Genomic DNA, 115343 nt, shown 5'->3' with positions numbered 1-115343 from the left:
CGGCTGCTGCGTCCGCCGGAGACCACTGTTCCGTCCGCCAGGTAGCCCGTGAGCCGGTCGAAGTGGCCTTCATTGACAATTCGGCCATAGTTGGCGCTGCGCGAGGGGTCCTTGCCCACGAACTCACGCATCACCTTGGCCAGGGCCCGGAGCAGCTTGGGGGCCGCTTCTTCGGTGACCAGCACGTAGTCCGGTGCAACGCAGGTCTGCCCGGCATTGATGAGCTTGCCGTAGGCCAGCCGACGGGCGATGGAGGTCAGGTTCCCGTCCAGTACGACGGCGGGAGACTTGCCTCCCAGCTCCAGGGTCACCGGAGTCAGGTGCTCAGCGGCAGCCCGCATAACGATTTTGCCCACGCGTTCCCCGCCGGTGTAGAAGATGTGGTCGAAGCGCTCAGCGAGCAGCGCCTGGGACACCTCCTGAGCACCTTCGATGACCACCACGGCCTCCGGGTCCAGGTATTCCGGCAGGATCCGGGCTATCGCCGCGGAAGTGGCCGGCGCAAGCTCGCTGGGCTTCAGCACGGCGGCGTTGCCCGCGGCGAGCGCTCCGATGAGCGGGGCGAGGAGCAGCTGCACGGGATAGTTCCACGGCGCGATGATCAGCACCACCCCCAGCGGCTGCGGCTCAACCTTGGCCGACGCCGGCTGCAGGCCCAGCGGCACCGGCACCCTGGTGGTCCGGGTCCAGTCCGCCAGGTGCTTCAGCGCGTGGGCCGCTTCAGCCCGCGTGATGGAGATTTCGGTGAGGTACGCCTCGAGGGCATTCTTGCCCAGGTCCGCCTGCAGTGCCGCGGCGAACTCCTGCTCCCGCTCGGAGAGCATCCGCATCAGGGCTTTCAGCTGCGCTTTCCGCCAGGCCACAGGCCGGGTACGGCCGCTGGCATAGACCTTGCGTACCGCGGCAACCTGCGCCGGGACGCTTGCTGCCGGGGAAAGTGCCGGGGTGCCCGCGCTCATGCCCGGTTCCCGCTTCCAGCCGCTGCGGAGGTTGGGGCCCCCGGGTCCGGTGCCGGGCGGCCGGTGAAGTGGTCCATCGACTGGTAGACCTTGAAGATCCTGCCGGCCACCACGTCCCAGGCCGGCTGGGGCAGCAGCCCGCGCAGGGCGCTTCCCAGCGGGACGGTCCACGGCAGCTGGACCCGGGCCTTGCCCTCAAGCAGCGCCTTCCAGGCCTTGTCCCCCACGTATTCGGGGTCCATCAGCGGCGTCATCAGCGGGCCGCGGGCCCCTTCGAACATGCCGGTCTTGATGTAGCTGGGGATCAGGGTGGTGACCTGGATGTGGCCGTGTCCGGCTTCCTCGAGTTCCAGGCGCAGCGAATCGCTCCAGCCGATCACGGCCCATTTGGAGGCGGTGTAGACGCTCATCTTGGGAACCGACAGGGTGCCGGAGGCCGAGGCGACGTTGAGGATTCGGGCCGGGGTGCGGCGTTCGATCATGCCCGGCAGGAAGGCGCGGGTGATGTGCATGGGGGCCAGCGTGTTCACGTCCATGACCGCGTCGATGTCCGTTCCGGTGTGCTCCCAGAAGTACTTGCCGCGGACTATGCCCGCGTTGTTGATCAGCACGTCCGGGGCGCCTAGTTCAGCCAGCACGGCCTCGGCTTTTTCTGCCACTTCGGCTGCCGATGAGACGTCCAGGGTGTACGGCAGGACTTCCGAGGTACCGAGTCCGCGCAGCCGCTGTGCCGCTCCCTCCAGGGCATCTGCGTTGCGGTCCCACAGCACTACGGCTTTGGCCCCCTCACGCACCGCCCGTTCGGCGTACAGCAGGCCCATTCCCATGGCCGCTCCGGTGATGAGTACTGTCCGTCCAGAAACTGAAATTCCCACGAATGATCCGTCCGTCACAGGCCGGCGTCGGCCCATTTGCTTCCCCGGTAAAATTACTGGTGCGTGCAACATAGCGTGGCACAGAAGCCCCGCCGGTAACATTCTCCACGAGTCAATCCCCCTTTGTCCTTTTGGAAGGCACACGCATGAGCAGGTTCGGCACAGACTGGAAACTCCACGGAAACGGCAAGACAGTTACTCCCGGCTCATTCGTCGCTCCGGATGAAAGACTCAGCTGGCCGCGCACCATCGGTATTGGCGCCCAGCATGTGGTGGCCATGTTCGGCGCAACCTTCCTGGTTCCGCTGCTCACAGGCTTCCCGCCTGCCACCACCCTGTTCTTCTCCGGCGTCGGAACCATCCTGTTCCTGATCATTACCGCCGGGAAGGTCCCCAGCTACCTCGGTTCATCCTTCGCTTTCATCGCCCCGATCGCGGCCGCAGTCAACCAGCACGGTCCCGGCGGAGCGCTGGGCGGCATCATCATGGCCGGCGCTACCCTGTTCCTGATCGGCCTTGTTGCCCAGCTGGCGGGCACCCGCTGGATCCAGGTCCTGATGCCGCCTACCGTCACCGGTGCGATCGTGGCACTGATCGGCCTGAACCTGGCCCCCACCACCCGCACCAACTACGAAGCCGGTCCCATCACCGCCACCGTCACGGTTGTGGTGATCCTGCTGACCACGGTGCTCTTCAAGGGGCTGATCGGCCGCCTCTCCATCCTGGTTGGCGTCCTGGCAGGTTACGCCGCCGCGGTGATTCAGGGCGAGGTGGACTTCTCCGCCATCAATGACGCAGCCTGGTTCGGCCTGCCCGAGTTCACGGCTCCTACGTTCCACTTCAACGTCATTGGCCTGTTCGTTCCCGTAGTGCTGGTACTCGTCGCGGAGAACATCGGACACGTGAAGTCTGTTGCCGCGATGACCGGACGGGACCTGGACCCGTACACCGGCCGGGCGCTGATGGCCGACGGCGTTGCCACCATGCTCGCCGGTGCCGGCGGCGGTTCCGGAACCACCACCTATGCGGAGAACATCGGCGTGATGGCCGCCTCCCGGGTGTACTCCACGGCCGCCTACTGGGTTGCCGGCATCACCGCGGTGCTGCTGAGCCTGTTCCCCAAGTTCGGTGCCCTCATCGCCACCATTCCCCAGGGCGTGCTGGGCGGTGCCGGCGTGGTGCTTTACGGCATGATCGGCATCCTGGGTGTCCGGATCTGGGTGGACAACCGCGTGAACTTCTCCAACCCGATCAACCTCTCAGTGGCCGGTGTTGCCCTGGTGGTCGGCATCGCGAACTACACCTGGAACGTTGGCGGCCTGACTTTCGAGGGCATTGCCCTGGGCACCGCCGCCACCCTGGTGATCTACCACGGCATGATGGCGATCGCGCGCTGGCGGGGCACCATGCCGGAGGAGCCGCAGGAAGACGTCGGCGCCACGCCGTCGAGCCTGGGCTAGAAGGATCTAGGCCCCCTCCAGGGCCGCCTGCGTGGCGCGGGCAACGTAGAACTCTGCCCGCGCCATGGCATCCTCCGGGCTCTGCGCCAGGTCGAGCAGGCTGACCGCCGCCTCAACGCCGTACTCGGCCAGGACCTTCGGACCCAGCGTGATGGCTCCGGCCACCAGCACCACCGGGATTCCCTTTTCCGCGGCCATCCGGGCCACCTCCAGCGGAGCCTTTCCGTACCGTGACTGCTCATCAATGGAGCCTTCCCCGGAGAGCACCAGGTCCGCCCGCTCCAGCGCCGGTGCCAGGCCCACCAGATCGGCAATGAGCTCGAAGCCCGGTTCAATCCGTGCATCCGTGAAGGCGAGGAAGGCGGACGGGAAGCCGCCGGCCGCTCCGGCACCGGGAACGTCGACGTCGACGCCGGTAGCTTCCTTCAGCAGCCGCGCCCAGTTTCCCAGTGCTTCATCAAGCAGCAGCCGGGCGGAGGAATCGGCACCCTTCTGCCCGCCGAAGACGTGGGCGGCACCGTTGTGGCCGGTCAGCGGGTTGGTCACGTCCGCGGCAATCCGGATGCGGGTGTCCTTCACGCGCGGGTCCAGGCCCGAAGCGTCGACGGCGGCGGCCACGGCAAGACCGGCGCCTCCCGGCGGCACGGGCTCGCCGGCGGCGTCGAGGATCCGCAGGCCCAGGGCGGTGAGCGCACCTGAACCGCCGTCGGTCATCGCCGATCCACCGATGCCGAGAATGATCTCCTGTGCCCCCGCGTCCAGCGCCGCCGTGATGAGCTGCCCGCTGCCAAAGCTCGACGCCGCCAGGGACGTCTGCACGGACGGTTCAACCAGCATCAGGCCGGAAGAGCGGGCGGTTTCCAGGACCGCCGTCGTGCCGTCCAGCGCCCAGACGGCCGTGACTTCGCGGCCCAGCGGCCCTCGGACCCTCGCTGTGCGTTCCTGCGCTCCGGCGGCGAGCGCCGCTTCGAGCGTGCCCTCACCGCCGTCGGCGACCGGAACCCGGGTAACATCAGCGTCCGGATAGACGGAGAGCACCCCCTGCGCCATCGCGGCCGCGGCTTCCTCAGCGGTGAGGGTGCCTTTGAACTTGTCCGGGGCTATGAGCACGCGCATGGATTACATCCTGCCAGCGAATCGCAGCCGCGGCACGTGCAGCAGGGCCGGCCTAGCCAGTCCCGGGACCCTGCGGCCAGGCGCCGCGCACGGCCAGCACGGCGGACAGCAGGTCTGCCCGGTCAGAGACCAGACCGTCCACACCCATATCCAGAAGGCCTTCCATCAGCGGCCGGGTGTTGACCGTCCAGACATGCACCTGGATACCGGCCCGGCGGCAGCGCCGCAGGAAAGCGGGACGCACCACGGGAATTCCGCGGTAGCTGACCGGCACCTGCACACAACCGAAGCGTCCCAGCCGGGCAACCAGGCCGCCGAGGCCCAATGGCGACAGCAGCAGCAGCGCGGCCATCGCGGCTGATCCGGCGGAGGTCGCGGCAGGCTTTGAGAGCCGGCGCAGGCAGTCCAGCCGCCGGCGGTCCGAGAAGGAGGTCACCAGCACCCGGTCATGGGCCTGGTGCTTTTCGATCAGGGCGGCCAGCGCAGCGGCACCGGCGGCATCCTTGATGTCAACGTTCAGCCGCACGTCCGGCCAGCGGAGGAGGACTTCCTCCAGCGTAGGGATCGGCTCGCGCCCGCCAACGCGGACACCGCGCAGTTCGCGCAGGCTGCGGGCACTGATCGGACCGGACGCGTCGGTAACCCGGTCCAGGGTTTCATCGTGGAAGGCCATGAGTACGCCGTCGCTGGTGGTCCGCACGTCGGTCTCAAGATAGCCGAAGCCCAGGTCCACCGCCGCCTGGAAGGCTCCCAGGGTGTTTTCGAGCCCGTCGGGACTGAACCCCCGGTGGGACAGCCCCAGCGGCCCACCGCCGGTCAGCGAGGCGGACGGCGGGACGAAGTACGGCAGTGCGGTCACAGGGGTACTTTATCGCCTGCCGACACGCGATCTTGTGCGGCCTCCCGGCCCGCGGACGGACTTCGCGAATTAGACTGGCTGCACCCCGGGGCCGGAACCCTTCCATCCTCGTCCGCAAGCCATGGAGGTGGCCGCATGCAGCACGGTTCTGCCCGGCAGACAGCGGGACGCTGGCTCCGCTGGCCAGCGGACGGACTGCGCGGCACCGTGGCACGGTCTCCGGTGACGCTGGTGTTCCTGGCACTGTTCTGGTTCCTGGGTATCCTCACCTCCTCGGTGCTGGACGGGCCGGATGATCCGCTGCTGCCCTGGGTGAGCGTGTCCGTGGATACCCTGCCGGACTACTGGCCTGCACTGCTGCTTTCCGCACTGTGGGCCAACGGACTGGCCGGCTACATCAGCGGTACCCTGCTGACGCTGGCCGTGGGACTGCCGGCAGAACGCCTCCTGGGCAGCCGGCGATTCCTTGCAGCAGCAGTGGGAACGCAGGTCATTGGGGCACTGGCCGGCATCGGCTTCGCGGCCGGCCTGAACGGTGCCTTCGAGGACTGGGGCAGGGAACTCAGCACGGATTCGTTCGTGGGTCCCGTGGCACTGGTCTGTGGAGTCGCCGCGGCCGCGTCGGCAGGCATGGGCACCCTCTGGCGCCGCCGGGTGCGGCTGGCACTGTTCACGCTCCTGATGGTCCTCGCCCTGTATTCAGGCGCGCTCCGGGACGTGATGTCCCTGGCCGCGGCGGTCACCGGCGGGATCTGGGGACCGTACCTGTTTGGGCGGCGTCCCCGCTGGCCCCGAAGCCTGGTGTCCAGCCGGCGCGAGGCCCGGGTACTGATAGGACTGGTGGTGGTGGCTACCGCCGTCGGGCCGGTTCTCGCCGCCCTGAACGTGCGCGCCGTCGGGCCCCTGGCCGTCCTCGCGTACCTTTTCACCAACGCGGAAACCCTTGACCCGGTGGCGCTGGCCAACATCTGCGCCGATCCGTCCATGCACGCTGAGTGCCGCACCGCCAGGCTGGAACAAAGCGCGGGACTGGCCGGGTTCTTCCTTGCCGTCCTTCCCCAGGTGCTGCTGATCGTCTTCGCGGACGGCCTGCGGCGCGGACGCCGGTTCGCCTGGATCAGCGCGCTGATCCTGCAGGGCCTGATGACCCTGGCCGCAGCCGTCCGGATTGGGTTCTTCCTCGCCGGACACACGGGCGGCGTGTACGGCGTTGGCGGCAAGGTGCAGCCTCTGGCGCTGGTGCTTCCCATGCTGCTGCCGCTGCTGGTGTTCGTGCTGCTGGCCCTGTCCGGACGGCTCTTCGCCGTCTCCGCGGCGCCGGGCACCTACCGCCGGCTGTTCCTGACCTGCGCCACGGCCGGGGTCATCCTGGCCGCCGTGTGGGTGGGCGGCGGGCTGCTGCTGCGCAACGGTTTCACGCCGCGGGCGGACATGGAGTCCCTGCTGGAAGACCTGCCGCTGAGGTTCCTGCCGGTGTCCGAGATCATTTCCAGGCCTCCGGAGCTGCTGCCGCAGTCGCTTCCCGCCATCATCCTCTACGAAGGTGTGGGCGTAGTTTTCTGGATCCTCACCTGTGTGCTGCTGCTGCGGTCCTTCCTCGAGCCCGCCTACAGCCGCTTCGCGCTTGACGAAGAGCGGGCCCGGACCCTGCTGACCTCCAGCGGCGGCAGCACGATGGCGTGGATGACGCTCTGGAGCGGCAACTCCTACTGGTTCTCCCCCACCGGCAATTCATATGTTGCGTACCGGCTTGGCTCCGGCGTCGCCCTGACTGTCGGCGACCCGGTGGGGCCCCCGGCCGAGTTGCGGCAGTCAGTGGAGGGCTTCGCGGCGTACTGTGCTGAATCCGGTGTGACCGCGTGCTTCTATTCGGTGAATGAGGCCACCAGGGAAGCGGCCGCCGACCTGGGACACACGGACCTGCAGGTGGCGGAGGAAACCCTGCTTCCGCTCGGGACCCTGGCCTTCCGCGGCAAGCGTTTCCAGGACGTGCGGACTGCTTTCAACCGCGCGGGCAAGGCCGGGATCCGTGCCGAGTGGACCACCTACCGCACGGCGCCGCTGTCCGTCCTGGACCAGATCAACGCCATTTCCGAAGAGTGGGTCGCGGAGAAGCGGATGCCGGAAATGGGTTTCACGCTCGGCGGGATCGAAGAGATTGACGACGACGGCGTGCGGCTGCTGCTCGCCGTGGACCAGGACCGCACGGTGCATGGGGTGACCTCCTGGCTGCCGATCTACCGGGATGGCGGAATTATTGGCTGGACGCTCGATTTCATGCGACGGCGTGCCCGCGGCTTCCCTGCCGCCATGGACTTCCTCATCGCCTCCGCCGCGCTGTCGCTGCAGGATGAAGGGTTCCAGGTGCTCAGCCTCTCCGGTGCTCCCCTGGCCCGCAACGAGGCGTCATCGACTGCTGCATCCGAAGCCGGAAACGCTGCCGGCGGAGCAGCAGCTCCGCGGCGGGTAACCGAAACGCCCCCCGCCCTGGAGTGGCTGATGGACCGGCTCGGTGCCACGCTGGAACCGGTCTACGGCTTCCGCTCCCTGCTGGCGTACAAGGCCAAGTTCCAGCCGGAGTACGTTCCGCTGTACATGACATACGTGGATGCGGCGTCCCTGCCCGCGATCGCAAACGCCCTGGCGCGCGCCTACGTGCCGCACGTATCCGTGGGCCAGACGTTCACCCTTGCCCGGAGGATCGTAGGCAACCAGCGATGAACCTGTCGCTGACATCGGGGCCGGTGCCCGTGCTGGCATTGAGCCTTGGTGCGGCCGGGCTCTGCTGGCTGTGCTGGGGCCCGCGCAGGTATCTCACCCGGGTTGTTCCATTCGCAGTGATGGGAGCCCTGGCCGGGACCGTGCTCCTGTTCGTGGCAGCTGAGCTGCTGCTCTCCTGGTGGGATGCCTCCTTTCCGCGGTACCTCTACTTATATTCCGCAGGAGGAATACTGGCTCTGCTGCTGACGGTTCCCCGCTGGCGTCTGGCGCGGGGCATACTCGCGCGGATCCTTACGGTCCTCTCCGTAACAGCCGTGCTGCTGGGTGCAGTATCGGCCGCCAACGTGGCGTACGGGCAGTACCCCACCCTGCAGTCCCTGGTGGACAGTCCGGGCGATTCAAGCGGCGCAGTTCCGCTGCGCAAGCTGGTTCCGGGACAGGACACCACCCCGAGTACGGAAGCGAACTGGACGCCGCCGTCGGACATGCCCGCGGAAGGGGGAGTCTATGAGGTCCAGATTCCCGGTGCCGTCTCCGGCTATGCCGCCGGAACCAGCCTGGTGTATCTCCCGCCCGCCTATGTGGCATCTCCCCCGGCGCAGAACCTGCCCGTCCTGATAGCGCTGCACGGACAGCCCGGCACGCCGGCAGACTGGTTCGCCGGCGGACAGCTGCAGCAGGTCATGGATGACTTCGCGGCGCAGCACAACGGGCTGGCGCCCGTCGTCGTTCTTCCGGACCTCTCCGGCGGTTCGAACGCCAACTGGTCCCTCTGCCTCGATTCGAAGCAGGGCCGCGGGGCGACGTACCTCGCCGAGGACGTCCCCGCCTGGATCAAGGACAACCTCTCCGCCGGTCTGGCGGGACCGCAGCAGTGGGCGGTGGCCGGTTACTCCTACGGAGGAACCTGTTCCGTGCAGCTCGCGGTGAACTTCCCGGACACGTTCCCCACCTTCATCGACATCTCCGGGGAGAACCAGCCCACCATCCCGGGCGGCGTCCAGTCCCTCGTGAATACCTACTTCGGCGGCGACGCCTCCGCCTTCGCGGCACAGAATGCCCTGGACATCCTCAAAAAGCAGACCTTCCCCAACACGGCGGGGATCGTCGTGGTCGGCAAGGATGACGGGGTGTACAACGGCCAGGGCCGGCAGGTGTACGACGCCGCCAAGGCCGCTGGCATGGATGTCCAGCTCCAGGAGCTGCCGGGAGGACACTCCTGGCAGGTGTGGAAGGAAGGCCTCTCGGACAACCTGGACTGGCTCGGCCGGAGGCTTGGCATACTTGGACAATGAGCGACGCACCTACCGACCGCCTGACGCGTCACCTCTCCCGGATGGCCCAGGTGCTCGGAACGCACGGACTTCTCCTGGTGACACTCGCCGCGGGGCTGGTTCCCGCCCTGCTCCTGGCCCTGGTGACCGGCGGCGTCTATGAAGCGGTGGCGGAAGAGGACGGCGTCGCTGCCCTGGACCATCCGGTACTCGCCGCAGCCAAGTCGATGCGTTCCCCCGGGCTGGACACGGCGCTCACCTGGTTCACCAACCTGGGCGGCACGGTTGGCCTTCCCCTGCTGGCGGCCGTTGCGGTGGCCCTGCTCTGCCGGTGGCAGCGCAGCTGGACTCCCCTCATCCTGACGGCATCCGCGGCGGCCGGCTCCCTGCTGATGACGGTTGCCGGCAAGGCCCTGGTGGGACGGTCACGGCCACCGCTTTCCGATGCCGTTCCCCCGTATGAATACTCCGACTCATTTCCCAGCGGACATTCCCTGAATTCGATGGTGATAGCCGGAACCATCGCGTACCTGCTGGTGGTCTACCTGGGTTCACGGCGTGCCCGGATCATCACGGTGCTCACGGCGGCGGTATTTGTGGTGGCCATGGGCCTGAGCCGCGTGTACCTGGGGCACCACTGGCTGACGGATGTGCTGGTGGCCTGGAGCCTGGGGCTCGCGTGGCTGGCCATCCTCATTACGGTTCACCGGCTGCTGCGCGTACGCCGGCTGCGGAACCTGCCTGCGGCCTAGAACTCCCGGCCGCGCAGCAGGTCCTCCAGGACCTGGGCCACCCCGTCCTCGGCGAACGGCGGCGCCTGGCGGGACACTGCTGACCGAACGGCAGGATGGCCGGACGCCATGACATAGCCGCGGCCGGCCCAGCCCAGCATGCCCAGGTCATTGGGCATATCACCGAACGCCACCACGTCTGCGGCGTCGATCTTCAGCGACTCGGCATAATCTGCCAGCGTCACGGCTTTATCCAGGCCGGGGGCGGACATTTCCAGCAGCGGGACCGACGGCGCCGAATGGGTGGTGGAGACCAGGTGCGCAACCTCAGGCTTCACCCTCCGGAGGAAATCATCAGGGTGGACGTCTTCCACCTTGGCGAGGAACTTCACCACGCGGCTGCCCGGTCCCAGGGATTCAGTGAGCGGGGCGGGCGCGACGGCGCCGAGCAGGTCCGCCCCGGCATCCTGCAGGAATCCGGGTTCCAGGTGGAATCCCTCTACGGTCTCGGCGGCGAAACGCACCGCCGGATAGAGGCTGCGAATGATGCCCGCCGCCTGGAACATGCCTTCCAGGGCCAGCGGCTCGGACCAGGTCACCTGTGCGGCTTCGAGGTCGTAGAGGATCGCCCCGTTGGAGCAGATCACGGTGCCGGTGTGGCCCAGCTGTTCGCGGACGGGACCCAGCCAGCGCGGCGGCCGGCCGGTGACGAAGACAATCCGGATACCGGCGTCGGCGCATTTGCGGAACGCATTGACGGTCCGGTCACTGATCCTGTTGTCCGGGCCGACTATGGTCCCGTCCAGGTCACTCGCTACCAGCCGCATGCCCCGCCCTTCCGTTGGCTACCAGCCTAGCCGGAATGCGGGGTGTGCACGGCCAGGCACTAGGTCTCCGGACGCTCCGCCGTTCCCACGATCACGCCGCGGGCCAGCGTGTGTCCGCGCAGCGTCATGGAAAGCACTCCGGGCCTGGCGTCCTGGGGCACATCCAGCAGCGGCACATCCAGTGCATGGACCACGACGAAGTAGCGGTGCTTTCCGTGCCCCACCGGCGGCGCAGCACCGGTGTAGCCGGGTTCTCCCATTTCGTTGAGGAGCTGAAGGGTGCCCTCCGGCATTCCCGAGCGGGACGCATTTTCGGTGACGGAGGTTTCTTCCGCCGGGATGTTGACTGCAGCCCAGTGCCAGAACACGCCGGGGATCGGGGCGTCAGGGTCCACCATCGTGACGGCGAAGCTGCGTGTTGCTTCCGGCCAGCCGGACCAGCTGAGCTGCGGGGACGCGTCCCGCCCTCCGGGCACCGCGCCGGTGGCGTACTGCGACGGCGCCAGCGGACCGCCGTCGTCAAAGCTGGTGCTGGTGACCTCGAAGGAGGGAACCGGGGGCAGGTCTTCGGTGGGGTCGTACGCTTCCATGGGCGCTCTTCCTTTCATCTGCCGGCCCCGGTGGCGGGGTCCCGGTTGCTAGATCAGTTCGTTCCGCCGGGGCGGATCTGCGCCCGGGCGGGACACGGTAACGGCCGCTGCCTTTGCCGCGTAGGTGATAATCGCTTCCAGGTCCCCGACGCCGATCTTCCGCAGCTCCGGGCGGCGGGCAGCGCCGTCGTAATTGCGGTCCATCAGCCCGGCAATCAGTGCGGACATAAACGAATCACCAGCACCCACCGTGTCAGCGACGGCGACCGACGGCGCAGCAGCCTCGCAGCTGCCGGACTCGGCTACTGCCCAGGGACCGCGGGAACCGCGCGTAACCACCACGATGGCCGGCCCCATGGACAGCCAGGCGCGGGCGGCATCCTCAATGCTCAGGTCCGGGTAAAGCCAGGCAAGGTCCTCATCGGAGGCCTTCACGACGTCGGCCAGCCGGACGAACTTTTCGGCCTGTTCCCGGGCATAGGAAACATCAGTGATGATGGTGGGCCGGCAGTTAGGGTCAAAGGTGATGGTGGCCTGCGGATGCGCCCGTTCCACGGTGGTGAGCACTTCGCTGGCACCCGGGGAGAGCATGGTGGCAATGGAGCCGGTGTGCAGCAGCGTGGTGCCGTCAAGCAGGCGGGGAAGCTCTTCTTCCAGCCCCGGCAGCGCCCATTCAAGGTCGAAGGTGTAGCGCGCCCCGCCGGCCGGATCCAGCGTCGCCGTGGCAACGCTGGTGGGCCTGTCGTCCGCCGGCAGCGCCGCCAGGACCGAGTTGTGCTTGAGGTGCTGGGCGATCAGCACTCCGTAGGCGTCATTGCCGTAGCGCCCAATGAACTGCACCGGCCTGCCCAGCCTGGCCACCCCCACGGCTACGTTCAGCGGACTGCCGCCGGGATGGGAACGGCGGGGCGCCGTGTCGCTGAGGACTTCGTCGATGAGGGCTTCGCCGATGACTGTGATCACGGACTCAACCTATCGAGCAGTTGCCCGGCGGCGCTACCCGGAGGTCTTCGCGGCCGCGTCGTCGAGGCTCCGCAGCACCTCTGCCCAGGCAGGAGTTCCGGGGGTGATCATGTCAAAATGGTCCCCCGGGATTAGCCGGAGTTCCGCAGTTCCGCCGGCCGCATCCGCCGCCTTGACGTAGTTCTCCGCCAGTTCCAGCGGCACTGTGGTGTCCGTGGCTCCGTGCAGCACGAACACCGGGACGGGAGCCGGAACCGCCCGGACCGGATCAGCTAACCGCCACCGCTCCGGTTCCTGATCCGGGCCTGCTCCCAGGAAATTCTCCGCGGCTCCGTCACTGAGCCCCAGTTCATGGGCACGCCGCAGGTCCAGCACCCCGGACTGGCTGACGACGGCGTTCAGCGGCATCCGTGGCGCACTGCGTCCGGCCGCCCAGACCGCCAGGTGGCCGCCGGCCGAGTGCCCCAGGGCGATCACCGGGCCCGGAACCCCCGCGATTTCCGGAAGGCCGGCGAGCGCGTCGATGCCCGCGCTGATGTCCTCGAAGGTCTCCGGCCACCCGCCTCCGTTTCCGGCCCGGCGGTATTCGAGGTTCACGGCAGCCCATCCCCGTGCTGCCAGGTCCGCGGCGAGCGGGCGCCCGAGTTCGAGCGAGTATTTGGACCGCCAGTAGCCGCCGTGGATGATGACCACGGTGCCGCGTTCCGGCTGCTGACTGTGCGGGAGCGTCAGCTCCCCAAACTGTTCGGCGTGGCCGCCGTAGCTGAACCGCTGTGGCATGGGGGCTCCTCCGTTTGGGGCAGATGCGTGCCGCGGGCCGCGCCGGGGGGGCAGCCGCCCTAATCTGGAACTGAGCCTAGCCGCCGCCTGCGGGCGAGTTGTCAGCGGCGTGCCCTAGGCTGGCAGAAACTGCGAAAGGACTATCGTGAGCGCGTGGGACACCCTGGATGACCGGCTTCGCCCGGTGGTCCAGGCCAGCACGGACGAGTACGCCCGGGTACGACCGGCCCTGGAGGCCGTGACGGCGGAAATGGAAGCCAGCCTGCGGGCCGTCTTCGACGAGAGCACGGTCAAGCCGCTGTTCATCGCTTCACGCACCAAATCCGTTGAGTCCTTCCGGGACAAGGCATCCCGCACGCTGCCCCCGGAGAATCCGGACGAGGTACCTACCCTGCTGTTCCCGGATCCGCTGCGGAACCTGACGGATCTGGTGGGCGTCCGGGTCATCATGACCCTCCCGCACGAGGTTGATGAGGCAGCCAACCTCATCAAGCGGCAGCGGGCCGAGTTCGACTGCCGCGGAGACCGGGAAAAGGACATTGGCTCCATCGAATCCGGAACCTACGGCTACTCAAGCCGGCACCTGATCCTCCGGACCATCCAGAATGACACGGTGCGGGAGTATCACCGGCTGCTGGAGCCGTCCCAGAAACCGAACGGCAGCTACCTGTTCGAGGTGCAGATCCGCACGGTGCTGGCCCACGCCTGGTCCGAGATTGAACACGACATCCGGTTCAAGGCCGGCGATCCGCGTGCCTGGAGCCCCTACTTCGACCGGCAGTTCACCGCCACGGCCGCCATGCTTGAAACGGTGGAGAACGAGTTCGCCGAGCTGCACGAGCGCTATGAGACGGTCACCGGGTTCTGGGATGAGGAGGGTGAAGGGTCGGCGCCGCTGACACCCAACCGGATCCGGCATGTCTGGATGACCCTGCTGCCGCACGTGAACCGCAAGGCCGGGGACGACTGGGGCTGGGCCGCGGAACTGCTGGCCGCGCATGGGCTGAAGACCACCATGGACCTGGCCGGGCTGCTGCAGGCGGAGGCAATCACCGAGGTCCGGGCTGCGCTGGACCACCGCTACTCGCCGGGGCCGGACCGGCTGCTGGATGACCTGCTGCTCTGGCGTTTCGGGAAGAAGCACATCGACCTGACCGCCGAGCCGGAGGACGCCCCGTCCAAGCCGCGGCGTGAGTCCCTGGGACGGCGCTACCGGCAGATGCAGCTCTACCGCGCCCGGGAGGCCTGATGATTCCACTGCCGGCTTGCGGTTTTGCTGCCGTTTAGCCGTCCTGCTGCCGGTTCTAGACGGCAGCAGAATTGCTAACCGGACGATTTCCTGCGAAGCGGAGCCGATCGCTAGGCGGACGCGCGCTGAACGAGCGTCACCGGAGGCACCGGCTGGGCTGCTGTACCTGCTGATGCTGGCCATGAGGCGTCCCGTTGGCTGTCCACGTCCGCGTCAGCGTCTGCACCCAGCAGCGGCGCGATTGCCAGCTGCGCGAACAGCGCACCCAGCATCCTGGCGTGCACGCTCACGGTGGTCAGCGGCGGCACGGCCAGTCCCGCCAGCGGTAGGTCCTCGGCACCGATGACGGCCAGGTCGTCCGGTGCGGAGAGACCGTGGGCTGCGAGTCCGGACAGCAGGGCGAAGGCGTAGTCGTCGTCGAACGCGCAGGCTGCCGTCACTGGCTCCGGTCCCTGCGTCCAGCGCCCGACGGCGGCAGCGGCGTCGGCTGCGTCCAGGCCGATCCGCTCCACCGCCGGCGGAAGGAGACCGTGCCAGGCGCAGGCGTGTTCGATCGCCGCCAGCCGCACCTGCACCCGCCAGGCGTACCCGGGCGAGTCCGGTACGGCGACACCGAGGCGGGTATGTCCCGCTGCGGCAAGGTGCTCGACCTGCAGGGCGCCAATACCCAGGTCCGGCCCCAGCGGATCATCCACCTGCTGCTGCAGGAAGGCGAGCGGCACCTCAAGGGTGCGCAGGGCGGCAAGTTCGTCGTCTGGCAGCGGCGTGGTCAGGATCAGCGCGGCCGGAGCGAGTGAGCGGACCAGTTCGGCTGCCCCGCCCGAGGCGGGCAGGCGGTGGGCCATGAGTCGGAGCCCATAGCGTTCAACCTGGTCCGAAGCGGCATCAAGAACCATTGCCAGTGCACGGCCCAGGGGTTCGGGCGGCAGGAGCATCAGCACCAGGTCGCTCCGGCCCCGGCGCAGCGTCCGGGCAGCGGTCGACGGCGCGTAGCCCAGTTTCGCGGCAGCCGTGAGGACCCGCTGGCGGGTGACGGCGGAAATGCTCTGCCCGCTCCTGCCGTTCAGCACATAACTGACCGTTGCGCGGGAGACCCCGGCGGCGCGGGCGACATCGTGCGAAGTGACCTTGCGGTGCACGGGGTTCCTTTCGTGACCAACTGACCCTTCGAAGATACACTTCACTTACACGTGTAAGTGACGGTGGCCGCGCATCCACGGCCGCTCCCTCGATTGAAAGGAACGTTCATGGCGGCCAACAAGCCCCTGACAGCCCGGAACACTATTCAGGAGTGGCTTGACCACCCCGTCGGCGGACCCATCCTGCGCGGGTTCCTGGCACAGACCGGGAGTGACGAAGCATCCCTCGGGCCGGCTCTTGGCCTCAAGCTCCAGCAGCTCGTAGATCTCAGCCAGGGACAGATGCCCCAGGCGGCCGTCGACGGCATGGTTCTGCAGGCCAACGGCGGCGTTATGCCGGAGCTGCAGGAGAGCGCCCTCCCCACCGTTGCGGGCCGCTTCACCGGGAAAACCGTCATCGTGACGGGTGCCGGATCCGGCATCGGCCGGGCTACGGCATCCCGGATTGCCCGCGAGGGCGGCCGGATTATCGCCGTGGACATTGCCGAGGCAAAGATTCAGGAACTGGCCGAAGAGCTCGGCGAGGCCATTGTCCCCGTCGCTGCGGATCTGACCGATCTGGCCGCTGTGGACCGGATTATTACTGCGGCCGGTCCGCAGATCGACGGCCTGGCGAACGTTGCCGGCATCAATGACGACTTCAGCCCGCTGCACGAGGTCTCCGACGCCATGTGGCAGAAGATCTTCGCCGTGAACGTGGACGGTCTGGTCCGCCTGACCCGCGCCGTGCTGCCCGCCATGCTCGAGGCTCGACGCGGCACGATTGTGAACGTCACGTCCGAGGCCGGCCTGCGCGGTTCCGCTTCCGGCGTGGCCTACACGGCCTCCAAGCACGCGGTTGTGGGCATCACCAAGAGTGCTGCTTTCATGTATGCCAAGGAAGGCATACGTATTAACGCGGTTGCTCCGGGCGGCGTGGCCACCGGCATTCCGATGGGCGGCAAGACCTCCGAGTATGGTGAGGCGCGCCTGGCTCCGGCCCGGGTGCTGATTCCGGGCCTGGCTTCCGCCGAGGACCTGGCGGCCTCCATCACGTTCCTGCTTAGCGATGACTCGGTGAACATCAACGGTGCCATTCTGCCGTCCGACGGCGGCTGGTCCGCAGGCTAAGTTCGGGTACACAACGACGGCGGCCGGCCCCCCTCGCGAAGAAGGAACCCGCCGCCGTCGTCGTCACCCGAAAGGCCAGTCACGGCCCGTTTCAGCCTCCAGAAGAGCCGTAACTGGCCTCTCGGCGGGGTTTAGGAACCGGAAACCGCCGCAGCCAGCTTGTTCAGCGAGCCCTCAAGCTCGTCCTTGCTGATCATCGGGAAGGAGACCTTCTTCAGGGTGTCCTTGTCCGTGACCTTGCTCCAGTCGTAGGTGAGGGTCACTTCGGTGGAGTCCGGACCCAGGGAGTCCAGCTCCCACATCCATTCCCAGCCCTTCGGTTCCGTACCGGCGGGCGCGGTCTGCCAGGCCAGCAGCTGGTTGTGGCTGAAGCCGGTGACGTGGTTCTCCGTCTTGTAGTCACCCATCTTGGCGTTGGACATGTTCATGGTGAAGACGTCCCCCACCGCGGCGATGCGGTCTGTCTTCTCATCCGAAACCACCATGCCCGAGCCGTCCAGCTCATGGTGCCGCTCGGGGTTGGACAGCAGGTGGAAAATGTCCCCTGCCGAAGCGTCGATAACGCGGGAAACGGTGATGGTCGACTGCTCGTTGGACATTGTTCTCCTTCGTGTAGACGGATACTGCCATCCCGCCGGGCGGTAGCCCGGAGGGAAACCTAGTCTTGCGTTGAGCGCTGCGCCTCTTCGAGCGTCCAGCCGCTGATGAACGGTGGGTCCTGCCCCTCGTCGCGGGTGTACTGACGGCAGCGTTCCCGCTCATCCTGCAGCCACTGCCGGAGCCCGGCCTGGGTGGACCCCAGCGACGGTACGCGGTCCAGCACGTCGATGGCCAGCTGGAACCGGTCAATCTGGTTCAGCATTGCCATGTCGAACGGCGTGGTGGTGGTGCCTTCTTCCTTGTACCCGCGCACATGCAGGTTGCCGTGGTTCGTGCGCCGGTAGGTCAGGCGGTGGATCAGCCAGGGATAGCCGTGGTAGGCGAAAATGATGGGCGATTCCCGGGTGAACAAGGTGTCGAAGTCCCGGTCGGAGAGACCGTGCGGATGCTCGGTTGAATCCTGCAGGCGCATCAGGTCCACCACGTTCACCACCCGGATCCGCAGCTGCGGGAGCCGTTCCTTCAGCAGCGCGGCGGCGGCAATGGTTTCAAGGGTGGGGACGTCTCCTGCACAGCCCATCACGACGTCGGGATCCGGCTGCGGGCCAGGCCCGCTGTCTTCGCTGCCGGCAAAGTCCCAGACGCCGATACCACGCTTGACGTGCAGCTTCGCCTCTTCGGGGTTAAGCCAGACCGGAGCCGGCTGCTTGCCGGAAACCACCACGTTAACCCGGTCCCGGGTGCCCAGGATGTGCTGGGTGACGGCCAGCAGGGTGTTCGCGTCCGGCGGCAGGTACACCCGGATCACGTCGGCTTTTTTGTTCACCACGTGGTCAATGAACCCCGGATCCTGGTGGGAGAACCCGTTGTGGTCCTGCTGCCAGACGTGGCTGGAGAGCAGGTAGTTCAGGGACGCGATGGGCTGCCGCCAGGACAGCTCCCGGCTGACCTTCAGCCATTTGGCGTGCTGGTTGAACATTGAATCGACAATGTGGACAAAGGCCTCGTAGCAGTTGAAGACCCCGTGCCGGCCGGTGAGCAGGTAGCCTTCCAGCCAGCCTTCACAAAGGTGCTCGCTGAGCACTTCCACCACGCGGCCGCTGCGGGCCAGGTGCTCGTCCACTTTGTCGATCCGCTGCTGCCAGACCTTGTCCGTGACGCCGTAGACCTCCTGCAGCCGATTCGACGCCGTCTCGTCCGGCCCGAAGATCCGGAAGTTCTCCGGGTTTCGCCGGATGATCTCCGCCAGGTACCTGCCCAGGTTCAGCATCGGGCTCACCCGTTCACTGCCCGGTTCGGCGATGTCGACGGCGAACTCCGCGTAGGAGGGCAGCCGCAGGTCCTGCAGCAGCCGGCCGCCGTTGGCGTACGGGGTGGCGCTCATCCGCAGGTTGCCCGCCGGGGCGAGGGCGGCGATTTCGGCGCGGAGTCGCCCGTCGCCGTCGAACAGGTCCTGGGGCCGGTAGGAGCGCAGCCAGTCTTCGAGCTGGGCACGGTGCCCGTCGTTCTCGTTCACCTCGGCCAGCGGAACCTGGTGTGCCCGCCAGGTTCCCTCCACCGGTTTGCCGTCCACTTCGCGCGGACCGGTCCAGCCCTTGGGTGACCGGAAAACGATCATGGGCCAGCGCGGGGCATGCGGATCGACGTCACCGGATGAGGGCGCGTCCGCCGGAGCGGCAAGCTTTTCCCCGGTCCGGTACGGGGCCTGGATTGCGTGGATTTCGGCCAGGCAGGCACTCAGTGCCGCAGCGAAGTCCTCATGGGCGGCCATCACGGCGTCGGGGTCAGTCACGGTGACGAAGTGCGGACGGTAACCGTAGCCCTCGAGCAGCTTTCCCAGCTGGGATTCGGGCATCCGGGAGAGCACGGTGGGGTTGGCGATCTTGTAGCCGTTCAGGTGCAGGATCGGCAGCACCGCTCCGTCCACCGCCGGGTCCAGGAAGCTGTTCGAGTGCCAGGACGCGGCAAGCGGGCCGGTTTCGGCCTCGCCGTCGCCAATCACGGTAGCGGCGACCAGGTCCGGATTGTCGAATACGGCACCGTAGGCGTGGGCCAGCGAGTATCCCAGCTCGCCGCCTTCGTGGATTGAGCCGGGGGTTTCCGGGGCCGCGTGGCTGGGCACGCCGCCGGGGTAGGAGAACTGCTTGAACAGGGTGCGCAGCCCGTCCTCGTCTTCCCCGACATGGCTGTAGATCTCCGAATACGTTCCCTCCAGCCATGCGTTCGCCACGTTGGCCGGGCCTCCGTGTCCCGGGCCGGTGATGAACAGGAATTCCTGGCCGGTCTCATTGATGAGCCGGTTCAGGTGCGCGTAGATGAAGTTCAGGCCCGGGGTGGTTCCCCAGTGACCCAGCAGCCGCGCCTTCACATCCTCCGGTTCGAGGGGCCGGCGCAGCAGCGGGTTGTCCCGGAGGTAGATCTGCCCTGCGGAGAGGTAGTTGGCAGCACGCCACCAGGCGTCCACTGCCTCGAGCTGGTTTTCCGGCGGCTGCGCGGTGCCGGGCAGGCGTTCGTCAGGGGTTCGGGTGCTGGTCATCGCTGCGTTCCTCCCGTTGGGGATGGGTGACGGTCTGGAGTTCCTAGGACGGCGGCGCCGGTATTTCGGGTACGACGTCGGAGGGCCGCTTATCCGGCCGCAGCCCGCGCCACACAGGATGGCGGAGCTTGCCCGTTCCGGTGCGTTCGGCGTAGGTAACCTCTCCTACCAGGACGGGGCGGACCCAGCGGGCGTCGGACGCGTCGGCTCGGGGCACGTCGTCCAGGGGTGCGGTCTTGCGGGAGAGTTTCTTCAACCGGGAACCCACCAGGGCAAGGTCCTTCTCGCTCAGGCCGGACCCGACCCGGCCGATGTACTGCAGATCCGTCCCGTCCGGAACCGCCACGAGCAGGGACCCAACCTTGTTGGCCCGGTTTCCCTGCCCCGGACGCCAGCCCACAATCACTACTTCCTGGCTGAACTGGTTCTTGAGCTTGACCCAGCTGCGAGACCGGGTGCCCGCCGAGTAGCCGGCGGAGCGGCGCTTGGCCACCACGCCCTCAAGGCCGAGTTCCTTACTGGCCTCAACGGCGTCGTCCATGCCCAGGTCCAGGGCGGGCGGAACCTGGATGTGCCCGCCGTCGTGCCCCGATTCAACCGCCTGTTCCAGTATTTCGCGGCGTTGTTCGTAACTCAGGTCCAGCAGCGAGTTCCCGTCCAGCCAGAGCAGGTCAAAGACCATGAACTGCACCGGTGTCTTGGCGGCCGCGGCTTCCGCATCGCGGGTCCGGGTCAGGTGCATGCGCGGCTGGAGCAGACCAAAGTCCGGGCGGCCGGCCTTGTTCAGCGCAACGATCTCCCCGTCCAGGACAGCGCGCTCTCCGTTCAGCGACCCGCCGAGCTCCTGCAGTTCGGGGTAGGCAACGGTCATGTCGTTGCCGTTGCGGCTGATCAGCCGGGTCCCTTCGGGGGTTACCTCCGCGATGGCCCGCACACCGTCCCATTTCATCTCAAAGGCCCAGTCGGCGTCGTCGTTGATGTCTGCCCGGGAACCCAGGGTTGCCAGCATCGGCTTCAGCGACGGCATGCCGGAGTCCTGGATGTCCTTCTTCACCGCTGCACTGTCCGGCAGCGGGAGCGGATCCGGGCGGGCCTTGGCCGCGGCCTTGGTTGCCTGCGCCGGACCTTTAGCGGTCTTTGCCGGTTTCGCCGCTGGAGCTGCGTTGGTGGTTTTGGGTGTTTTGGAACCCTGGTCCTTCATCAGGTGCAGCAGCCAGTTGCTCTTCCCCGGCTCGTTCGCGCCGGTGTGGATGAACGCGAAGCGGCGCACCGCCGAACCGTCGCGGGCAAGGCCGCCGTCGGGCTGGCCGTGAACCGTGACAATCACTTCCTTCTCCGGGCGCCACTTCTCCGTCTCATAGGTGCCGTGGTCCCAGATGGTGACCTCTCCGGCACCGTATTCGCCTTTCGGAATGGTCCCGGAGAACCCGCCGTAATCCAGCGGGTGGTCCTCGGTCTGGACGGCCAGGTGATTTTTGTCCGGCGTAGTGGGAGGGCCCTTGGGCACCGCCCAGGAAACCAGCACACCGTCCCGTTCCAGCCGGAAATCCCAGTGCAGCCTGCGGGCATGGTGTTCCTGGATGACGAAGCTGTTCCCATCCCCTTCCACGGCTTTCGGCGCTTCGGCGGGCACGGGTTCGGGAGTCTTCGCGGCGTCTCGCATGCTGCGGTACTTGTGCAGCTTGTCCGGTTCGGCGTCGGATTCCAGGACATCGGGATCGGCTTCGCCCGTGTGCATGCCGGCCAGCGGGTCCCCGATGTCCTCGATGCGGTCCAGGACTTCCTCGTAATCCAGCTGCGCCAGGTCCGGGTCCTCAAGCTCCTCCCAGGTCCGCGGTGCGGCGACCATGGGCCGGAAGCGGCCGCGCAGCGAGTAGGGGCAGATGGTGGTCTTGTTGGCGTTGTTCTGGCTCCAGTCCACCAGCACCTTGCCCTTGCGCAGGGTCTTTTTCATGTCGCTGACCACCAGGTCCGGATGGTCCGCTTCCAACGCGCGTGCCAGTTCATGCGCCACGGCGCTGACCTCATCCGAGGTTTGCCCGCCGTCCAGGGCAGCGTAGAGATGGATGCCCTTGGATCCGCTGGTGACCGGCCGGGCGTCCAGGCCCATGTCCGTGAGGATGCTGCGGGCCAGGCGGGCGACTTCGGCACAGTCCGCCAGGGAAGCGCCCTCTCCTGGGTCCAGGTCCAGGACCAGGCGGTCCGGGTTCTGCCGGACGCCGCGGGGGCCGAACTGCCATTGCGGAACGTGGATCTCCAGGGCTGCCAGCTGCGCCAGCCAGGTCAGCGTCGCCAGGTCATTGACCAGCGGATAGACGTTGGAGTGGTCCTTGTGCTCAATGGTGTAACGCTTCACCCAGCTCGGGGCGGAGTCGTCAATGTTCTTTTGGAAGAAGACCTGTCCGGGATGCTCCGGGGTTCCGACGCCGTTGACCCACCTTTTGCGCGTGGCCGGACGGTTGCGTGCATAGGGAACCAGGGTTGGGGCGATGGCCGCGTAGTAGGAAAGGACATCGGCCTTGGTGGTGCCGGTTTCCGGGTAGAGGACCTTGTCCAGGGATGTCAGGCGCAGGCGGTGCCCGTCCACACTGACCGTCTCCCGCTGCTTCGGGGCCGTTCCCGTTGTCGCCATGCCCTCTAGTCTTACCGGGATTTCAAGGCAATATCCAGTAGACATCAGCATGCTTACAAAATGTTGCGGCGTTTTGTGGAGGGATGGGGCAAGGGCCACCGAAGCGGGTCCCGGTGTGTGTATGTTGGGGCAATGGCGGACACTCAGCGGGTTTTGGTCACCGGAGCAACGGGCTACATTGGCGGGCGCCTCGTTCCGCTGCTGCTGGCGGACGGACGCACGGTACGGGTGCTGGTCAGGTCCCCGGAGAAACTCAATGACGTCCCCTGGCGCGACGACGTTGAAGTAGTGCAGGGCGACCTCTCCGACGCCGAGTCGGTGGAGAACGCCTTCCAGGACGTGGACACCGTGTACTTCCTGGTCCATTCGATGGCCTCCGGAAAGGGCTTCGCGGCCCAGGAGGAGAACATCGCGAACATTGTCGCGAACGCCGCGGAGAAAGCCGGCGTTCAGCGCATTGTGTACCTGGGCGGGCTGCACCCGAACGAGGGCGAGCTCTCCCCCCACATGGCCTCGCGCACGGCCGTCGGCGAGATCCTGCTCAAGGGAGCCGTTCCGGCCGTGGTTTTCCAGGCCGGCGTGGTGATCGGCTCGGGCTCCGCGTCCTTCGAGATGATCCGCCACCTCACCGAAACCCTGCCGGTCATGCCCGCTCCCAGCTGGGTGCGGCGGAAAATCGAGCCGATCGCGGTGCGGGACGTCCTGCACTACCTGGTGGAGGCCGCAAACCTGCCCGAGGGCCTGAACCGCACCTTCGACATCGGGTCCGGCGAGGTCCTGGAGTACGCGGACATCATGAACGGCTATGCCCAGGTTGCCGGGCTGCCCCGCCGGCGCATCTACGCGCTGCCCATCCCCGCCCCCAAGCTGGCCGGGCTCTGGGTGGCCCTGGTGACCCCGATCCCGCTGGCCATGTCCCGACCGCTGGTCGAGTCACTCCAGCACGACGCCGTGGCCAAGGAACGGGACATCAAGAACTACATCCCGGTTCCCGACGGCGGACTGACCAACTACCACGACGCCGTAACCCGGGCGCTGGGCAAGGAAGCCCGCAACGAGGTGGAGACAACCTGGGCCAGCGCCTCAAGCGCCGCGGACCAGGCCTCCGAGCCGCTGCCCTCTGACCCGGACTGGGCAGGGCAGACCGTTTACGTGGACCAGCGCCGCCGCGGCTCGGACGTTGACCCGGCGCATGTCTGGCAGGTCATCGAGGGGATTGGCGGCAAGAACGGCTGGTACTCGCTGCCCATGGCGTGGGCGATCCGCGGCGTGCTGGACAAGACGGTGGGCGGCGCCGGCCTGACCCGGGGACGCCGGAACCCCGCCACCCTGCTGACCGGCGACGTCGTTGACTGGTGGCGCGTTGAGTTCCTGGAGCGCGGCACCCTGCTTCGGCTGCGCGCGGAGATGCGGGTTCCGGGGAAGGCCTGGCTCGAGCTGCGGGTGGACCCCGACGGAGACGGGAGCGTCTACAGCCAGCGGGCCATCTACTTCCCGCGCGGTCTGCTCGGCCGGCTGTACTGGTGGCTGATCTACCCGTTCCATGGGCTGATCTTCCCCTCCATGGCCAAGAACATCACCCGGCAGGCAGCACGGATGGCGGAGCAGGACGCCGCCTGACGCCACGGCGAATGCCGCCCTGTCAAGGGTTCCGACCGTTTTTGGGTCCGCCGTGGGCCAAGTAGCGGGTGGGAGCACCACCGGGCTAGATTCGTTTCAAACCCCACCGTTGAAGCGAAAGCGAATCTTTGCCAGCGCCTGCACCCCAGCCCGCCCCCAGTGTCCGGGTTCCCACCCGGCCACGGCACCGGCCGGGCGGGAGCTTCCGCTACGACATTGAGGGCCTCCGTGCCCTGGCAGTCCTCGCCGTGCTGGCGCACCACCTGCTGGCCTGGCCCGCGGGCGGCTACGCCGGAGTGGACGTCTTCTTCGTTATATCCGGTTTCCTGATTACCACCATCCTGCTCCGGGAGATCACCTCCCCGCAGAAACTGTCCCTGCCGGACTTCTACCGGCGCCGGGTACGCCGGCTTGTTCCGGCGGCCGCCGCAGTCCTGGCCGCAACCTCGGCGGCGGCGTTCCTCGTGTTTGGTCCCGGGCGCGCGGCGGCCATCCTGGAAGACGCCGTCTGGTCCTTCTTCTTCCTGGGCAACTGGCGCTTCGCTGCTTCCGGCACCGACTACCTCCACGCCGGAACCGCGGTCTCACCGCTGCAGCACTTCTGGTCCCTGGGCGTGGAAGAGCAGTTCTACCTGGCATGGCCATGGGTGCTGGTGGCGGGAATCGCCGTGACGGCGGCGCTGCGCCTCACGGACCGCGGCATGCGGGTGCTGCTCCTGCTCTTTATTGGAGTTCTCTGTGCGGCGAGCTTCGCGTTCGCTGTCTGGGAGACGGCGAACCGGCCCACCACCGCGTACTTCTCCACGCTCTCCCGTGCCTGGGAACTCGGGACGGGGGCAATGCTCGCCGTGGCCTCCCCCTGGCTGTCCCGTCTTCCGGCCCTGGTCCGGGCTGCGGCCGGGTGGGCCGGGCTGGCCGGCCTGGCGGCGTCCGTCCTCCTACTCTCGGCGGACAGTGCTTTTCCCGGGCCTGCCGCCGCACTGCCGGTACTCTCCACACTGCTCGTCCTGGCTGCCGGGACCGGCGCCCGCAGTCCGGGACACAACCGCATCATGTGGCCGCTGACCAACCCGGCCAGCCGCTACATTGGCCGGATCTCCTATTCCCTGTACCTCTGGCACTTCCCCGTGGTGGTGTTCGCTGCGGCGCTGGCCCCGGATACACCGCCGCTCCTGGCGCTGGCGCTGACCGCCGGGCTGGCGGTGCTTTCCTTCCATTGGATCGAAGATCCAGTCCGCCGCTCGCGCTGGCTGCAGCCCCGCTATGCCGCCAGGGAACGCGGCCGGCGCTACCGCCGTCCGGCACTTGAACCGCGTCCAGCCCGCCTGGCGGCCGCAGCCGCTGCCGCAGGCCTGCTGTCCGCAACCCTGATCGCCGTCACACTGGAGACAACGCTCCAGCCGTCCGACTCACCGGCAGCCGCGAACCCGCCGTCGGCCGCCGTTCCGTCCCCTGGACCCGCGTCCCAGCCGGATCCGCTGGCTGCCCACACCGCAGCCCTCCGAAAGGCACTTGGGAGCACACAGTGGCCCTCCCTGTCGCCGGACCCCGCAACCTTTACGGAAGGCGGCCGCAGCGCCAAGCCCGCCGAATGGGTCGTGGACGGGTGCCTGGGCGGAAACGAAGCCCGCGAAGAGGATCCGGTGGCCAACACCGGTCACTGCATCTACGGCGACCCGGACGCACCACGGGATCTGGTCCTCTACGGGGATTCAGTTGCCATGGCCTACCTGCCCGCCCTCCGCGCCGTGCTGGAGCCGGAGCAATGGCGCATCCACGTTTACACCGCAGCGGGCTGCGCCCCGGCAGATGTGCCGCAAAACAGGATTGGCGGCGCCCCCTATCCGGAATGCACTGCCTTCCGGGACTGGGCCGTCGAGCGGATCGGGCAGCTGGCTCCGGATGTGCTGCTTATGGCTTCCTTCAGGTATGACCCGGCGCTGGCCAGCGGTGCCGTCTCAGAGGCCGCCGACGCCGAATGGCGGGAAGGTACCCAGCGCATTCACGCGATGCTGGCCGGCAGCGCGGACCGGACGGTGGTGCTCTCCGCTCCTCCGGAGGCGAAGGACCCGTCCCAGTGCGCCACGCGCTTCAGCACGCCGTCGGACTGCGAAACCCGGCTCCCCGGGAATCACGGCTTTCGGCTGGACCTTGAATCCGCTGCAGCGGCGCAGGGCAACCCGGACGTGGAGTGGGTCGACACTACCGCGTGGTTCTGTGTGCGGGAACGGTGCCCGGCCTTCGTGGGCAACACGCCGCTCTATGCGGATGCGTACCATCTCAGCGCTGCCGGGTCCCTGGCCCTGGCTCCGCTGCTGGCCGAAGTGCTCGAAAGCCCGGCTGACGAATCAGCCGGCCCGGCGGCCTAACGTAGGATGACTTTCAGCTAGAGAGACGTAGGGGACAGAGACAGTGCAGGAAAAGAGCAGCCGCAAGCGGTGGATTGCCCTGGCCGCAGCGGCGGGGATATTGGTGATCGGCGGCGCCGCGGGCGTCGCAGCCGCCACGGGAGCGTTCGACGCCGTAACGCCTTCCGGGCAGCAGTCACAGCCTTCCGCCTCGCCCACCCCGTCCGAACCGGCGGTCCCCGTGGCCTTTACTGCTGAACCGGCAGACAGCTCGGTGGAAGTCAATCCCGTCTCCGTGCCCGTCCTTAAAGTCCAGCACGGCACCATTGAATCCGTGAGCTTGGCGCCCAGTAACGGCGGAGAAGATGTTGCCGGGGATTTCGCCGCCGGCAAGACCGAGTGGACGGCCACCGAGCCGCTGCAGTTCGACACCGAGTACACCTTCGCCTTCACCCTCGCGGACGCCAACGGCGAGACCACGCGGGAATCCCAGACGTTCCACACCGTGACCCCTCCCAACGAGGCCAACGCCTTCATGGCGCCACTGGACAAGTCGGTAGTCGGCGTCGGGCATCCCATCGAGATCAACTTCAGCGAGCCGGTACTGAACAAGCAGGCCGTCGAGGCCGCCATTACGGTCACGAGCACCAGCGCGCAGACCGGTGCGTTCTACTGGATCTCCGACACCAAGGCCCGCTACCGTCCGGAGACCTTCTGGGAGCCGAACAGCACCGTCACCGTGGACATGAATCTCTTCGGCGTTGACTTCGGCAATTCGATGATCGGCAACTTCAACGAGACGCGCACTTTCCAGGTTCACAATTCCCGCGTCGCCGTGGTGGACAATGCGACCAAGACCATGCAGGTTTTCATCGACGGCCAGCTCACCCGCACGTTCCCCGTGACGCTGGGCGATTCGGCTTGGCCTTCCCCCAGTGGATACCAGGTAGTGATGTCCCAGCACGAGAAGCTGCCCTTCCGTGCCGAGAGCATTGGGCTCAAGCCCGGAGACCCGGACTACTACGAGCCCTTTGACGCTTCCTGGGCCAGCCGGCTGACCAACAGCGGAGTGTTCGTCCATGAGGCGCTGCCCGGAGCCATGGGCGCACTGGGCGTCATCAACGTATCCCATGGCTGCGTCGGCATGTCGCCGGAGGGCGCCAAGTACTTCTATGACACGTTCGAGCCCGGAGACCTGGTCCAGGTCCTCAACACCGGAGTGGGCCCCGCGGCGATGTGGGACGGCTACGGGGACTGGAACGTACCCTGGGCGGAGTACTCCACCCAGGCGAAGGGCTAGTTCCTCTCCGCGGAACTAGCCGCGGCGCCGGCCGAAGACGAAGTAGCTGATCGGGCCGATGAAGTTCACGGCGCAGGCGGCGCTCCAGGCGGCCTTTGATCCGCGGATCTCGCTGCCCGGGCGGCGCCAGATGTCCACCAGCGCCGCTCCGGCAAGCAGGAACTGGACGCTGGAAAGGACACCGAGGCCCTTCTTCTGGCCCGTGGTCAGATCATTCAGGGTCTTTTTTCTGCTCATGGGAGCTCCTTTGGATGCTCGGGCCGGAGAGGTCTTCACCGGCTCATTCGCAGCCGGAAGGTCTGGATCTGCTCGATGAACACCTGCACGGCGGCGGTCAGTATTCCCAGCATAATCAGGTTCGGTGCCGCCCAGCGAAGCTTCTGTGACCACGGTTCAACGGGGTACCCGCTCCAGTTGGGCGGGACGGAGGTGGCCTCCGGCGGGAAAATGTTGTCCGCGAACATAAAGAAGACACCCAGGGCCACCAGGCCGGCAGCCAGGACCCAGGCGGCAATCCGGTACTTCCGCTGGTGCCGCTCCAGCTCCGGGTATGGATTCTGCGCGGACCGGGCCTGCGCCGGCGGGGGCGCGTCCGTGATCTCCACGATTGCCGGCGGTTCCTCGGTACTCCGGGAGAGGTACAGCTCCCCGCCCCCGCGCTGGTAGGCCGGGTCGTACCGCGGATCAATCTCGTCTTGCCTGCTGGTCATGGCCGTTCCCCTCCGGACAAGCTGGGCGGCCCCCGTTGGCCGCACCCATGGTGCAGCAACTGTAGCGGACCCGGGCCCCGGCGGCCCGGGTCCGCTGCATGGCTTATTTACGCTTCCGCCGGGACCTCGCGTGTTTCCGGCTTGGTGTCCTTGGCCAGGAAGGAGAGCAGCGCGTCATTCACTTCCTGCGCATGGGTCCAGAGCAGTCCGTGCGGTGCCCCTTCAATCTCCACGTACTGGGCGGACGGCAGCGCCTTCGCGAAGCGCCGGCCGGTGGCGTCGATGGGCAGGATGTTGTCAGCCGTTCCATGCACGATCAGCGCAGGAACATCGATCTTGGGAATGTCGCCCCGGAAGTCGGTGAGCCAGGTTGGCTGGGCGGCCAGCGAAGCGATGGGGCTCGCGGAGGAGGCGAGGTTCCAGCCTGCGTTGACCACTTCCTGGCTGAGCCGGTCAGTGCCCAGGAAATCATCCGAGTTGTAGAAGTTCTTGAAGAAGTCGGTGAAGAACGCGTACCGGTCTGCCGTAGCGGCCTCCAGCAGTCCGTCGAAGACTTCCTGGGGCACGCCTTCGGGGTTGTCCTCCGCCTTGAGCAGGTATGGTTCCAGCGAGCCGAGGAATACCGCCTTGTCCACGCGGTCGGACCCGAAGGTGGACAGGTAGCGCGCCACTTCGCCGGTACCCATGGAGAACCCCACCAGCACTGCCGAGTGAAGGTCCAGCGTATTCATCACAGCGTTCAGGTCTGCGGCAAAGGTGTCATAGTCGTAGCCTTCTGCGGGTTTGTCGGACCGGCCGAACCCGCGCCGGTCATAGGTAATGACCCGGTAGCCGGCCTGGAGCAGTGCGGCCGTCTGCTTTTCCCAGGACGAGCCGTCCAGCGGGTAGCCGTGGATGAGCACCACCGGCTGTCCCTTGCCGTGGTCTTCGTAGTAGAGCTCGATTGGACTGCTGTTCTCCGTGCTGACGCTGATACGCCCCATGGCGATGCTCCTCTCAATACGCTGTGAGAATGATCATTCTCAGGAGTTCCCAACTATAGGGAACGATCATTCTCAAAGCAAGTAGACTGAATCCATGAACCCTGGTGAGGAACGTGCACACGTGATCGAAGTGGCCGACCGGCTCTTCTACGAGCGCGGCATCCAAGCGGTCGGCATGGCCGAACTCCGGCGTGAGGTAGATCTGCCGCTGAAGAAGCTCTACTCACTGTTCCCTTCCAAGCAGGCCATAGTATTCGCCGTGCTGGACCGGCGCCACCGAATCTGGACGGCCGGGCTCCAGGAACGGATCGACGCCGCTGCGGACCCCCGGGCCAGGCTGCTGGCCGTCTACGACTACCTCTCTGACTGGTTCGCCGAGGATTCATTCCGCGGCTGTGCCTTCATCAATGCCTTTGGCGAACTGGGCAGCCAGTCTCCGGACATCGCCGAGCGCACACGGACGCACAAAGACTCGTTCCAGCGCGTACTTGCCGAACTCGTGGCTGCGGCGGGCGGACAGCCCGACCTCGCTCCCCAGCTGGCGCTGCTCGCCGAGGGTGCCCAGACCACGGCGGCTATCTCCGGTTCAGCGGAACCCGCCAGCCAGGCACGCCGGGCCGCTGAGATCCTGATCGACGCGCAGGTCCGCGCCGTTCCGGAACAGGCCTAGGATTCCGGCAGCTCCCGGATAACGCGGGCAGGATTGCCCACCGCCACTACGTTGGCGGGCAGGTCCCGCGTGACGACGGATCCCGCTCCCACCACGGTGTTCTCGCCTATGTTCACCCCGGGCAGCACGATCACGCCGCCTCCCAGCCAGACATTGTTACCGATGGTGATCGGCTGGGCTGCCTCCAGCTTGTCCCGCCGGGCCTCTGCTTCCAGCGGATGGGTGGGCGTCAGCAGCTGCACGTTTGGTCCAATCTGGACGTCATCGCCGATGGTGATAGCCGCTACGTCCAGCGCAGTGAGATTGAAATTGATAAAGGTCCGGGCGCCCACGGTGAGGTACTTGCCGTAGTCCACGAACAGCGGAGCGCGGATAACGCTTTGTTCTCCAATGCCGCCCAGCAGCTCGGCAAGCAGGGGCGCGGCGGCGTCGGGATCCTGCGGACTCAGCCGGTTGTACTGGTCGGACAGCGAGGCGGCCCGAAGGCTGTCCGCCTCCAGCTGCGGATCGTCGGCAATGTACAGGTCACCTGCCTGCATTCTGTCCCGCATGGACCGGCTGTCATTCTCAAAATATTTGGCCATGGCCCATGATCTCCTGAAGTCCTGTCCGCTTGCACTCACCCGGGCTGCCATCAGGAACCGGCAACCAGGCTGACCCCCAGCAGCACCATGAAGACGGCGATGCCGGCGTCGAGGAACTGCCACGCCCGGGGCCGGGCGAAGACCGGTCCCAGCAGCCGGGCACCGAAGCCGAGCGCGGTGAACCACATGGTGCTGGCCGCGACGGCGCCCGCAGCGAAGACCCACCGCCCGTCCGGCCCGTGGGTCGCGGCCAGTGACCCCAGCAGCACCACCGTATCCAGGTAGACGTGGGGGTTCAGCCAGGTCAGGCTCAGGCAGGTCAGCACAGCCGCCGCCAGCGTCCCGCCTGGTTGGCCGCCTGCCTGCAGGGCGGAGGGGTTCAGGGCGCGCCGCAGGGAAAGGAACGCGTAGGCCAGCAGGAATGCCGCACCCGCCCAGCGAATGATGTCCAGGGCCAGGGGTGCGGTCTGTGTGAGCCTTCCGATTCCTGCGGTTCCGGCGAGGATGAGGACGGCGTCGCTGAGGATACAGACGGCGATCACCGCGGGCAGGTGCTCACGTCTCAGCCCCTGCCTCAGGACGAAGGCGTTCTGCGCTCCAATAGCTACGATCAAGGCCAGCCCGCTGCCGAATCCCGCCAGCGCAGGGGCGAGGCTCAAGGTGTTCATAGGTCCACGCTAGGACTGCACGAAGAAGAAGCCTAGCTAATGTTTCTGTACTGTCTTTAGACTTCCTTAACATGGAGTTCAACGCCGACCAGCTGCGCGCCCTGGGTGCCGTCCTTGACCACGGAAGCTTCGACGCCGCCGCTGCGGCCCTCCACCTGACCACCTCTGCCGTCAGCCAGCGGATCAAGGCGCTGGAGACGCGGACCGGCTGCGTGCTGCTCAGACGCACGCGCCCCATCACCGCCACCGAGCCGGGTGCGGTACTGCTGCGGCTGGCACGGCAGATCAGCGCGCTGGAGCACGACGCCGTCGAGCGCCTTGGCTTGGACACCCAGCCGGGGCGCACGGCAGTGCAGCTGGTCATCAACGCGGATTCGCTCGCCACCTGGGTGCTTCCGGCACTTGCACAGGTGGAGGGAACCAGCTTTGAGTTCACTTTGGAGGACCAGGACTATTCGGCCGAAGGCCTGCGGAACGGAACGGCCATGGGTGCCGTGACCTCCAGTCCGGAACCGGTGCAGGGCTGCTCCGTCGCCGTACTGGGAACCATGCGCTACCGGCCGGCTGCCAGCCCGGGATTCCGCAGCCGGTGGTTCAGCCGCGGCTTTGGGGCCGCCCAGGCAGCGACCGCACCCATGGTGGTCTTCAACCGGCGGGATGCCCTCCAGGCCCGCTTCCTCGAGTCGGCCTTTGGTCCGGGTCTCCAGCCGCCCCGCCACTATGTCCCTGCATCCTGGGACTTCCTGCAGGCAGTGCGCCTTGGGTACGGCTGGGGAATGCTGCCGGACCTGCAGTCGGAGCAGCTGCTAACGGACGGCTCAGTCGTGCTCCTGGATCCTGATGCGCATCTGGACGTCCCGCTGTACTGGCAGCAGTGGCGCGTTGACCTGCCGGTTCTATCGCGGATAGCCGGCGCGCTGTCCGCGGCTGCCGGAAAGGGACTTCTTTACTGAGGCGGACGCAGCGTGGAGTGGTCACCCAGGTGGTGGTAGGTGCGGTCATGGTAGACCAGCGGAGCGGAGGCCGGGCCGGTATGGATCTCCAGGACCTCGGCGGCGATCAGGGTTGAACTGCCGGCCTGGGTGCGGGAGAGGATCCGGCACAGCAGGGCCCGCGGCACTCCTTCGAGCAGCGGTTCTCCGCCCGGAAGCGTGCTCCAGGGCAGGTCCCGGCCAAAGCGTTCGGTACCCCGGGCAGCGAAAAGGGCGGCAAGTTCGGCGTTTTCCGCACCCAGCAGGTGAACCACTATGGTGTCTGCTGAGGCGATCACCCCCGCCGAGCCCTCGGTGGAGGCGAGGGAAAACGCCAGGATCGGCGGCACGGCGGAGACCGAGCTTACGGAGGACGCCGTCAGGCCCACGGGCCCTTCCGCGCCGGCGGCCGTGATGATTGCCACGCCCGCGGGGTGCCCGCGGAACGCGTTCTTGAATTCATCCACCACCGGAGGGGTCACTGCCGTTGAAGTCATACTTCCACGGTAAAACCTCAACATTAGTTGAGGTCAAATTAGGAGTCCGGCTCCAGCAGCCGGGCCCCCGGGAAATCCCGCCCGGAGGCGTCGTCGGGATTGATGAAACTGCACTCCGCAAGGGAGAGGCAACCGCAGCCAATGCATCCGCCCAGGCGGTCCCGCAGGGCTTCCAGCTGGCCGATCCGGTTGTCCAGTTCAGCCCGCCATGCTGCGCTAAGCCTGCGCCAGTCCTCCTGGCCCGGGACGCCGTCCTCAGGCAGTTCAGCGAAGACTGCGGCTATGTGGGACAGCGGTATGCCCGCCCGCTGGGCGGCACGGATTACGGCGACGCGGCGCAGGACGGAGCGGTCAAAACGGCGCTGGTTGCCGCCGGTACGCCGGCTGCGAATCAGGCCCTGCCGCTCGTAGAAATGCAGGGCGGAAACCGCCACGCCGCTGCGCTGGGCAACCTGCCCTACGGTGAGCTCTTCCAGGGCCCGTGCGGGACCGTCCATGTGATTGCTGCCGCCTGTTCGTTCAGACCGGCCGGGATTCAGCCGCTTGCCGTGTCCATTAAACCAAGCGGCGGTACGGCATGCCCGAACCGGAACAGGTTTTGCGGATCCCAGTCTGCCTTCGCGTTGCGCAGCAGTTCGTAGGCTGCGGGTTCCCAGGCCCGCGCACGGTCCAGTTCATCGCCGGCGGGACCATGGAAGTTAATCAGGCTGCCGGCCGCATAGGGTTCGAACGCCAGCGCGAGCCGCACCAGCGCTGCCTCCGCCAGGTCCGGTGCCGGGAGCCCCGGCACGCCGAGCACGAACAGGTGGAATCCTGCGTTTCGTCCGGAAACAGTGTCCGGGAAGGGCGGTTCCGCGGAGAGTGCGCCGCCCAGGACCCGCAGCTCCAGCATCACCAGCGGCGTCCCGGAACCCGGGCCAACCTGGCGCAGCAGCTCGGCGGCAGCGGCGTCGTCCAGTTCGGTGAGGAGCATGCCGCGTTCCATGGCGGGAGCCGGATCAGCCGGATCACTGTGTACGGCATCGACGTCCAGGTAGTCCATGGGTCCGGCCGTATCGCTGACCGCGGGTAGCCGGCGGAAGGGTTCAAGCAGCTTATCCCCCTCCGCCTTCCCACCGAACAGGGCGAAGCGCAGGATCACCGGGGCCGTTCCACGCAACTCCGGAGGCAGGAAGGGCAGATCCGGCAGGTGCATGAAAGCCAGGGACGCGGATGCCTCATTCGGCAGTTCGGGAGCCCATCGGCGGAATGCATCAAGCGCCTCTCCCGCCTGGTCTTCCGGAAACACCAGCTGTCCGCCGTAGAAATCGCCCAGCGGTACCGCTGCCATGGTCATGCGGATAATAATTCCAAAGTTTCCCTTCCCGCCCCGCACGGAGGTAAAAAGTTCCGGCTCGGTTTCGGGGTCCACGCTGCGAAGGGTTCCGTCCGGGGTCACGACGTCGAAGCCTCGGACGTGGTCCGAGGCGAAGCCAAGGGTGCGTCCCATCAGCGGCAGTCCGCCGCCAACCGTGTAGCCAACCACGCCCACGCCGCCACTGGACCCGTGGGGCGCGGTCAACCCGTTGGGCACCAGTTCCCGCAGCACGGCATCCCAGCGCACTCCCGCCCCTACCGTGAAGGCTCCGGCTGCCAGGTCCAGGCTGATCTCCTGCAGGCGCGAGGTGTTGACCAGGAGGCCTTCATCCATGGGAGCGGACGCATTGTGGCCCGTAGCCTGCACCGCGAGCGGAATGCCGCGCCCGGAAGCCCAGGCCACTGCGGCCTGCACATCATGGTCATCCAGGGCACCCAGGACGGCATCGGGGTGATGAACCTGCGCTGGGTTGAACGCCGCTGTGTCCGCGGCGTACCCCTCCTCCCCCGGCAGTGAAACGGCGCCCCGCACTGCGCTTCGCAGGAAATCCAGGTCAGCTTCTTCAATCATGGGAATCTCCCTAAAAGAGTTCACGTCCGGCCCCGGCACCGGCGAATTGCTCATTAGGGTAGGACGGCGGCAGAACCCGGCCAAGGGGTCAGCCCAAAGATGCATGGGGCGGACCGCCGGCAGGCGTCCCGATACGGCTCTGGAGATTCACAGTCTGCTTGGTGTTCACTTGGTACATGAGAGCCATCTGGAAAGGTGCCATTGCGTTTGGGCTGGTCAACGTGCCGGTCAAGGTCTACTCCGCCACCGAGGACCACGACGTGAGCCTGCATCAGGTGCACGAAAAGGACGGCGGGCGGATCCGTTACCAGCGCCGCTGCGAAATCTGCGGTGAGGTGGTGGAGTACAAGAACATCGCCAAGGCGTACGACGACGGCGAGCAGACCGTGGTGCTCACGGATGAGGACCTGGCGTCCCTGCCGGTGGAAAAAAGCCGGGAGATCGAGGTCGTGGAATTCGTCCCCAGCGATCAGGTGGACCCTATCCTGTTTGACCGCACCTACTACCTTGAACCGGACTCGAAGTCCACCAAGTCCTATGTGCTGCTGCGGCGGACCCTGGAGGACACGGACCGCACCGCAATCGTGCAGTTCTCGCTCCGGCAGAAGAGCCGGCTGGGGGCCCTTCGGGTCCGCGGCGATGTACTCACGCTGCAGACCCTGCTGTGGGAGGACGAGGTCCGTGAAGCAGCGTTCCCCTCCCTGGAGGAGAAAGTGCGCATTTCCGCGAAGGAGCTGGAGATGTCATCAGCGCTGGTTGATTCCTTCAGCTCAGACTTCGACCCGTCCGGATTCACTGATGAGTACCAGGAACAGCTCCGCACCCTGATCGAAGCCAAACTGGAGAAGGGTGAAGCCCTCGACACCCAGGAAACCTTTGGTGAAGAGTCCGAGGACGAGGGCGGAAAGGTCCTGGACCTGATGGAAGCGCTGCGGCGCAGCGTGGAAAAGAACCGGGGTGCCAAGTCCGCCTCCGGCAAGGCCAGGAACGGCCGGAAACCGGCGGCAAAGGATCAGGAAGAACAGAAGGACAAGGAAGAACCAGCCAGGAAGCCGGCGGCAAAGTCCTCCGGCCGCAAATCCAGGAAAGGCGCATAAACCATGGGGATTACACGTTACTTCCGCGACCGCAGGGGCCGGCAGACCGTCTTCCTCCCGCCAAACCTGCCGATCCTGGCCTGGGCCGGGTTTGGAACGGCGTCGGCTATGGCACTTACCCCGCGGTACCGCCAGGCGCTCCACCGGCTCAGCCAGGGCGCCATGATGTGGTGGGCCGCCGGGGAAACCTTCCGGGGCCGCAGCCCGTTCCGCCGGACCATCGGCGCTGCGACGCTGGTGCGCGCCCTGACCCGCTAGGTTTCCGGACGGCTACTGCCGGTAGCCTTCCACTTCCCCTACCGGCCGCACCTCGGCCGTGTCAGGGTTCTCGCCGGCGTCTATCCGGGCACGGCGCTGGCGCAGCAGGTCCCAGCACTGGTCGAGCTGTTCACTGATGTTCCGCAGCTGCTCGGCGTGGGTTTCGGCGCTTTCACCGGGGCCGGCGCTGCGAAGCGACTGCTCCTGTTCAACCAGGCGTTCGATTTTTGCGTGGATTTGCTCAGAGTCCATTCCCTTACGCTAGGGCTCCGCGGGCGCCGGCACCACAGTGCGAGGCTAGTTGAGCAGTCCCCGGAGGTACCCGGAGAAACCTGCGGGTGCACGGCCGGTTAGGCGACCGGAAGTGACGGCACGGATCCAGTCGGTAGCGATCCACGGGATTGCCGCCGCCTTGACCCGTGATGCAAGGTCCACGTCTTCGCCGGTTGAGCCGGGCTTGAAACCGCCCGCGCTCCGATATGCGGCAGCAGAGAAGCCCAGGTTCGCGCCGTGGACGTGGGGATGCCCCTCCCCCAGGGTGTGCCGGGCCTGCCACAGGGCAAGATGCTCAGCATCCAGGTCCCTGGCATCCGGCACTACGGTTCCCAGCACCATGCCGTAACCGGCTGAGGCCAGGTTCACCTGCATCTGCAGCCAGCAGGCGGGAACCACCGTATCCGCGTCGGTGCTGGCGATCCACCCGGCTCCCAGTTCAAGTGCCGCTGCCGCTCCTTCGGCCCGGGCAGCGCCTACGTTCCCGGCTGCAGTTTCAAGCAGGTGCAGCTCGAGTCCCTGTTCAAGCGCAGCTCCGGCAGCCGCGGCGGCCGAGCCGTCGGCACACGAATCCAGGACCACCACCACGCTGACCCGAACGTGCGGTTCGAGTGCCTGGCAGGCAGCGGCCACGGAAGCCAGGCAGCGCGGAAGCAGTTCCTCTTCGTCCCGGGCAGGAATCACGACGCCGATGTGCGCCGGCGTCAAAGCAGCCCCTCCCGGCGCGCCACCGATTCGGCCGGCGAATGCACCAGGACGTCGATGCGGAAGTCTTCTTCCACGTGGGCTGAGAGTCTCTCCAGGCCGCTGGAGCGGAGAAAGGCGTCATGGACACTGTCTCCGGTGAGCGGCCACCCCTCATTCGGATGCCGCCAGTGGCAGAGCAGGAGGGCGCCGTCGCTGCCCAGCGAGCCTGCAGCACGCTGGACAGTTTCCGTCAGCTGCTCGGGTGTCAGGAAGTAGCCGATTTCGGAGATCACCACGAGGTCGAAGGCGCCGTCCGGCCAGTTCTCGGGGATGCTGCCTTCCAGCAGCTCGACGCCGGATTCAGGTCCCAGGCGCTGTTCCGCCAGCCGCAGTGCGCGGGCACTGATGTCCATGGCGGTGACGGTGTCCGACCGCCGGGCCAGCTCTTCGGTCAGCACCCCGATGGAACAGCCGGGTTCGAAAACCCTGGCGAACCGTTCCCGGGGCAGCATGGCCAGGGTCAGGGCCCGCTTGCGGGATTCATAGAAACTCGCCTCGAAGTTCCATGGATCCGCCGAGCGTTCGTAGAGTTCCTCGAAAACACCGCGCGCGCTGCGCGGAACGGTCAGGAGAAAAGCTTCAAAGGGGCGCTCAAAGTGGGCCAGGACTTCCGGGCCGAGAAGTACCTCATCGCCGGGCTGGCTGGACAGCGGATTCACTTGGCTGCTGTGGGCCGCCATGGCCGCACGTTTCGCCCCCGCTGCGTCGTCGCCCAGTGGATAAACGTGGAGGGCGGGAGGAAGGTCTTCCGGGGTTCCCCAGTGCCACAGCCAGATGGGGTACTCCAGCAGGGGTATCCGCGCGGACCGCGCGAACTCGGCGGCCACCTCCCCGGCGGTGTCATGGTCGGTGTGCCCGTCGCCGCGCCAAGGCGCGGCAATCCACAGGGTTCCGGCCCCGGCTTCCGCGGTTTCCCGCAGGGCCTGGAACAGCGCGTCACGGCTCCCGGCAAGGCCGCCGTCAGGGAGCCTCAACAGCCGGACGCGTGCGCCGGGGTCCAGGGCCGCGACGGCGGTGCGCAGTTCCTGTTCCCGGATTTCCGCCAGCTGCCCGGGCGTATGCGTCACTGAGTCCGGGTGTGATCCTTCCCCGGCTGTCGCCACAATGACATCTACGCTGGTTCCCTTCGCCGCGAGGGATGCGATCAGGCCCCCGGCCCCCAGGGTTTCGTCATCGGGGTGCGCAGCGAGGACCAGGAGCCGGTCCGGCGTTCCGGGAAGCGCAACTGAGAGATCTGGGGTGTGGTCCAGGGCTTCCAGCCATACTGCCTCGTCCTGGCTCGCGTCCCGGTGGGTGAAGCTCACCACGGCTCTTCCTCCCGCGCCAGCAGCAGCTTCCCCAGCGAGGCGTGGTCGCGTTCTGCATGGTGCTGGCGAACGTACACCTGCAGGTCAGCGATCCTGCGGGCGTGCTCTTCCTCAGCGGTGAGCGGACCCGGGCCCAGACCGTGGGCGGCAGCGGCCAGGACCCGTTCCACGGAGTCGGCCACGACGCCGCGGACGCGCTGGGCAAGCACTGCGCCCTGCTCACCCGCTGCCCGGCCGGCGTCTACGTCTGCGGCTGCACTGGCCAGCATTCGCCCGGCAGCCTGCAGGGAGAGGTCTGCCGCGCCGATAAGTGCCTGGGCAATCTGGTCCGGTGTCCGCTCGCGGCTCGCCTGGAACAGCCGTCGGGCTACGGCCACGGCACCTCCGTACCAAACCGCTGCAACGCCTATGCCGCCCCACGCGAAACCGTCACGTTCCAGGTACCAGTTATCCCTTCCAACCGGAACCGCGGGTACGGCGTCGAAGTCCACCGCCCTGCTGTCTACGGCCGCCAGTCCGCGGCTGATCCAGGGTGCCGGGGCTACCTGCACTCCGGAATCACGAAGGTCCACCGCGAAGGCCCGCCGGTTGCCGTTCCCGGTGTGGGCGGTCACCACCGCGTAGTCGAGCTGATCCGCCAGCGAACACCAGGGCTTGCGGCCGGAAAGCTGCCAAGCGCCGTCGTGCTCTGCTGCCTGCAGGGCCAGGCCGGGACCCTCGGCGGCATAGACGCCCCAGGTCCCGGCATGAAAGTCAATACCCTGCACTCCGGCTTCGGACGGCAGTAGCGCCGCCTGGGCCAGGATCGCCTGGGCATCCAGATGGGGTTCCACTACGCGGGCGGCAGTAAGGTCGGCGGCTCCCAGCGTGGCCAGCAGCTCCCACAGTGCAAGGGTCATGCCGGAGCCGGGCAGTTGGGCTGCGTCCGCGGCCGGTTTCAGGATCAGCAGGGACGTCACGGCGGAGCCGTCCGTGTCCGCGGCCAGTGCCATAAGTTCGGACAGGGTCTTCTCATGGGCCGGGGCTGCCTTCCCGGCTCCCAGCAGAACCGGGCGCCTCACGCGCGACCTCCGGTACGGCTGGGCGTATGCTCCTCCGCAGTGAGCATGAGGTCATGATGGAACTGCACTTGCCTCGCCTCCATCCAAAATAAGGGTGCTTCCAAATTACATGGTGCACCCCCCGGACGGGGAATAGACGCTTAACAAGGTTTTGGACACGACGCAAGGCGCAGCCGTCCAACCGGCCGCGCCTTTACCGTCCTGTGCCCCTAATTGGGAATGCTTCCCTCCCCGGGTGATCCGGTGCTCGGGCTCCGGTCCACCCCGCGGGAACGATCGGATCCAAGCACGAATCCGAGGATGATCATCACCGCAGCCAGTGCCAGGTGCAGCCAGTTGTCAGCCCAGTTCAACGGGACAAAGTTCGCATCCGAGTTCAGCGGGATGATCAGGCCGTAGATAAACAAGAGCAGGTACAGCACGCCGGCACCAATCAGGTAGGTGCGGGCGGATGAGTTGCTCCGGGCCATCCACAAGCCGGCAAAACCAAGCAGCATGTGGACAACGTTGTGCAGGATGGACACCTGGAAGAGGCCCAGCAGAACAGCCTCAGAGCCATAACCTGCGAAATAGAGTGCACTGTAGTTCGCGGTAATTCCGGGAATAAAGCCGAGAACCCCAATGACCAGGAAGATGACGCCGAATACCGTGGCGGCGATTTGGGCACTGGTCCTGTGGGCGGAAAGCCCTCGGCTGCTGCTTGCATAAGACATGGCCAACTCCTTATCTCCAAGGGAGAATCACGGACTCCGGCCAGACGGAGGCCTTAAAACCTACGCTTCAACTGTGGCACAACCCCCACCCCATGGGAAGTATGCTTACGAACCCGGCGCACCCGCTCCCCGGATCCGGATAAGCCCTTGACTCCGGGCCATAGGACAGATGGGGTGGAGGCCAAACCTGAGGAAGGAAGCACATGGAATCACTCTGGCTCGACACCTCGCCCGCCATTGAAACCGACCCCTTTGTGCCCGGCGGAGCCTACGACACGATTGTGGTGGGCGCCGGCCTGACCGGCCTGGCCACCGCCGTCCTGCTGGCGCGCGGCGGGCAGCGCGTCGCTGTCCTGGAAGCACGCCGGACCGGAGCCGTGACCACCGGCAACACCACGGCCAAGATCAGCCTGCTGCAGGGTACCGTGCTCTCCCAGATCGCCCGGCACCACGATGTATCCGCTGTCCGCGCATATGTTGCCGCCAACCGCACCGCGCAGGAGTGGCTGCTTTCCTTCTGTGCCGCGGCCGGCGTGGACTGCGAGACCCGCGACGCCTGGACATACGCTGTGACGTCCGACGGCGCCGCCGCACTCACCCAGGAACGGGACGCGTGCCGGGCCGCGGGCCTGCCGGTTGAGAGCACCACTGAGACGGAGCTGCCCTTCCGCGTTGAAGCGGCCTTGAAACTTCCGGGCCAGGCACAGTTCCACCCCCTCCAGGCCTTGGCAGCCCTGGCCGGCGAGCTCCGGTCGCATTCCGGAACGCTTGTGGAAGGCATCCGGGTGAAGGAGGTACACCATACAGATTCAGGCAGGGTGCGCGTGGTGACAGAACCGGGGGACCTGGAGGCGGGACAGGTTGTACTGGCAACCGGCATCCCGATCCTGGACCGCGGCGGATACTTCGCCGTCGTTAAACCCCAGCGGTCCTATGCCAGCGCTTTTCCCGTCATGGGGGACGTCCCCGAGGGGATGTACCTCTCGGCTGATTCACCGTCCCGTTCACTGCGGACGGCGACGGTAAACGGGACCAGGTACCTGCTGGCCGGCGGCAACGGACATCCGGTTGGGAGGTCCGCCCACACCAGGGACCGGGTCACCGGGCTCCATGAATGGACCCGCCAGCACTTCGCTGTCGACGAGGCCCGCTATGACTGGTCTGCCCAGGACTATTCCCCGGCTTCCGCGCTCCCCTATGTGGGTGAACTTCCCCTGCTCGGCCGCAGCATCTACGCGGCCACGGGCTTCAACAAGTGGGGCATGACCAACGGGGTGGCTGCCGCCGGGTCCCTGGCAGCCAGGATTCTCGGTGAGGAGGACCCCAACGCAGGGCTGTATAAGGCCAAAGTGAGCTTCCCGGATGCAGTATCCACGGTGAAGGCCAATGCTGAGGTTGGCCTGCAGATGATCAGCGGCTGGGCCGGAGGGCTCTCACGGACTGCGGGAGGGGAACCACCGGAGGGCCTGGGAGTCGTGGTGCGGGAGGGCGGCTCCCCGGTTGCGGTCTGCACGGTCAACGGGGTCACCACCCGCCGTTCAGCCATCTGCCCCCACCTGCACGGTGTCCTGACCTGGAACGACGCCGAGGCTTCCTGGGACTGCCCGCTGCACGGGTCCCGGTTCTCAGCAGACGGCAAGCTGCTCGAGGGACCTGCGGTTCGAGGGCTCGATCCGGCGTAGGCGCACACAACAGCCCGGCGTCATTCCCAGGGGAAGGCGCCGGGCTTTTGTGCCGCTTCAGGCAGAACCGTGAGCTACACGCCTGCGGCTCGGGGCCCGCCTGACTCGGGATCATCGAGGGAAGGATCGGCCGTTGGGGCGGCCTTCAGTCCCGCGCCGGTGTCTGCTGTTGGGGCAGCGTCCACGTTGCCGCGCCAGGATCCCGTCTCGGAACCCTGTGACTCAATGAAATCCTTGAACCGCTTGAGGTCGCCCTTCACGCGGTGGTCATCTGCACCCACCACGGCGCCCACCTTCTCGGCGAACGTTTCAGGATCCCAGTCCAGCTGTACGCTGACCCGCGTTTCCGTGGCGCTGAGGCGGTGGAAGGTCACTACGCCGGCTTGGGACTTGCCGTCCGTGCTCTTCCAGGCCACCCGCTCGTCGGGGTGCTGTTCGGTGATCTTGGTGTCGAAGGTCCGCTCTACTCCGCCGATTTTGGTGACCCAGCGGGACTCGGTGTCAGAAAGCTGGGTGACGGACTCCACGCCCTTCATGAAGTGGGGGAACGACTCAAACTGTGTCCACTGGTTGTAGGCCGTGGTCACGGGTACTGCAACGTCAATTGACTCTTCTACGGTGCTCATACTGTCCCTTCGGTCGCGGATTGCGCTGTTCCCTGCGGAACAAACCTCCGATAGTAAGGAGCCTTAGCTCCTTCCGTCCTCACGGTAACGAAGTGGACAACAGATCACAAGCTGAAGGTAAGCTTACTTATATCCGGGCTTCCGCCGGACGCTTCCGGCAGGACTCCAGGTCCTGGATTCGTCGATACAGGAGGAACAATGAAGGCATCACAGCAGCTGACCACCAACCTGCAGGCCGTACTGGTAGACCTGATTGAACTTCACCTGCAGGGAAAGCAGGCGCACTGGAACGTAGTGGGCAAGAACTTCCGCGACCTCCATCTCCAGCTGGACGAGATCATCGACGACGCACGGCTGTTCGCGGACGAGCTCGCGGAACGAATGCGTGCTTTGCAGGCGGTTCCGGATGGTCGCAGCACTGCGGTTGCCGAAGGCACGTCCCTTCCGCCGTTCCCGGCAGGCCTCGTGGACACCAAGGACACCGTCACGCTGGTAGTAGCCCTCCTCCGCGGCACGGTCCAGACCATGCGGGATGTCCACGACCAGGTGGACGAAGAAGATCCCACGACGGCGGACATCCTGCACGGGTTCATTGGCAAGCTCGAGCAGTACGCCTGGATGGTGGACGCTGAAAACCTCGCCCCCACCGCCACCGTGGTAACCCCCGAGGGTGCCGACAAGGCACCCACCACCTAAAGTGCGGGCTCCTGGTGCCGGCGCAGGATGGCATCCTCCACTTCCAGGAGGAGGTCTGCCGTACGCGCCCGCGCAGCCGCCGGGTCCGCCTGGGCCACGGCGGCTGCTATGGCCTCGTGTTCATCCAGTGCCTCCGGCCTGGGACCGCCTTCAGGCATGAGGTTCTGCCGGCTCCGGCCTGAGAGCACCTCCGAGACCACGCCGCCCAGCGAGGCGAACATTTCATTGCCGCTGGCATCCAGAAGCAGCGTGTGGAATTCAATATCCGCCGCCAGGAAGGCTTCCGGATCAGCGGCCTGCTCCCGCATCCTGCATGCGAGCTGGAGGAGGCGCTGCCGCTGATCCTGGGAAGCCCGGCGGGCAGCGCCGGCAGCCGCAAGGGGCTCGACGGCGATCCGCAGCTCGGTAAGCGATTCGAACTGCTCGTTCCTTCCGGGTCCGGAAAGCCGCCAGCGGATAATCCGCGGATCGTAGACATTCCAGCGGGACGGTTCCTGGACGACTATGCCGATTCGCCGCTTCGAGTACACCAGATTGAGGGCCTCCAGGATCTGCATGCAGTCGCGGATCACCGTACGGGAGACTCCGAAACTCTCCTGCAAGCCAACGAGCGTCAGCCGGGTACCCGGTGCCAGGGCTCCGGTGGCGATGTCCCGGCCCAGCACGTCGGTGATCCGGTTATTCATGACTTCTGCGGCAGGACGAACCTGCTCCACAACTTCTCTGTCCTGCAAGGCACGTCCTTCACGCTGCATCTGGGGCTGGACCCGTCAGGACAAGCGTAGTGCCGGACCCAGCGGGGAGCCACCCTATGGTGATACCTTTATGGTCCGGTGAAAGTGCCCAGACAACGTCGTCCAGAGGAGCAGTACGTGAACCATGTGCCCCGCCACGTTGTGATTATGGGCGCGGCCGGATCGGGAAAGACCACTGTTTCCACCACGCTTTCGGAGCACCTGGGCTGGATCGCTGCCGAAGCCGATGAGTTCCATGCCCCGGCCAGCATTGCGTCGATGACCGCGGGCATCCCCCTCTCCGACGAGGACCGCTGGCCGTGGCTCGAATCCATCCGGGAGTGGATGAGCACACAGGCGAAAAACGGCCGTTCAACGGTCATCGCCTGCTCAGCCCTGAAACGCAGCTACCGGGATGTCCTGTCTCGGGCGGACGGCCGGGTGCAGTTTGTGCACTTGGACGGGGCTCCCGAAGTGCTCAGTGACAGGATGGCCACCCGCCGGGGACATTGGATGCCGGTGTCCCTCCTGCCCTCCCAGCTGTCCGCGCTGGAGCCCCTGGACCCGGACGAAGACGGGTTGACGGTGGATTTCCTCAATCCTCCCGGCAGCATCTCCACCCAGATCCTTGAGGGCCTGATCATCCCGGATTCCTAGCCTGCACGGTCCGGTTCGGGCGATGTCAGAGGCGGCTGGGAGTATTGAGGTACGCCGGTCAACCGGCTGATGTGGACTGCCCGGAAGGAAAGCAAGACACCATGATGGGTGGCCATCACGCCGCAAGCGGCGCAGCGGCATGGGTAGCCGTCGCCTCAACCGCCCCCTACGCCCTTGGCCTATATCCGGTCAGCCCGCTCGGCGTTGTCAGCGGAGCCCTGCTGACCGCTGGGGCCGCGCTGCTCCCGGACCTGGACCACCACAGCGGCACCATAGCCAATTCATTGCCTCCCTTGACCCGGATCCTCGCGCGGATCACTGAACAAATCAGCGGCGGTCACCGGCGTGGGACCCATTCATTGCTGGGACTCGCCGTGTTCGTCGCCCTCGCCGGCGCCCTGGGCGAGCTCACTGCCGAAGTGGGAGGTCTCGGCACCGTGGAGGTTGGGGCAGGACTCCTGTCCATCCTGCTGATGGGGTTTGCCCTCAAGGCACTGAAGATTGCCGGCGGGGCCGGACGGAGCTGGCTCCTGGCCATCCTGCTCTCCGTTTTTATTGCCCTCTATGCTCCGGAGAACAACGGTTGGCTCCCCCTCGCCGTCGGGCTTGGCGTGGCCGTGCACATTGTGGGGGACCTGCTGACGCACCAGGGGGTCATGATCCTGTGGCCGCTGCGGATCAAGCGGCCGCGGAAGATCGCATCAATGCCCCTTGTGTCCAAGTTGTGGAAAACCAGCGGCTGCCTCTCGGTGCCAATCATTGGCCGTGCCGGTTCCTGGCGGGAGTGGGCCATCATGGTGCCCGTTTCCGTCTATGCGATCTACGGCGTCATTGAAGCAGCCTTCAACTCGCTGCGCGGCTGGCTCGCCTAGCCGGCAGTGCCGGAATTCAGGCCCTGCCCTTGCCCGGCTTGCGGCGCGGCGTCCGGCCGGCTCCAGGTTTCCCCTGACGCGCCGGCCGTCCTGCTCCCTTACCCCCGGCCTTGGAACCGGCGGCGGGTGCCGGGGCTTTCCTTGCCGTCTTCTTCGCGGGCTCCTGCCGGGAGGAAGGCTGGCGCGAGCTGTTGGCTGTCCGGCCGCGGACAATCCCGATGAATTCGTCCACGTCCTGGTCCTCGGTCTCCTGGAGCCAGGCAACGGCTATCCGTGACCCTTCCATACCCTGGACGGGACGCGTGATGACATCCCTGCGGGAGTGGAGGCGGGCCACGGACATCGGCAGGATCAGCAATCCCGCGCCGGAGGCCGCAACTTCAAGTGCCATGGCCGGGGAGCCGAGCTCCACGGCGTCCAGGAAGCTCTCACCGGAGAGGTCCGCCAGATGGACTTCATCAAACGCCGCGAGCGGATGGTCCTTCGGTGCGGCGACCACCGGCTGCTCGCGGTAGAGCGGTATCGCGTGCAGGTCAGCGGGCCGTTCGAAGCCTTCCTCAGGGATGCGGAGGAACACCAGGTCCGCTTCCCGGCTCCGGAGCACCGCGAGTATCCGGTCCTCTTCGACCTGCGCCGCGTCCAGTGCCCGGCCCCGGCGTTCATTCCAGCGTGAGATCCACTTACCCGGGGTAACACCCGGGACGTAGGCGATCTTCAACGGGGAATGGGCCGTACTCGACGGCTGAGGGGGCGCTTGGGACACCTGTTCACCCTAGCCCAACACTTCTCCCGCGGCCCTGCGGATACCCTTTAACCATGACCCCCCAAAAATCTTCCCAGTCCATGAAGCCTGAGACGGCTGCCAAGAAGCTGGGCATCTACCTTCCGGCTGCTCCCCAGGAGTTCCAGGACAACCCGGTGACCCGGGCACAGCTGGACGAGATGCAGTCCACGCCGCCGGAATGGCTGGCGGAACTGCGCCGCAACGGCCCGCACCCGCGGCCCGTGGTCGCCCAGAAACTGAACATCTCCATTGGCGGACTTGCGCGCGGCGGCATCACGGACCCGCTGACAACCGAACAGATCAACGAGCTGCTCGCCTCGCCGCCGGAATGGCTTGTTGCTGAAAGGGCCAGCTTCGCGGCCGTCCGCGCCGAAAACCAGCGGCTCAAGAAGGAATCCGCCAGGAAGCCGCGCGCCTAGTGCCGTAGCCCGGTCTAGCCAACGCCCTCCTGCCGTCCCGCGGCAGGAGGGCGTTGCCGGTTTAACAGGGCACGGTGTCCCGGCATAAAAAAATCACCCCGATCAATTGACCGGGGTGATTCCCTGTTTGTGCGCGAGGGGGGATTTGAACCCCCACGCCCTTTCGGACACTGGCACCTGAAGCCAGCGCGTCTGCCGTTCCGCCACTCGCGCAAAGTGATTTCCCGTGTCTTCGGATGATCTCTAACTCACAGGTGTTTGTGAGGTTCACATCCCGATTCCTCGGGAACAGCAGAATCAAGCATACCGGCAATTTCCCGAAACACCTAAACGGCTCTTCCGCGGCTCCCCGGACCAGCCCCGGCCCGGGCTGGAAAGCCCGGGCTGCCGCGGCCCGGCGCTGCAGGATGTCCCCTCTCCAGGGCAGGCAAAGCGACGCCGGCGAAGGGAAATCCCGGCCTGGATTGGTCCGGGGACACCGCTAGGGTGTTAAGACAATTGCCAGCGGTCCCCAGTAGTATCGGGATGGACATACCCTGCCCAGTGCGTTCAACGCCCGTCATCCGTACGGGAGAGGGCGCTGTGCAGGAGCAGCAATCGCAGGTCCACGGTAGTTCCACGAACAGGGAAGGAGTCGGAGATGGGCATACTCGACAACGTCGAGCGCGGCATTGAACGAATGGTCCGCGGCGCTTTTTCCAGCGGGTCCTCCGGCCGCGTGGAGCCCCTTGAACTTGCCATAGCCCTGCGCCGTGAACTGGATGAGAAGTCCATGACCCTGGGCGAGGGACGGACACTGGCACCGAATGTCTTTACCGCGCGCCTCTCCGACGAAGATTTCGCCCGCGCCCAGGAATGGGGCGCCCCGCTGGCCGAGGAACTGTGCGACGTCGTCATCAAGCACGCGCGCAGCCAGTCCTACACCCTCCAGGGCGCGGTCCGGGTCTCCTTCACCCGCGATTCCTCGCTCAAGCCCGGTTCGCTGGCGATCGACTCGGCAACCGAAAAGACCCGGGCGTCCGCTGCACGCACTCCTCAGCCGCCCGCTCCGCGCCAGAGCCCCACCCGCATGCAGCCCGTGCTGGACATCGATGGGCAGCGGTACTCACTCAATGCCACCTCCGTGGTCCTTGGCAGATCCTCGGAAGCGGACATCCTTGTTGATGACACCGGCGTTTCCCGCCGTCACTTGGAAATCCGGACCGACGGCGGCACTGTCCGCGCCGTCGACCTCGGTTCAACCAACGGCAGCTACGTCAACGGCCAGAAAGTCCAGGGGGAAACCATCCTTACCGACGGCTCGACCATTGCCATGGGCAGGACCCGTATTGTCTTCCGGCTGCTCCCGGTCCGATCCGGAGGGCGCTGATGGACGGCTCATTGACCCTCACCCTGCTCCGTTACGGGTTCCTGATCCTGCTGTGGATCATGGTCCTGGGAGTTGTCGGTGCCATCCGGCGGGACCTGGTACTCGGTGCCCGAAACCGGACCGGCGCACCCACAGCCCGCCAGATACGCAAGAATCCCGCGCTGGAGCGCGAGGCGGCACCGCCGGCCAAGGTGCAGGCCCGGCAGATGGTTGTGACTGAGGGCCCCCTGCGCGGAACCACCCTGGAACTGGCCTCCAGCCCCATCCTGCTGGGCCGTGCCCAGGAAGCCACACTGGTTCTTGAAGATGACTATGCTTCCGGCCGCCATGCCCGGCTTTTCCCCCAGGGCAGCCGCTGGTTTATTGAAGACCTTGGTTCCACCAACGGGACGTTCCTCGGAGGGTCCCAGCTCACCCGTGCCCAGCCCGTTGACCCCGGAGTGCCGATCCGCATCGGCAAAACAGTCATTGAATTGAGGCCCTAGCAGTGGCCCTGGTCCTTCGGTACGCTGCCCGCTCCGACGTAGGCATGGTTCGTTTCAAGAATGACGATTCTGCCTACGTTGGGCGCTACCTCGCCGTCGTCGCCGACGGCATGGGGGGCCACGCGGGCGGCAACGTAGCATCTGCATCCACGGTGCTGGACCTCGTCCACCTGGACCGCCCCGATCTCGAGGACCAGGCCGTCACCGTCCTGGCAGACGAAATCCAGGCCGCGAATTCATTGCTCTCGGAACTGGTGACCACCTCCCCGGAGCTCTCCGGAATGGGCACCACGGTCACCGCCATGCTGCTCCAGGGAGACCGGGTGGCCCTTGCACACATCGGGGATTCGCGGGCCTACCGCCTCAAGGACGGTGTCTTCGAGCAAATCAGCATCGACCACACCTTCGTGCAGCGACTCATCGATGAAGGGCGCCTGCGTCCAGAAGAAGCCGAGTCACACCCGCACAAGAACGTGCTGATGCGCGTCCTGGGCGACGTCGATGCGAGCCCGGAACTGGATCTGGCAACCTTCGAGGTCGAGCCGGGCGAAAAGTGGCTGCTGTGCTCCGACGGGCTGAACGCGGTTCTGCGGGACAGCGACATTGAGGCCGTCCTCCGTGACTCCAAAGACCTTTCCACCGCAGTGGACACCCTGGTTGAGCTGACGCTTGCCGGGGGTTCTCCGGACAACGTGACCGTGGCGGTCATCGAAGTGGTCGACGAGGCCGATGCTCCGGCACCGGCCCGCGAACCCGCCCCCGCCACGGCCGGCACGGCCGAAGTCCCCGCTGCGGCCGCCGAACGTCCCGCCGACACCAAGGACGGGGCGCAGGCCTCCGGCGGCGAGGAACCGGATGACGAGGAACGAGAGGCGGACAGCCCCGTACGGGCCGAGGTTATCCGGCGCGACCTGGCTTCCCGTCCCCACCTGCTGGTGGGTGCCGCCTCGCTGGCCACCGAGACCGGGCAGATTCCCATTGTCACCAAGCGTTCGGCTGAACGCCGCGCTGCGCGCCTGCTCATGCACAAGGCAGACGACGACGCCGCTGCCCCCGAGACGCAGGCCCCCGAGCCGCCTCGGAAGCGCAGGCGCTGGATCCTCATCACCGTGCTTGCCGTCATTGCAGCCCTGCTCGCCTCGGTGCTGTGGGTGGGATACGCCTGGACGCAGACCCGCTACTACGTAGGGACAGCGGACAACCGCGTGGCAATCTACAACGGTGTCTCCCAGACACTCGGTCCGGTCAAGCTCTCCCATGTCACCGAGACAACCGACATTCCCGTCGACAGCCTGCCCGAGTACTGGCGCAGCAGGGTCAATGACACCGTTCCGGCCAAGGACCTGGTGCACGCGGAGCAGATTGTCGGCCAGCTTCGCGGCACCGCCAAGGCAATCCTGTGCCCTCAGCCCTCCGAGCCTGCGCCCTCGCCTTCCCCGTCCGTGCTGGCTGACGCCCTTGGCGCCAACAACGGGCCGGACGGGCTTCCTGCCATCAATTCATGTGGAGGGCAGCAGTGATGTCAGATATCACCGCCCCGGCCAAACCGCGCCGAAACATCGAGGCAGTGCTGCTGGTACTCGCGCTGGGCGTGGGCGTCGGGGCCAACATGCTGGTGGGCATTGACGAAGACCGCGCCTTCGATTCGGATTTCTGGGTCCAGGGCGGGACCCTCGTAGCCCTGGTCCTGGCCTTCCACGTCGTGCTGCGCTTCCGTGCCAAGTATGCCGATCCGGTAATACTTCCGATAGTCACTGCCCTGAACGGCGTTGGTCTCGCCATGATTCACCGCTTGGATATTGCCAACGGTGATGATGCAGCCGACCGTCAGCTGCTGTGGAGCACGGTGGCCGTGGCAGCAGCCATAGCCGTCATGTTCTTTATCAAGGACCACCGGATCCTGCGCCGCTATACCTACATTTCGCTGATCGTCAGCGCATTGCTGCTCCTGCTGCCGCTGATGCCGGGCCTTGGACAGGAAATCAACGGTGCCCGGATCTGGATCAACGTTGGCTTCGGCACCTTCCAGCCCGGTGAAATCGCCAAGATCACGCTGGCCATATTCTTCGCAGGGTATCTATCGGCAAACCGGGACCTGATCCTTCTCGCCGGCCGCAAAGTGGGACCCCTGCAGCTCCCGCGCTTCAAGGACATGGGACCCATGATGGCCGCCTGGGCCGTGAGCATCGGCGTCCTGGTCTTCCAGCGGGACCTGGGCTCTTCCATCCTGTTCTTCGGACTCTTCATGGCCATGATCTACGTGGCCACCAGCCGGGTGAGCTGGGTACTGATCGGCCTGGCACTGATCGGCGCCGGCGGCTTCGTAGCCGTACAGCTCTTCAGCCACGTAGCACTGCGCATCGACAGCTGGATCAACGCGTTCGATCCGGAAGTCATAGCCCGTGTCCCCGGCGGCAGTTTCCAGGTGGTGAACGGCCTCTTTGGCCTTGCCAGCGGTGGCATGACGGGCACAGGGCTGGGCCAGGGCCGGCCGGACCTCGTGACCTACGCGAATTCGGACATGATCATCGCTGCCCTCGGCGAAGAGCTGGGCCTGATCGGAATCTTTGCGATCGTCCTCATGTATGTGCTGCTGGTTTCCCGCGGCTTCCGCGCCGCCCTTGGCACCAGGGACGGCTTTGGCAAGCTCCTGGCGTGCGGATTGTCCTTCACTATTGCCCTGCAGTGCTTTGTTGTCATTGGCGGTGTTACCCGCCTCATTCCGCTAACCGGCCTCACGACGCCGTTCATGTCCGCGGGAGGTTCGTCGCTGCTGGCCAACTGGATCATCGTGGCCCTCCTGCTGCTGATCTCGAACGCGGCGAGGCGCCCTGCCGCTACCGGGCTCCCCCTGGATATGGAACCGGCCCTGGCAGCACCGGGTGCAGACCGGGGCAAAACGTACGGCAAGGCAAGGAATGAGGTGACAGGCGCATGAACCAGGCAATCCGCAACTCCTGGATAGTCGCGCTGGCCATGTTCCTGGCCATCCTGTGCTCGCTGACCTACGTGCAGTTCTTTGCTGCGAACGAGCTCAATGCCAACCCGATCAACAATCGACAGCTCTACAAGGAGTTTGGCCAGAACCGCGGTTCAATTCTGGTTGACGGTGCTCCCATCGCGGAGTCCGTCCCGTCCAATGACCAGTTCAATTACCAGCGGGTCTACAACAACCCGGAGCTGTACTCGGCGCTGACCGGCTACTTCTCCCTGGTCCACGGCAGCTCGCAGCTGGAGCAGGCCCTGAGCGATGAGCTGTCCGGAAACAGCGACCAGCAGTTCTATGACCGGCTGGTCCAGCTCTTCTCCGGCGCCCAGGCGCAGGGCGCGTCGGTGGAACTGACAATCGATCCGCAGCTCCAGCAGATGGCCTACGACCTCATTCCGGAGGGCCAGCGCGGTTCGATAGTCATGATGGATCCCAAGACCGGCGACATCCTGGCCATGGTCTCAAAGCCTTCCTACGACACGAATCTCCTGGCCGGCCACGATACCCAGGCCGTGGAAGCCAACATGGACCAGCTCCTCTCGGTTCCCGGGCTCTCCCCTTACCTGAACCCGGCCACCCAGTCACTGCTGGCCCCGGGTTCCACATTCAAGCTTGTTGACGCGGCTGCTGCCCTTGAAACCGGAAAATTCACCGCCGATTCGGTGATTCCTAACCCGCCGGCCCTGCCGCTGCCCGGAAGCACCGTTTCGCTGCCGAACTACACCAACGGTGCCTGCGCCAGCCGCAGTGAAGCGGACATTCAGTTCGCACTTGAACAGTCCTGCAATACTGTCTTCGCGCAGATTGCATGGGAAGTCGGGCAGGACGCACTGGCGGAACAGGCAGAGAAATTCGGTTTCGGCGAAACGTTCAGCATTCCCACACCAGTGACCGCCAGCAGCTTCCCCGAGACGGAGGACCAGGCGGAACTTGCCCTGTCCTCCATCGGCCAGGGCAGCGTCACAGCCACTCCCCTGCAGGTGGCCATGATTTCCGCGGCCATCGCCAACAACGGCGTGCAGATGACACCGAACCTGATCAAGACGGTCCGTGCACCTGACCTTTCAGTGCTCGACGAACCCGAGCCCAAGGTCCTCAACGAATCGATCAGTCCCGGCACGGCTGCACAGCTGACCGACTGGATGGTCAGCGTAGTAGACAACGGCACCGCCTCCGCAGCCAGGATCCCCGGGGTCAAGGTTGCGGGCAAGACCGGAACGGCAGAAGTCGAAGGCCGCGGCGACAACGCCTGGTTCACCGGTTTCGCCCCGGCAGAAGACCCGGAGGTGGTCATTTCAATCGTGATGGAAAACGTTGACCTGGCCACTGGATCCCAATTGACCACCCCAAGCGCGCAAAAACTCCTAGAGGCGGTGTTGAATAAGTGAGGCCTACATCGGGTATCACCTTAGGCGGCAGGTTCCAGCTGACCGATCGTATAGCGATCGGCGGCATGGGCGAAGTCTGGAAGGCGCGGGACCTTGTCCTGGGCCGGATAGTCGCCATCAAGATCCTCAAAGAGGAGTACACCGGCGATCCGGGCTTCCTGAACCGCTTCCGTGCCGAAGCGCGCCACACCGCCCTGCTCAACCATGAGGGCATCGCGAACGTCTTCGACTACGGCGAAGAAGAGGGATCCGCGTACCTGGTGATGGAACTGGTGCCCGGCCAGCCGCTGTCCACGATCATCGAGCGTGAAAAAGTCCTGTCTCCGGACCGGACCCTCTCCATCATCGGCCAGACCGCCACGGCCCTGGCCGTGGCACACCGGCAGGGCCTCGTGCACCGCGACGTCAAGCCGGGAAACCTGCTCATCATGCCTGACGGCCGGGTCAAAATCACTGACTTCGGCATTGCCCGCCTGGCCGATCAGGTGCCGCTCACTGCCACGGGACAGGTCATGGGCACGGCCCAGTACCTCGCACCCGAGCAGGCCACCGGCCAGCAGGCCACGGGATCCAGTGACATCTATGCCCTGGGCGTTATCGGGTACGAGCTGCTGGCCGGAACACGCCCGTTCTCCGGTGAATCCCAGATCGCCATCGCCCTGGCCCAGGTCAATGACACCCCGCCGCCGCTGCCTGAATCCATTCCCGCACCGGTGCGGGCGCTCATCATGTCCATGCTGGCCAAGGATCCGGCGGACCGCCCCGCTGATGCCGAGGCCCTGGCGCGCGCTGTAGCCGCTATCCGCCGCGGAGACATCGCTGCCGCCGAGCAGGCCGTACCCGGAATGCTGCTCTTCGGCCCGGGAGGAACCGCGGCAACCAGCGCTGTCACTGCGCCGGTCCCGATGCCGGGCAACACCTCTGCCACGCGCGTGGTGGACACTGCTCCCTCGACCTCTGCGCTTCCCGTGGCTTCGGCCGCAGGGCAGACCGGTTCGCTCGCTGCTTCCCGGGAATGGAACGAGGATGACGGCGACGGTGATGATGACGGCTATGACGAGTACGACGAACAGCAGCCCAAGCGCAAGAAGTGGCTCATCCCGCTGATCATCGTCCTCACCCTCGTGCTGGCAGGCATCATCGCCCTGGTGGTACTGAACCTCAACTCTGATCCGGCAGGCGACTCTGATCCGACGAGGTCGCCGTCCACGTCGGCGTCCAGCACGCCCACGCGAAGCAGTGCCTCCCCGACGTCGAGTTCCCCGTCCCCGACGCAGCCCTCTGCCAGCCCGACTCCGAGTGCAACGGTGGAAGAGATCACCATCAACGCCTCCCAGTACCAGGGCCGGAACGTCAACGAGGTTTCCCAGGAGCTGAGCGCCCTGGGACTGGCCGTGAGCAGGAACCCCGTGCCCTCCGACCAGCCTGAAGGTACGGTCCTGGATGTCAATCCGGTAGGCACCCTCTCCCGCGGAGACGCCGTCGCTATCACCTATTCCTCCGGCCCCGAACAGGTGACAGTTCCCGGCGGGCTGCTGAACCAGCCCGAGTCTTCGGTCAGCCAGCAGGTAGTCAATGCCGGCCTTGTCCCTGATGTGGTGCGCCAGCCGTCGAACGATGTACCGTCAGGCCAGGTGATCAGTGTCAATCCCCAGCAGGGAGCCACCGTAGCCAAGGGATCCACCGTCACCATCGTTGTTTCCACCGGTCCGGCATCCACCCCCGGCCCCAGCGGATCAAGCACTGACGGGTCCTAAAAACCATGAGTGCTGACAATGGACACCCAACGCTGAACACGGAGCGGATTCTTGACGGCCGCTACGAGGTCGGCGAGCTGATCGGCCGCGGCGGCATGGCAGATGTATACCTCGGCCGCGATTCACGCCTGGGCCGGGCCGTTGCCATTAAGGTGCTGCGTCCGGACCTGGCTCGTGATCCGCTGTTCCAGTCACGGTTCCGCCGGGAAGCCCAGGCCGTCGCCGGCTTGAACCACGCGTCGATCGTCTCCGTCTACGACACCGGTGACCAGGCGCCGGCCAATGGCTCTCCGGACGATCCCCGCCTGCCTTTCATCGTCATGGAGTACGTCTCCGGACGGACCCTGCGTGACCTGATCAAGGCAGGGGAGGTCAGCACTGACGATGCTGTGGATTACACGCTCGGCGTGCTTGCTGCCCTTGAATACAGCCACCGCTCGGGCATCGTCCACCGGGACATCAAGCCGGCTAACGTCATGGTGACCCGCGACGGGCACGTCAAGGTAATGGATTTTGGCATTGCCAGGGCGGTGGCGGATTCAGCGGCGACCATGACCCAGACCCAGGCCGTCATAGGAACCGCGCAGTATCTCTCTCCCGAGCAGGCCCGCGGCGAGACCGTCGATGCGCGCAGCGACCTTTACTCCGCTGCATGCCTGTTGTTTGAGATGCTAGCCGGAAGGCCCCCTTTTATAGGGGACAGTCCGGTGTCGGTTGCCTACCAGCACGTTCGCGAAGCTCCGCCCAAGGCCGCCAGCTTCAACCCGGAGGTCTCTGGCGCGCTCGAGTCCGTGCTGGAGCGCGCCCTGGCCAAAGACCGGAATGACAGGTACCAGAGTGCACACGATTTTCGGGACGCACTTCTCGCTGCCCGGAACGGAACGCCGGACACATTCCAGACCGCTGCCACGCAGGCAGTGCCCCATTCCCCGGTTTCCTCCGCTCCGATTCCGGACGAAGAACCGCGCACCCGCGCCATGGCACGGGTCCTAGAAGGCGGACCGCTGACAAGCATGTCTGCCGACGACCTTGAGGAAACCCCAGAACCGCCTTACGAAGACACCCGAAACCAGAAGCACGAACGGCGCGGAAGGCGCACCGCCTGGATCGTTACCTTGTTCGTGGCAATCGGGTTGCTCCTGGCTGCGGGCGGGATCTACGCATACAACCTCATGAACCAGCCCCCTCCTCCGCCCGCCACTGCGAGCATCCCGGATGTGGAGAACATGACGCAGACGGCAGCGATCAATGCGCTGCTCGAAAAGGGCTTCCGGGCCCCGGCCACTGAGTCCCAGTACAGCGACACGGTCGAATCCGGTCTCGCCATCGGCACAGAACCGGAGGCAGGCAGCACCGTAGCCTTGGACAGCGAGATCACCCTGTACATCTCACAGGGACCCTCTGCCATCCAGATTCCCGATACCCTGCCCGGGATGAGTGAAGCCCAGGCACGGGACACGCTGCGGCTGCTCGGTCTGCAGGGCGGAAACACCACCACCGTCAACAGTGCCACCGTTCCCGAAGGAAGGGTCATCGAGACGGCGCCCGGCGTCGGCACATCGGTCCAGATGGGCAGCACCGTGGACCTGGTCCTGTCCAGCGGCAAAGTCTCGGTTCCCAACGTCGTGGACATGGAGGTCGAAGAGGCCAGGGCCTTCCTCGCCGATCCTGCCTACGGCCTCGAGACAGAGGTGGAGGAAGTGGAGAACAGCGTGGTGGAGCCGGGAACAGTCACCGGTCAAAGCGCTCAGCCTGGAAGCGATGTGCCGCAGGGGAGCACGATCAAGCTGACCGTTGCCAAGGCACCTTCACCGTCGCCCTCGCCCTCGGCTTCCTCCGATTCCTCGGAGTCCCCGACAGGGCCGGGAAACCGCAGGGGCGGCGGCTAACAGCCAGGAACGAGGCCGCTAGGCCCTGGAACTGATAAGGGGGCTCAGGGTTGCTGCGTGAGCGGCTGCTCCAGCCAGGCCAAGCCCTTCCAGCCAGTTCCCCAGCATCTGGTACCCGCCTTCAGTAAGCACGGATTCAGGATGGAACTGGACGCCAGACAGCGGAGCAGTTCGGTGCCGAAGGCCCATGATGATCCCGCTCTGGGTCCGGGCCGTGACTTCCAATTCCTCCGGCACCGTCTCTGCTACCGCCGCGAGCGAGTGGTAGCGCGTCGCCGTCAGCGGGCTCGGCAGGCCGGCGAAAACATCAGCTGATGAATGCTGGACCTCGGAAGTCTTTCCATGCATGAGTTCCGGTGCATGCGTAACGGTGCCGCCGAACGCCTCTGCCAGGGCCTGATGTCCCAGGCAGATGCCCAGCATGGGTTTGTTGTTGTCGCGGCACCAGCGAATCAGGTCGATGCAGACACCGGCCTGTGCCGGTGCGCCTGGACCGGGGGAGACCAGGACGCCGTCCCGCGCGGCCGCGAGTTCCCTGGCTTCGTCCAGGCTCACGTCGTCATTGCGGATGACTGTTGTCTGGGCGCCAAGTTCCTGGAGGTAGCCCACCAAGGTGTACACAAAGCTGTCGTAGTTGTCGACTACGAGGATGCTGGTGCTCATTGTGTTTCAGAACCGCCAATCGTTGAATCCGTGAGGGGCGCCAGGAAGCTGAATTCCGAGAACCATGGAAAAACCCAAACCATCAGGACGAGGACCACCGAGGCCGCCAGCGCCAGTGCCGTGAGGATTCGGACCCAGAGCGGCCCGGGGAGATGCCTGAATATCCAAGCGTACATTTTATCCCTGTCCTTCAGCGCCCGGCAACGAGCGCTGCGATTGCTTCGGGCGGCCCGGCCGAGGCAGGCTGCCATGATTCGAGTACCGCGTAGGAAATGAACCGCTCCTCTGACCCGAACCGGGGATTGCACGTGGTCAGGGTCAGGATCCGTTCTTCCGGAACAACACCCGGTTGCGTAGGTACGGGGGCCAACACGTCCACCTTGTCCGGGAGAACTATTTGGCTGTTGCGGTACACGTAGGTGTAGAAGCCCTGTGCTGTCTGGACGTAGATCCGATCGCCGGGCACCAGGGTATCCACCGCATCCAGTACCTGTCCGTGTGTCTGCCGGTGGCCTGCGAGAGCGAAGTTCCCCACCTCACCGGGCATGGCTGTCTCCGGGTAGTGCCCCAGTCCCAGGCTGTCCAGGACCTCGGGTCCGACACCCTCAGTCACTGGCCTGGCATGCTCCGGCCCAAACCGCGGAATGTAGATGGCCGCGAAGGTGGTTCCGTCGGACTCGGGAGCCGGAAGCACCGCCGGGTCTCCGTAGTCTCCTGGACCGGAGTCGGCAGGAACCTCCGGGACGGGACCGAACTGCGCGAAAAGTTCCTCCATGGCGGCTTCCTGTTTGCGGTCGGCCTCGATGTTGGTCCACCAGAGTTCCCACACTACGAATAGCACCAGGATCAGCCCGAGGGTAATAAGCAGTTCCCCGGCCACCTGGACTGCGAAGGCACCTTTACCCGGCTTTCGAGCGCGCGGACGCCGCTTGTCCACCGGAGACTGAGGCAACGGGAGCTGCGCGTCCCCACCCTGCCTGACCGTACTGTCCACATGGTCCTCTCGTGATCCTGCTGTGAATCCGGGCACGTCCCCGGCTCCCATTCGCTACGATTGGAAGGAAGGGCTTCCCGTAAAGGCACCCGCCCAACGCAGTTACCCGTCAGGATATAGCTGCAGGCCGGGCCGGGCGACTATTTGGGAACCCAAGACCATATCCATGCCGGCATCGATTGAGCCGGTTCCGCTAGGAGGATCCGTGCCCGAGTCAAAGTCCCGCAAGAAGGCGGCAGCAGTGCCAGCAGAAGCACCTGCCAAGGGAAAGGCAGCGCCCAAGCCGAACCCAGTCTGGTACAAGCCCGTGATGTTCGGGCTGATGCTCATTGGCCTGATCTGGATCATCGTGTTCTACATCTCCGAGGGCGTCTACCCCGTACCGGCCCTGGGCGCCGGCAATATCCTCGTCGGCTTCGGCGTAGCGATTGTGGGCTTCCTGATGACTACGCGCTGGCGGTAGGCGCATAAAGCAACATTCGAGAACTCCCCGGACAGCGTCCGGGGAGTTCTTTTTTGCCTTCCGGATCTCCGGAACAGCCGCAGGGTTTTAAACAGGGATACCCACAGGCACAGTACTTCTCCACACAGAGTTATCCACAGTCGTGGATAACTCTGTGTGTGGTCATTTCCCCATACACATCCGAGATGCTCCTCTGGCAGTGAACCCATCCACAGGCAGGGGTGGAAAAGCTGGGGACAACCGTCTCTCTGTTCCTTCGAACTTATGCCCAGCTTGTGTGAATAGTTATCCACATCTGTGGGTATCTCTGTGGCTACTCCTCGGTAGTTCGCTGCAAACAAAGGGAACCGAGTTATCCACAGCTGTGGAATTACATGTGTGTAACTAGAGCGCGGCACTGGATAACTTTCCACAGAAGTTTCCCACCGGCTGTGCACAACTCGCCATCTGCCCTGTGGATAACGCCGCTATTTGATGAGGACGGAAACCGAGTCTGCCCTCTGGAGGACATCCTGGCCCTGAATTACACAGCTGTAAGTTATTAACAATGTGGGTATCTCTGTGGATAAGCGAGCTCCATGCTGTGGAAAGCGTCCCCCACCTGCCTTCGCACACGCCGTACTGGACCGGATCAGGACCGTGAACACCAAAAAGGCCCCGCAGCCGGCGCTGCAGGGCCTTCCAGGAGAAGTATCCGTACTAGAAGCTCGGGGTCCAGACAAAACCAAGTACCACCAGGACAAGGGCAATGGCGGCCAGCCCGCCGAACTGGACGAGGGAACGGCGCGGACCCTTAGGAGCGTAGGCGAGCACGGCACCGCAGGCGGCGCCGGTCAGCAGGCCGCCGAGGTGGGCCTGCCAGGAAATACTGGGATAGAGGAAGCCCAGAACGAGGTTGATGCCGATGAGGACCAGGAGTGCTTTGACGTCCCCGCCGCGCTGCCTCTGGATCACGAAGAGGGCTCCAAACAGCCCGAAGATGGCTCCCGAGGCGCCGACGACCGCTTGGAAGGCCGGGGCAAGGATCAGGACACCGATCGATCCGCCCAGCGCGGATACCAGATACAGAAGGATGAAGCGCGTCCTGCCCAGCAGAGGTTCAAGCGACCTGCCCAGCAGCCAGAGAGCATAGAGGTTGAAGGCGATGTGGAAAATAAAACCGGGGGAGTGGAGGAACGCGGCCGTCAGCATCCGCCAGGGTTCAATCTGGGCGTAAACCGGCGCGAACCACAGCAGCTCCGTAAACCCGGGGACCAGCCACTGGAGGGCATAGGCCGCACCGCACAGCACCATCAGGGTGATGGTTACTACGGGTTTCCCGGTCCGGACGGCACCACCATACTGTGTGCGGTACCCGGGTGTCTGCCGGCGGCTTTCCCGGTAACAGTCGACGCATTGGATGCCTACCGGAGCCGTGTGCTGGCACTCGGGGCACGCAGCCCTGCCGCAGCGCTGGCACCGGATGTAGCTGACCCTGTCGGGGTGCCGCGGGCAGACGGGCACTTCATGTGCCGGGGTTCCGGCGGGTACTCCGTAGGACATGGTGTTGTGCTCCAGGAAGTTCTAGAGAGGTATGCCCCGGCCGGCTGGGCCGGCCGGGGCACCGGCGAAACGGCTAGAGCTGCTCGACGGTGATGCTGTTGATGACAACGTCTTCGTTCGGCTTGTCCCGCATATCGGTGGGAACAGCGTTCAGTGCGTCAACGACGGCCTTGGACTCGTCGTCGGCCACTTCACCGAAGATGGTGTGCTTGCCCTGGAGCCAGGTGGTGGGCACGGAAGTGATGAAGAACTGGGAGCCGTTGGTGCCGCGGCCCATCTGGATTCCGGCGTTGGCCATGGCCAGCTTGTACGGCTCGGTGAAGTCCAGGTCGGGGCTGATCTCGTCGTCGAACTGGTAACCCGGTCCGCCCGTGCCGCGGCCCAGGGGATCGCCGCCCTGGATCATGAAGTCCTTGATGATGCGGTGGAAGATGGTTCCGTCATAGAGCGGGCGGCTGGTCTTCTCGCCGGTGGCCGGGTCGGTCCATTCGATTTCACCGGTTGCCAGGCCAATGAAGTTGCGGACAGTCTTCGGCGCGTGGTTGCCGAAGAGGTTGATCCGGATGTCGCCCTTGGTCGTGTGGACGGTTGCTTTTGCGGTAGGAATAGCAGTCATACGCCTCATTCTTCCACGGCGGCCTTACAGGCGGCTGGAAATCGCCCTGTTCAGCGCACAGTGAAAATCCCCTGCCCTGGGGCGCTCTGATAGCACAGAACCGGCATTGCACGTAGGCTAAGGCTGAACCGTCACTATCCTGGGAGGTAGTTTTGAACAAGAAGGACCGCATTGCCCGTGACTTCGAAGCGAATGTCACCGCAGGCGTGGAAACGGCGCGTGACTGGGCAACCCCCAAAGTAGAGGCCGCCGTCGGATGGGCAGTTCCCCGCATCGAAAAGGGAATTGAGACTGCATCTCCGAAGATCCAGGACGGACTCAAGCGTGCAGCAGATGAGATCGCGCAGGGCGTAGCAGTCGTGACGCCGCGGCTCCAGGACGGTCTGCAGAAAGTCGGCCCCAGGATCAGCCAGGTTGTTGACGACGCAGTGCCGAAAATCCAGACCACGCTGGACAAGGCATCCCCTGCCCTGACCCACGCCAAGGACAAGGTTGTGGACAGCTACATTCCCACCCTGTCTTCGCGCATTGGCGAGGCAGCAGACTCAGTGTCCCGCCAGCTGGGAACCGCCACGGTTCCGGTCCAGACCGCCGTTGCCAAGGCAACCGGTAACAAGAAGGCGCTGAAGAAAGCCCAGAAGGCTGCTGCCAAGGCCGCCAAGGAAGCCCGGAAGGGTAAGAACGGCGGCAAGGGCTGGCTCATCTTCGGCATCATTGCCTCCGCAGTGGTAGCCGGCGTTGCTGCCTGGCGGGCCTCGCGTCCGGTCGAGGATCCCTGGAAGACTCCGGCTCCGGCCCAGCCTTCCGTCCCGGTCCCCGCTCCGGCTCCCGCGGCAAAGCCTGCAGAAGAAGCCAAGCCCGCCGCAGAGACCAAGCCCGCGGCAGAAGCCAAGCCCGCGGCCAAGGCAGCCGAAACGCCGATGGAACAGGCCAAGGACACGGCAGCCACCGCTGCACAGAAGGCTAAGGAAGCGGCACAGAATGTGAAGGAAGCCGCTGCTTCGAGCGCTGAGAAGGCAACCGACAAGGCCGGCGAAGCCGTTAAGAAGACCCAGGAGGCAGCCGCAACGAAGTCCGGCGGCGCCCACGCAGAAACCAAGGCTGACAAGCCGCAGAAGTAACCCTGTCCCGGCGGATTGCCGGGACAGTCACGGAGGGGCCGGAAGCCAGTTGGCGTCCGGCCCCTCCGGCGTTAAGTCAGCGTTCCACGTCTCCGCCCAGCGCCGGCGGGGCCGGCGGAAGCGGGTCCTCCTTTGACGACGGCGGCAGCGCCTCTTTCTTCTTCGCCTGTCCCAGCAGGACGACGGCGAGGCCCGCCAGGATGACCGCCAGCCCAGCGTAGGTGCCGCCTGGCAGTTCCTCCCCCAGGAAGATCGCGGCAAGGATCGCTGCCCCCGGTATTTCCAGCAGGATGATCATCGAGACCACCAGCGGGCTGATGACGGCCAGCAGGTGGTTGAACACGGTGTGCCCCAGCAGCTGGGCCATGACGGTGACACCGAGGATTCCCGCCCAGGCAGCCGGGGAAAAGCCAATCACGGGCTGCTGGAAGGCCAGGCACAGCACGGCCAGGATCAGGGCACAGAAGCCGTAGCAGAGGGTGGTGTAGGTGCCGGTGGACATGGTCCGCCGGGCTTTGCCTCCGGCAATCGTGTACAGGCCTGCCAGCGCGCCGCCTGCCACGGCCAGGCCGTCACCCAGCAGCGCTTCGGGGGAGAGACCCAGGTCGAATCCGGTAATCACCAGGACGCCGGCAAACGCGATGACCAGCCCCGCCAGTGTCTTCGGTGCAACGCGGCGCCCGCGGAAGACGTCGAACAAAGCGATCCAGCCAGCCTGCAGGCAAACCAGTGCGGTGGCAACCGCCACCGAGGTCAGCTGCAGGGCCGTGATGAAACAGGCAAAGTGCAGGGCCAGGGCCAGAGAATCCAATGCCGTCCACCGCAGTTCTGTGCGGCTGAGGTTCCGGAACTGGTCCCGGCCGCGGATCCCGGCGGGAACTCCCATGATGACGGCGCCCAGTGCATTGCGCCACAACGCGATCGCGAGGGCCGGTGCGGCAGTGGCTGCCATGATGGGTCCGGACGCGGAGACGCCCAGCACGCCGATAACGGCGAGGAAAAAGGTCATTCCCCGAGGTTATCCGTCCGTCCGTTCCGGCGGTGTTCCTGCGCCGTACGGTCGGCTTTGTGTCGGCCCGGACCGGTGTCCCGCAGAGGTGGGGCTAGCCAAAGCCGCGGGTGTGGTTAAAGCAGAAAGTCCCGGCCAGCAGGCCGGGACTTTCTTTCGGTGGAGGCACGGGGACTCGAACCCCGAACCCCCTGCTTGCAAAGCAGGTGCGCTACCAATTGCGCCATGCCCCCGAATTTGGAACTTCACCAGTATATCCCACCTGGAAGAGTGGTCAAACCGGCCGATCCTTAGTGGAGCTACTCGACTTTATCGGTCGAGGCCTTCCAGATGGATTTCTCCGCGGCAGTTTCCTGCCATTTCCGGAAAGCGAAGACTCCCGCTGCCGTCGCCGCTGCAATCGCAATCAGCTTCTTCACAGTTGTCTCCTTGCCGTTGTGGTTGACTGTCTTCACAGTCTTCCGTGGGCGTACCAGGACTTGAACCTGGGACCTCTTCGTTATCAGCGAAGCGCTCTAACCGCCTGAGCTATACGCCCCGATACCTCACCGGGCCGAGATAAGACTCTACCGTACCCTCGACCACTTCAACAAATCCGCTGGATTCTTCCGGTGCGGAGCAGCTGTCCGCACCGGAAGATAAGCGGAATTAGTCGTCGGTAAGGGTGACGCCGATGCCGCCCACCAGAGTGGAGGCGATGTTGTACAGCACGGCCGAAAGCATCGACAGTGCCGTCAGGAGCAGGACATTGACGACGGCGATGATCGTCGCGAAGGAGACCACCTGTCCCAGTGACGCAAACTCGCGCAGGTCGAACCCGCCGGATTCGGAGCCTGCGATCTCACCCAGGAGGCGGTTCACCTGGTCGAAAATGCCGGTGAGGTCCAGGACCGTCCACAGGACGATCGCGGCCACTACCGTGACCACTCCGAGGGCGACAGAGAGCAGGAAGGACATCTTCAGGACCGACCACGGGTCGATCTTGCTTACCAGCAGGCGGGCCTTGCGGGCCTTTGCCTTGGGTGCCGGCTTGACCAGCGGCTGCCGGTTGCCGCCTGGCGCGCTCTGACCCGTCCCAGGCCGCTGCGCGGGCCGGGCCGGGGTCTTCACCCTCGGACCGCCGCCGGACCTGGCGTTAGAGTTGGTCGAGCTCACTCGGTACCTCCATCTTCAGCAGACTGCGCGTCGGGCCCAGCCGTTTTGTCTGTAGACAACGGTACTTCATCCGCAGGTACCTCCACAGACTCACCGTCGGCGGCTGCCTCGTCCTCGTCCGCTTCCACGGCGAGGTCACGCTCGGAGTTACGGGCCACCGCAATGATGCGATCGTTTTTATCCGGCTTGGCGAAAATGACGCCCATGGTGTCGCGGCCCTTGGCAGGAACCCCTGAGACCGCGGAGCGGACTACCTTGCCGCCCTGCATGACCACCAGGACTTCGTCCTCTTCCTGGACAACCATGGCGCCTACCAGATGGCCGCGGTCCTCGTTGTACTTGCCAACCTTGATGCCAAGTCCGCCTCGGCCCTGGACCCGGTACTCATCCACGCTGGTGCGCTTGGCGTAGCCGCCCTCGGTCACGATGAAGACAAAGGAATCTTCGGTGACAACGTCGGCTGCAAGCAGTTCATCATCCTCACGGAACTTCATGCCGGTGACGCCCGAGGTGGCGCGTCCCATCGGGCGCAGGGCCTCGTCGGTGGCTGTGAATCGCAGGGACTGGCCCATCCGGGATACGAGCATCAGGTCATCGGTTTCGGAGACCAGCTGGGCCGAAACCACTTCGTCGCCCTCACGCAGGTTGATCGCGATGACACCTGCTGAACGATTGGTGTCGTAGTCGGAGAGCTGGGTCTTCTTCACCAGGCCGCGCTTCGTGGCAAGCACCAGGTACGGGGCGGCCTCGTAGTCGGGCAGGTCAAGGACCTGGGCAATGTGCTCTCCGGGCTGGAAGGCCAGCAGGTTCGCCACATGCTGGCCCTTCGCGTCGCGCCCGCCTTCTGCCAGCTCATAGGCCTTGGCGCGGTAGACCCGGCCCAGGTTGGTGAAGAAGAGCAGCCAGTGGTGCGTGGTGGTGACGAAGAAGTGCTCCACGACGTCGTCGCCGCGCAGCTGTGCGCCGCGGATACCCTTACCGCCGCGGTGCTGTGCCCGGTAGTTGTCGCTGCGGGTGCGCTTGACGTATCCGCCGCGGGTGATGGTGACGACCATTTCCTCTTCGGGAATCAGGTCTTCCATGCTCATGTCGCCGTCGTAGCCCATCAGGACCTTGGTGCGGCGCTCGTCGCCGTGCTTCTCCACGATTTCGGCCAGCTCTTCGCTGACGATGCCTCGCTGGCGTTCCTCGGAAGCGAGGATGGCGTTGTATTCGGCGATTTCGATTTCCAGCTTGGCGTGCTGGTCCTGGATCTTCTGCCGTTCCAGGGCTGCCAGGCGACGCAGCTGCATGTCCAGGATGGCCTGGGACTGCAGTTCGTCGATGTCCAGCAGCTGCATCAGGCCGGTGCGCGCTTCGTCCACGGTGCTGGAGCGGCGGATCAGGGCAATGACCTCATCCAGCGCATCCAGTGCCTTGAGCAGGCCGCGGAGGATGTGCGCGACTTCCTCAGCCTTGCGCAGGCGGTAACGCGTACGCCGGACAATGACCTCGAGCTGGTGGGTCACCCAGTGGCGGATGAACGCGTCCAGGCTCAGCGTACGGGGCACGCCGTCTACGATCGCCAGCATGTTGGCGCCGAAGTTGTCCTGCAGCTGCGTGTGCTTGTACAGGTTGTTCAGCACAACCTTCGCGACGGCGTCGCGCTTGAGCACGATCACCAGGCGCTGGCCGGTGCGGCCGGAGGTTTCATCGCGCATGTCCGCGATGCCGGTGATCTTGCCGTCCTTGACCAGTTCGGCAATCTTGATGGCCAGGTTGTCCGGGTTTGCCATGTAGGGCAGCTCGGTGACGACCAGGCAGGTGCGTCCCTGGATTTCCTCCACATTCACCACGGCCCGCATGGTGATGGAGCCGCGGCCGGTGCGGTAGGCGTCTTCGATGCCCTTGTGGCCCAGGATGGTGGCGCCGGTGGGGAAGTCGGGTCCCTTGACGCGCTTGATCAGTTCTTCGAGCAGCTCCTCGTTGGAAGCCTCCGGGTGCTGCAGGTACCACTGCACACCGTCAGCCACCTCACGCAGGTTGTGCGGCGGGATGTTGGTCGCCATGCCGACGGCGATGCCCGAGGAACCGTTAACGAGCAGGTTCGGGAAGCGGGCCGGCAGGATGGTGGGTTCCTGGTTGCGGCCGTCATAGTTGTCCATGAAATCGACGGTTTCCTCGTCGATGTCACGGACCATTTCCATGGCCAGCGGAGCCATCTTGGTTTCGGTGTAACGCGGTGCGGCAGCGCCGTCGTTGCCCGGGGAACCGAAGTTGCCCTGGCCAAGGGCCAGCGGTGCACGCATGACCCAGTCCTGGATCAGGCGGACCAGCGCATCGTAAATCGCCGAGTCGCCGTGCGGGTGGTACTGGCCCATGACCTCGCCGACCACGCGGGCGCACTTGTTGAAGGAGCGGTCGGGCCGGTAGCCGCCGTCGTACATCGCGTAGATGACGCGGCGGTGCACCGGCTTCAGGCCGTCCCGCACGTCCGGCAGGGCTCGCCCGACGATAACCGCCATCGCGTAGTCCAGGTAGGAGCGCTGCATTTCAGTCTGCAGGTCGATCTGCTCCACGCGGTCGGAGATCACGTTCCCGCTGACGGGTTCGAGTTCGCCGCCCGGGACCTCCGGGGTCTCATCACTCATTGGTTGTGTTCCGTTCTAAGTTCTTGAAAAGTCCGGGTAGCTGCGGCACTAGATGTCCAGGAACCGGACATCCTTGGCGTTCTGCTGGATGAAGTTGCGGCGGGACTCGACGTCCTCACCCATGAGCACCGAGAAGATCTGGTCCGCGGACGCGGCGTCGTCCATGGTGACCTGCAGCAGCGTGCGGTGGTCGGGGTCCATGGTGGTGTCCCAGAGTTCGGTGTAATCCATTTCGCCCAGTCCCTTGTAGCGCTGGATGCCGTTGTCCTTGGGCAGGCGCTGGTTGTTCGCCAGGCCGCGGGCAACGACTTCGTCGCGCTCCCGGTCGCTGTAGACATAGTCGTGCGGGTGGTTGGACCACTTGATGCGGTACAGCGGTGGCTGTGCCAGGTAGACGTAGCCCTGCTCGATCAGCGGGCGCATGTAGCGGAAGAGCAGCGTCAGCAGGAGGGTGGTGATGTGCTGGCCGTCGACGTCGGCATCGGCCATCAGCACGATCTTGTGGTACCGGGCCTTCTCCACGTCGAAGTCCTCGCCGATCCCGGCGCCGAAGGCCGTGATCATGGACTGGACTTCCGCGTTGGACAGGGCACGGTCCAGGCGGGCACGCTCCACGTTCAGGATCTTGCCGCGCAGCGGCAGGATGGCCTGTGTTTCCGGGTTCCGGCCGCGGACGGCCGAGCCGCCGGCGGAGTCACCCTCCACGATGTAGATCTCGGACCGCGAGGGGTCCTTGGAGGAGCAGTCCTTCAGCTTGCCGGGCATTCCGCCGGACTCCAGCAGTCCCTTGCGGCGCGTGGATTCGCGGGCCTTGCGGGCAGCGAGCCGCGCCTGGGAAGCCTGGATGGACTTGCGGATGACGTCGCGGGCCGGGCCGGGATTGCGTTCCAGCCAGTCACCGAGCTGGTCCGTCACCACGCGCTGGACGAAGCCCTTGACCTCGGAGTTGCCGAGTTTGGTCTTGGTCTGCCCCTCGAACTGCGGTTCGGCGATCTTCACGGAGATGACGGCGGTGAGGCCTTCACGGATGTCATCGCCCGTGAGGTTGTCATCCTTCTCCTTGATGATGTTCTTCTCGCGGGCGTACCGGTTGATCAGCGAGGTCATGGCCGCACGGAAGCCTTCTTCGTGCGTACCGCCTTCGTGCGTGTTGATCGTGTTCGCGTAGGTGTGGACGCTCTCGGAGTAGGCGGTGGTCCACTGCAGGGCCATTTCCACGGCCATCTTCTTGTCATTGTCTTCGGTTTCGAAGGCAATGATGTCGTCGTGGATGACCTCCACCTTTTTGGAGCTGTTCAAGTGGTGGACGTAGTCCAGCAGGCCGTTGGCGTACATGTAGTCGACCATGCGGTGCTTGGGAACGTCCTCGGCCTCGGTGGCGTCGTCGGCGATTTCCTCTGCCGTCTCATCCGGTGCGCGTTCGTCGGTCAGGACGATGCGCAGGCCCTTGTTCAGGAATGCCATCTGCTGGAAGCGCGCACGGAGGGTCTCGAAATCGAACTCCGTGGTCTCGAAGATTTCCGGGTCCGGGTAGAACGTCTGGGTGGTGCCCGTTTCTTCCGTTTCCTCACCCTTACGGAGGCTGCCCACCGGGTGTCCGCCGTTTTCGAAGGACTGGTGCCAGACGAAGCCCTGGCGCTTGACCTGGGTTTCGACGCGGGCAGAAAGGGCGTTGACTACGGAGATGCCGACGCCGTGCAGGCCGCCGGAGACGGCGTATCCGCCGCCGCCGAACTTTCCGCCGGCGTGCAGGATGGTCATGACAACCTGGACCGTCGGCATGTTCTCGGTCGGGTGCATGTCCACGGGGATGCCGCGGCCGTTGTCGGATACGCGGACGCCTCCGTCGGCCTGCAGTGTCACGTCGATGCGGTCGCAATATCCGGCGAGTGCTTCATCAACCGAGTTGTCCACCACTTCATACACCAGGTGATGCAGACCGCGGGGACCGGTGGAACCGATGTACATACCCGGGCGCTTGCGCACAGCTTCCAGGCCTTCGAGGACAGTGATCTCGTTGGCACCGTATTCGTGCGGTGCCAGGGCCTCGCTGTCTTCCTGGGGGACGGGCTCCGTGTTGTCTAGCTCGTTGCCAAGCTCATTGTCGTTAGCCACAGGTGCTGTCGACTCCTCTTGTGTCGGTCAGAATTTGGCACCCCGTCCTGCAGCGGACAGGGCGCCTCTATTACCAATTCTACCGTGCTAAGGGGACCTTTGCTGGCCAAAACACCCCTCCAGCGGCCACTAAAGCGGCTTATGAGCGGTTTTCAAGCACTTCCACGGCTCCGGATACGTCCTGCAGGGTTTGCAGCCCGCAAACCCGCACGGAGCGCGTGTGAACGCGAGCACAAAAAGACCGCTTTTTCAACAACTTTTTTCATGCCCATTCCGCCGCCTGCTAACCGTAGGTGTCCCGGGGACCGCGGCCCTTGACGCTGCGCAGGCCCTTGCGCCAGTTCGGCGCTGCCGGACCAATGACTTCAATGCGGGTGACAACGCCGCTGCCAAGTTCGGCGTCGAAGCGTTCAATGAGCGCCGAGCGGAGCAGCCGCAGCTGGGTCGCCCAGGCGGTGGAGTCGCACCGGACCTGGACAGTGGTGTCGGAGAAGGACTCCGGTTTGCAGTGGGCGCTGACATCCGGGCCAACAAGCTCTTCCCAGCGCGAGATGACGGACCCTACCGCCACCGGCGAATTCCAGCCCCGTTCGTTGACGAAGCGGCTGAAGACCTTCCCCAGGCCCTGGGGGTCGCGGCCGGTGTACTCCCCCGGAATGAACGGCGCGGATTTGCGCGCAGTCTTCCGCCTGACGGCCGGAACCCGCTGGTTCCCGCGCGCCTGCGCTGCCTGCCGCATCCGGTTCAGCTGTTCCTGGGCGGCATCCGGCAGATCGTTTTCAAGGGGTTCCGAACCGTCCCGGCCTGCCGGTTCATCCTGCGGCTGCACGGATTCCTCCGGGGATGACGGGGATCTGGTCTCCTGCCAGGGATTCGGGGATGTCCTCGGCAACGGCAGCCGTCACGAGCACCTGCTCGGCTCCCGCCACGATCGACGCGAGCCGGCCCCGGCGTCCGGCGTCGAGCTCAGCGAAGACGTCATCCAGGATCAGGATGGGACCGGAGCCCGGCGTTGGATCGTCGTCGCGCAGCAGGTAGTAGGAGCCAAGGCGCATGGCCAGGGCCAGGGACCAGGTCTCGCCGTGCGAGGCATAGCCCTTGGCCGGTGCCTGCCCCAGAACAAGCTCGACGTCGTCGCGGTGCGGCCCCACGAGCGACACTCCGCGGTCGATCTCGCGTTTGCGGTTTGCGGCGAAAGCCTGCAGGAACCGTTCGCGCAGCTCTTCCTGGCTAAGCGCCAGCAGTTCTGCCGGATCGGCACCGGACGGTGAGGCGCCGTCGTCGTCCACTTCGCCGAGAAGCGTGGAGCGGTACGTCCCGCGGGCCTCCTTCGAACCGTCGGTGAGGTCCTGGTAAGCGCCCTGGAGATGCGGGCTGAGCAGGTCAAGCGCGTGGAGGCGGGCGGAAACCAGCTGCGCACCAGCCTCGGCCATGTGGTGGTCCCACACCTCAAGCGTGGCTTCATGGGCGGAAGTGAACCGGCCGCTGATCCGCGCGGATTTCAGCAGTGCATTGCGCTGTTTCAGGACGCGCTCATAATCTGCCCGGGTTGCAGCATGCCGCGGTACCAGGGAAACGATCAGGTCATCGAGGAAGCGGCGGCGGGCCGAGGGGTCGCCCTTGACCAGGGCAAGGTCTTCCGGGGCGAAGAGAACGGTCCGGCAGATGCCCAGGATGTCCCGGGCACGGACCGGATTGGCCCGGTTGATGCGGGCCCGGTTGGCGCGGCCCGGGTTGATTTCGACTTCCAGCGCCGTGGCCTGGGAACCGCGGAGGACGCGTGCCCTAACGAGTGCCTGTTCGGCGTCGAACGCCACCAGCGGCGCATCGGAACTCACCCGGTGGGAGGAAAGCGACGCGAGATAGCCGATCGATTCGACGATGTTGGTCTTTCCCGTGCCGTTGGGGCCCACGAAGACACTGACGCCGGGGTTCAGGCTGAGGTCAAGCTGCTTATAGCTGCGAAAACCGGTCAGGGAAAGGTAATCAACGTACACGCTGCTCCACCTGTGCCTGCCTTCCAATCCCTGCGTCTGTCATTCAGCCGCTCCCGGCCATCCCCATCCAGCCTACAACCGCTTACTCCGGGGCCCCTGTTTCCCCTATGGCCTGTTCTGCCTCTGTCTGGGCGGCCTTCCCGGCGGGCTCCGGACCGGACACCTGCCTTACGGCGTGCCCACCGAACTGTCCGCGCAGGGCCGCGACCAGTTTCATCGCCGGTGACTCCTCCTGGCGCGAGACGAAACGGGCAAACACCGCTGCGGAGATCACCGGCGCCGGAACCTCCGCGGCCAGTGCTTCCTCGACGGTCCAGCGGCCCTCCCCGGAATCTTCCACGAAGCCTTCGATCCGGCTGAGCCCCGGGTCTTCCTCCACTGCCCTTACCGCCAGTTCCAGCAGCCAGGAACGGATGACTGTTCCGCTCTGCCAGGCACGGAGGATGCCTCCGGTGTCCTCGATGATGTCCTGTGATTCGAGGAGTTCATAGCCCTCGGCATAGGCCTGCATGAGCCCGTACTCGATTCCGTTGTGCACCATCTTGGCGTAGTGGCCCGCGCCTACAGCGCCGGCGTGCACGAACCCGTCCTCGCGTGCCCCGTCAGGGCGCAGCGCGTCGAAGACCGGCATGGCTTCGATGACGTCGGCTTCTTCCCCGCCAACCATCAGTCCGTATCCGGTCTCCCGTCCCCAGACTCCGCCGGAGACCCCGCAGTCCAGGTACCGGATGCCCCGCGATGCCAGCTGCTCGGCGTGTTTCCGGTCATCGGTGTAGCGGGAATTTCCGCCTTCAATGACGAGGTCTCCCTCGCTGAGCACTTCGGCCAGGTCTGTGATGACCGCAGAGGTGGCGCTGCCGCTGGGAACCATCACCCAGACGATTCGCGGAACTGTCAGCCGCGCCGCCAGGTCCCTGAGCGAGCCTGCGTCCGAGGACACTGGGTTCCGGTCGAATCCGGATACCTGGATGCCTTTGGAACGCAGCCTCTCCCTCATGGGAAGGCCCATCTTTCCGAGTCCAATCAAACCCACATGCATGTCGGTTCCTCCCTGCTCAGGTCCACTGACGTGGACTGGAAAGGCTCTCGAGATGCGGGTGAAAGCCCTACTGGTTAGGCAGCCGGACCGGCATCAGCAGGTACCGGTAGTCTTCCTGGTCGTCGCCGGTGAGCTCTTCCTGCGCGGAGATCACGGCCGGCTTCGGCGGGGTGGTGAAGGAAAAACGCACGTACTTGCTCGGGAAGGCACCCAGGCCTTCGCTGAGGTAGTGCGGGTTGAAGGCAACGGTGATGTCGTCGCCGACGAGCGATGCCTCGAGCGCCTCGGAGGCCTGGGCATCTTCACCGGTACCGGCGTCGAGCGTCACCTGTCCGTCCGTGAAGGCGAGGCGCACGGGAGTGTTCCGCTCAGCAACAAGCGAAACGCGGCGCACGGCTTCCACCAGCGCATGTGTTTCCACGGTGGCGTGGATCGGGGTGTTCTCCGGGAACAGCGAGCGGATCTTGGGGTAGTCCCCGTCCACCAGCAGCGACGTGGTGCGGCGTCCACCGCTTTCGAAACCGATTAGTTCGCTGTCTCCGGACAGTGCAATGTTCAGGTCTCCGCCGCTGCCGAGTGTCTTTGCGACTTCGTTCAGGGTTTTGGCCTTCACCAGTGCGGAAGTCGAGATACCCGGGGTTGCCGGCTTCCACGGGAGTTCACGCAGGGCGAGCCGGTAGCGGTCGGTGGCAAGGAAGGTAATGAGATCATCTTCGATTTCCATCCGTACGCCGGTGAGGATCGGCAGGGTGTCGTCGCGGCTCGCGGCGATAATCACCTGTGAAACGGCCTGCGCGAAGGCATTACCGTCGACGACGCCGCTGACGTCCGGAAGTGCCGGCAGTTCGGGGTATTCCGAGACCGGCATGGTTGCCAGGTTGAAGCGGCTGTTGCGGCAGGTAAGCGTGACCTTCGAACCATCGGTTTCCACATCCACTGGTGCGGAGGGAAGGCTGCGGCAGATTTCTGCCAGGAGCCGGCCCGAGACAAGGATGGTGCCTTCTTCAGAGATGTCCGCCGGGATCTGAAGCCTCGCCGAAATCTCGTAGTCGAAGCTGGCAATGCTAAGAGAACCGGATTCGGCCTTGATCAGCAGGCCGGAAAGCACAGGAACCGGCGGGCGGGGGGAGAGGGACCGCGCTGTCCACGTAACCGCCTCGGCCAGGACATCCCGCTCAACTCTGAACTTCACTGCAGGGTGCCGCCTTTCACAACGTACTTATCAGTACTACTGAACTTTCATGAACACGTGAGGGAGCAAATCGTGCGGCAGTGCCGCCCGGGCTGTCCGCCTGGGAATCACAACAATACTCTGTGCCAGCTTACCGCCAGCATGGTTTTCCCTGCACGGCTTACCGGCAGGGAGAGGGCTTTGTGCGTTTGCCCAACAGCACCGGACCCACGCTCCGGTTCCTTGAAGATCCCCGATCGAGAAGATCGGATGTTTGGCGTGGAAGGTCAGATGTTATTTGGTGGAACCCAATTTCTTAAGATTCGTAGTGTTAATAACTCCTGTGGATACTGTGGACAACCAGCCCCATCGGCCCGAATCTGCGTTTTAAGCCTGTTGATAACTTGTGGATGGCCAGCCTACGCGCTGAGGCCAGGTGTTGGGAACTTTTTTGTCGTTCCGCGTATCCACAGGGAAGCACTGGAAGTTCGGGGTTGTCCACCGAGTTATCCACACCCTTGTCCACATCTGTTAATCTCGAGCCCCTTCGGGGCCCTTACATCCCTGCGTTGGCGCGGATTTCTAGGCTTCGCGCTGTTGCTGCTTGATGCGGTTAGTCAGCTCCGTGACCTGGTTGTAGATGGCCCGGCGCTCAGCCATGAGTTCACGGATCTTCCGGTCAGCGTGGATAACGGTGGTGTGGTCCCGTCCACCGAGTTCCTGACCGATTTTCGGAAGCGACATGTCAGTCAGTTCGCGGCAGAGATACATGGCGATCTGCCGCGCGGTCACCAGGGTCCGGGTGCGCGACTTGCTGCACAGTTCTTCCAGGCTGATCTGGAAGTACGCCGCTGTCTGTCCAAGGATGGAGGCCGCAGTGATTTCCTGGGCGCCGTCGTCGGTAATGAGGTCCTTGAGGACAATCTCCGCCAGGCCCACGTCAACCTGCTGCCGGTTAAGGCTGGCGAACGCGGTGACGCGAATCAGTGCCCCTTCGAGTTCGCGGATGTTGGTCGAGATTTTCGAGGCGATGTATTCGAGGACATCGTCCGGGGCGCTGAGCGAATCCCCGATCGCTTTCTTGCGCAGGATCGCAATGCGGGTTTCCAGCTCCGGAGGCTGGACATCCGTGAGCAGGCCCCATTCGAAACGCGACCGCATGCGTTCTTCGAACCCGGAGAGCTGCTTGGGCGGCAAGTCAGAGGTGATTACCACCTGCTTGTTGTGGTTGTGCAGCGCATTGAAGGTGTGGAAGAACTCTTCCTGCGTTGCGTCCTTGTTGGCGAGGAACTGGATGTCGTCAATAAGAAGGATGTCCACGTTGCGGTAGAGCTGCTTGAAACTCGCGCCCTCGTCATAGCGGATGGAGTTGATGAAGTCGTTGGTGAATTCCTCGGAGTTCACGTAGCGCACACGGATGCCCGTGTAGAGGTGGCGGGCGTAGTGCCCAATCGCGTGGAGGAGGTGGGTCTTGCCCAGTCCGGAGTCACCGTAGATAAAGAGCGGGTTGTAGGCCTTCGCCGGCGCCTCGGCCACCGCAACTGCGGCTGCGTGGGCAAAACGGTTGGACGAACCGATGACGAAAGTCTCAAAAACGTACTTGGGGTTCAGCCGGCCGAATTCCTGGGACGTGCTCGGCGGAGTGGGCGACGGCGCACTCTCGCCGGTCGGGACGGGCGAGGGGGAAGCTTCTTCCGGCTCGGGCTCCGGTTCCGCCTGTACTACCGGCGTCAGATCGGCGTCGATCACGAATGCGCACTGGATGTCCGCCTGAAAGACGGTCTTGAGGACTTCGTCGAGGATGTTCTTCAGCTGTGTCTGGAGGACTTCGCGGGTCAGTTCATTAGGTACGGCGACCAGCAGGGTAGTGCCGATCAGGCCCTGGGCCTGGGCCAGGACCACGAATCCGCGCTGCCGGGGCGAGACCCTGTCATCGGATTCCAGCGTCCGGATGACCTTGCGCCAGGAGCTGCCGACATCGTTGATTTCGTCCGTACCCACAAAAACCTCTCGTGACGCCCGATCCGGGCGGTCTAAGAAACCGGGATCCAGGCCTGGATTCCGGGGAGCTCATCCACAGAGTTATACACAGCGGTGGATAAATGCCCCGCGCCAAGCCTAGATCAAGTTTTCCCCAGCCGGTAGCTGGATTCCTGCGCCCCTGCGGGACTTGGGATGTCACTCACAATGACACGCCGGAGCGTGGTCCGCGGCACTTGTCCACAGGTGTTGATAGTTTCGGGCTCACAGGCCGTGGATCCCCGGTTTGACTGGATTGGGGCTCTCACCTAACGTTGAGTAGTCCTTTGTGTCTGCTATCTGCACTCATTCATGCCCATCAGGGTTCTGGGAATCAGGGTCCAGGTCCGGGTTGAGCGTAGTCAGTCACATGAAAACTTAGCGCCGCTTGTGCTTCCCCCTTGATGCAGCAGGCGCAGCGCATATTGTCTTGGAGTAACCACCGTGAGCAAGCGGACTTTTCAGCCGAATAACCGCCGTCGTGCCAAGAAGCACGGCTTCCGCCTTCGCATGCGTACCCGTGCCGGCCGTGCCATCCTTTCTGCACGCCGTTCCAAGGGCCGCACCGAACTGTCGGCGTAAAACAGCCTTAGGTTTGCCGATGCTGCAGCAGCAGCTCAGTCCCACCATCCTGGCCTCCTGAATGCTGGCCGCGAGGAACCGGGTACGGTCGTCGGCGGATTTTTCCCATACCGTACGTTCCGGTGCCCGAAGCGGGCGCCGGAACGTAGTCTTATATGCAGTGCCAAACCCGGCCGCGCCTACGCGCGTCGGGTTCATTGTGTCGAAGGCAGTTGGGAACGCCGTGACACGCAACCTCGTTAAGAGAAGACTGAGAGAAGCAGCAGCGCAGAGCCTGGCAGAAAACCCCACCGGGTTGGACATTGTCGTCAGAGCGCTGCCGCCGGCGGCGTCGGCGTCGTGGGCGCAGTTAAGCGCCGACTACGCAGGTGCCCTCTGCGCATGTTTGAACAAGCTTTCCCGGTAAGATCCACACAGATGAGGGAGGGGCAGAGCATGGGCCGCACCGGAAGTGATCCGGCGAAGGCCTCTGCCAGTGCTGCCTTTTTCCGTGCTGTTCTGCTCTTTGTCTGGCACCTGCCGCGGAATCTTCTCATCGGTTTCCTCATCGCCTACCGCAAGGTGGTCTCCCCGCTCTACGGTCCGGTGTGCCGTTTCTTCCCTTCCTGCTCGGCTTACGCCCTGGAGGCCATCACCGTGTACGGCGCGGTGAAGGGGAGCTGGCTGGCAGGCCGGAGGCTCGTACGGTGCCACCCCTGGAACGACGGCGGAGTGGACCATGTGCCCGCCGGTGGCCGGACCTGGCCCCAGGAGTCAGTTCCCAAGATTATTGTGCTGAATCATCCCGTGATTCCGGCAGACGAAGACAGCCGCTCGGCGGCTTGAGGAGTGTAAATGGGTTTCTTCGACACGATCATGTTTCCATTCAAGTGGGTGGTGTCATGGATCATGTGGATCTTCCACGAGGGATTTGTCTTCCTCGGGATGGACGCCGCCTCCGGTTGGACCTGGACCCTTTCCATCATTGGCCTGGTTATCGTCATCCGGGCCGCCCTGATCCCGGTCTTCGTCAAGCAGATCAAAGCCCAGCGGGGCATGCAGTCGCTGCAGCCTGACCTGCGCAAGCTGCAGCAGAAGTACAAGGGCAAGACGGACCAGCTCTCGCGCCAGGCAATGACGCAGGAGCAGATGGCGCTCTACAAGAAGCACGGCACCAACCCGTTCGCCGCCTGCCTGCCAATGCTGATCCAAATGCCGTTCTTCTTTGCCCTTTTCCAGGTGCTGAACGGCGTTTCCAACGCCAGCTCCGGCGGCGAGGGGATCGGCGCGCTGAGCCACGACGCCGTCGTTCAGTTCGATGAGGCGACCATCCTGGGCGCTCCGCTCTCGTCGTCGCTGCTCCACGGATTCGGCACTGAGGGCCACACGTCAGTCGTTGTCCTCTCGATCATCATGATCATCGCCATGACTGCCTCGCAGTTCATTACGCAGAAGCAGATCATGTCCAAGAACATGTCTGAAGAAGCGCTGCAGAGCCCGTTCATGCGCCAGCAGAAGATGATGCTGTACGTACTGCCGCTGGTATTCGGCATTGGTGGTATCAACTTCCCCATCGGTGTCCTGATCTACTGGACCACCACCAACCTGTGGACCATGGCACAGCAGTTCTTCGTCATCCGCCGTATGCCTACTCCCGGTTCCCCCGCAGCCAAGGCCCTGGCCGAACGCCGTGCCGCCAAGGGCCTGCCCATGGTCCCCCTGCTGGGTGAAAAGAAGACCGAGCCCGCCGAAGAAGTACCCGTCCCCGCCAAGGGCCAGCGCCAGCAGCCCCAGCGCAAGAACAGGAAGAAAAGATGAGTACTGAGCACGTCGACGAGACCGTGGAAGAACTGGCTGCCGGCAACGGCGCTGCAAGCCGCCTGGAGGAAGAGGGCGACGTAGCCGCCGACTACCTCGAGGAACTGCTGGACATTGCCGATATCGATGGTGATATCGACATTGAGGTCCGCAGTGGCCGCACCTACATCTCGGTGGTTTCCGAGGAAGGTGACGACTCCGGTCTCCAGGCGCTCGTGGGCCGCGACGGTGAGGTCCTTGAGGCCCTGCAGGAGCTGACCCGCCTCTCCGTACTGACTGCCACGGACAGCCGCTCACGCCTCGTGCTGGACATCTCCGGATACCGCAGGGAGCGCAGCGAGGAACTGCACCGCATCGCCGAGGACGCTGTCTCACGCGCCAAGACGTCGGGCAAGGATATTGCCCTGGCTCCGATGAGCGCCTATGAACGCAAGATCGTGCACGACGCCGTAGCGGAGCTTGGACTCGTCAGCGAGTCCGAGGGCGAAGGCGCAGGCCGACATATCGTGGTGTCCCTCTCCGACGCTTAGCTTCGCCGGTTCGGGATCCGCGAGTACTTATCTAGGACAAGGATTGTTTTCACGTGGTTGAGATAACGCCTGCCGAACATACGGCGGCGGTTAAGGTCTTTGGTGACCGTCTGCCCCTGGCCGAGCGTTACGTTGAGCACCTGGCAACTTCGGGGATGGAGCGGGGCCTCCTCGGACCCCGTGAGGTTCCCCGGCTATGGAGCCGCCACGTGCTGAACTGTGCCGTTGTGGCTGAGCTTATTCCGCAGGGCAGCAAGGTTGCGGACGTCGGCTCCGGTGCCGGATTGCCCGGTCTCTGCCTGGCGATTGCCCGGCCGGACCTTTCGATGACGCTCATTGAGCCGCTTGAACGGCGGGTTACGTGGCTCAACGAAGTGATTGAAGACCTCAAACTGGATAACGTCTCTGTCATCCGCGGACGTGCTGAGCAGGCCGTTGGCAAGGTGGACGTGGATGTTGTGACTGCCCGTGCGGTCTCCGCCCTGTCCGGACTCTGCGGCCTGACCATTCCGCTCCTGGGAGGCTCCGGGGTTGTCCTGGCTATCAAGGGACGAAGCGCTGCCGAGGAAATCGAAAAAGCGGCAAAGCAGATCCGCAAGCTGGGCGGGAAGGAAACCACGGTAGTGACTGCCGGGTCAGACGTCCTCGAGGAGCACACCACAGTCGTGCGGATTGTGGTTTAGTCCCGCGCAGCGTTCTTGCGCTGTGCACACACCCGGACCGATCCCGATATTTCCCGGGGCAGCCGATAGGCTAGTGGCAGTAATGCCTTATGTTGTGAAAGTGAGCATGTCCCGGTGAGTGTGCGCGATTCTGCCGCAAAACGAATTCCCCCCTTTGCTGCGCTCGGCTCTGCCTTCTCCTCGCCTTTCTCAAGGTCACAACCTAAAGAGGTTGAGAAGCCCGAGAGTCACTTGCCTGTTTCACGTGAAACAGGACATGCTGTTCCAACACAGTCTGCCGGCGCATCCGATGTGCCTGAATCCGAGACCAGCGAAGGTGGTGTAGCCGGCCAGGCGGTCCTCCCGTCCGAGCCGGTAGACGTTATGGATCTGATGGACGAGAGCACGCCGCTAGCCCGCGAGCTGGCCAGCGAGACCCGCCGCCGCGAGAAGCTGATGGGCCGCGTGCTGCCACGTCCGGCAGAGACCCGGATCATGACGGTGAGCAATCAGAAAGGCGGCGTTGGCAAGACGACTACAACCGTCAACATTGCTGCGGCGCTGGCGACGGCTGGTCTCAACGTCATGGTTATCGATATCGATCCGCAGGGAAATGCCTCAACGGCCCTGGGAATTGACCATCGAGCCGACGTCGAGAGCATCTATGACGTCCTCATCGATGACCTGCCGCTGGCCAATGTTGTAGCCCAGTGCCCGGACATCAAGAATCTGATCTGCGCGCCGGCAACTATCCACCTGGCGGGCGCCGAGATCGAGCTGGTCTCCCTCGTGGCACGCGAGCAGCGCCTCCGCCGGGCAATCGACGTGTACGCTGCCGAGCGCAAGGCCGCCGGCGAGGAACGGCTTGACTACATTTTCATTGACTGCCCGCCGAGCCTCGGCCTGTTGACGGTGAATGCATTCGTGGCAGCCAGGGAAGTCCTTATTCCCATCCAGTGTGAGTACTACGCCCTTGAGGGCCTCAGCCAGCTGCTGAAGAACATCGAAATGATCCAGAAGCACCTGAACGCCGACCTGGTTGTCTCCACGATCCTGCTCACGATGTACGACGGCCGCACCAACCTCGCTGCACAGGTTGCAGCCGAAGTACGGGAGCACTTCCCGCAGCAGGTTCTCTCGGCCGTTGTTCCGCGTTCGGTGCGCATTTCTGAGGCTCCCAGCTACCAGCAGACGGTCATGACGTACGACCCCTCATCCACGGGTGCATTGTCCTATCTGGAAGCCGCTGCCGAGATCTCCCAGCGATCCGTCTAGACACTCCCTCCGGGTTGCCGGGCCCCGGCGGCCTTCAACCGTAGAATACATTCACAATCAATCCATGCCGCTTGCTGTGCGCATAAGGGAAGGACTTACCCATGACCGAAAAGCGTCGTGGTTTGGGCCGGGGTCTGGGTGCGTTGATCCCCAGTGCTGCTGAGCCTGCTGAAGCAACCGAATCAGGCCAGTCTGCACGTGCCGGGCGGCCGGTCGATCTGTTCTTTACCTCCGTTAGTGATGAGGCAGGAGCTGCGCGCACCAGCGGACCGCGGCGCGGAGCGGGAATCAACAAAGAGGCGTTGCAGACGCCCGCAAAGAAAAAACCCGCAACGCGGTCCTCCTCCACCCGTACGGGGACTACAGGGCGTAAAACCGTATCGGACCGCTCCCTGGAAACGCCGCCTACTGCGACTGTGGAGGCCGATCAGCCCACCGGGAAGGTTGCGGCACGGAAGGCGGCATCCAAGCCCGCAGGAAGGGCTCCCAAGGACGCTGACCCAGATGCCGGCCGCATCGCCGCAGTCACCGGTGCACAGGATGCTGCGGCGGAAGACAAGACTCGTCCTGCTGTAGACGAGGGCGACACTCCTCCTGCAGGCGAAGGCGGCACCGTTTCACGTGAAACGTTGATGGAGGTTCCTGGTGCGCGGTTCGCGGAGCTGCCGATCGACTCGATCCACCCCAACCGGAAGCAGCCACGCAGCGTCTTTGATGAAGATGACATGTCTGAACTGGTCCACTCCATTAGGGAAATTGGAGTGCTCCAGCCGATCGTCGTCCGTCCATCCGCTGAGGGCGACGATGACCATCCATACGAACTCGTCATGGGTGAACGGAGGTGGCGTGCCAGCCGAGAGGCCGGCCTCACCGCGGTACCTGCGATCATCCGCTCTACCCAGGACGTGGATCTTCTCCGTGACGCCCTGCTGGAGAACCTGCACCGCAGCCAGCTGAATCCGCTCGAAGAGGCTGCCGCGTACCAGCAGCTTCTGGACGATTTTGAATGCTCCCATGAGGAACTCGCAGAGCGTATCGGCCGGTCCAGACCGCAGATATCCAACACCCTTCGGTTGATGAAGCTCCCTCCGCTGGTGCAACGCAGGCTCGCAGCGGGTGTACTGTCAGCTGGTCATGCGCGGGCGCTTCTGGGTCTCAACGATCCTGCCGAGATGGAGAAACTCGCGCAGAAGATCGTAGCAGAAGGAATGTCCGTTCGGGCCACGGAGGAAGTCGTCTCGCTGTCTGACGGGATCCGCCGTCCGGCGAAGGAAGCCAAGCCGAAGGTAGGTGCCCGGCATGAGAGGCTGGACTACTTGGCAAACTCACTGTCCGACCGCCTGGACACGAACGTCAAGATTACCCTCGGAGCGCGCAAGGGTAAGGTCAGCATCGAGTTCGCGAGCGTTGATGACTTGAATCGCATTATGTCAGTGCTGAACCCCGTAGAGGGCGCTGCTTCATAGAGTGGCATGACCAAGACCTGGATGGGCCGCTGTTTCACGTGAAACAGCGGCCCATTTTCTGTCGGTGCGGAACCGCCGGTTTCCAGGAAACGTCGACGCCAGCCGTAAGGCCAGGAACAAAACCCCCATTCGACAATCCTTCAGTGCCCTGCCGCTGAGGCTCTACCAATGTTCCGGCCGTACGAGTACTACGGGGCGCCATGCGATGCGGAGGTATCTTAAGTGGTCTGGAAGTTTCACGTGAAACATGTAAGTCGTAGCTTCATAACCTTTCGCACCCGCGCATAAGGGATCACGGCGTGTCAGACCTTGTAGGTGTCCTCATGCACCCCCCTTGCAAGTTGGGTTGACAGTGCCACAAGGTATGGAAGACAAAAGTACCTTGGGGACGCCTGATTTCTTGAAAGCCTTGCCCGTACGCGCTGACAGCGATTCACGTGAAACCGTCTGTCACGCGAGCTAAGCGAGCTAGGCTATAGTGCGCACCATTTGAAGCACAGACTGTGGAGGACTGCCCGCCGGTGGACAACGAACGTGAACGTCGACCTCGAATCTGGAAACGAACCTGAACAAAAGGACCTTGTATAGCCGGTATGCCCGCACCATCTAATGTATGGCAACTAAATCGCTATGTGTTCCTGGATGGTGAGAGACAGGAACTCTGAGTCCCAGGCGAAACCACTTGGGGAAGGACTATCCCGGGTTCGGCTTTCCGTGCGGGGCACCTTCAAACTCTTTCATGTCTCCGTTCTGATGCTTGACGTCTAGCTTCGAACTGGAACGGACTCTACGAAGCTCCTACTGTTTCACGTGAAACAGGGAGGCGTGTGCACGTCCATGGCGCCTGTGAGTGTGAAGCCGCTCAGGGGAAGCTCTGAGGGCTGACACGACAGCTAGAGCGTGCCCAAAGGAGCACACGCGATGTCGAGCAGCTCAGTGATGTCCACACCGATCCCGCGTTTACTGCGACTCATTTCCTGTTTATGGGACTAATTCGCGGGATCGACACGACACGCCTAAGTTCCTAGCCGATTCACTTGGGCTCGTTCCGTTTCACGTGCAACGGCGCATTTCGACACGTCCTTCGAACGGGATCCCGGAGGTGAGGGGAGATGCAGCAGCATTGATTCGCTGCTGACAGGTCTACGCCCAATTCTTCCAAGAGAGTTCGTACAGAAACCTCGCTCCACTCGTCCGAGCTCTAGGCAAGCTGCAGTGCACCTCTTGGCTATAGATATCTCCTATGTCACACAACTTGGGTTCCTCAGGATGCTCATTGGGTGCAGGGATGGTGCCAACGAATGGCGCGGGTTGAAAGCCCGGTGTTCTGAGTCGGAATGCGGACCCCGGTTTCACGTGAAACGACGAATAGTTCCAGGCCGATCCTTGGGTGCGGCAGTCGCATGCCGTGCCGGCGACGTGCAAATAGATCGGCTGCCGCGACGCCCACGTGTGCCGCCTCTGTCCGCGTGGCAAACCCTCCGTATGTTTTTTGGCCGCAACAAGCGGCAACTCACAATGAGCCCGTGCGCAGGTAGTTCGTCGGTCCATCAGATCCACACGGTATGCCATGGGCCGGATCAGCCCGCGCCGCATGGGCGTAGCTACTTCAGAGCAGCTACTTTTGGATCTACTCCGAATGCGCGGAGAACATCCGACGTTGCGCCATAGTCCTGTCGGTGCGCTCTTCGGTGAGTGCTTCCGGCCCAGTCACACGCCTTTCGACTCACTCGTGAGCCTCGTGGGTTGCCCTGGCACCTCAGATAGCATGCTGAACGTCGTCATCGTTTCACGTGAAACGACCCGTCCCGGCCTCGGCACGGCCTGGCTGCAGGGGCACGAGGGATGCGGCGGGAGTCCCTCATGGCCGTCTGTACCGGCACTACAAGGTTGCGGCAAGCTTGACGCCGTTGCTGACAATAGTCGCGTACAGAGGGAGTTCCTCAGCAGATGGCGGTTCCTAGGGTGACCTCGTATTTTCAGCGCCCAGGTTAGGAGGAATTGCGTGGAATCGACACGGCTCCATGCAGTTGTTGGTAGGCCTTACCCACGGTCACTGGCATCCTTACGTGCATCATCCCGAGGAGACTGTCATGGAACCTGTGCGCGAGTGAGTCCCGCGTTCTAACCGTGGTGGACAATCGGGCCGGAGCCATTGAACGTTGCCGTCCCGCAAAGTAAGCGGATGAAACACAGGAATGGTGCTTGTTGTTTTCATGCGGGCGGAACACGCCCCTCCGGCTCACCCATCAAGGCCGGCGATTAGAACACCGAGCTATTCACAGACGAGGTGGGTGCCAGCACAACCATCGACAATGAGAATGTAATGAAAACCCCGGAGAGGTTTGGGTCTGACAGGTACTCACGGCTTTCATTTCGGAAGTCTACGACGGACCCACGCGTGATAACTGCGACACCGGGCTGACTGTACGCGTTTCACGTGAAACACCTGCGGGTGCCGAATCGGCGGCAGGAATTGACGAGGAACGGCTTGGCACCTCGCATTTTCGAAGGAGTGCATCCGCGGGCCGAGTGTCGTCGAGCTCCGCGAGAATCCCGTGCGATCTACTGGGCATCAGCTACGGGGTTGCTCGATACTAGAAGGATCTCAACGCCGGCCGGCTTAAATAGCGTAGCTTCTTCGCGTAGTGCCTACAGCGAGCTTGAGTAGATACCGAGGCGCAGGTAGGTAATTGTCCAAGTGAGTGCGAGTATTTGAGCATCCCGGAATGGGCGACACCGCTGCGCATTGATCCACTACCTCGCATGAACGTTATAGCGCACGTGGAGTACTCCCTTGCCGGTAACCACCGGGGATCGCCGAGGGAGTGCATAGCGTCGACGCTGCCGAAAAAGCGGTGACCTGCCCCGAACGCAACGGGGGCAATATCCATCCGCACCTCATCGACGAAGCCGGCAGCGAATGCCTGTCCACCGACGTCACCGGCGGCAACTTCGACTATCCGATCGCGGGCCAGATCTTGGGCCCTGGCAACGGCTGCCTCAACACCGTCGGCGAAGACGAATGAGCCTCGCGGACCCCAACCCTCTGGGGGAGGCCTGCGCGTAACAATCACCATGTGGTCCACACCCGATGGTGGTGCCCCACCCCAGCCATCCGTCAGGTCAAACACCCGACGCCCGGCGATCGTCACGCCGATCCGGTCCCAGTACGAATGGGTGTAATCGTAGGAGGACTGAGTAACCCGAAGCTGACCATCTGCGCCTAGTGCGACGTCGCCGTTGGTCAGCCAGTCGACAGCGGCCCTGGCTGGTCCTGTTTCTTCGATATATAGCCGTCAACCGAAACGGATCCGTACAGGACAACCTTGCCCATAACTTCCTCCCTAGCTCACCCGAATAGCTCAGAGCTGCAGCTGCTTCTCGCGTTGCCACTAGGGGGCCGAGCATCGGGATGACTATGCCGGGGCGGCGCGAGTGCCAGGACACAAGGCTAACGTGACGGTGGTCGGAGGCCGTGCTTGGAACGGAATAGCTCCCAGACCGGTAGTTTCACGGCAGAAACAACACGGAATAGTTTCCCAACAAAAAGAGCAATGCCGCGCAGACCAAATCCTGGTCTGCGCGGCATGTACGGGGTTATTAGAGGCCGGAAACCCGGCGGCGGTCTTCCATCGGGTTGAAACGGCTCACGTCATCGAGTGCCAGGGTGCCGGTGGGCTGGTCTTCCTCCTCCAGCAGGTACAGGCGCTGGATGGCGATGACAATCGAATCCGCGACCGTCTGCCGGAACACCGGATCAGCAAGCCGGTGTGCGTCGTGGAAGTTGCTGAGGTACCCAAGATCGATTCCCACGGAAGGGATGCCCGGCAGCTTGAGCGTGTCCCACGTGCGGGCGTGCACGCCGAGACTTGCCATGTCGGTACGCGCGGCGAGCTCCTTGATCATGAGGATGGCTGCGCGCTGGCCAATGGGGGACCGCGGCTCACCCGTGACGGGAAGCCCCCAGTAGTAGGCGGCTATACCCGAGGCCGCCGGCTGGTCCAGCCAGTCACAGTGGATGTTCACGTTCAGGCTTGGTGTGCGGCCTGGAGCTCCCTCTGCAGCAGCAGCGGCGTCGAACTCCACCACCTCTGCGCCGAACTCCCGCAGGATGCGCTCAACCCGTACCCGCACGTCAGTAGCCACCAGCAGTTCGGTGAGGGGCTCTCCGGTCAACCGCTCGGCAACATGCGCGGAGGGCGTCGCGGACTTGCCGGTGTTCAGGGTGATGGTGCGTCCGCGCAGCGCTGCCGTGGAGCGGTCCAACCGCTCGTAATCGCGCAATGCATACGCCTGGCTGGGTGAAATTGCCCGGTTGACGCGTGACATAGCGGTCATCGTGTCCCCGTCGCAGACACCGGTGCCGGGAATCCCGAGGTTCTCCTGCAGCTCGGCCACCGCGTAGCGGGTTCGGACCCCAAACTCCCCGTCAATGTGGCCGTAGTAGAAACCCAGGTGGGAGAGGTGGCGCTGCAGCTCCGCGACGTCGTCTCCGCGTACCGCAGGCTGATCCTCGGAGAAGGCGAGTACCCGGTCCCCAAAACGGAACTGCGCCTCGGCCAGCGCGCGCTGGGTGTCGGGCCCGGCAACGCCGTCGACAATCAGGCCGCGGCTCTGCTGGAAGGCGCGCACGGCTGCGTCCACGTGGTCGTCGAAGACCGCCGGGTTATTGACCGAGTCGGGGGCGAGGTAGGACATGGAAATGCCGGCACGCAGCAGCGCTTCACGAAGCGCCACCACGCGCCGGCTGGAGTCCAGCCTCCGCAGACTCTCGTCCGTCGGATGCATAGTGGGGACCTACTTCAGGTAGGCCGCGAATTCCTGCTCAAGGACCTGCTTCGGCTTGGCACCGATGGACGTGGCCGCAACCTCACCGCCCTTGAAGACGTAGACCGCCGGAATGGAAGTGATGCCGTACTTCGCGGCGATGGCCGGGTTGTCGTCGACGTTGACCTTTACGACGTCGACCTTGTCCGAGTACTCAGCGGCGATGTCATCCAGGATGGGGGAGAGCATGCGGCACGGTCCGCACCACTCGGCCCAGAAGTCCACGATGACCGGCTTGTCGGCTGCCAGCACGTCGGTGCTGAACGAGGAATCCGTTACGTCTTTGGCGTTGCTCATGGTTCTTGCTCCTTGTGGATCTCTAGACGGAAGCGTTCTCGGAAACGGTTTCCGACGCCGGGGTGGGAACGGTGGCCGCGGTCACCGTGGAGGCGACGTCTGCGAGGTAGTGCTCGACGTCGAGGGCCGCTACGCAACCGGAACCGGCGGCGGTGATGGCCTGGCGGTAGGTCGGGTCGATGACGTCACCGGCGGCGAAGACGCCCGGGAGGGAGGTCTTCGAGGTGCGTCCCTGGACGGCGATGGTCCCGGCCTCGGTCAGTTCCAGCTGCTCGCGGACCAGGTCCACGCGCGGATCGTTGCCGATCGCCACGAAGATGCCGGTTACGTTGAGCTCCGACTCCGCTCCGTCCACCGTGCTGCGCAGGCGGATGCCGGTGACCTTGTCCTCGCCGTGGATCCCGACAACCTCGGAATCCCAGACGAAGCGGATCTTTTCGTTGGCCAGGGCACGGTCCTGCATGATCTTGGAGGCACGCAGCGTGTTCCGGCGGTGGACGATGGTGACCGAGGAAGCGAATTTGGTCAGGAACAGGGCCTCTTCCAGCGCAGAGTCGCCGCCGCCGATGACGGCGATGTCCTGGCCCTTGAAGAAGAAACCGTCGCAGGTTGCACACCAGCTGACGCCGCGGCCGGAAAGCCGCTTCTCGTCTTCGAGTCCCAGTTCGCGGTAGGCGGAGCCGGTAGAGATGATCACAGAGCGGGAGAGGAAGGTTTCCCCGGTGCCGATGGTGACCTTCTTGATGTCGCCGGCAAGGTCTACGGAGGTAACGTCTTCGAAGAGGATCTCGGTACCGAAACGGTCGGCCTGCTTCTCTAGCCCGGCCATCAGGTCAGGGCCCATGATGCCTTCCGGGAAGCCCGGGAAGTTCTCCACGTCGGTGGTGTTCATGAGCTCACCGCCGGCGGTGACCGAGCTGGCGATCAGCAGAGGCTTGAGGTTCGCCCGGGCCGTGTAGATGGCGGCGGTGTAACCGGAAGGGCCGGATCCAACGATGATGACATCACGGACTTCCTGGCCGGAACCAGCGGCTTCGGGACGAATATCTGTGCTCACGTGCTGTGAACCTCTTTCCTGGTGTTTCCTTGGCTTTGTGGAGCTCCGGTAGAACAATGCTGGCGGAACATGTGGAACCGCCAATCACACCTCACAACACTGACACGGAACAGCTTATTCCGAATGGCTCCCGCGTCACATGATGGGCTGCCGGGCCGGTTCCCGTCAGCCTGAATGCGTGGGTCAGGACACGCCGATCTCGGCGATCCGCAGGCCCCAGGGGTACTCGGCCTGCACTCCGCTGAGGCGCGGCAGCTGGGTGAAGTTGATGATCACGTAGCTTGCCGACGCCGGTTCCCCGTCCGCGCCCTTGGGCACGGTGATGGAGGTTTCGGGCCCGGTGAAGCCGCTCTGTGCCACGGTGGTGGCACCCTCCAAGGAAGGGGAGTCATTGAGCATGACGGAGAAGTTGCCGCCGCTGCCGTTGAGCTGGGTGATGTCCACCTTGGAAATGGCGGATTCCTCCTCCAGTTCAACGACCAGTGCCAGGCTCGGGGCCAGCCCGCCAAAGGTATCCGAGGCGTACACGTAGCTGGACCAGTAGCTGGCAGGGTTGCCGTCAATGATCTGAGGCAGCGCGGCGTCGTTCACCGAATCGAGTTCCTGGTTTCCGGGCACCAGGCGCGTAATTCCGGTGGTAACGGGAGCCGGAAGCTCCGCTCCGGGGACTTCTGCGGGTTCTTCGGTGGTTGCCGGCTGTTCGGAAACCGTCGGCGAGGGGTCACCCGACGCGAACATGTCTCCCACGCGGCCAAGGTTGGTGAAGACGAGCACCACTGCCACCAGCAGGATGACGCTGAGGATTCCGCCTACCAGGAGGCGCCCGGATTTACGGTCGCTGCCGCGGGCGGGCTGGTCCTCATCGTCGTCGTAGCCGTCGTACTCTTCTTCCGTTTCGTAGTCCGCTCCCAGCGCGGTGCGCGGGAAGTTGGAGGCCCGGCGGTCTCCGGAGCCGGCCGTTGCGTAGCCTTCTGCCGGGAAGTCGTCTTCCTCTTCCTCCCAGCGGCTGACCTTGGGGGACTGCGCGGGGGTGTCGCGGGTGGGCGCAGAGTAGGACGCCGTCCGCGGGCTCTGGCTGGGAGGCGGAGGAACGACGGCGGCGCCGGTCGCGGCCTCGGCGGGTGCCTCCTGCGGGCCGCCGAACTCAAGGTCCCGCTCGGCTTCCGCACCGGCCACCCCGGCAGCGCCTGCGCCGGCAGCGCCAGCTGCTCCGGCACCGCGCCCGAAGCGCGGCAGGTGCGGCTTGGGCAGGTTGGAGAGCAGCGGCTTGCGGTCCCGCGGTGCGTGCTCTTCGACGTAACGGTCGTCCTCGACCGTCTCAGGCTCACGGGAACGTGCCACTCCGAAGATCTCCGACCCGAGCGTGTCCGTGAAAAACGGTTCCACGTAGGGCGCGTCTCGCTCGATGACCAGGTCAAGCAGGTCTGCGGCGTTGCCGTTCGAGGTGACCAGGTAGGTGCGTCCGTCGCTGACGCCCAGATCGAGGATCTGGACCGTGGAGTGACGCTCGCCAATCGCGATTTCACGGGCGCTGGCACTGACTTGGCTGGCGTTCTGGGGTGCAGCGACGAGGATGCTTACGGCACGGTTGAGTACCTGGTCCACGCCGTCGAGGACGAGGTCATTCTCTGCTGAGGCCAGGACCTGTGCGGTGACCTTGTATCGGCCGCCCAGCACTGACCCAGCATTTACCGGCTGTGGCACGTGTTCCTCCCGTGGAAACGGCTATGACTGCAAGCTGTGTTGCCACCGGCGCCGGTGGGGCGGCCGGTGCGGACCAGGGCAGTATCTTTTGGGCCAAGCCCATCCGGTACTGCCCACTTTGTACCCATGCTACCCGCGCGCAGGGCCAAAACCTGAGTTGGCCGTATCAGCCCCGGCGCCTGATCTTCGCCAGCGCCGGTTTCAGGAGTTCATCCAGTTCGCGGACTTTGAGCACTCTCAGCATCCCAAGGTAGGCGGCGGCCATCAGTGCACCGCAGATAATTAGGACAATGGTGGCGCTCACCAGGGAACGCCACGCAAAGCCGTCCGGGCTGTAGCCGCCCAGCAGCGCCAGTGCAGCAGCGCCAACGGCCGCCGAACCGAGTGCCGCCACGGTGAGGCGCACATGCACATCGAAAATCTGGGCAGCACCGTAGTGGCCCAGTTTCCGGTTCAGGAAGACGTGGCTGAGTACGACGGCGGCAATGTTGCCTATGGAGTAGGCCACCGCGAGGCCGAAGACGATCTTGTCCGCAGGCAGGGCCGCGGCAGCCAGCGCCAGGCCGATACCCAGGGCCGCCAGGATGAGCTGCATGACCATGGGGGTCTTGGCGTCCTCGCTGGCGTAGAACGCGCGGTTCATCAGGAATGTCGCGCTGAGGAACGGCGCGCTCACGGCCAGCAGGACGAGGACCTGGCCCTGGATGACGGCGGTGGCGTTGGAACCGCCGCCGAACCACATGCCGATGGGCCCGGCCAGGACCACCATGACGGCGGCGCTGAAGACGGTTGCCACACCGATGACCCGCAGCCCCCGCGAAATAGTCTCCCGGACGCCGTCGAGGTCCTTCTCCACAAAGGCATGGGACATCCGGTTGAAGAGCACCGTAGCCAGGGAAAGCGTGATGACGGAGTGCGGAATGATGTAGAGCATCGCGCCGGTTTCAAGGTTGAACTGGCCGGCGATCAGCCGTGGCGGGTCCATGGCCAGGAAGGACTCCCTGGCCTCGGAGGCGATGGAAGCTACGTTCGTGTAGACGAGGTAAGCGCCGTTGCCCACGAGCATTGTGATGATGGTCCACTTGGCCACCCGCGCGGTTTCACCCAGGCCGACTCCGCGAATTCCGAAAATAGGCCGCAGGCCCAGTCCGAGCTTCTTCAGCGGGACCAGCAGGACCAGGGCCTGGAGCGCAACGCCCAGGGTGGTGCTTCCGGCGAGGATCAGGGTGGCGGAGGACGTCCAGTTATCCGGCGTGAACTGTTCGCTGGTCTGCCGGCCGATCAGGTTGATGAAAAGAATCAATCCGCTGATCGCGACCACGTTGTTGACCACGGGAGCCCACATGTAGGCGCCGAACCGGCCGTTGGCGTTCAGTACCTGGCCAATCACGGCGTATGCACCGTAGAAGAGGATCTGCGGGAACAGCCAGTAGGCGAACACCGTGGCCAGCGCCAGCTCGTCGCCCGTCAGCTCCGTGACCACCGAAAGGACCAGCGGAGCGGCGACGGTGACAACCAGGGCCACGGCCCCCAGGAACAACAGGCTCAGCGTCATGATCCGAGAGACATATTCCGCGCCCCGGTCCTCGCGCTTGCTTGCCTTGATGATCTGCGGAACCAGGACGGCGTTGAACACCCCGCCCGCTACCAGGAGGTAAATGAAGTTCGGCAGGACGTTGGCGATGGAGAAAAGGTCGGTGACGCCGCCGGCTCCGCCAATCGCGACGGCGAGCAGGGAGGTGCGGACCAGCCCGAGTACACGGGAGACCATGGTTCCCGCAGCCATGACGGCACTTGAGCGGGCGGTACTGGGAGCAGGATTCTGAACGGCCATTATGTCCTTATGCTCTCACCCGGCGGCCGTTTTTCCTCAAAAGCCGGTGCCTGTCCCGCGCGGTGCGTCAGCGGTACTTGGGCAGGACTTCCCGGGCCAGGTCCGCGATCCGCCGCTCGTTGGGGAAGGACAGCCTGCGGCCCAGCACAGCCAGCGGAACCCAGGCAACGTCCACTGCCTCGTGGTCCGGGTCATTCTCTATGGTGAGTTCGCCGCCGGTGGCTTCGAGCAGGTAGTGGTGCACGGTCTTGTGCACCCGGTGCCCGCTCACGGTGAACCAGTAGTCGATGCTGCCCAGCGGCGTCAGGATCCTGCCGTCGATCCCGGTTTCCTCGGCGATTTCGCGGACTGCCGCCTGCTCGTTGTTTTCCTCATCTTCGGGATGGCCCTTGGGCAGGCACCATTCAAGGCGGCCGCCGCGGTTGAGCCTGGCGATGATCGCTACGGGCAGGTCAGGGTCAGTGCAGTTGACCACAATTCCCCCGGCGGAAACCTCTTCCACCGTGGGAAGCGCCGAGTGTGCCGAATGCGCGGCTGAACTGCCCATTGACGCTGTCAATGGGGTCCGCTTGGGCGCACTCGGGACGGGATGGGCCATACCCCCACTGTAACTATCTTTGCCTGCCGATGATGACCGTTCACAGCTGGACCCCATGGCGCCGCGCCAACCCCGGCGTGTCCGGGCCGCGGAGCGGACGCATTGTCCGCGGAGGCTGGATTATCTGGCACGCTTAAAGCACTATGGCGCACCTTTCCGACAGTTCATTTCCCATCACCGAGCTTCCCGGCGTGATCGAGCAGCTCGGTGAGCTCTTCGAGGCCGCCGGGTTCGAACTCTCCCTGGTGGGCGGGCCGGTCCGCGACCTGTTCCTGGGCCGGGTATCCCCGGACCTGGACTTCACCACCAACGCCCTTCCGGATGACATCATTGCTCTCACCCGGCGCTGGTGCGACACCTACTGGGAGATGGGCCGCGAGTTCGGCACGATCGGAATGCGCAAGGACGGCTTCCAGATTGAAATCACCACCTACCGTTCAGAGGCCTATGACCCGGAGTCGCGCAAACCGGTCGTAGCGTTCGGGGACCGCCTCGAGGACGACCTGTACCGCCGGGACTTCACCATGAACGCCATGGCCCTGCGGCTGCCGCAGATGGAGCTGGTGGATCCCTACGGCGGTGTCCGTGACCTCCACGAAGGGATTGTGCGCACTCCCGGGGCGCCGTCGTCGTCTTTCTCCGACGACCCGCTGCGGATGATGCGCGCCGCACGGTTCGCCTCCCAGCTGGGCGTCACCGTGGCACCGGAGGTCTTCGACGCCATGAAGGACATGGCAGGCCGGATCGAGATCATCTCGGCCGAGCGCGTCCGGGATGAACTGGTGAAGCTGATCAACGGCAAGACGCCGGCGGACGGCGTGGACCTGCTGGTGGAGAGCGGCCTGGCCGACTACGTTCTTCCCGAGGTGGCAGCCCTGCGCCTTGAAATTGACGAACACCACCGCCATAAGGACGTGTACCAGCACTCGCTCACGGTGCTGCGGCAGGCCTGCGACCTTGAGACCGGCCCTGACGGCGCCGTGCCCGCCCCGGACTTTGTGCTCCGCTTCGCGGCGCTGATGCACGACGTCGGCAAGCCGGCTACCCGGCGCTTCGAGGGTACGGGTGCGGTCAGCTTCCTGCACCACGACGTCGTCGGCGCGAAGCTCACAGCCAAACGCATGAAGGCGCTGCGGTTTGACAATGACACCATCAAGGCCGTCTCCCGGCTGGTGGAGCTGCACATGCGCTTCTACGGCTACGGCGACGCAGGCTGGAGCGACTCCGCCGTGCGCCGCTACGTTACTGACGCCGGTCCGCTGCTGCAGCGTCTGCACCGCCTGACCCGCTCCGACGTCACCACACGCAACCGGCGCAAGGCCGAAAGACTGGCGTTCGCCTACGACGACCTCGAAGCCCGGATCGAGAAGCTTGCCGAGCAGGAAGAGCTGGCAGCCATTCGTCCGGACCTGGACGGAAGCCAGATCATGGACCTGCTGGGCATCCGTCCCGGACCGGTGGTGGGCCGCGCGTACCGGTTCCTGCTTGAAGAACGGATGGAGAACGGCCCGGGTGCGCCAGGAGAGGCCGAAGCGAAGCTGCGCGAGTGGTGGCAGCAGCAGCCGGAGTCCGCGCCGGCCCAGGAACGTCCCGAATCAGGATCGGCAACAGAAGGAATGTCATGAGCGCACTGAACCTGGGGCCCGCGGTTCCTGACCTGACGCCGGCGGGGACCCCGCTGCCCATCCTGTGGCTCGTGCGCCACGGCGAAACCGAATGGTCCCGGCAGGGCAACTACACCGGACTCACGGACATCCCCCTGACGCCGGAGGGCGAAGCCCAGGCCACTGCCGCCCGGGAAAAAATCGGCGACGTCGAATTCGACCGCGTCTTCTCATCCCCCCTGGTCCGTGCCCGGCGAACGGCCGAACTGCTGGGGCATCCCTCTCCCGAAGTGCTGCCGCACGCGCACGAGTGGGACTACGGCCTTAACGAAGGCCGGCGGAACACTGACGTCCGGGCGGAAAACCCCGGCTACATCATCTGGAACGACGGCGTACCCGGCGGTGAGACCCTGGCCCAGGTCGCGGGGAGGGCAGACCGCATCATCTCCACGGTGCAGGCCGGCTGCGGCACGCCCATGGACCAGGAACCGGACTCGGCTCCCCTTGAACGGGCGCTGCTGGTGGCCCACGGCCACTTCCTGCGGATACTTGCTGCCCGCTGGCTGGGCCTTGCGCCCGACGCCGGGCGGCACCTGGTTCTGGGAACGGCCGCTGTCTGCGTCCTGGGCTGGGATAAGCACACGCCCGCGATCCTTAAATGGAATATGTAGGAAACTCTTAAAAGTTTGTCCGGAAAAGGCTTGGCAGCCGCGTCCCTTTCGGGTTATATTTTTTGAGTCCGCAAGAATGCGGTGCAGTCAGTCCCGATGATATGGCTCGAGTACTGTGTGCCAGTCCCGGGAAACAGAACCACTTAACAGGAGGTGGAGTGTGGTGTTTGATTACACGGATATGATCCGGCGGACCGCGGTCCCCGCAGTTCTCTGCCTTCGGTGGTTCCCGGGCGAAACGGGCTCTCAGGCTTAAGCTCCGCCCCCCGGCACCGATTGGCTGGCACTGCCAGATCACCCGCTGACGCTTCCTGTCCCGGCTTCTGCCGAACGGACCGTGGCTGCCTTAGGGCGTGCTTCGAAGAAGCGCCCTTCCCGGACTGACCGTAGAGTTTCCCGGCGGCCTGCGTCTTCAGCGGATCTTCTGCGGTTTTTCTGCGGTTTCTGTGGAGTACTCTGCGCTGGCGCGGACCGGGAAAGTGCTGCAGCAAAACGCACCTAAATGACGTGACCTCATTTGCTGCAACCCAGTGGACCCCCTTTAATCGTCTTTCCGGACGTTTCCCTTTTCATCATTCATGCGCTTTTGCGCGCCCTTTTTCCGGAGTTTTGTCATGCCTTTTTACAAATTGCCCTCCGCCGGACTGGAGCCGGCAGCCCCCCGTCAACCCCATAAGGACGCCGCTATGGGTCGCCGCGCCGGTGCCGGCTCGGCCCTGCCCGTGCGCCGGCCTGCATCCTCGCGGCGCCAGCTGGCAGCGGGACTGCTCCGCCTGTTCCTGCGGGCCGCTGCCGTCCGTGCCGCCGCCAGTGGTCGGCTGGTCGATGAGCAGGAACAGCGTCAGCTGCGCCTGCTCAGGCTCAGCGCACCGGCATCATTTCACGGGCGGTGAGACTGCACACCCTTGCCCGGACTGCCCCGGAATTCCGCGGCAGTCCGGGGACAAGGAAACAAAGCTGGACCCGTTGGCGTTGTATGGTCGATAGGTAGGGAACACAGGCCAGCGACGAAGGGAGTGCTGTGCCCCAGGTCAACCGGGTGGCCATGCTCTCGCTGCATACCTCGCCGCTCGAACAGCCTGGTTCCGGCGACGCGGGCGGGATGAATGTCTACGTTCGTTCCGTTGCCGTCGAGATGGCGAAAATGGGCGTTGAAGTGGATATCTTCACGCGCGCCTGCGCACCGGACCAGCCCCATGCCGTCGAACTGGCACCCGGGGTTACCGTGCACCATGTCACGGCTGGTCCGCGCCGCAAGGTTCCCAAGGAACTCCTTCCCAAACTCTCCGCCGAACTGGTGGAAGGCGTAGCCCGCTCCGCCCTTCACAGCCCACGCTTTGATGCCCTGCATTCCCACTATTGGGTTTCCGGCGTTGCCGGACTCAGCCTGGCCCGGCACTGGGATGTTCCCCTGGTCCACACCATGCACACGATGGCCAGGGTGAAGAACCTGCAGCTCCAGCCGGGTGAAACCCCCGAGCCGCAGGTCCGGATCCACGGTGAACAGGACATTGTTGACTCGGCTGCCCGCCTGATCGCCAACACCACCACCGAGGCTGATGAGCTGACAGCGTGGTACGGCGCGGATCCGGCGTCAATTGACGTGGTTGCCCCCGGGGTGGACCTGGAGGTCTTTTCCCCGGCCGGCCGTGATGAGGCGCGCACCCGCCGCGGCGTGCGCCGAGATGAGTTCCATGTGGTCTTCGCCGGGCGCATCCAGCGGATGAAGGGTCCGCAGGTGCTGGTTGACTCCGCAGCCCGGCTGCGGGCCTGCCGTCCGGATATCCCGCTTCGGGTCAGTATCCTCGGCGCCCCCAGCGGATCCGAGGTCCTGGACCTTGAAGCCGCGATCCGCGCCCACGGACTGCAGGGCGTTGTCCAGCTGCATCCTCCCGTGGCGCCCCCGGGTCTCGCCGGATGGTTCAGGTCCGCGGACGTCGTGGCAGTGCCTTCCTTCAGCGAATCGTTCGGGCTGGTTGCGCTGGAGGCCCAGGCCTGCGGCACCCCGGTCCTCGCGGCCGACGTCGGCGGCTTGCCGAAAGCGGTCAGTTCCGGAACCACTGGTGTCCTCGTCCAGGGCCATGATCCCTCACGCTGGGCCGTTGAACTCGAGGCGCTGTATGACCACCGTGCCTGGCGCATGGAGCTGGGCCGGAGCGCGGCAGAGCACGCGCGGTCCTTTGGCTGGCGGCGGACAGCAGCCCTGACCACACAGTCCTACCTGCATGCCGCAGACCAGTCTGCCGCCCACGCCGTCGGGAACTAAACGGCGTCGGGAACTACACACTGTCCTGTGTGCGCTGGTGTGCCGCATTGACGGGACCCCGTGCCGGTGCCAGCGTTGAGCCATGGCCAATGACCTCGAAATTTCGCGGGCTGCGACGCTGCAGCCCATCACCGATGTAGCGCGCTCTGCAGGCATACCTGAGGACGCGCTCGAACTCTACGGACGCTACAAGGCAAAGGTGAACCCTGCCCTGGTGCCCCGACGGGCCGAGCGCGGAAAGGTTGTCCTGGTAACCGCCATGAGCCCTACGCCGGCGGGGGAGGGGAAATCCACGGTGACCGTTGGACTCGGGGACGCCCTGGCCCGTGCCGGGCAGAAAACCGTGATCGCCCTGCGTGAACCGTCCCTGGGACCTGTCCTTGGCATGAAGGGCGGCGCCACGGGCGGCGGCTATTCGCAGGTGATTCCCATGGAGGAGATCAACCTGCACTTCACCGGGGATTTCCACGCCATCACGAGTGCCAACAACGCCCTGGCTGCCCTGGTGGACAACCACATCTTCCAGGGGAACGAGCTGGGCATCGATCCGCGGCGAATTACGTTCCGCCGCGTCATGGACATGAATGACCGCTCTCTGCGGCACATTGTGGTGGGCCTTGGCGGACCAGGGCAGGGCACGGTCCGCGAGGACGGGTTCGACATCACCGTTGCCTCGGAAATCATGGCAGTGTTCTGCCTGGCAACGGACATCGAGGACCTGACCTCACGGCTGGCCCGGATCACCGTTGGCTACACCTGGGACCGGAAACCGGTGACCGTGGCGGACCTCAGGGTCCAGGGGGCACTGGCACTGCTGCTTAAGGACGCGCTGAAGCCCAACCTGGTGCAGACCATTGCCGGCACTCCGGCGCTGGTTCACGGCGGACCCTTCGCCAATATTGCGCACGGCTGCAACTCCGTCATCGCCACATCCCTGGGCCGGGAGCTGGCTGACGTGGTGGTTACCGAGGCGGGCTTCGGGGCGGACCTCGGCGCCGAAAAGTACATGGACATCACCTCGCGCGTGGCAGACGTGGCGCCCGACGCCGTCGTAGTGGTGGCCACTGTCCGTGCACTGAAGATGCACGGCGGTGTGCCACGGGAGCGGCTGGACGAACCGAACCTCGCCGGACTCGAAGCGGGCACTGCCAACCTCCGCAGGCATGTGCGGAATCTTGGCAAGTTTGGATTCTCGCCCGTGGTGGCCATCAACCGTTTCACCACCGACACTCCTGAGGAGGTTGAATGGCTGCTTGGCTGGTGTTCGCAGGAAGGCGTTGATGCCGCCGTGGCGGATGTCTGGGCGCAGGGCGGCGGCGGCCCGGGCGGGGATGACCTCGCCGCGAAGGTGCTGGCGGCACTGAAGCGGAACGTGGATTTCCAGCCGCTGTACCCGCTGCAGATGGGTGTCGCCGAGAAGATCCGCACGGTGGTCCGGGAGATTTACGGAGCGGACGACGTCGAGTTTTCAGTTCCGGCGCTGCGCCGGCTGGAGGAAATCGAAGCAAACGGCTGGGAGAACGTTCCGGTCTGTATGGCGAAGACGCAGTATTCATTCTCTGACGATGCTGCCAAGCTGGGCGCCCCGGAAGGTTTCACCATCCATGTCCGGGACCTGGTGCCCAAGACCGGTGCCGGTTTCATCGTGGCACTGACCGGCGCAGTGATGACCATGCCGGGGCTGCCCAAGCAGCCCGCCGCGCTGCGCATGGGAGTGGCCGCGGACGGAACACCGTCGGGCCTGTTCTAGGTCTTTTAAACGAGATAGCAGAAAGTGCACGTCCCAGCGCTGGGACGTGCACTTTCTGCTATCTCGATGTGAAGGGAGACGCTTAGCGCTCGGCTTCGCCCCGGATGAACTGCTCCACCTTTTCGCGGGCAATGTCATCGTTGTACTGCTCCGGCGGGGACTTCATGAAGTAGCTGGAGGCAGAGAGGATCGGTCCGCCGATTCCGCGGTCCAGAGCGATCTTCGCTGCACGGACGGCGTCGATGATCACACCGGCGGAGTTGGGGGAGTCCCAGACCTCAAGCTTGTACTCCAGCGACACCGGGGCGTCGCCGAAGTTGCGGCCTTCGAGGCGGACGAAGGCCCACTTGCGGTCGTCGAGCCAGGCCACGAAGTCGGACGGGCCAATGTGGACGTCATTGGCGGCCATTTCAGCAGCGACGTTGGAGGTGACGGCCTGCGTTTTGGAGATCTTCTTGGATTCAAGCCGCTCACGCTCAAGCATGTTCTTGAAGTCCATGTTGCCGCCCACGTTCAGCTGGTAGGTGCGGTCCAGCGTGACGCCGCGGTCTTCGAAGAGCTTGGCCATCACACGGTGCGTAATGGTGGCACCGATCTGGCTCTTGATGTCGTCGCCGACGATCGGCACGCCTGCAGCGGTGAACTTGTCCGCCCACTCCTTGGTGCCGGCAATGAAGACGGGCAGGGCGTTGACGAAGGCCACGCCGGCGTCAATGGCGCACTGGGCGTAGAACTTCGCTGCCTGCTCGGAACCGACCGGCAGGTAGCAGACCATGACGTCAATCTCCGCCGCCTTGAGCTCCGCGACGATGTCTGCCGGATCCTCATCGGACTCGCTGATCGTCTCGCGGTAGTACTTGCCGAGGCCATCCAGGGTGTGGCCGCGCTGTACCTTCACGCCGGTCTGCGGAACGTCGGCAATCTTGATGGTGTTGTTTTCGCTGGCGCCGATTGCGTCGGCCAGGTCCAGCCCAACCTTCTTCGCGTCGACGTCGAATGCGGCCGCGAACTGCACGTCATTGACGTGGTAGTCGCCGAACTGAACGTGCATCAGGCCTGGGACGGTTGCTGACGGGTCGGCGTCGCGGTAGTACTGGACACCCTGCACCAGCGATGCTGCGCAGTTTCCAACACCAACGATTGCCACCCGGATCGGGTTATTTGCCACGGTTCTCCTTTGAAGACATTCCTGTGCCGCCGCCCGCCGCTGACTCGCGGATGTGACGCAGCGGGCTGCGCAGGCAACTGCCCCAGTCTACTTCGTCCAGCAAACACTCAAGGGAGTTGTAGCTTTCAGCTATTTCGCCTCGCTACAGGGCCGCCGCCAGTGCCACTGCCCCCCCAGGACGGCAACGGTGCAGTTCCCGGTGCCGGACTGCAGGCCTTCATTGACGTAAGGCTGAAACCGGACGCCGATTCCCGTTCGTTCCTGGCCAGGGCACAGGACAATCCTGCTGTCCGCGACGCCGTGCATGTGACCGGCCCCTACGACTACCTGCTGAACGTCCGGGTGCCGGGCATGCCGGCACTCGACGCACTGCTCCACCAGCTCAAGACCGAGTCGGGCGCCCTGCAGACACAGACCCGGCTCGCCCTCCGCTGAGCGGTTTTGGGCCGCGGGCGGTGGCAGGGCCAACCGGCGAGCCTACGCTGGAAGGACAGTGCCGGAGCCCATCCTCCGCTAGGAGTGCACCATGAATGACATTCCAGCCGCCTTCCGCACCCGCGCCGCCGTCGTACTGGCAGCCGCCGGCCTCCTGGCCGGGGGCGGGCTCTCAGCCTGCACCTCCAGCGGCAGCGAGCCTGCGCAGAGCCCGACGGCGGAGTCCCCCTCTCCGTCTTCATCCCCGCAGCTGGCCGATGAATGTGAACTGCCCGAACCGTCGGCCACACCCAGCCCGGAGGACAAGGATTTCGCGGCATCGGACGCGGACAGTTCGGCACTGGAAGTGGGCAGCGGTGAACAGAAGGCGGTTGGCAGCTCCACCATCCGCAAGTCCGGGGACAGCTCCAACACGGATTCCTCGAGCTTTACCGGACTCAATGCGGCGGTGCTGGTCTCCGGAGGCGGCTCCCTGGCGATGAACGGAACCACCGTTGAAACCGCCGGTGCCGGCGCCAACGGGGTCTTTGTGACCGGTACGGGCTCATCGGCGTCCCTGCAGGATGCGGGCGTGAAGACCGAGGGCAGCTTCTCCCATGCCCTGGAGGTCACTGACGGCGGGAGCCTCACGGCCGTGAGTCCGGAGCTTTCCACGGCCAGCGACCATTCAAGCGTCATCGCCACGGACCGCGGCGGGGGAGACATCCAGGTCAGCGGCGGAAGCGCGACGGCGGGCGGTGAACTTTCCGCCGTCATCTACTCCACCGGGACCATCGCGGTGTGCGGCCTGACCGGATCATCGGCACTGGCGGAGGCCGCCGTCGTCGAGGGCGCCAACTCAGTGAGCGCCACCAGCTCCGAGCTGACCGGCGGCACCCACGGCGCCTACCTGTACTCAAGCACGCCCGGCAGCACCGGCGGCGGAACCTTCACCATGTCCGGTGGAACACTGACGGCCAAGGACGGCCACGCCGTCTTCGTGGACGGTGTTGCCGCCACACTCAACCTCAGCAACGCGGCAAAGCTTGAGCCGGGGGCCGGAGCCCTGATCAGCGTTTCCAATGGCGGCAGTGCATCGGCGTCACTGCAGGAAACGGTGCTGGAAGGACAGCTGGCTGCCGACGACGGGAGCACGCTGTCAGTGTCCCTCACGGCGAACAGCCGGATCAGCGGCGCCCTGGACAACGTCGGCGTCGGGCTGGACAACACCAGCACGGTGGAACTCACCGCGGATTCATCAGCCACCTCGGTGCAGGGCGCACTGGTCAAGGGAAACGAGATCACCAACATCACGGGCAACGGCCACACCCTCACCTACAACCCGGGCGCGGAGGGAAACGGCTACCTCAACGGACAGGACTACCAGCTCGCCGGCGGGGGGACCCTGCGGGCTGCTCCCTGAGCCTTTCCGGACAGCGGTCTCTCCCGGTACGCCGTGAGCCCGCGGCAGCGGTGAAGACGGACCTGTTCCGGACCACAACGCCAAGCCGGAGGGAAACGCGCCTGCATACTGGTAGGCATGGATTCAACTCCACGCCGGCGGCCGATGCGGATTGTAGTACCCAGCCGGAATGACCGGCTGCTACGCCGGTTCACCGAGGTTCTGGGCGGCCCGCTGGGGCGGTACACCGCCCCGGGAGTCGTTTCCCCGGGATTCTTCACCATTCCCCGGGTGCTCATTCTGCTGACCACCGCGGCGGCCCTGCTGGCGCTGCTGGCGAAGACCCCCTGCCGGCTCAACGGCTGGTCCGACCAGTTCTACCAGGCCTGCTACTCGGACTGGCCGGCGCTGTTCGGTGCCCGCGGCCTCGGCGCCGGTATCTATCCCTTCATCAGCCCGGGGTCCGAGTTCGAGTACCCGGTGCTGCTGGGGCTCCTGGCCGGGTTTGTGGCGTGGCTCGTCCCTGCGGGAGCTGATTCCCGCGGACTGGTTTACTTTGACCTGAACGCCGTCTTTGCCACCGCCGCCTGGATCGTGACGGTGATCGCCACCATGCGCATGGCCAACCGCCGCCCCTGGGACGCGGCGATGGTTGCGGTTGCCCCGGCGATGATCCTGTCCATGTTCATCAACTGGGACATCTGGGCCGTGATGCTGGCCTCCCTGGCCATGCTCGCCTTCGCCCGGAACAAACCGCTCCTGGCCGGCGTCCTGCTGGGCCTTGGCACGGCACTGAAGCTCTATCCGGTACTGATCCTCGGAGCCGTCCTCGTCCTGGCCCTGCGGACCCTGAAGCTGCGGGCTGCTGCCGTCACCTTCGCCGCCACGGCCCTGACCTGGCTGGTGGTCAACGTTCCGTTCATGCTCCGCGACTTCCAGGGCTGGAAATACTTCTACGATTTTTCCCGCGACCGCGGCGCCGGCAATTCAAGCGTCTGGCAGGCCTGGAACATCACCTTCCCCGAACACGCGGTCGACGCCGCGTTCATCAGCTTCTGGGCCTACTTCCTGTTTGCCCTGGCCTGCGCGGGAATCGCCGTCCTGGCCCTGGCGGCTCCGCAGCGGCCCCGGATCGCGCAGCTGGTGTTCCTGATCGTGGCGGCTTTCATCCTCACCAACAAGGTCTACTCGCCCCAGTTCGTGCTGTGGCTCGTGCCGTTGCTGGCGCTGGCGAGGCCGCGCTGGCGGGATTTCCTGATCTGGCAGTTCTTCGAGGTAATGCACTTCTGGGCCATCTGGCTTTACCTCGCGTTCCTGATCGGCGGAGGAGCTCCGGAGAACAACCTTGATCCCGGCTGGTTCGTGCTTTCGGTGGCGGGGCACATGGTTGCCACCATGTACCTGATGGCCCGGGTCGCGATGGACATCTGGAACCCGCGGACCGATCCGGTACGGCGCATGGGCATCGACGATCCGCAGGGCGGGCCGTTCAACCTGGCGCCGGACCGCTGGCGGCTCAGGCTGTCCCGCCGCCCTCGGGTACCCTTGGAGACGGACGCAGCCCCGGCGAAAGAAGCAATGTGACCCCCGCTCCCTACCGTTTCCAGCAGCTGTCCCGCGAGGACTTCGAGTCCCTGGCGGCCCGGCACCCCGGTGTTGTCATTCCTTTGGAGCAGACTCCTTACTGGGCGGACTTCGAAACCCGCCTGGGCCGCGAACCCTACGGTGTGTGGGCCTATTACGACGGCGAGAAGCTGGTTGCCACCGCCAGTTACCTGCGGTCCCGCCGGCGCCTGCGGCCTTCACTGGTAGTCGTTAATGGCCCCACCTGGTTCACTGAGCGGACCCCCGACGCCGAGGCACGCCTGGTGGCCACCGTGCAGGAGCAGTTCCGCGCCGATCCCGCCGTCGACCCGCTGTATGTCCGAATGCAGGTGGAGCATGTGAGCCCGCCGGTCACGGGACCGCTGGAGCACGGCTGGTACGAACGCGAAATCGTGGTGGACCTGACCCCGGACACGGAACAGATTTTCGCGGCCTTCCGCCCCAACGCCCGCAACCTGATCCGCAAGGCGGAGAAGCTCGGCGTGGAGGTCCGCACCGTGGAACGGGAACGGTGGGCCGAGGTCTTCCGGACCGAACTGTTCCCCATCATGCAGGAAACCGCTGCCCGGGACGGGTTCTCCAGCTTCGACTCGGCTTTCTACGAAACCCTGCTCACCGAACTGGGTGACTACCTGCGCCTGATGGTGGCCTACGTGGAGGGCAAGCCGGTTTCCTGGCTGATCACCACCGAGTACCGCGGCTACGCCGTGTACTATTTCGCCGCAAGCTCACGGGATGCCCGCAAGACCAACGCCCCGTACCTGCTGCTCTGGGAAGCGTTCAAGGTCCTCAAGGCTGCCGGCTACACGGCCTGCGGACTTACCGGGATTGAGAGCGAGAACTACCCGTCGCTCGCCAACGTGACCACGTTCAAACGCAACTTCTCAAAGACCGTGGTCACCGTTCCCACCACCTATGACATTCCGCTTTCACCGCTGCGCTACCGTGCCCTGTCAGCTGCGCTTCGGCTGCGCCGGGAAGCTCCGGGGCTGCTGCGCAGCGCCCGCGCCCGCCTGAAAGGCGGCAGGGCAGGGGCCGGCCGTGACTGATGTAACCGTGGTGGGAGCCGGGCCCAACGGCCTGGCGGCAGCGGTCACCATGGCCCGCGCGGGTTTATCCGTGCGTGTCCTTGAGGCTGCGCCCACCGCGGGGGGAGGATCACGCACCAGCGAGCTCATCCGTCCCGGTCACCGGCACGATGTGTGCTCCGCAGTGCATCCCATGGCGCTGGCAGCTCCCTTTTTCCGGGATTTTGGTCTCTCCGAGCGGATCCGGCTGGAAGTGCCGGATGTTTCCTATGCCCAGCCGCTGGACGGGGGCCGCGCCGCCGTGGCCTACCGCAGCCTGGACCGCACCGCCCGGGAGCTCGGGGCGGACGGCAAGGCCTGGTCCGCGCTGATGCGCCCCTTGGTTCAGCACAGTGAAGCCATTACGCGCACGCTGATGGACCCCTTGCTGAAGATTCCCCGCGAACCCTTGGCGGCGCTGCGCTTCGGCTTGGCAGCACTGGACCAGGGGACCGGTGCCTGGAACCGGCGCTTCTCGGAAGATGCCGCCCCTGCCCTGCTGACCGGCGTGATGGCCCACCCCGTCGGCCGGCTGCCGTCCCTGCCCTCAGCCGGCGGCGGACTGCTGCTCGCCCTGCTGGCCCACACCGTTGGCTGGCCCGTACCCGTGGGCGGATCCCAGGCCATCGCCGACGCCCTGGTGGAGGACCTTCGCGCGCACGGCGGGGAACTGGAGACCGGGCACCGGGTGGACTCCCTCCGCGAACTTTCCGGCTCCCGCGCCGTCATCCTGGATACTGCCCCCGCCGGACTGCTTCGGCTGGCCGAGGGGCGGCTGCCCGCACGCTATGAGCGCGCGCTGCGGCAGTTCCGCTACGGCAACGCCGCCTGCAAAGTGGACTTCATCCTCTCCGGGCCGGTTCCGTGGACAAATCCGGCGCTCGCCGAAGCGGGAACCGTGCACGTGGGCGGAACACGCGCCGAAACGGCTGCCTCCGAGGCCGCCGTCGCTTCCGGCCGGCACCCGGAGCAGCCCTACGTGCTGCTTTCCCAGCCCAGCACCTTCGACCCCACCCGCGCACCCGCGGGCCGGCACATCCTATGGACCTATTGCCACGTCCCGGCCGGATCGGACCAGGACATGGCTGCTGCGGTAACGGCCAGGATTGAACGTTTTGCACCCGGCTTCCGGGACGTCGTCGTCGAAACGCGGACGACGACGGCGCGCGGCCTGGCTGCCTACAACGAGAACTACGTGGGCGGGGACTTCGGTGCCGGGGCAGTGACCCTGGGACAGATGCTCCGCCGTCCGGTCCTGTCCCCGGTTCCGTGGAACACGCCCTTGGAGGGTGTCTTCCTGTGCTCCGCCTCGACCCCGCCCGGGCCCGGTGTGCACGGAATGGGCGGCTACCACGCCGCCGGGCAGGCGCTGCGCAGGGTCTTTGGATTGCCAACGCCGTCCCTCGCCCCGGAATAGCAGCCGCGCGCCTGCCATTCGGCGTAACCGGGCGTGCCGCCCGAAGGCAGCGGACCGCCTGGGCGGTATCTTGGGAGTCGGCACCCGGATCCCAGAAGCACCAGGAAGTACCCGGGAACAGTTAGCAGTCCGGGGGATTTTTCATGACGGTTTCAACACAGCAGTCTGACAGCCGTGCCTCCGGTTCCGTTGCCCCGGAGACTCCGGATGCCCCGGCAACCCCGTCCCGGAAACCGGACCGCAAGCGCGGACGGCGCCGTTCCGGCGGACGCCGCCACCTGGCTTCGGCAGCCGTCCTCGCTGCCGCCGGTGCGGCCGTGCTCGCGGGTGCCGCGGTGCTGGGTCATGGATACATCAGCAGGGACGTCCTGGGCCCGAAGGCAGTCACCGAGGACTATCTGGCTGCCCTGGCGTCCGGAGACCAGGCGGCAGCCCACGCGCTGCTGCCTGCTACGGATGCACTGGTGCCCCGGGACCCGGAAATCTTCGCCGCCGCTGGAGAGAAGATCACCGGCTTCGAGATCCTGGGCCAGGACATCAGGGAGGGCACCGCCGTCGTCCAGGCCCTGGTGGACCAGGGCGGAGAGCGGAAAACCGTCGAATTCCGGCTTGGGAAGGCCGGTCCCCGGGCCGTGATTTTCACGCAGTGGCAGCTGGGTCCATCGGCTGCACGGACCGTGGACGTCGAGTTCCCTGCCGGCACGGAAGAGATCCGGATCAACGGAACCCGGTACCCGCTTCCGTCCGATAGGACCTCGGCCCAGCTGCTGCTGCTGCCCGGCTCCTACCTCGTTGAAGGGCCGCGCGAGCGCTATCTCAGCTACGGTCCCGGGACGCAGGTCCTCGTGGAACCGAGCATGGCCGGGGGACCGGCACCGGTCAAACTTCATCCGGCCGCGAAGGGGGAACTGCTGACGGCGGTGGAGGCACAGGCTGACGCCTACCTGGCTGCCTGCCTGGCCCGCCAGGAAGCGGCGCCGGCCGCCTGTCCCAACGAGGCCTACGCCAGCGTCGGGCCGGAGCGGATTCGGAACGTGCAGTGGACCCTGGAACGCGCGCCGCAGTACCGCGTCGCCGGTACGCCCGAACTGGGAATGACGGTGTACGCCACAGGCGGCAAGGCCCGCGCACGGTACCAGGAGGACACCACCGGCGCCGGCCGCTGGGAGAGCCGGTCAGACCTGGTGAACATCAACTTTGGCGCGGAAATCGAACCCGAGGGGGACGTCCTGGGCCTGGACTTCCGGCCGGACCCCTTGCACTGAGGTCCTCGGCGTGGGGAACTTGAACGAGGAGGTTCCCATGACGGACACACCACACCTGAACAACCACCACCGGGACACACTGAACGAAATCCTGCGCCATCCGGTCTCCCACAACATCGAGTGGAAGCGCGTGCGCTCGCTGCTCGAAGCCGTTGCCGACACCACGCGTGAACACAACGGCAAGTATGAGGTCACCCTCGCCGGGCAAACCGACTACCTCACCCCGCCCAAGGGCAAGGACATCGACGAACAGACAGTAGTGGACCTGCGGGAAATGCTGGAGCGCGCCGGCTACTCCCTGCAGGAATAACCGGCGCGCTCCGGGGCACTACTTAACTTCGAGTTCGCCCATCCGGGACCATTCTTCGCCGTCGATCAGCGTGTTAATGATCTGTGGGGTCTCCACCAGGGCCGGGAGCATGTCCTTCATGGCCTGCTGGAAGTGGTCGCTGTTCACGTGGGCGGCAGCGGCGTCGTCCTTGAATGCCTCAACAAGGACGAACTCGTTCGGGTCTTCCAGGCTGCGGGACCAGTCAAACCACAGGTTGCCCTCCTCGCCGCGGGTCGCCGCGGTGAAATCTGCGGTGAGCTGCGGCCAGCGCTCGGTCCAGTCCGGCTTGACCTTGAACTTGACGACGATGAAGATCATCTTTTTCTCCTGGATTGATACGGATTTTCCCATCTCAAATCCTATGCCGGGGCTTGTCCGCCGTCACGCCGGCGGCCGCTGGGGAAAGATCAGGTCCGTGGTGGGAGGATGGAAGCGTGGCTCATCTCGACGTATCCGGCATTGACTACTTCCTCTCCGACGGCAGGCAGCTGCTCAGCGGCGTCAGCTTCAAGGTGGGGGAAGGACACAAGACAGCGCTGATTGGACCCAACGGCACGGGCAAGACCACCCTGCTGCGGATCGTCGCCGAGGACATCAAGCCGGACGAGGGCACGGTGTCCCGCTCCGGGAACATGGGCATCATGCGCCAGTTCGTGGGCCAGGTGAGGGACGGCAGCACCGTCCGCGACCTGCTCGTCTCCGCAGCCCCGCCGGCCATCGCGGCCGCTGCGCGGGCCGTCGACCAGGCTGAGGAAGCCATGATGGAGAACGACGATGAGCCCACCCAGATGCGCTACGCCCAGGCGATTGCCGACTGGGGTGACGTTGGCGGGTACGAGCAGGAAACAGTCTGGGACGAAGTCACGACGGCCGCCCTGGGCATGCCCTTCGACACTGCCCAGTACCGCCAGGCAAGCACTCTTTCCGGCGGCGAACAAAAGCGCCTGGTCCTGGAGGCACTGTTCTCCGGCCCGGATGAACTGCTGCTCCTTGATGAACCGGACAACTACCTTGACGTACCCGGCAAGCGCTGGCTGGAGGCCAAGCTGGCCGAGTCGAAGAAGTCCGTCCTGTTCGTCTCCCACGACCGCGAGCTGCTCGCCAACGCAGCAACACGCATCGTCACGCTCGAACCGGGCATAAACGGGGCCTCGGCCTGGATCCACGGCGGCGGCTTCGGCAGCTACATCAAGGCCCGCGAAGACCGCAACGCACGCTTCGAGGAACTGCGCAGGCGCTGGGACGAGGAGCACGTGAAGCTCAAGGAACTCGTCAACATGTACAAGAACAAGGCCGCGTTCCGCTCAGACATGGCCAACCGGTACCACGCGGCGCAGACCCGGCTGGCAAAGTTCCTGGAGGCCGGACCGCCCGAGGCCCTGCCCATCGAGCAGAACGTCAATATGCGCCTGCGCGGCGGACGGACCGCCAAGCGCGCCGTAGTGGCCCGGAAGCTGGAACTGATCGGCCTGATGAAGCCGTTCAGCACTGAAATCTGGTTCGGCGACCGCGTGGGCGTGCTGGGTTCCAACGGTTCCGGCAAATCCCATTTCCTCCGCCTGCTGGCCTTGGGCGGCAGTGACCCGGACAAGGAACACGAGCCGGTTTCCGAGGTGGAGATCGCTCCCGTGCCGCATGAGGGTTCGGTCAAGCTGGGAGCCCGGATCCGGCCGGGGTTCTTCGCCCAGACCATGCTGCGCCCGGACCTGCTGGGCAAAACGCTGCTCGACATCCTGCACCGCGGCGACGAGCACCGCTCCGGCCTGGGCCGGGAAGCGGCAGCCGGTGCCCTGGACCGGTATGGGCTGGCTTCCTCCGGCGAACAGAAGTACGACTCGCTTTCCGGCGGCCAGCAGGCGCGCCTGCAGATCCTGCTGCTTGAACTCTCCGGTGCCACCCTGCTGCTGCTGGATGAGCCGACGGACAACCTGGACCTGCACTCGGCCGAAGCCCTCGAGAAGGCGATCGAAGCCTTCGAAGGCACGGTCCTGGCGGTCACGCACGACCGCTGGTTCGCCCGCAGCTTCGACCGGTTCCTCGTGTTCGGATCCGACGGGCGGGTCTACGAATCCGAAGAGCCCGTGTGGGACGAAAAGCGGGTCGAGCGCGTCCGCTGACCGCGCTGCCGGAGGGTATTTCCCTCCGGCAGCCTCCGGGCTCCAGAATGAAGGCGTGAACACCAAAACCCTGGACCGGGCACTCCTGGCTGTCTTCGCGGTCTTTGCCCTCAACGGCCTGATCTTCGCCAGCTGGGCAGCACGGATTCCCGCCGCTGCCCAGGCCCTGGACATCGGTTCCGCCGGGGTGGGGCTGCTGCTGCTCTTCTCCGCAGTAGGCTCCGTGGGTGCGCTGCCGCTCGCCGGCGCCCTGGCCCAGCGGGTAGGCACCGCCAACGCGGTGCGGACCGGCGGACTGCTTGCCTCCGCGGCCGGACTGGTCATCGCAGCGGGACTGTCCGCGGGATCGATTCCCCTGACCGCAGCCGGGCTGCTGATCTTCGGCTCCGGCATTGGCCTCTGGGACGTGGCCATGAACCTAGAGGGCACGGAAGTTGAACGCGGCCTGCGCAGGACGCTGATGCCCAAGTTCCACGGTGCCTTCAGCGGCGGCGCGTTCCTGGGCGCGATGATCGGTGCCGGGCTGTCTGCCCTGAACGTCAGCCTGCCGGTGCACCTGATCGGAATCGTGGTGATCGCCGTCGTGCTGGTGACGCTGGTTCCCCGTGCCTTCCTGCCGGATTCCGTGGAGATGCTCCACCCGCACCAAACGGGCGCACCGAAGCCTTCCAGCTTCGGTGCATGGAAAGAGGGCCGCACCCTGCTGATCGGCGTCGTTGTCCTGGGGGCTGCCCTGACAGAAGGCGCCGCCAACGACTGGGTAGCCAAGGCGACGGTCGACGGACTCGACGCCTCGGAGACCGCCGGCGCGGTGATGTTCGGTGTCTTCGTCGCCGCCATGACCGCCACCCGCTGGTTCGGTGCCCGCCTGATCGACCGCCTGGGCCGGGTCCGCGCGCTGCGGCTGTGCATGGGCGCCTCGCTGGCAGGACTGATCCTGTTCGTGTTCGCCCCCGTTCTCTGGCTGGCCGGGATCGGCGTCGTCCTGTGGGGTATCGGGGCCGCCCTGGGCTTCCCCATGGGGATGTCCGCCGCGGGCGACGATCCGGCGCACGCGGCAGGGCGCGTCTCCGTGGTCTCCACCCTGGGGTACACGGCCTTCTTCGTCGGACCTCCGCTGCTCGGCTTCCTGGGTGAACTCTGGGGGCTGCGCAATGCACTGCTCGTGGTGGGAGCGGCCATGCTGATGTCCATTGTCTTTGCGCCGGTGGCGGCTGAGCGGACGGACGGGGAACTCGATGCCGGAAGGCCAGCCGCCTAGGGCGCAATTCCAGCCGGAGCCGCGGCACTCTCGGCTTCAGGACTGAATCTGTCCGGATAACCCCTATCCAGCGCGTCCGGGCGGTCCTAACCTGTTCGCATGTCCCTTCCCCCCAACCCAGAAAACCACGTGCGTCCGGTCTCGGAAGGCCGGCGCGATCCACTGATCCAGGCACGCGGCCTGACCAAGGTCTACAAGTCCAAGTCAGGCCTGGTACGCGCCCTCGACGGCCTGGACATCGGCGTACCGCAGGGAACCGTCACGGCACTCCTGGGCCCGAACGGCGCCGGAAAAACGACGGCGGTCAAGGTGCTGACCACGCTGATCAAACCCACTGCAGGGACCGCCTCCATTGACGGGATCGACGTCACCGCCAGGCCCAAGGACGTCCGCCGGATCATCGGTGTGTCCGGACAGTACTCTGCGGTGGACGAAAACCTCACGGGCATAGAGAACCTCAGGATGGTCGGCAAGCTTTACCACCTGCCCACTGAGCAGGCCCGGAACCGGGCGGGAGAGCTCATCGAGCAGTTCGACCTGGCGGATGCGGGCAACCGGCCCGTGAAGGGGTACTCCGGCGGCATGCGCCGCAGGCTGGACCTTGCCGGGGCCCTGGTGAACAACCCCCGCGTCCTGTTCCTGGACGAGCCCACCACCGGCCTGGACCCGCGCAGCCGCCTGGCCCTCTGGGACGTGATCAAGTCCCTGGTAGCGGCGGGAACCACCCTGCTGCTCACCACCCAGTACCTCGAAGAAGCGGACCAGCTGGCAGATACGGTCGCCGTGATCGACGGCGGCAAGGTCATTGCCGAGGGCACGTCGGACCAGCTCAAGGCCAGGATTGGCGGGCACCGGGTGGCCGTTGCCCTGGTTGAAGGGTTCGACGCTGGCACCGCCCGGGAGATCCTGGCCCGCTACGGCAGCGGAGAGGTGCATACCGCCGGCGACGGGCGGTCGCTGGAAGTAGCCGTCACTGAAGGCCCCGCCGCACTGCAGCTGGTGCTGCGGGACCTGGAGGCGGCGGGAATCCAGCTTCACGACGCCGGTATCCGGCGCCCCACGCTCGACGACGTGTTCCTGAAGCTCACGGGGCACATCGCCGAGGCAGAGGGCGAAAGCGCTGAAGACGCAGGGAAAGCGAAGGCAGCACGATGAGCGCCGCAACCGCTGCCGCCCGGTTCGGATCCGGGACCACCGCCGGGAGCTGGGTCTCGGACGGGTGGACCGTCACCAAGCGGAACCTGATCAAGATCCGCCGCACACCGGACATGATCGTGTTCGCCGTGCTGCAGCCGATCATGTTCGTGCTTCTCTTCAGCCAGGTCTACGGCGGATCCATCCAGGTGGCCGGGACCAACTACACGCAGTACCTGATGGCAGGCATCTTCGCCCAGACGGTGGTCTTCGGCTCCACGTTTTCCGGATCGGCCATGGCCCAGGACCTGAAGGAAGGAATCATCGACCGGTTCCGCACCCTCCCCATGAGCCCGTCCGCGGTACTGATCGGGCGGACCAACTCCGACCTGGTGCTGAACGGCATCTCGGTGGTCATCATGATGTGTACCGGGCTGCTGGTCGGCTGGCGGGTCAACACGTCCTTCTGGGAGTTCCTGGGCGGGGTGGGCCTGCTGCTGCTGTTCTCCTACGCGTTCAGCTGGGTGATGGCACTGCTCGGTATGTCCGTCCGCTCCCCGGAAGCCATCAACAACGCCTCCTTCATCATCCTGTTCCCCATCACCTTCATTTCCAACGCGTTTGTGCAGAGTTCCACGCTGCCCGAACCGCTGCGCACGATCGCCGACTGGAATCCGGTCTCCGCACTGGTCCAGGCGGTAAGGCAGCTGTTCGGCAACCTGGGATCCACGCCGGTACCGGATACCTGGCCGATGCAGAACCCCATCACCACCGTGCTGATCGGTTCCGCCATCATGCTCGTGGTGTTCGTCCCCCTGGCCGTCCGCAAGTTCGAGGCGGTGAGTTCACGCTAGGCCCCGTTCCTCCGAACCAAAGGACTGAGCATGATCGAGGCACATGAACTCACCAAGCGCTTCGGCGGCAAGACTGCCGTCGACGGTGTCACCTTCAGCGTCCAGCCCGGCAAGGTGACCGGATTCCTCGGTCCGAACGGCGCCGGGAAATCCACCACCATGCGGCTGATCGTCGGCCTGGACCACCCCAGCTCCGGCAGCGTGAGCGTCAACGGCAAGCCGTACGCCCGGCACAGGATGCCGCTGCACGAAGTGGGCGCCCTGCTGGAGGCCAAGGCCGTGCACCCCCGGCGGTCCGCCTACAACCACCTGCGGGCCCTCGCCGCAACGGAGGGCATACCCGCCTCGCGCGTCAACGACGTCATCGACCTCACCGGCCTGGGCCCGGTGGCCCGGAAAAGGGTGGGCGGCTTCTCCCTCGGCATGGGCCAGCGCCTCGGCATTGCTGCAGCGCTGCTGGGGGACCCGCAGACCCTGATCCTGGACGAACCGGTGAACGGCCTCGATCCGGAAGGCGTGAAATGGGTGCGCTACCTGGTGAAGGGCCTCGCTGCCGAGGGCCGAACGGTGTTCATCTCCTCCCATCTGATGAGCGAGATGGCTGTCACCGCGGACCACCTGATCGTGATTGGCCGCGGCCGCATCCTGGCGGACGCGCCCATCGAGACAGTGCTCACCGGCGGCCAGGCTGAACGCGTCCTGGTGCGGACTGACGACGCCGATGCCCTGGCGGCCGCGCTCGCCGGGGACGGCGTGGAGATCCGCAGGGAAGCGGCGGATGAGCTGACTGTCCTCGGCCTGCCCGCGCGCCGTATCGCTGAAACGGCCTTCAGCCGGGGCATCCTCGTCACCGGACTGATACCGCAGCAGGAGACCCTTGAAGATGCCTATATGGAACTGACCGGCGGCGAGGTCGAGTACCAGTCACAGCAGATCGGCGCGCAGGCGCTCCCGGCTACTGAAGGACGCAGCTCATGAGCACAGCGGCAACCCCCCGGTCCCGGTCGCAGCGCACCTGGGGAGGTCCGGTCACCTTTGGCCGTGTGCTGCGCTCCGAATGGATCAAGACAGCAACGGTTCCTTCGACCGTCATCCTCCTGGCCGTGAGTTTCGCGGTGATGATCGGCCTCGGTGCGCTTGTGGCCTGGGGGCTGGTCCAGCTGGCCGGCGAACCGGAAAGCGGCCCGCCGCAGGGGATCGGCCAGTCCCTGCAAAGTGCGGCATATGACGTCCCGGCCTCCGGCCTGCCCTTTGGCCAGCTGCTGATTGCTTCCCTGGCGGTGGTGCTGATCGGCTCCGAATACACCACCGGAATGATCCGCTCCACCATGGTGGCCGTGCCCACACGAGTCCCGGCGCTGCTGGCCAAGACGGTGGTCATCGCCGTCATTTCCTTCCTGGTGGGAGTGCTTTCGGCTTTCGTGACGTATTTGCTGGCGCAGCCCATCCTGGCCGGTTCCGACCTGGATTTCGGACTGGACGCAGAGTGGGTGCTGCCCTCCATCCTCAACACCGGCACCGTCCTGGCGCTGATCGCCGTGATGGGCGTGGCCATCGGTGCACTGCTGCGCAGCACTGCCGGGGGAGTGGTCACCCTGGTTGGTGCGCTCTTCGTGCTGCCAATCATCGCGGGATTGCTGACCGGCCTGGCGGACTGGGTGGAAGACGCCGCCCGCTTCCTGCCCAGCAGTGCCGCGGCGCAGCTGGTAGCCACCCAAATCCAGCCGGACGCCTTCAACCAGGTAGAGGGCGGCCTGATCCTGGCGGGTTGGGCGGCGGTGCTCCTTGCTGCCGCGGTGGTGGTCCTTCGGAAGCGGGACGTCTAAAACCCGCCGCTTTCATACCGGCTGCTCAGGGTCCACCCTGAGTCATCCCTAAGGGGGACGCCGGTTTTGCCCTGAATCATCCTTTGGACCGGTCCGCAGCAGACAGCGGGCGCATAGTGTGGGGGTACACCCCCGAACTTGTACGCTCCAAGATGAGGATCACCATGATCGAGGCACGCGGCCTCTCCAAGCGCTACGGCAGCAAAACCGCCGTCGACAATATTTCCTTCACCGTCGAACCGGGAAAAGTGACTGGCTTCCTGGGCCCGAACGGTGCCGGCAAGTCGACGACCATGCGGATGATCGTGGGACTGGACCGTCCCACCTCCGGAAACGTGACCATCAACGGCCAGCCCTACGCCCGCCACAAGGCTCCGCTCCATGAGGTTGGCGCCCTGCTTGACGCGAAGGCGGTGCACACCCGCCGGTCGGCATACAACCACCTCCGCGCGATGGCCGCCACCCACGGCATCTCCAACAAGCGCGTCAACGAAGTCATCGAGCTCACCGGGCTGGGCGCGGTCGCCAAGAAGCGCGTCGGCGGATTCTCGCTCGGCATGGGCCAGCGCCTCGGCATCGCCGTCGCCATGCTCGGGGACCCCAACACCCTGATCCTGGACGAGCCGGTCAACGGCCTCGATCCGGAAGGCGTGCTCTGGGTCCGCAACTTGGCCCGCGGCCTGGCCGCTGAAGGCCGCACCGTCTTCCTCTCCTCCCACCTGATGAGTGAAATGGCCGTCACCGCGGACCACCTCATCGTGATTGGCCGCGGACGGATCATCGCCAACGCGCCGATCCAGGAGATCATCGACGGCGGCGGCCGCCAGCGCACCCGCGTACGCACCGACAACGCAGCCGACCTCCTGCCCGTCCTGGAAGGACAGGGCGCGGAGATCAACCGGCTCGAGGACGGACTCTTCGAAATCAGCGGCGCCGATTCGCGCTCCATCGCGGAGATCGCCCTGGACCGCCGGATCCTCCTCACCGAGCTGACCCCGATCCAGGTCTCGCTGGAGGACGCCTACATGGAACTCACCCGGGACGACGTCGAATACAAGTCCCACGGATTTAGCCAGGAACCGGCTGCAGCCGAGCCTGTTGTGGAAGGAACCCGAGCATGAGCACCACAACCGCACCCGCGCCGTCGCGCCGGACGGCCCGCACCGACGGCAGCGGTGTCAATTTCGCCCGGGTCCTGCGCTCGGAATGGATCAAGGTCACCACCCTGCCCTCCACCGTCATCCTGCTCTCCGTCACCCTGGTGGTCATGGTGGGCCTGGCGGCACTTGTGGCCTGGAGCTGGGCCACCACCGCGCAGATGATCTCCGACGATCCGGCCATGGCCCCTGCCATGGGTGTTGCGCCGGAAATGGACCTCCAGGCCCTGGTCTATGACACGCCTGCCTCCGGCGTGCTCTTCGGCCAGCTGCTGATCGCTGCCCTCGCCGTGGTCCTCGTGGCTTCCGAATACAGCACCGGCATGATCCGTTCCACCATGGTGGCCGTACCCACCCGTACTCCGG

Annotated in this window: 105 protein-coding genes, 3 tRNA genes and 2 pseudogenes (2 of these 110 only partly in view); 55 read left to right on the top strand and 55 right to left on the bottom strand. The window is 65.1% G+C overall.

Going from position 1 to position 115343, the window contains the following annotated elements:
- Positions 1–959 carry the 5' portion of an aldehyde dehydrogenase family protein gene (locus GD628_RS06190; RefSeq protein WP_152274123.1) on the bottom strand. 442 nt of this gene lie to the left of the window's left edge, so the window shows 959 of its 1401 coding nt (coding positions 1–959); its start codon is at positions 957–959; its stop codon lies off the left edge, out of view.
- A complete protein-coding gene (locus GD628_RS06185) occupies positions 956–1834 on the bottom strand; it encodes an SDR family NAD(P)-dependent oxidoreductase (protein ID WP_152274122.1) in 879 nt (292 codons plus the stop codon). Before GD628_RS06185 ends, GD628_RS06190 begins: the two co-directional genes overlap by 4 nt.
- 146 nt (positions 1835–1980) lie before the next feature.
- Here GD628_RS06185 and GD628_RS06180 point away from each other — a divergent pair, with 146 nt between their 5' ends.
- Positions 1981–3294, top strand: a complete 1314-nt coding sequence (locus GD628_RS06180; RefSeq protein WP_091600816.1) for a uracil-xanthine permease family protein — start codon at positions 1981–1983, stop codon at positions 3292–3294.
- A gap of 6 nt (positions 3295–3300) precedes the next feature.
- On the opposite strand, the gene GD628_RS06175 is transcribed toward GD628_RS06180, so the two are convergent.
- A complete protein-coding gene (locus GD628_RS06175) occupies positions 3301–4410 on the bottom strand; it encodes a glycerate kinase (protein WP_152274121.1) in 1110 nt (369 codons plus the stop codon).
- Between the two features lie 52 nt (positions 4411–4462).
- On the bottom strand, positions 4463–5269 hold the full coding sequence (locus tag GD628_RS06170; RefSeq protein ID WP_152274120.1) for a glycerophosphodiester phosphodiesterase family protein: 807 nt from the start codon (positions 5267–5269) through the stop codon (positions 4463–4465).
- A 135-nt stretch (positions 5270–5404) separates the two neighbouring features.
- Here GD628_RS06170 and GD628_RS06165 point away from each other — a divergent pair, with 135 nt between their 5' ends.
- Genes GD628_RS06165 through GD628_RS06155 form a run of 3 tightly spaced genes read left to right on the top strand, consistent with a single transcriptional unit; the run spans position 5405 to position 10016 of the window.
- Complete coding sequence (locus GD628_RS06165) at positions 5405–7990, top strand: bifunctional lysylphosphatidylglycerol flippase/synthetase MprF (protein ID WP_152274119.1); 2586 nt, start codon at positions 5405–5407, stop codon at positions 7988–7990.
- Positions 7987–9285, top strand: coding sequence for an alpha/beta hydrolase (locus GD628_RS06160; protein WP_152274118.1), 1299 nt, complete (start codon positions 7987–7989; stop codon positions 9283–9285). The genes GD628_RS06165 and GD628_RS06160 overlap by 4 nt, the downstream gene beginning before the upstream one ends.
- Positions 9282–10016 carry a phosphatase PAP2 family protein gene (locus tag GD628_RS06155; RefSeq protein WP_152274117.1) on the top strand — a complete coding sequence of 245 codons (735 nt, stop codon included), beginning with the start codon at positions 9282–9284 and terminating at the stop codon, positions 10014–10016. The genes GD628_RS06160 and GD628_RS06155 overlap by 4 nt, the downstream gene beginning before the upstream one ends.
- On the opposite strand, the gene GD628_RS06150 is transcribed toward GD628_RS06155, so the two are convergent.
- From GD628_RS06150 to GD628_RS06135, 4 genes are read right to left on the bottom strand one after another with little or no spacing between them, the layout of a single operon-like run.
- Complete coding sequence (locus tag GD628_RS06150; protein WP_152274116.1) at positions 10013–10822, bottom strand: HAD family hydrolase; 810 nt, start codon at positions 10820–10822, stop codon at positions 10013–10015. The genes GD628_RS06155 and GD628_RS06150 overlap by 4 nt on opposite strands.
- A gap of 59 nt (positions 10823–10881) precedes the next feature.
- Entirely contained in the window at positions 10882–11412 is a 531-nt protein-coding gene (locus GD628_RS06145) for a YbhB/YbcL family Raf kinase inhibitor-like protein (RefSeq protein WP_152274115.1), read from the bottom strand.
- A 48-nt stretch (positions 11413–11460) separates the two neighbouring features.
- Positions 11461–12375, bottom strand: a complete 915-nt coding sequence (locus GD628_RS06140) for a carbohydrate kinase family protein (RefSeq protein ID WP_152274114.1) — start codon at positions 12373–12375, stop codon at positions 11461–11463.
- Between the two features lie 33 nt (positions 12376–12408).
- Positions 12409–13155, bottom strand: a complete 747-nt coding sequence (locus GD628_RS06135; RefSeq protein WP_152274113.1) for an alpha/beta hydrolase family protein — start codon at positions 13153–13155, stop codon at positions 12409–12411.
- 142 nt (positions 13156–13297) lie between these two features.
- On the opposite strand from GD628_RS06135, the gene GD628_RS06130 reads away from it, so the two are divergent.
- A complete protein-coding gene (locus GD628_RS06130) occupies positions 13298–14404 on the top strand; it encodes a GTP pyrophosphokinase (protein WP_091600826.1) in 1107 nt (368 codons plus the stop codon).
- Positions 14405–14514: 110 nt separating this feature from the next.
- On the opposite strand, the gene GD628_RS06125 is transcribed toward GD628_RS06130, so the two are convergent.
- The gene (locus tag GD628_RS06125) at positions 14515–15543 is read right to left on the bottom strand and encodes a LacI family DNA-binding transcriptional regulator (protein ID WP_152274112.1); all 1029 of its coding nucleotides are present in this window, start codon (positions 15541–15543) and stop codon (positions 14515–14517) included.
- A gap of 108 nt (positions 15544–15651) precedes the next feature.
- Here GD628_RS06125 and GD628_RS06120 point away from each other — a divergent pair, with 108 nt between their 5' ends.
- A complete protein-coding gene (locus tag GD628_RS06120) occupies positions 15652–16653 on the top strand; it encodes an SDR family NAD(P)-dependent oxidoreductase (protein ID WP_152274111.1) in 1002 nt (333 codons plus the stop codon).
- A 131-nt stretch (positions 16654–16784) separates the two neighbouring features.
- Here the strand turns inward: GD628_RS06120 and GD628_RS06115 are convergent, their stop codons facing one another.
- Genes GD628_RS06115 through GD628_RS06105 form a run of 3 tightly spaced genes read right to left on the bottom strand, consistent with a single transcriptional unit; the run spans position 16785 to position 22421 of the window.
- Complete coding sequence (locus tag GD628_RS06115; protein WP_152274110.1) at positions 16785–17252, bottom strand: SRPBCC family protein; 468 nt, start codon at positions 17250–17252, stop codon at positions 16785–16787.
- 59 nt (positions 17253–17311) lie between these two features.
- Entirely contained in the window at positions 17312–19789 is a 2478-nt protein-coding gene (locus GD628_RS06110; protein ID WP_152274109.1) for a phosphoketolase family protein, read from the bottom strand.
- A gap of 43 nt (positions 19790–19832) precedes the next feature.
- Positions 19833–22421: an ATP-dependent DNA ligase gene (locus GD628_RS06105; protein ID WP_152274108.1), complete on the bottom strand. Its 2589-nt coding sequence runs from the start codon at positions 22419–22421 to the stop codon at positions 19833–19835.
- A gap of 132 nt (positions 22422–22553) precedes the next feature.
- On the opposite strand from GD628_RS06105, the gene GD628_RS06100 reads away from it, so the two are divergent.
- The 3 genes from GD628_RS06100 to GD628_RS06090 all read left to right on the top strand — a co-directional run bounded on the left by GD628_RS06100 (position 22554) and on the right by GD628_RS06090 (position 27689).
- On the top strand, positions 22554–24041 hold the full coding sequence (locus GD628_RS06100) for an SDR family oxidoreductase (RefSeq protein ID WP_176697490.1): 1488 nt from the start codon (positions 22554–22556) through the stop codon (positions 24039–24041).
- A 128-nt stretch (positions 24042–24169) separates the two neighbouring features.
- Positions 24170–26410, top strand: coding sequence for an acyltransferase family protein (locus GD628_RS06095; RefSeq protein WP_152274106.1), 2241 nt, complete (start codon positions 24170–24172; stop codon positions 26408–26410).
- A gap of 43 nt (positions 26411–26453) precedes the next feature.
- Entirely contained in the window at positions 26454–27689 is a 1236-nt protein-coding gene (locus GD628_RS06090) for a L,D-transpeptidase (protein WP_091600834.1), read from the top strand.
- Positions 27690–27704: 15 nt separating this feature from the next.
- On the opposite strand, the gene GD628_RS06085 is transcribed toward GD628_RS06090, so the two are convergent.
- The 3 genes from GD628_RS06085 to GD628_RS06075 all read right to left on the bottom strand — a co-directional run bounded on the left by GD628_RS06085 (position 27705) and on the right by GD628_RS06075 (position 29382).
- Positions 27705–27926 carry a PLD nuclease N-terminal domain-containing protein gene (locus GD628_RS06085; RefSeq protein WP_091600835.1) on the bottom strand — a complete coding sequence of 74 codons (222 nt, stop codon included), beginning with the start codon at positions 27924–27926 and terminating at the stop codon, positions 27705–27707.
- Positions 27927–27961: 35 nt separating this feature from the next.
- Entirely contained in the window at positions 27962–28399 is a 438-nt protein-coding gene (locus GD628_RS06080) for a hypothetical protein (RefSeq protein WP_091600836.1), read from the bottom strand.
- Between the two features lie 107 nt (positions 28400–28506).
- Complete coding sequence (locus GD628_RS06075) at positions 28507–29382, bottom strand: alpha/beta fold hydrolase (protein WP_152274105.1); 876 nt, start codon at positions 29380–29382, stop codon at positions 28507–28509.
- Between the two features lie 94 nt (positions 29383–29476).
- On the opposite strand from GD628_RS06075, the gene GD628_RS06070 reads away from it, so the two are divergent.
- Positions 29477–30052: a TetR/AcrR family transcriptional regulator gene (locus GD628_RS06070; RefSeq protein ID WP_152274104.1), complete on the top strand. Its 576-nt coding sequence runs from the start codon at positions 29477–29479 to the stop codon at positions 30050–30052.
- Here the strand turns inward: GD628_RS06070 and GD628_RS06065 are convergent.
- Both GD628_RS06065 and GD628_RS06060 read right to left on the bottom strand, forming a co-directional pair.
- Positions 30049–30636 carry a sugar O-acetyltransferase gene (locus GD628_RS06065; RefSeq protein ID WP_091600839.1) on the bottom strand — a complete coding sequence of 196 codons (588 nt, stop codon included), beginning with the start codon at positions 30634–30636 and terminating at the stop codon, positions 30049–30051. The genes GD628_RS06070 and GD628_RS06065 overlap by 4 nt on opposite strands.
- A 50-nt stretch (positions 30637–30686) precedes the next feature.
- Positions 30687–31304: a LysE/ArgO family amino acid transporter gene (locus tag GD628_RS06060; protein ID WP_152274103.1), complete on the bottom strand. Its 618-nt coding sequence runs from the start codon at positions 31302–31304 to the stop codon at positions 30687–30689.
- 71 nt (positions 31305–31375) lie between these two features.
- On the opposite strand from GD628_RS06060, the gene GD628_RS06055 reads away from it, so the two are divergent.
- Positions 31376–32257 (top strand): LysR family transcriptional regulator ArgP, encoded by an 882-nt coding sequence (locus GD628_RS06055; protein ID WP_152274102.1) that lies wholly within the window; start codon positions 31376–31378, stop codon positions 32255–32257.
- On the opposite strand, the gene GD628_RS06050 is transcribed toward GD628_RS06055, so the two are convergent.
- Genes GD628_RS06050 through GD628_RS06040 form a run of 3 tightly spaced genes read right to left on the bottom strand, consistent with a single transcriptional unit; the run spans position 32251 to position 34699 of the window.
- Complete coding sequence (locus GD628_RS06050) at positions 32251–32772, bottom strand: flavin reductase family protein (RefSeq protein WP_152274101.1); 522 nt, start codon at positions 32770–32772, stop codon at positions 32251–32253. The two genes, GD628_RS06055 and GD628_RS06050, sit on opposite strands and share 7 nt — an antisense overlap.
- A gap of 38 nt (positions 32773–32810) precedes the next feature.
- On the bottom strand, positions 32811–33269 hold the full coding sequence (gene soxR / locus GD628_RS06045) for a redox-sensitive transcriptional activator SoxR (protein ID WP_091600843.1): 459 nt from the start codon (positions 33267–33269) through the stop codon (positions 32811–32813).
- 38 nt (positions 33270–33307) lie between these two features.
- A complete protein-coding gene (locus GD628_RS06040; protein ID WP_152274100.1) occupies positions 33308–34699 on the bottom strand; it encodes an FAD-binding oxidoreductase in 1392 nt (463 codons plus the stop codon).
- A 176-nt stretch (positions 34700–34875) separates the two neighbouring features.
- Between GD628_RS06040 and ku the strand changes: the two genes are divergently transcribed.
- Together ku and GD628_RS06030 are read left to right on the top strand one after the other, a co-directional pair.
- Positions 34876–35796, top strand: coding sequence for a non-homologous end joining protein Ku (gene ku / locus GD628_RS06035; protein WP_152274099.1), 921 nt, complete (start codon positions 34876–34878; stop codon positions 35794–35796).
- A 3-nt stretch (positions 35797–35799) separates the two neighbouring features.
- A complete protein-coding gene (locus tag GD628_RS06030) occupies positions 35800–36054 on the top strand; it encodes a hypothetical protein (protein WP_152274098.1) in 255 nt (84 codons plus the stop codon).
- A 12-nt stretch (positions 36055–36066) separates the two neighbouring features.
- Here GD628_RS06030 and GD628_RS06025 read toward each other — a convergent pair whose 3' ends face one another.
- The 5 genes from GD628_RS06025 to GD628_RS06005 form a co-directional block, all read right to left on the bottom strand.
- Positions 36067–36306 carry a DUF2630 family protein gene (locus GD628_RS06025; protein WP_091600847.1) on the bottom strand — a complete coding sequence of 80 codons (240 nt, stop codon included), beginning with the start codon at positions 36304–36306 and terminating at the stop codon, positions 36067–36069.
- A gap of 45 nt (positions 36307–36351) precedes the next feature.
- On the bottom strand, positions 36352–37035 hold the full coding sequence (locus GD628_RS06020; RefSeq protein ID WP_193313204.1) for a glycosyltransferase: 684 nt from the start codon (positions 37033–37035) through the stop codon (positions 36352–36354).
- A complete protein-coding gene (locus tag GD628_RS06015; protein ID WP_226802359.1) occupies positions 37032–38378 on the bottom strand; it encodes a bifunctional PIG-L family deacetylase/class I SAM-dependent methyltransferase in 1347 nt (448 codons plus the stop codon). The genes GD628_RS06020 and GD628_RS06015 overlap by 4 nt, the downstream gene beginning before the upstream one ends.
- Positions 38375–39442, bottom strand: a complete 1068-nt coding sequence (locus GD628_RS06010) for an acyl-CoA dehydrogenase family protein (protein WP_091600850.1) — start codon at positions 39440–39442, stop codon at positions 38375–38377. The genes GD628_RS06015 and GD628_RS06010 overlap by 4 nt, the downstream gene beginning before the upstream one ends.
- Positions 39443–39651: 209 nt before the next feature.
- Positions 39652–40155: a DUF4383 domain-containing protein gene (locus tag GD628_RS06005; RefSeq protein ID WP_091600851.1), complete on the bottom strand. Its 504-nt coding sequence runs from the start codon at positions 40153–40155 to the stop codon at positions 39652–39654.
- 203 nt (positions 40156–40358) lie between these two features.
- Between GD628_RS06005 and GD628_RS06000 the strand changes: the two genes are divergently transcribed.
- Entirely contained in the window at positions 40359–41837 is a 1479-nt protein-coding gene (locus tag GD628_RS06000; protein WP_152274096.1) for an FAD-dependent oxidoreductase, read from the top strand.
- 176 nt (positions 41838–42013) lie between these two features.
- On the opposite strand, the pseudogene GD628_RS05995 reads toward GD628_RS06000, so the two are convergent.
- Positions 42014–42463: pseudogene (locus GD628_RS05995) on the bottom strand (SRPBCC family protein); the annotation flags it as partial.
- Positions 42464–42661: 198 nt separating this feature from the next.
- Between GD628_RS05995 and GD628_RS05990 the strand changes: the two are divergent.
- Positions 42662–43159 carry a Dps family protein gene (locus tag GD628_RS05990; RefSeq protein ID WP_091600854.1) on the top strand — a complete coding sequence of 166 codons (498 nt, stop codon included), beginning with the start codon at positions 42662–42664 and terminating at the stop codon, positions 43157–43159.
- On the opposite strand, the gene GD628_RS05985 is transcribed toward GD628_RS05990, so the two are convergent.
- Positions 43156–43893, bottom strand: a complete 738-nt coding sequence (locus GD628_RS05985; RefSeq protein WP_226802358.1) for a FadR/GntR family transcriptional regulator — start codon at positions 43891–43893, stop codon at positions 43156–43158. The genes GD628_RS05990 and GD628_RS05985 overlap by 4 nt on opposite strands.
- A 138-nt stretch (positions 43894–44031) precedes the next feature.
- Between GD628_RS05985 and GD628_RS05980 the strand changes: the two genes are divergently transcribed.
- Together GD628_RS05980 and GD628_RS05975 are read left to right on the top strand one after the other, a co-directional pair.
- Entirely contained in the window at positions 44032–44550 is a 519-nt protein-coding gene (locus GD628_RS05980; protein WP_226802357.1) for a gluconokinase, read from the top strand.
- A 101-nt stretch (positions 44551–44651) separates the two neighbouring features.
- Positions 44652–45422, top strand: coding sequence for a metal-dependent hydrolase (locus tag GD628_RS05975; protein WP_152274095.1), 771 nt, complete (start codon positions 44652–44654; stop codon positions 45420–45422).
- 16 nt (positions 45423–45438) lie between these two features.
- On the opposite strand, the gene GD628_RS05970 is transcribed toward GD628_RS05975, so the two are convergent.
- A complete protein-coding gene (locus tag GD628_RS05970; RefSeq protein WP_152274094.1) occupies positions 45439–46185 on the bottom strand; it encodes a LysR family transcriptional regulator substrate-binding protein in 747 nt (248 codons plus the stop codon).
- Positions 46186–46238: 53 nt separating this feature from the next.
- On the opposite strand from GD628_RS05970, the gene GD628_RS05965 reads away from it, so the two are divergent.
- Complete coding sequence (locus GD628_RS05965; protein ID WP_091600858.1) at positions 46239–46625, top strand: DUF5997 family protein; 387 nt, start codon at positions 46239–46241, stop codon at positions 46623–46625.
- A gap of 130 nt (positions 46626–46755) precedes the next feature.
- Here the strand turns inward: GD628_RS05965 and GD628_RS05960 are convergent.
- Positions 46756–46838: transfer RNA gene (locus GD628_RS05960), tRNA-Leu, on the bottom strand.
- Positions 46839–47265: 427 nt separating this feature from the next.
- Here GD628_RS05960 and GD628_RS05955 point away from each other — a divergent pair.
- The 7 genes from GD628_RS05955 to pknB are packed head-to-tail and all read left to right on the top strand — an operon-like array spanning position 47266 to position 56502.
- Positions 47266–47994, top strand: a complete 729-nt coding sequence (locus GD628_RS05955) for an FhaA domain-containing protein (protein ID WP_091600859.1) — start codon at positions 47266–47268, stop codon at positions 47992–47994.
- Positions 47994–48479 (top strand): FHA domain-containing protein FhaB/FipA, encoded by a 486-nt coding sequence (locus GD628_RS05950; RefSeq protein ID WP_091600860.1) that lies wholly within the window; start codon positions 47994–47996, stop codon positions 48477–48479. Before GD628_RS05955 ends, GD628_RS05950 begins: the two co-directional genes overlap by 1 nt.
- 44 nt (positions 48480–48523) lie before the next feature.
- Positions 48524–49999 carry a PP2C family protein-serine/threonine phosphatase gene (locus GD628_RS05945; RefSeq protein ID WP_091601495.1) on the top strand — a complete coding sequence of 492 codons (1476 nt, stop codon included), beginning with the start codon at positions 48524–48526 and terminating at the stop codon, positions 49997–49999.
- On the top strand, positions 49999–51417 hold the full coding sequence (locus tag GD628_RS05940; RefSeq protein ID WP_091600861.1) for an FtsW/RodA/SpoVE family cell cycle protein: 1419 nt from the start codon (positions 49999–50001) through the stop codon (positions 51415–51417). The genes GD628_RS05945 and GD628_RS05940 overlap by 1 nt, the downstream gene beginning before the upstream one ends.
- The gene (locus GD628_RS05935) at positions 51414–52856 is read left to right on the top strand and encodes a peptidoglycan D,D-transpeptidase FtsI family protein (RefSeq protein WP_091600862.1); all 1443 of its coding nucleotides are present in this window, start codon (positions 51414–51416) and stop codon (positions 52854–52856) included. The genes GD628_RS05940 and GD628_RS05935 overlap by 4 nt, the downstream gene beginning before the upstream one ends.
- Positions 52853–54613 carry a protein kinase domain-containing protein gene (locus GD628_RS05930; protein ID WP_091600863.1) on the top strand — a complete coding sequence of 587 codons (1761 nt, stop codon included), beginning with the start codon at positions 52853–52855 and terminating at the stop codon, positions 54611–54613. The genes GD628_RS05935 and GD628_RS05930 overlap by 4 nt, the downstream gene beginning before the upstream one ends.
- A gap of 5 nt (positions 54614–54618) precedes the next feature.
- Complete coding sequence (gene pknB / locus GD628_RS05925; protein ID WP_226802356.1) at positions 54619–56502, top strand: Stk1 family PASTA domain-containing Ser/Thr kinase; 1884 nt, start codon at positions 54619–54621, stop codon at positions 56500–56502.
- Positions 56503–56520: 18 nt separating this feature from the next.
- Here the strand turns inward: pknB and GD628_RS05920 are convergent, their stop codons facing one another.
- Genes GD628_RS05920 through GD628_RS05910 form a run of 3 tightly spaced genes read right to left on the bottom strand, consistent with a single transcriptional unit; the run spans position 56521 to position 58102 of the window.
- Positions 56521–57165 carry an aminodeoxychorismate/anthranilate synthase component II gene (locus GD628_RS05920; RefSeq protein WP_152274093.1) on the bottom strand — a complete coding sequence of 215 codons (645 nt, stop codon included), beginning with the start codon at positions 57163–57165 and terminating at the stop codon, positions 56521–56523.
- Positions 57162–57341 carry a hypothetical protein gene (locus tag GD628_RS16640; protein ID WP_091600866.1) on the bottom strand — a complete coding sequence of 60 codons (180 nt, stop codon included), beginning with the start codon at positions 57339–57341 and terminating at the stop codon, positions 57162–57164. The genes GD628_RS05920 and GD628_RS16640 overlap by 4 nt, the downstream gene beginning before the upstream one ends.
- 14 nt (positions 57342–57355) lie before the next feature.
- Positions 57356–58102: a class E sortase gene (locus GD628_RS05910; protein ID WP_226802387.1), complete on the bottom strand. Its 747-nt coding sequence runs from the start codon at positions 58100–58102 to the stop codon at positions 57356–57358.
- Positions 58103–58364: 262 nt separating this feature from the next.
- Between GD628_RS05910 and GD628_RS05905 the strand changes: the two genes are divergently transcribed.
- Positions 58365–58622: a cell division protein CrgA gene (locus GD628_RS05905; RefSeq protein WP_091600868.1), complete on the top strand. Its 258-nt coding sequence runs from the start codon at positions 58365–58367 to the stop codon at positions 58620–58622.
- Positions 58623–59321: 699 nt separating this feature from the next.
- Here the strand turns inward: GD628_RS05905 and GD628_RS05900 are convergent.
- Positions 59322–59915, bottom strand: coding sequence for a rhomboid family intramembrane serine protease (locus GD628_RS05900; protein WP_325786174.1), 594 nt, complete (start codon positions 59913–59915; stop codon positions 59322–59324).
- A 322-nt stretch (positions 59916–60237) separates the two neighbouring features.
- Positions 60238–60780, bottom strand: coding sequence for a peptidylprolyl isomerase (locus tag GD628_RS05895; RefSeq protein ID WP_091600870.1), 543 nt, complete (start codon positions 60778–60780; stop codon positions 60238–60240).
- A gap of 152 nt (positions 60781–60932) precedes the next feature.
- Between GD628_RS05895 and GD628_RS05890 the strand changes: the two genes are divergently transcribed.
- On the top strand, positions 60933–61901 hold the full coding sequence (locus GD628_RS05890; RefSeq protein ID WP_193313203.1) for a hypothetical protein: 969 nt from the start codon (positions 60933–60935) through the stop codon (positions 61899–61901).
- A 76-nt stretch (positions 61902–61977) separates the two neighbouring features.
- Here GD628_RS05890 and GD628_RS05885 read toward each other — a convergent pair whose 3' ends face one another.
- The 12 genes from GD628_RS05885 to dnaA form a co-directional block, all read right to left on the bottom strand.
- Entirely contained in the window at positions 61978–62910 is a 933-nt protein-coding gene (locus GD628_RS05885) for a DMT family transporter (RefSeq protein ID WP_152274091.1), read from the bottom strand.
- Between the two features lie 160 nt (positions 62911–63070).
- Positions 63071–63143: transfer RNA gene (locus tag GD628_RS05880), tRNA-Ala, on the bottom strand.
- Positions 63144–63209: 66 nt separating this feature from the next.
- Positions 63210–63329: a DLW-39 family protein gene (locus GD628_RS16635; RefSeq protein WP_218054900.1), complete on the bottom strand. Its 120-nt coding sequence runs from the start codon at positions 63327–63329 to the stop codon at positions 63210–63212.
- A gap of 45 nt (positions 63330–63374) precedes the next feature.
- Positions 63375–63448, bottom strand: a tRNA-Ile gene (locus GD628_RS05875).
- 110 nt (positions 63449–63558) lie between these two features.
- A complete protein-coding gene (locus GD628_RS05870) occupies positions 63559–64065 on the bottom strand; it encodes a DUF3566 domain-containing protein (protein ID WP_091600872.1) in 507 nt (168 codons plus the stop codon).
- Complete coding sequence (gene gyrA, locus GD628_RS05865; protein ID WP_152274090.1) at positions 64062–66695, bottom strand: DNA gyrase subunit A; 2634 nt, start codon at positions 66693–66695, stop codon at positions 64062–64064. Before gyrA ends, GD628_RS05870 begins: the two co-directional genes overlap by 4 nt.
- Before the next feature lie 48 nt (positions 66696–66743).
- On the bottom strand, positions 66744–68810 hold the full coding sequence (gene gyrB, locus GD628_RS05860) for a DNA topoisomerase (ATP-hydrolyzing) subunit B (RefSeq protein ID WP_152274089.1): 2067 nt from the start codon (positions 68808–68810) through the stop codon (positions 66744–66746).
- Between the two features lie 283 nt (positions 68811–69093).
- Positions 69094–69639, bottom strand: coding sequence for a DciA family protein (locus tag GD628_RS05855; protein ID WP_377955033.1), 546 nt, complete (start codon positions 69637–69639; stop codon positions 69094–69096).
- Positions 69623–70807, bottom strand: a complete 1185-nt coding sequence (gene recF, locus GD628_RS05850) for a DNA replication/repair protein RecF (RefSeq protein ID WP_091600875.1) — start codon at positions 70805–70807, stop codon at positions 69623–69625. The genes GD628_RS05855 and recF overlap by 17 nt, the downstream gene beginning before the upstream one ends.
- Positions 70808–70889: 82 nt before the next feature.
- Positions 70890–71846, bottom strand: coding sequence for a phosphogluconate dehydrogenase (NAD(+)-dependent, decarboxylating) (gene gnd, locus GD628_RS05845; protein WP_152274088.1), 957 nt, complete (start codon positions 71844–71846; stop codon positions 70890–70892).
- A 67-nt stretch (positions 71847–71913) separates the two neighbouring features.
- The gene (gene dnaN / locus GD628_RS05840; protein ID WP_152274087.1) at positions 71914–73038 is read right to left on the bottom strand and encodes a DNA polymerase III subunit beta; all 1125 of its coding nucleotides are present in this window, start codon (positions 73036–73038) and stop codon (positions 71914–71916) included.
- A gap of 561 nt (positions 73039–73599) precedes the next feature.
- Entirely contained in the window at positions 73600–75018 is a 1419-nt protein-coding gene (dnaA, locus tag GD628_RS05835) for a chromosomal replication initiator protein DnaA (protein WP_091600878.1), read from the bottom strand.
- 462 nt (positions 75019–75480) lie between these two features.
- Here dnaA and rpmH point away from each other — a divergent pair, with 462 nt between their 5' ends.
- From rpmH to GD628_RS05795, 8 genes are all read left to right on the top strand, one after another.
- Positions 75481–75618 carry a 50S ribosomal protein L34 gene (rpmH, locus tag GD628_RS05830; protein WP_055854070.1) on the top strand — a complete coding sequence of 46 codons (138 nt, stop codon included), beginning with the start codon at positions 75481–75483 and terminating at the stop codon, positions 75616–75618.
- A 61-nt stretch (positions 75619–75679) separates the two neighbouring features.
- A complete protein-coding gene (gene rnpA / locus GD628_RS05825) occupies positions 75680–76024 on the top strand; it encodes a ribonuclease P protein component (protein ID WP_152274086.1) in 345 nt (114 codons plus the stop codon).
- 29 nt (positions 76025–76053) lie between these two features.
- Positions 76054–76443 (top strand): membrane protein insertion efficiency factor YidD, encoded by a 390-nt coding sequence (gene yidD / locus GD628_RS05820; RefSeq protein WP_176697493.1) that lies wholly within the window; start codon positions 76054–76056, stop codon positions 76441–76443.
- A gap of 9 nt (positions 76444–76452) precedes the next feature.
- On the top strand, positions 76453–77415 hold the full coding sequence (gene yidC, locus GD628_RS05815; protein ID WP_091600881.1) for a membrane protein insertase YidC: 963 nt from the start codon (positions 76453–76455) through the stop codon (positions 77413–77415).
- A complete protein-coding gene (locus GD628_RS05810; protein WP_091600882.1) occupies positions 77412–77945 on the top strand; it encodes a Jag family protein in 534 nt (177 codons plus the stop codon). The genes yidC and GD628_RS05810 overlap by 4 nt, the downstream gene beginning before the upstream one ends.
- A 53-nt stretch (positions 77946–77998) precedes the next feature.
- Positions 77999–78628, top strand: coding sequence for a 16S rRNA (guanine(527)-N(7))-methyltransferase RsmG (gene rsmG, locus GD628_RS05805; RefSeq protein ID WP_091600883.1), 630 nt, complete (start codon positions 77999–78001; stop codon positions 78626–78628).
- 114 nt (positions 78629–78742) lie between these two features.
- Positions 78743–79882 carry a ParA family protein gene (locus GD628_RS05800; protein WP_226802355.1) on the top strand — a complete coding sequence of 380 codons (1140 nt, stop codon included), beginning with the start codon at positions 78743–78745 and terminating at the stop codon, positions 79880–79882.
- A gap of 101 nt (positions 79883–79983) precedes the next feature.
- Positions 79984–81348 (top strand): ParB/RepB/Spo0J family partition protein, encoded by a 1365-nt coding sequence (locus GD628_RS05795; RefSeq protein WP_091600884.1) that lies wholly within the window; start codon positions 79984–79986, stop codon positions 81346–81348.
- 2757 nt (positions 81349–84105) lie between these two features.
- Here the strand turns inward: GD628_RS05795 and GD628_RS16895 are convergent.
- The 7 genes and pseudogenes from GD628_RS16895 to GD628_RS05760 all read right to left on the bottom strand — a co-directional run bounded on the left by GD628_RS16895 (position 84106) and on the right by GD628_RS05760 (position 91617).
- A pseudogene (locus tag GD628_RS16895) lies at positions 84106–84685 on the bottom strand (dihydrofolate reductase family protein).
- A gap of 266 nt (positions 84686–84951) precedes the next feature.
- Positions 84952–86139: a peptidoglycan-binding protein gene (locus GD628_RS05785; RefSeq protein WP_091600885.1), complete on the bottom strand. Its 1188-nt coding sequence runs from the start codon at positions 86137–86139 to the stop codon at positions 84952–84954.
- 9 nt (positions 86140–86148) lie between these two features.
- On the bottom strand, positions 86149–86475 hold the full coding sequence (gene trxA, locus GD628_RS05780) for a thioredoxin (RefSeq protein WP_055242830.1): 327 nt from the start codon (positions 86473–86475) through the stop codon (positions 86149–86151).
- A gap of 22 nt (positions 86476–86497) precedes the next feature.
- Positions 86498–87532: a thioredoxin-disulfide reductase gene (gene trxB / locus GD628_RS05775; protein WP_226802354.1), complete on the bottom strand. Its 1035-nt coding sequence runs from the start codon at positions 87530–87532 to the stop codon at positions 86498–86500.
- 183 nt (positions 87533–87715) lie between these two features.
- Positions 87716–89236, bottom strand: coding sequence for an ABC transporter substrate-binding protein (locus GD628_RS05770; protein ID WP_152274084.1), 1521 nt, complete (start codon positions 89234–89236; stop codon positions 87716–87718).
- A 166-nt stretch (positions 89237–89402) separates the two neighbouring features.
- Complete coding sequence (gene murJ / locus GD628_RS05765; protein WP_152274083.1) at positions 89403–91070, bottom strand: murein biosynthesis integral membrane protein MurJ; 1668 nt, start codon at positions 91068–91070, stop codon at positions 89403–89405.
- Between the two features lie 67 nt (positions 91071–91137).
- Positions 91138–91617, bottom strand: a complete 480-nt coding sequence (locus GD628_RS05760) for an NUDIX hydrolase (protein WP_377955039.1) — start codon at positions 91615–91617, stop codon at positions 91138–91140.
- Between the two features lie 194 nt (positions 91618–91811).
- On the opposite strand from GD628_RS05760, the gene GD628_RS05755 reads away from it, so the two are divergent.
- The 5 genes from GD628_RS05755 (at position 91812) to GD628_RS05735 (ending at position 97959) form a co-directional block, all read left to right on the top strand.
- On the top strand, positions 91812–93293 hold the full coding sequence (locus tag GD628_RS05755; RefSeq protein ID WP_152274082.1) for a CCA tRNA nucleotidyltransferase: 1482 nt from the start codon (positions 91812–91814) through the stop codon (positions 93291–93293).
- Positions 93290–93943 carry a histidine phosphatase family protein gene (locus GD628_RS05750; RefSeq protein ID WP_091600890.1) on the top strand — a complete coding sequence of 218 codons (654 nt, stop codon included), beginning with the start codon at positions 93290–93292 and terminating at the stop codon, positions 93941–93943. The genes GD628_RS05755 and GD628_RS05750 overlap by 4 nt, the downstream gene beginning before the upstream one ends.
- 686 nt (positions 93944–94629) lie before the next feature.
- A complete protein-coding gene (locus GD628_RS05745) occupies positions 94630–94836 on the top strand; it encodes a hypothetical protein (protein WP_091600891.1) in 207 nt (68 codons plus the stop codon).
- A gap of 128 nt (positions 94837–94964) precedes the next feature.
- On the top strand, positions 94965–96209 hold the full coding sequence (gene mshA / locus GD628_RS05740; protein WP_152274081.1) for a D-inositol-3-phosphate glycosyltransferase: 1245 nt from the start codon (positions 94965–94967) through the stop codon (positions 96207–96209).
- 82 nt (positions 96210–96291) lie between these two features.
- The gene (locus GD628_RS05735; RefSeq protein WP_091600893.1) at positions 96292–97959 is read left to right on the top strand and encodes a formate--tetrahydrofolate ligase; all 1668 of its coding nucleotides are present in this window, start codon (positions 96292–96294) and stop codon (positions 97957–97959) included.
- 82 nt (positions 97960–98041) lie between these two features.
- Here GD628_RS05735 and GD628_RS05730 read toward each other — a convergent pair whose 3' ends face one another.
- Positions 98042–99127 (bottom strand): inositol-3-phosphate synthase, encoded by a 1086-nt coding sequence (locus GD628_RS05730; protein WP_152274080.1) that lies wholly within the window; start codon positions 99125–99127, stop codon positions 98042–98044.
- Positions 99128–99286: 159 nt separating this feature from the next.
- On the opposite strand from GD628_RS05730, the gene GD628_RS05725 reads away from it, so the two are divergent.
- The 7 genes from GD628_RS05725 (at position 99287) to GD628_RS05695 (ending at position 106607) form a co-directional block, all read left to right on the top strand.
- Positions 99287–99562, top strand: coding sequence for an Lrp/AsnC ligand binding domain-containing protein (locus GD628_RS05725; protein ID WP_226802353.1), 276 nt, complete (start codon positions 99287–99289; stop codon positions 99560–99562).
- 91 nt (positions 99563–99653) lie between these two features.
- The gene (locus tag GD628_RS05720) at positions 99654–100964 is read left to right on the top strand and encodes an autotransporter outer membrane beta-barrel domain-containing protein (protein ID WP_152274079.1); all 1311 of its coding nucleotides are present in this window, start codon (positions 99654–99656) and stop codon (positions 100962–100964) included.
- A 117-nt stretch (positions 100965–101081) separates the two neighbouring features.
- The gene (locus tag GD628_RS05715; protein ID WP_152274078.1) at positions 101082–102527 is read left to right on the top strand and encodes a glycosyltransferase family 87 protein; all 1446 of its coding nucleotides are present in this window, start codon (positions 101082–101084) and stop codon (positions 102525–102527) included.
- Positions 102524–103597: a lipid II:glycine glycyltransferase FemX gene (locus tag GD628_RS05710; protein ID WP_152274077.1), complete on the top strand. Its 1074-nt coding sequence runs from the start codon at positions 102524–102526 to the stop codon at positions 103595–103597. Before GD628_RS05715 ends, GD628_RS05710 begins: the two co-directional genes overlap by 4 nt.
- Positions 103590–105032 carry a phytoene desaturase family protein gene (locus GD628_RS05705; RefSeq protein WP_091600898.1) on the top strand — a complete coding sequence of 481 codons (1443 nt, stop codon included), beginning with the start codon at positions 103590–103592 and terminating at the stop codon, positions 105030–105032. Before GD628_RS05710 ends, GD628_RS05705 begins: the two co-directional genes overlap by 8 nt.
- A 143-nt stretch (positions 105033–105175) precedes the next feature.
- Entirely contained in the window at positions 105176–106297 is a 1122-nt protein-coding gene (locus GD628_RS05700; RefSeq protein WP_152274076.1) for a hypothetical protein, read from the top strand.
- A 37-nt stretch (positions 106298–106334) separates the two neighbouring features.
- The gene (locus GD628_RS05695; protein ID WP_152274075.1) at positions 106335–106607 is read left to right on the top strand and encodes a hypothetical protein; all 273 of its coding nucleotides are present in this window, start codon (positions 106335–106337) and stop codon (positions 106605–106607) included.
- A gap of 18 nt (positions 106608–106625) precedes the next feature.
- On the opposite strand, the gene GD628_RS05690 is transcribed toward GD628_RS05695, so the two are convergent.
- On the bottom strand, positions 106626–106946 hold the full coding sequence (locus tag GD628_RS05690; protein WP_091601507.1) for a putative quinol monooxygenase: 321 nt from the start codon (positions 106944–106946) through the stop codon (positions 106626–106628).
- Positions 106947–107062: 116 nt separating this feature from the next.
- Here GD628_RS05690 and GD628_RS05685 point away from each other — a divergent pair, with 116 nt between their 5' ends.
- The 8 genes from GD628_RS05685 to GD628_RS05650 all read left to right on the top strand — a co-directional run.
- The gene (locus GD628_RS05685) at positions 107063–108745 is read left to right on the top strand and encodes an ABC-F family ATP-binding cassette domain-containing protein (RefSeq protein WP_152274074.1); all 1683 of its coding nucleotides are present in this window, start codon (positions 107063–107065) and stop codon (positions 108743–108745) included.
- A 55-nt stretch (positions 108746–108800) separates the two neighbouring features.
- The gene (locus GD628_RS05680) at positions 108801–110006 is read left to right on the top strand and encodes an MFS transporter (RefSeq protein WP_091600902.1); all 1206 of its coding nucleotides are present in this window, start codon (positions 108801–108803) and stop codon (positions 110004–110006) included.
- A gap of 99 nt (positions 110007–110105) precedes the next feature.
- Entirely contained in the window at positions 110106–111161 is a 1056-nt protein-coding gene (locus GD628_RS05675; RefSeq protein WP_152274073.1) for an ATP-binding cassette domain-containing protein, read from the top strand.
- The gene (locus GD628_RS05670; RefSeq protein ID WP_091600904.1) at positions 111158–111994 is read left to right on the top strand and encodes an ABC transporter permease; all 837 of its coding nucleotides are present in this window, start codon (positions 111158–111160) and stop codon (positions 111992–111994) included. Before GD628_RS05675 ends, GD628_RS05670 begins: the two co-directional genes overlap by 4 nt.
- A gap of 30 nt (positions 111995–112024) precedes the next feature.
- On the top strand, positions 112025–112972 hold the full coding sequence (locus GD628_RS05665; RefSeq protein ID WP_091600905.1) for an ABC transporter ATP-binding protein: 948 nt from the start codon (positions 112025–112027) through the stop codon (positions 112970–112972).
- Complete coding sequence (locus GD628_RS05660; RefSeq protein WP_091600906.1) at positions 112969–113820, top strand: ABC transporter permease subunit; 852 nt, start codon at positions 112969–112971, stop codon at positions 113818–113820. Before GD628_RS05665 ends, GD628_RS05660 begins: the two co-directional genes overlap by 4 nt.
- A gap of 164 nt (positions 113821–113984) precedes the next feature.
- Positions 113985–114941 carry an ABC transporter ATP-binding protein gene (locus GD628_RS05655; RefSeq protein ID WP_091600907.1) on the top strand — a complete coding sequence of 319 codons (957 nt, stop codon included), beginning with the start codon at positions 113985–113987 and terminating at the stop codon, positions 114939–114941.
- On the top strand, positions 114938–115343 hold the start of the coding sequence (locus tag GD628_RS05650) for an ABC-2 transporter permease (protein ID WP_091600908.1). 470 nt of this gene lie beyond the right edge of the window; 406 of the gene's 876 nt are visible here — the first part of the coding sequence; the start codon lies at positions 114938–114940; its stop codon lies beyond the right edge, outside the window. The genes GD628_RS05655 and GD628_RS05650 overlap by 4 nt, the downstream gene beginning before the upstream one ends.

Origin of the sequence: Arthrobacter koreensis (assembly GCF_009193255.1) — a bacterium.
In the GTDB taxonomy this organism is placed as follows: Bacteria; Actinomycetota; Actinomycetes; order Actinomycetales; family Micrococcaceae; genus Arthrobacter_B; species Arthrobacter_B koreensis.
This window is presented reverse-complemented; position numbering and strand designations above follow the sequence as displayed.

Coding starts and splice junctions, on each gene's coding strand:
- GD628_RS06085 (WP_091600835.1), bottom strand. CDS start 27,926: ATGAGCAGAAAAAAGACCCTGAATGATCTGACCACGGGCCAGAAGAAG.
- GD628_RS06150 (WP_152274116.1), bottom strand. CDS start 10,822: ATGCGGCTGGTAGCGAGTGACCTGGACGGGACCATAGTCGGCCCGGAC.
- GD628_RS06135 (WP_152274113.1), bottom strand. CDS start 13,155: ATGCCACAGCGGTTCAGCTACGGCGGCCACGCCGAACAGTTTGGGGAG.
- GD628_RS05920 (WP_152274093.1), bottom strand. CDS start 57,165: ATGAGCACCAGCATCCTCGTAGTCGACAACTACGACAGCTTTGTGTAC.
- GD628_RS06105 (WP_152274108.1), bottom strand. CDS start 22,421: ATGGCGACAACGGGAACGGCCCCGAAGCAGCGGGAGACGGTCAGTGTG.
- GD628_RS06070 (WP_152274104.1), top strand. CDS start 29,477: ATGAACCCTGGTGAGGAACGTGCACACGTGATCGAAGTGGCCGACCGG.
- GD628_RS06000 (WP_152274096.1), top strand. CDS start 40,359: ATGGAATCACTCTGGCTCGACACCTCGCCCGCCATTGAAACCGACCCC.
- GD628_RS16640 (WP_091600866.1), bottom strand. CDS start 57,341: ATGTACGCTTGGATATTCAGGCATCTCCCCGGGCCGCTCTGGGTCCGA.
- murJ (WP_152274083.1), bottom strand. CDS start 91,070: ATGGCCGTTCAGAATCCTGCTCCCAGTACCGCCCGCTCAAGTGCCGTC.
- soxR (WP_091600843.1), bottom strand. CDS start 33,269: ATGGACGGTCCCGCACGGGCCCTGGAAGAGCTCACCGTAGGGCAGGTT.
- GD628_RS06065 (WP_091600839.1), bottom strand. CDS start 30,636: ATGGCCAAATATTTTGAGAATGACAGCCGGTCCATGCGGGACAGAATG.
- GD628_RS05745 (WP_091600891.1), top strand. CDS start 94,630: ATGGGTCGCCGCGCCGGTGCCGGCTCGGCCCTGCCCGTGCGCCGGCCT.
- GD628_RS05690 (WP_091601507.1), bottom strand. CDS start 106,946: ATGATCTTCATCGTCGTCAAGTTCAAGGTCAAGCCGGACTGGACCGAG.
- GD628_RS06175 (WP_152274121.1), bottom strand. CDS start 4,410: ATGCGCGTGCTCATAGCCCCGGACAAGTTCAAAGGCACCCTCACCGCT.
- GD628_RS05715 (WP_152274078.1), top strand. CDS start 101,082: ATGGATTCAACTCCACGCCGGCGGCCGATGCGGATTGTAGTACCCAGC.
- GD628_RS05895 (WP_091600870.1), bottom strand. CDS start 60,780: ATGACTGCTATTCCTACCGCAAAAGCAACCGTCCACACGACCAAGGGC.
- GD628_RS05990 (WP_091600854.1), top strand. CDS start 42,662: ATGAAGGCATCACAGCAGCTGACCACCAACCTGCAGGCCGTACTGGTA.
- yidC (WP_091600881.1), top strand. CDS start 76,453: ATGGGTTTCTTCGACACGATCATGTTTCCATTCAAGTGGGTGGTGTCA.
- GD628_RS06030 (WP_152274098.1), top strand. CDS start 35,800: ATGGGGATTACACGTTACTTCCGCGACCGCAGGGGCCGGCAGACCGTC.
- GD628_RS05785 (WP_091600885.1), bottom strand. CDS start 86,139: ATGCATCCGACGGACGAGAGTCTGCGGAGGCTGGACTCCAGCCGGCGC.
- GD628_RS05750 (WP_091600890.1), top strand. CDS start 93,290: ATGAGCGCACTGAACCTGGGGCCCGCGGTTCCTGACCTGACGCCGGCG.
- GD628_RS05935 (WP_091600862.1), top strand. CDS start 51,414: ATGAACCAGGCAATCCGCAACTCCTGGATAGTCGCGCTGGCCATGTTC.
- GD628_RS06165 (WP_152274119.1), top strand. CDS start 5,405: ATGCAGCACGGTTCTGCCCGGCAGACAGCGGGACGCTGGCTCCGCTGG.
- GD628_RS05760 (WP_377955039.1), bottom strand. CDS start 91,617: ATGGGCAGTTCAGCCGCGCATTCGGCACACTCGGCGCTTCCCACGGTG.
- ku (WP_152274099.1), top strand. CDS start 34,876: ATGAGAGCCATCTGGAAAGGTGCCATTGCGTTTGGGCTGGTCAACGTG.
- GD628_RS06155 (WP_152274117.1), top strand. CDS start 9,282: ATGAGCGACGCACCTACCGACCGCCTGACGCGTCACCTCTCCCGGATG.
- GD628_RS06050 (WP_152274101.1), bottom strand. CDS start 32,772: ATGACTTCAACGGCAGTGACCCCTCCGGTGGTGGATGAATTCAAGAAC.
- yidD (WP_176697493.1), top strand. CDS start 76,054: ATGGGCCGCACCGGAAGTGATCCGGCGAAGGCCTCTGCCAGTGCTGCC.
- GD628_RS06115 (WP_152274110.1), bottom strand. CDS start 17,252: ATGTCCAACGAGCAGTCGACCATCACCGTTTCCCGCGTTATCGACGCT.
- GD628_RS06040 (WP_152274100.1), bottom strand. CDS start 34,699: ATGATTGAAGAAGCTGACCTGGATTTCCTGCGAAGCGCAGTGCGGGGC.
- GD628_RS06160 (WP_152274118.1), top strand. CDS start 7,987: ATGAACCTGTCGCTGACATCGGGGCCGGTGCCCGTGCTGGCATTGAGC.
- trxA (WP_055242830.1), bottom strand. CDS start 86,475: ATGAGCAACGCCAAAGACGTAACGGATTCCTCGTTCAGCACCGACGTG.
- GD628_RS05695 (WP_152274075.1), top strand. CDS start 106,335: ATGACGGACACACCACACCTGAACAACCACCACCGGGACACACTGAAC.
- GD628_RS05955 (WP_091600859.1), top strand. CDS start 47,266: ATGGGCATACTCGACAACGTCGAGCGCGGCATTGAACGAATGGTCCGC.
- GD628_RS06145 (WP_152274115.1), bottom strand. CDS start 11,412: ATGGAAGCGTACGACCCCACCGAAGACCTGCCCCCGGTTCCCTCCTTC.
- GD628_RS05975 (WP_152274095.1), top strand. CDS start 44,652: ATGATGGGTGGCCATCACGCCGCAAGCGGCGCAGCGGCATGGGTAGCC.
- rnpA (WP_152274086.1), top strand. CDS start 75,680: ATGCTGGCCGCGAGGAACCGGGTACGGTCGTCGGCGGATTTTTCCCAT.
- GD628_RS06060 (WP_152274103.1), bottom strand. CDS start 31,304: ATGAACACCTTGAGCCTCGCCCCTGCGCTGGCGGGATTCGGCAGCGGG.
- GD628_RS06180 (WP_091600816.1), top strand. CDS start 1,981: ATGAGCAGGTTCGGCACAGACTGGAAACTCCACGGAAACGGCAAGACA.
- GD628_RS05675 (WP_152274073.1), top strand. CDS start 110,106: ATGTCCCTTCCCCCCAACCCAGAAAACCACGTGCGTCCGGTCTCGGAA.
- GD628_RS05655 (WP_091600907.1), top strand. CDS start 113,985: ATGATCGAGGCACGCGGCCTCTCCAAGCGCTACGGCAGCAAAACCGCC.
- GD628_RS06080 (WP_091600836.1), bottom strand. CDS start 28,399: ATGACCAGCAGGCAAGACGAGATTGATCCGCGGTACGACCCGGCCTAC.
- GD628_RS06075 (WP_152274105.1), bottom strand. CDS start 29,382: ATGGGGCGTATCAGCGTCAGCACGGAGAACAGCAGTCCAATCGAGCTC.
- GD628_RS05810 (WP_091600882.1), top strand. CDS start 77,412: ATGAGTACTGAGCACGTCGACGAGACCGTGGAAGAACTGGCTGCCGGC.
- GD628_RS05720 (WP_152274079.1), top strand. CDS start 99,654: ATGAATGACATTCCAGCCGCCTTCCGCACCCGCGCCGCCGTCGTACTG.
- GD628_RS05900 (WP_325786174.1), bottom strand. CDS start 59,915: ATGGTGCTGTGCGGTGCGGCCTATGCCCTCCAGTGGCTGGTCCCCGGG.
- GD628_RS06120 (WP_152274111.1), top strand. CDS start 15,652: ATGGCGGCCAACAAGCCCCTGACAGCCCGGAACACTATTCAGGAGTGG.
- GD628_RS05660 (WP_091600906.1), top strand. CDS start 112,969: ATGAGCACAGCGGCAACCCCCCGGTCCCGGTCGCAGCGCACCTGGGGA.
- GD628_RS05670 (WP_091600904.1), top strand. CDS start 111,158: ATGAGCGCCGCAACCGCTGCCGCCCGGTTCGGATCCGGGACCACCGCC.
- GD628_RS05795 (WP_091600884.1), top strand. CDS start 79,984: ATGACCGAAAAGCGTCGTGGTTTGGGCCGGGGTCTGGGTGCGTTGATC.
- GD628_RS06055 (WP_152274102.1), top strand. CDS start 31,376: ATGGAGTTCAACGCCGACCAGCTGCGCGCCCTGGGTGCCGTCCTTGAC.
- GD628_RS06025 (WP_091600847.1), bottom strand. CDS start 36,306: ATGGACTCTGAGCAAATCCACGCAAAAATCGAACGCCTGGTTGAACAG.
- pknB (WP_226802356.1), top strand. CDS start 54,619: ATGAGTGCTGACAATGGACACCCAACGCTGAACACGGAGCGGATTCTT.
- GD628_RS05885 (WP_152274091.1), bottom strand. CDS start 62,910: ATGACCTTTTTCCTCGCCGTTATCGGCGTGCTGGGCGTCTCCGCGTCC.
- GD628_RS05945 (WP_091601495.1), top strand. CDS start 48,524: ATGGTTCGTTTCAAGAATGACGATTCTGCCTACGTTGGGCGCTACCTC.
- gyrA (WP_152274090.1), bottom strand. CDS start 66,695: ATGAGTGATGAGACCCCGGAGGTCCCGGGCGGCGAACTCGAACCCGTC.
- GD628_RS05735 (WP_091600893.1), top strand. CDS start 96,292: ATGGCCAATGACCTCGAAATTTCGCGGGCTGCGACGCTGCAGCCCATC.
- GD628_RS05755 (WP_152274082.1), top strand. CDS start 91,812: ATGGCGCACCTTTCCGACAGTTCATTTCCCATCACCGAGCTTCCCGGC.
- GD628_RS05700 (WP_152274076.1), top strand. CDS start 105,176: ATGACGGTTTCAACACAGCAGTCTGACAGCCGTGCCTCCGGTTCCGTT.
- GD628_RS06110 (WP_152274109.1), bottom strand. CDS start 19,789: ATGACCAGCACCCGAACCCCTGACGAACGCCTGCCCGGCACCGCGCAG.
- GD628_RS05950 (WP_091600860.1), top strand. CDS start 47,994: ATGGACGGCTCATTGACCCTCACCCTGCTCCGTTACGGGTTCCTGATC.
- gnd (WP_152274088.1), bottom strand. CDS start 71,846: ATGCATGTGGGTTTGATTGGACTCGGAAAGATGGGCCTTCCCATGAGG.
- GD628_RS05965 (WP_091600858.1), top strand. CDS start 46,239: ATGACCCCCCAAAAATCTTCCCAGTCCATGAAGCCTGAGACGGCTGCC.
- GD628_RS05665 (WP_091600905.1), top strand. CDS start 112,025: ATGATCGAGGCACATGAACTCACCAAGCGCTTCGGCGGCAAGACTGCC.
- GD628_RS06100 (WP_176697490.1), top strand. CDS start 22,554: ATGGCGGACACTCAGCGGGTTTTGGTCACCGGAGCAACGGGCTACATT.
- GD628_RS06005 (WP_091600851.1), bottom strand. CDS start 40,155: ATGTCTTATGCAAGCAGCAGCCGAGGGCTTTCCGCCCACAGGACCAGT.
- GD628_RS05940 (WP_091600861.1), top strand. CDS start 49,999: ATGTCAGATATCACCGCCCCGGCCAAACCGCGCCGAAACATCGAGGCA.